Origin of the sequence: Paenisporosarcina indica (assembly GCF_001939075.1) — a bacterium.
Taxonomy (GTDB): Bacteria; Bacillota; Bacilli; order Bacillales_A; family Planococcaceae; genus Paenisporosarcina; species Paenisporosarcina indica.
Map to the genome: position 1 here is coordinate 1 of NZ_MPTA01000005.1, position 115,343 is coordinate 115,343.

118 protein-coding genes and 1 other annotated feature (1 of these 119 running past the window's edge) are annotated in these 115,343 nt (G+C 38.6%); of the genes, 36 read left to right on the plus strand and 82 right to left on the minus strand.

Annotation, left to right across the window (positions count from 1 at the left end; translation table 11 throughout):
* Nucleotides 1-430: 430 nt before the first annotated feature.
* A complete protein-coding gene (locus GY23_RS12220; RefSeq protein ID WP_075619714.1) occupies nucleotides 431-1,051 on the plus strand; it encodes a GyrI-like domain-containing protein in 621 nt (206 codons plus the stop codon).
* Between the two features lie 86 nt (nucleotides 1,052-1,137).
* On the opposite strand, the gene GY23_RS12225 is transcribed toward GY23_RS12220, so the two are convergent.
* Both GY23_RS12225 and GY23_RS12230 read right to left on the minus strand, forming a co-directional pair.
* Nucleotides 1,138-1,524, minus strand: a complete 387-nt coding sequence (locus GY23_RS12225; RefSeq protein ID WP_075619715.1) for a hypothetical protein — start codon at nucleotides 1,522-1,524, stop codon at nucleotides 1,138-1,140.
* Between the two features lie 256 nt (nucleotides 1,525-1,780).
* Nucleotides 1,781-1,966, minus strand: coding sequence for an aspartyl-phosphate phosphatase Spo0E family protein (locus GY23_RS12230; protein ID WP_075619511.1), 186 nt, complete (start codon nucleotides 1,964-1,966; stop codon nucleotides 1,781-1,783).
* 637 nt (nucleotides 1,967-2,603) lie between these two features.
* On the opposite strand from GY23_RS12230, the gene GY23_RS12235 reads away from it, so the two are divergent.
* On the plus strand, nucleotides 2,604-3,830 hold the full coding sequence (locus GY23_RS12235) for a CapA family protein (RefSeq protein ID WP_075619512.1): 1,227 nt from the start codon (nucleotides 2,604-2,606) through the stop codon (nucleotides 3,828-3,830).
* Between the two features lie 5 nt (nucleotides 3,831-3,835).
* On the opposite strand, the gene GY23_RS12240 is transcribed toward GY23_RS12235, so the two are convergent.
* The 8 genes from GY23_RS12240 to GY23_RS12275 form a co-directional block, all read right to left on the minus strand.
* Nucleotides 3,836-4,126: a hypothetical protein gene (locus GY23_RS12240; protein WP_075619513.1), complete on the minus strand. Its 291-nt coding sequence runs from the start codon at nucleotides 4,124-4,126 to the stop codon at nucleotides 3,836-3,838.
* 144 nt (nucleotides 4,127-4,270) lie between these two features.
* Nucleotides 4,271-5,023 carry a TerC family protein gene (locus GY23_RS12245; protein ID WP_075619514.1) on the minus strand — a complete coding sequence of 251 codons (753 nt, stop codon included), beginning with the start codon at nucleotides 5,021-5,023 and terminating at the stop codon, nucleotides 4,271-4,273.
* A gap of 31 nt (nucleotides 5,024-5,054) precedes the next feature.
* Nucleotides 5,055-5,633: a TerD family protein gene (locus GY23_RS12250; RefSeq protein ID WP_075619515.1), complete on the minus strand. Its 579-nt coding sequence runs from the start codon at nucleotides 5,631-5,633 to the stop codon at nucleotides 5,055-5,057.
* Between the two features lie 29 nt (nucleotides 5,634-5,662).
* Entirely contained in the window at nucleotides 5,663-6,697 is a 1,035-nt protein-coding gene (locus GY23_RS12255; protein WP_075619716.1) for a toxic anion resistance protein, read from the minus strand.
* A 60-nt stretch (nucleotides 6,698-6,757) separates the two neighbouring features.
* Complete coding sequence (locus tag GY23_RS12260) at nucleotides 6,758-8,371, minus strand: YceG family protein (protein ID WP_075619516.1); 1,614 nt, start codon at nucleotides 8,369-8,371, stop codon at nucleotides 6,758-6,760.
* A gap of 182 nt (nucleotides 8,372-8,553) precedes the next feature.
* Nucleotides 8,554-8,673 carry a phosphoribosyltransferase domain-containing protein gene (locus GY23_RS18055; protein WP_342742408.1) on the minus strand — a complete coding sequence of 40 codons (120 nt, stop codon included), beginning with the start codon at nucleotides 8,671-8,673 and terminating at the stop codon, nucleotides 8,554-8,556.
* 385 nt (nucleotides 8,674-9,058) lie between these two features.
* Nucleotides 9,059-9,631, minus strand: coding sequence for a TerD family protein (locus tag GY23_RS12270; protein WP_075619517.1), 573 nt, complete (start codon nucleotides 9,629-9,631; stop codon nucleotides 9,059-9,061).
* A gap of 15 nt (nucleotides 9,632-9,646) precedes the next feature.
* On the minus strand, nucleotides 9,647-10,255 hold the full coding sequence (locus tag GY23_RS12275; RefSeq protein WP_075619518.1) for a TerD family protein: 609 nt from the start codon (nucleotides 10,253-10,255) through the stop codon (nucleotides 9,647-9,649).
* A 404-nt stretch (nucleotides 10,256-10,659) separates the two neighbouring features.
* Between GY23_RS12275 and GY23_RS12280 the strand changes: the two genes are divergently transcribed.
* Nucleotides 10,660-11,280, plus strand: a complete 621-nt coding sequence (locus GY23_RS12280; protein ID WP_084544127.1) for a thermonuclease family protein — start codon at nucleotides 10,660-10,662, stop codon at nucleotides 11,278-11,280.
* A 247-nt stretch (nucleotides 11,281-11,527) separates the two neighbouring features.
* On the opposite strand, the gene GY23_RS12285 is transcribed toward GY23_RS12280, so the two are convergent.
* Nucleotides 11,528-12,715, minus strand: coding sequence for a hypothetical protein (locus GY23_RS12285; protein ID WP_075619519.1), 1,188 nt, complete (start codon nucleotides 12,713-12,715; stop codon nucleotides 11,528-11,530).
* Nucleotides 12,716-12,993: 278 nt separating this feature from the next.
* On the opposite strand from GY23_RS12285, the gene GY23_RS12290 reads away from it, so the two are divergent.
* Nucleotides 12,994-14,094, plus strand: coding sequence for an MBL fold metallo-hydrolase (locus tag GY23_RS12290; RefSeq protein ID WP_211270674.1), 1,101 nt, complete (start codon nucleotides 12,994-12,996; stop codon nucleotides 14,092-14,094).
* A gap of 69 nt (nucleotides 14,095-14,163) precedes the next feature.
* Here GY23_RS12290 and GY23_RS12295 read toward each other — a convergent pair whose 3' ends face one another.
* The 3 genes from GY23_RS12295 to GY23_RS12305 form a co-directional block, all read right to left on the minus strand.
* Nucleotides 14,164-14,445 (minus strand): DUF6509 family protein, encoded by a 282-nt coding sequence (locus GY23_RS12295; RefSeq protein ID WP_075619520.1) that lies wholly within the window; start codon nucleotides 14,443-14,445, stop codon nucleotides 14,164-14,166.
* Nucleotides 14,446-14,647: 202 nt separating this feature from the next.
* On the minus strand, nucleotides 14,648-15,328 hold the full coding sequence (locus GY23_RS12300; RefSeq protein ID WP_075619521.1) for a DUF421 domain-containing protein: 681 nt from the start codon (nucleotides 15,326-15,328) through the stop codon (nucleotides 14,648-14,650).
* 103 nt (nucleotides 15,329-15,431) lie between these two features.
* Nucleotides 15,432-17,084, minus strand: coding sequence for a M20/M25/M40 family metallo-hydrolase (locus GY23_RS12305; protein WP_075619522.1), 1,653 nt, complete (start codon nucleotides 17,082-17,084; stop codon nucleotides 15,432-15,434).
* A gap of 106 nt (nucleotides 17,085-17,190) precedes the next feature.
* Between GY23_RS12305 and GY23_RS12310 the strand changes: the two genes are divergently transcribed.
* The gene (locus GY23_RS12310) at nucleotides 17,191-17,487 is read left to right on the plus strand and encodes an MGMT family protein (protein WP_075619718.1); all 297 of its coding nucleotides are present in this window, start codon (nucleotides 17,191-17,193) and stop codon (nucleotides 17,485-17,487) included.
* 53 nt (nucleotides 17,488-17,540) lie between these two features.
* Here the strand turns inward: GY23_RS12310 and GY23_RS12315 are convergent, their stop codons facing one another.
* From GY23_RS12315 to GY23_RS12325, 3 genes are all read right to left on the minus strand, one after another.
* Nucleotides 17,541-18,095, minus strand: a complete 555-nt coding sequence (locus GY23_RS12315; protein ID WP_211270675.1) for a M15 family metallopeptidase — start codon at nucleotides 18,093-18,095, stop codon at nucleotides 17,541-17,543.
* Between the two features lie 117 nt (nucleotides 18,096-18,212).
* Nucleotides 18,213-19,160 carry an ABC transporter permease gene (locus GY23_RS12320; RefSeq protein ID WP_075619523.1) on the minus strand — a complete coding sequence of 316 codons (948 nt, stop codon included), beginning with the start codon at nucleotides 19,158-19,160 and terminating at the stop codon, nucleotides 18,213-18,215.
* On the minus strand, nucleotides 19,138-20,061 hold the full coding sequence (locus tag GY23_RS12325; RefSeq protein ID WP_075619524.1) for an ABC transporter ATP-binding protein: 924 nt from the start codon (nucleotides 20,059-20,061) through the stop codon (nucleotides 19,138-19,140). The genes GY23_RS12320 and GY23_RS12325 overlap by 23 nt, the downstream gene beginning before the upstream one ends.
* A 409-nt stretch (nucleotides 20,062-20,470) precedes the next feature.
* Between GY23_RS12325 and GY23_RS12330 the strand changes: the two genes are divergently transcribed.
* Complete coding sequence (locus GY23_RS12330) at nucleotides 20,471-21,187, plus strand: serine hydrolase (RefSeq protein ID WP_075619525.1); 717 nt, start codon at nucleotides 20,471-20,473, stop codon at nucleotides 21,185-21,187.
* Nucleotides 21,188-21,249: 62 nt separating this feature from the next.
* Here GY23_RS12330 and GY23_RS12335 read toward each other — a convergent pair whose 3' ends face one another.
* On the minus strand, nucleotides 21,250-21,690 hold the full coding sequence (locus GY23_RS12335) for a YkvA family protein (protein WP_084544128.1): 441 nt from the start codon (nucleotides 21,688-21,690) through the stop codon (nucleotides 21,250-21,252).
* A gap of 56 nt (nucleotides 21,691-21,746) precedes the next feature.
* The gene (locus GY23_RS12340) at nucleotides 21,747-22,481 is read right to left on the minus strand and encodes a sulfite exporter TauE/SafE family protein (protein WP_075619721.1); all 735 of its coding nucleotides are present in this window, start codon (nucleotides 22,479-22,481) and stop codon (nucleotides 21,747-21,749) included.
* A 148-nt stretch (nucleotides 22,482-22,629) separates the two neighbouring features.
* Between GY23_RS12340 and GY23_RS12345 the strand changes: the two genes are divergently transcribed.
* Nucleotides 22,630-23,154: a GNAT family N-acetyltransferase gene (locus GY23_RS12345; protein WP_075619526.1), complete on the plus strand. Its 525-nt coding sequence runs from the start codon at nucleotides 22,630-22,632 to the stop codon at nucleotides 23,152-23,154.
* A gap of 38 nt (nucleotides 23,155-23,192) precedes the next feature.
* Here GY23_RS12345 and GY23_RS12350 read toward each other — a convergent pair whose 3' ends face one another.
* Nucleotides 23,193-23,579 (minus strand): hypothetical protein, encoded by a 387-nt coding sequence (locus GY23_RS12350; protein WP_075619527.1) that lies wholly within the window; start codon nucleotides 23,577-23,579, stop codon nucleotides 23,193-23,195.
* A gap of 103 nt (nucleotides 23,580-23,682) precedes the next feature.
* Between GY23_RS12350 and GY23_RS12355 the strand changes: the two genes are divergently transcribed.
* Entirely contained in the window at nucleotides 23,683-24,318 is a 636-nt protein-coding gene (locus tag GY23_RS12355; RefSeq protein WP_075619528.1) for a histidine phosphatase family protein, read from the plus strand.
* Nucleotides 24,319-24,367: 49 nt separating this feature from the next.
* Here GY23_RS12355 and GY23_RS12360 read toward each other — a convergent pair whose 3' ends face one another.
* The 13 genes from GY23_RS12360 to GY23_RS12415 all read right to left on the minus strand — a co-directional run bounded on the left by GY23_RS12360 (nucleotide 24,368) and on the right by GY23_RS12415 (nucleotide 36,154).
* Entirely contained in the window at nucleotides 24,368-24,730 is a 363-nt protein-coding gene (locus GY23_RS12360) for a nuclear transport factor 2 family protein (protein WP_075619529.1), read from the minus strand.
* A 49-nt stretch (nucleotides 24,731-24,779) separates the two neighbouring features.
* The gene (locus GY23_RS12365) at nucleotides 24,780-25,265 is read right to left on the minus strand and encodes a peptide ABC transporter substrate-binding protein (protein ID WP_075619530.1); all 486 of its coding nucleotides are present in this window, start codon (nucleotides 25,263-25,265) and stop codon (nucleotides 24,780-24,782) included.
* 661 nt (nucleotides 25,266-25,926) lie between these two features.
* On the minus strand, nucleotides 25,927-26,403 hold the full coding sequence (locus GY23_RS12370) for an acyl-CoA thioesterase (RefSeq protein ID WP_075619531.1): 477 nt from the start codon (nucleotides 26,401-26,403) through the stop codon (nucleotides 25,927-25,929).
* 134 nt (nucleotides 26,404-26,537) lie between these two features.
* Nucleotides 26,538-27,500 carry an ABC transporter ATP-binding protein gene (locus GY23_RS12375; RefSeq protein WP_075619532.1) on the minus strand — a complete coding sequence of 321 codons (963 nt, stop codon included), beginning with the start codon at nucleotides 27,498-27,500 and terminating at the stop codon, nucleotides 26,538-26,540.
* Nucleotides 27,497-28,438: a C40 family peptidase gene (locus GY23_RS12380; protein WP_075619533.1), complete on the minus strand. Its 942-nt coding sequence runs from the start codon at nucleotides 28,436-28,438 to the stop codon at nucleotides 27,497-27,499. The genes GY23_RS12375 and GY23_RS12380 overlap by 4 nt, the downstream gene beginning before the upstream one ends.
* A 13-nt stretch (nucleotides 28,439-28,451) precedes the next feature.
* The gene (locus GY23_RS12385) at nucleotides 28,452-29,555 is read right to left on the minus strand and encodes a mandelate racemase/muconate lactonizing enzyme family protein (RefSeq protein WP_075619534.1); all 1,104 of its coding nucleotides are present in this window, start codon (nucleotides 29,553-29,555) and stop codon (nucleotides 28,452-28,454) included.
* 18 nt (nucleotides 29,556-29,573) lie between these two features.
* Nucleotides 29,574-30,497, minus strand: a complete 924-nt coding sequence (locus tag GY23_RS12390; protein ID WP_075619535.1) for a S66 peptidase family protein — start codon at nucleotides 30,495-30,497, stop codon at nucleotides 29,574-29,576.
* A gap of 105 nt (nucleotides 30,498-30,602) precedes the next feature.
* Nucleotides 30,603-32,234 carry a peptide ABC transporter substrate-binding protein gene (locus GY23_RS12395; RefSeq protein ID WP_075619536.1) on the minus strand — a complete coding sequence of 544 codons (1,632 nt, stop codon included), beginning with the start codon at nucleotides 32,232-32,234 and terminating at the stop codon, nucleotides 30,603-30,605.
* 61 nt (nucleotides 32,235-32,295) lie between these two features.
* Nucleotides 32,296-33,288 carry an ABC transporter ATP-binding protein gene (locus GY23_RS12400; protein ID WP_281251502.1) on the minus strand — a complete coding sequence of 331 codons (993 nt, stop codon included), beginning with the start codon at nucleotides 33,286-33,288 and terminating at the stop codon, nucleotides 32,296-32,298.
* The gene (locus GY23_RS18290) at nucleotides 33,276-33,422 is read right to left on the minus strand and encodes a hypothetical protein (RefSeq protein WP_161487601.1); all 147 of its coding nucleotides are present in this window, start codon (nucleotides 33,420-33,422) and stop codon (nucleotides 33,276-33,278) included. Before GY23_RS18290 ends, GY23_RS12400 begins: the two co-directional genes overlap by 13 nt.
* Before the next feature lie 5 nt (nucleotides 33,423-33,427).
* Nucleotides 33,428-34,381, minus strand: coding sequence for an ABC transporter permease (locus tag GY23_RS12405; RefSeq protein ID WP_075619538.1), 954 nt, complete (start codon nucleotides 34,379-34,381; stop codon nucleotides 33,428-33,430).
* Nucleotides 34,381-35,316: an ABC transporter permease gene (locus GY23_RS12410; protein WP_075619539.1), complete on the minus strand. Its 936-nt coding sequence runs from the start codon at nucleotides 35,314-35,316 to the stop codon at nucleotides 34,381-34,383. The genes GY23_RS12405 and GY23_RS12410 overlap by 1 nt, the downstream gene beginning before the upstream one ends.
* 13 nt (nucleotides 35,317-35,329) lie before the next feature.
* Nucleotides 35,330-36,154 (minus strand): M55 family metallopeptidase, encoded by an 825-nt coding sequence (locus GY23_RS12415; RefSeq protein ID WP_075619540.1) that lies wholly within the window; start codon nucleotides 36,152-36,154, stop codon nucleotides 35,330-35,332.
* Nucleotides 36,155-36,483: 329 nt separating this feature from the next.
* Nucleotides 36,484-36,698, plus strand: a binding site (T-box leader).
* A gap of 79 nt (nucleotides 36,699-36,777) precedes the next feature.
* On the opposite strand from GY23_RS12415, the gene trpE reads away from it, so the two are divergent.
* Genes trpE through trpA form a run of 7 tightly spaced genes read left to right on the plus strand, consistent with a single transcriptional unit; the run spans nucleotide 36,778 to nucleotide 43,174 of the window.
* A complete protein-coding gene (gene trpE / locus GY23_RS12420; protein WP_075619541.1) occupies nucleotides 36,778-38,145 on the plus strand; it encodes an anthranilate synthase component I in 1,368 nt (455 codons plus the stop codon).
* Nucleotides 38,142-38,708 carry an anthranilate synthase component II gene (locus tag GY23_RS12425; RefSeq protein ID WP_075619542.1) on the plus strand — a complete coding sequence of 189 codons (567 nt, stop codon included), beginning with the start codon at nucleotides 38,142-38,144 and terminating at the stop codon, nucleotides 38,706-38,708. Before trpE ends, GY23_RS12425 begins: the two co-directional genes overlap by 4 nt.
* A 40-nt stretch (nucleotides 38,709-38,748) precedes the next feature.
* Nucleotides 38,749-39,780 carry an anthranilate phosphoribosyltransferase gene (trpD, locus tag GY23_RS12430; RefSeq protein WP_075619543.1) on the plus strand — a complete coding sequence of 344 codons (1,032 nt, stop codon included), beginning with the start codon at nucleotides 38,749-38,751 and terminating at the stop codon, nucleotides 39,778-39,780.
* Complete coding sequence (trpC, locus tag GY23_RS12435; protein ID WP_075619544.1) at nucleotides 39,777-40,568, plus strand: indole-3-glycerol phosphate synthase TrpC; 792 nt, start codon at nucleotides 39,777-39,779, stop codon at nucleotides 40,566-40,568. The genes trpD and trpC overlap by 4 nt, the downstream gene beginning before the upstream one ends.
* Entirely contained in the window at nucleotides 40,565-41,179 is a 615-nt protein-coding gene (locus GY23_RS12440) for a phosphoribosylanthranilate isomerase (protein WP_075619545.1), read from the plus strand. Before trpC ends, GY23_RS12440 begins: the two co-directional genes overlap by 4 nt.
* A gap of 2 nt (nucleotides 41,180-41,181) precedes the next feature.
* Complete coding sequence (gene trpB, locus GY23_RS12445) at nucleotides 41,182-42,390, plus strand: tryptophan synthase subunit beta (RefSeq protein WP_075619546.1); 1,209 nt, start codon at nucleotides 41,182-41,184, stop codon at nucleotides 42,388-42,390.
* Nucleotides 42,383-43,174 carry a tryptophan synthase subunit alpha gene (trpA, locus tag GY23_RS12450; protein WP_075619547.1) on the plus strand — a complete coding sequence of 264 codons (792 nt, stop codon included), beginning with the start codon at nucleotides 42,383-42,385 and terminating at the stop codon, nucleotides 43,172-43,174. The genes trpB and trpA overlap by 8 nt, the downstream gene beginning before the upstream one ends.
* A gap of 208 nt (nucleotides 43,175-43,382) precedes the next feature.
* On the opposite strand, the gene GY23_RS12455 is transcribed toward trpA, so the two are convergent.
* Together GY23_RS12455 and GY23_RS12460 are read right to left on the minus strand one after the other, a co-directional pair.
* Nucleotides 43,383-44,369, minus strand: a complete 987-nt coding sequence (locus tag GY23_RS12455) for a DUF4003 family protein (RefSeq protein ID WP_075619548.1) — start codon at nucleotides 44,367-44,369, stop codon at nucleotides 43,383-43,385.
* A 39-nt stretch (nucleotides 44,370-44,408) separates the two neighbouring features.
* On the minus strand, nucleotides 44,409-45,407 hold the full coding sequence (locus tag GY23_RS12460; RefSeq protein WP_075619549.1) for a phosphotransferase enzyme family protein: 999 nt from the start codon (nucleotides 45,405-45,407) through the stop codon (nucleotides 44,409-44,411).
* A 155-nt stretch (nucleotides 45,408-45,562) separates the two neighbouring features.
* Between GY23_RS12460 and GY23_RS12465 the strand changes: the two genes are divergently transcribed.
* Nucleotides 45,563-46,054 carry a YusW family protein gene (locus tag GY23_RS12465; protein WP_075619550.1) on the plus strand — a complete coding sequence of 164 codons (492 nt, stop codon included), beginning with the start codon at nucleotides 45,563-45,565 and terminating at the stop codon, nucleotides 46,052-46,054.
* Between the two features lie 384 nt (nucleotides 46,055-46,438).
* A complete protein-coding gene (locus tag GY23_RS12470; RefSeq protein ID WP_075619551.1) occupies nucleotides 46,439-47,263 on the plus strand; it encodes an AAC(3) family N-acetyltransferase in 825 nt (274 codons plus the stop codon).
* 347 nt (nucleotides 47,264-47,610) lie between these two features.
* Here GY23_RS12470 and GY23_RS12475 read toward each other — a convergent pair whose 3' ends face one another.
* A complete protein-coding gene (locus tag GY23_RS12475) occupies nucleotides 47,611-48,444 on the minus strand; it encodes a TetR/AcrR family transcriptional regulator (RefSeq protein ID WP_075619552.1) in 834 nt (277 codons plus the stop codon).
* Between the two features lie 98 nt (nucleotides 48,445-48,542).
* Between GY23_RS12475 and GY23_RS12480 the strand changes: the two genes are divergently transcribed.
* Nucleotides 48,543-51,626, plus strand: a complete 3,084-nt coding sequence (locus tag GY23_RS12480; protein WP_075619553.1) for an efflux RND transporter permease subunit — start codon at nucleotides 48,543-48,545, stop codon at nucleotides 51,624-51,626.
* 311 nt (nucleotides 51,627-51,937) lie between these two features.
* On the opposite strand, the gene GY23_RS18495 is transcribed toward GY23_RS12480, so the two are convergent.
* The 3 genes from GY23_RS18495 to dacB form a co-directional block, all read right to left on the minus strand.
* Complete coding sequence (locus GY23_RS18495) at nucleotides 51,938-52,084, minus strand: hypothetical protein (protein WP_169834570.1); 147 nt, start codon at nucleotides 52,082-52,084, stop codon at nucleotides 51,938-51,940.
* Nucleotides 52,085-52,143: 59 nt separating this feature from the next.
* Nucleotides 52,144-52,527 carry a VOC family protein gene (locus GY23_RS12485; protein ID WP_075619554.1) on the minus strand — a complete coding sequence of 128 codons (384 nt, stop codon included), beginning with the start codon at nucleotides 52,525-52,527 and terminating at the stop codon, nucleotides 52,144-52,146.
* A 155-nt stretch (nucleotides 52,528-52,682) separates the two neighbouring features.
* Nucleotides 52,683-54,185 carry a D-alanyl-D-alanine carboxypeptidase/D-alanyl-D-alanine endopeptidase gene (dacB, locus tag GY23_RS12490; protein WP_075619555.1) on the minus strand — a complete coding sequence of 501 codons (1,503 nt, stop codon included), beginning with the start codon at nucleotides 54,183-54,185 and terminating at the stop codon, nucleotides 52,683-52,685.
* Nucleotides 54,186-54,797: 612 nt separating this feature from the next.
* Here dacB and GY23_RS12495 point away from each other — a divergent pair.
* From GY23_RS12495 to GY23_RS12515, 5 genes are all read left to right on the plus strand, one after another.
* Nucleotides 54,798-56,135: a DUF4910 domain-containing protein gene (locus GY23_RS12495; protein WP_075619556.1), complete on the plus strand. Its 1,338-nt coding sequence runs from the start codon at nucleotides 54,798-54,800 to the stop codon at nucleotides 56,133-56,135.
* A 243-nt stretch (nucleotides 56,136-56,378) separates the two neighbouring features.
* Complete coding sequence (locus GY23_RS12500; protein ID WP_075619557.1) at nucleotides 56,379-56,852, plus strand: NUDIX domain-containing protein; 474 nt, start codon at nucleotides 56,379-56,381, stop codon at nucleotides 56,850-56,852.
* Between the two features lie 195 nt (nucleotides 56,853-57,047).
* Complete coding sequence (locus tag GY23_RS12505) at nucleotides 57,048-57,596, plus strand: 2'-5' RNA ligase family protein (protein WP_075619558.1); 549 nt, start codon at nucleotides 57,048-57,050, stop codon at nucleotides 57,594-57,596.
* 37 nt (nucleotides 57,597-57,633) lie between these two features.
* Entirely contained in the window at nucleotides 57,634-58,101 is a 468-nt protein-coding gene (locus GY23_RS12510; RefSeq protein ID WP_075619559.1) for a GNAT family N-acetyltransferase, read from the plus strand.
* A gap of 127 nt (nucleotides 58,102-58,228) precedes the next feature.
* A complete protein-coding gene (locus GY23_RS12515) occupies nucleotides 58,229-58,606 on the plus strand; it encodes an NUDIX domain-containing protein (protein ID WP_342742409.1) in 378 nt (125 codons plus the stop codon).
* A gap of 158 nt (nucleotides 58,607-58,764) precedes the next feature.
* On the opposite strand, the gene GY23_RS12520 is transcribed toward GY23_RS12515, so the two are convergent.
* Genes GY23_RS12520 through GY23_RS12530 form a run of 3 tightly spaced genes read right to left on the minus strand, consistent with a single transcriptional unit; the run spans nucleotide 58,765 to nucleotide 61,253 of the window.
* Entirely contained in the window at nucleotides 58,765-59,886 is a 1,122-nt protein-coding gene (locus GY23_RS12520; RefSeq protein WP_075619560.1) for an NADH-dependent flavin oxidoreductase, read from the minus strand.
* Between the two features lie 52 nt (nucleotides 59,887-59,938).
* A complete protein-coding gene (locus GY23_RS12525; RefSeq protein WP_075619561.1) occupies nucleotides 59,939-60,481 on the minus strand; it encodes an NADPH-dependent FMN reductase in 543 nt (180 codons plus the stop codon).
* Nucleotides 60,482-60,503: 22 nt separating this feature from the next.
* Nucleotides 60,504-61,253, minus strand: a complete 750-nt coding sequence (locus GY23_RS12530; RefSeq protein WP_075619562.1) for an IclR family transcriptional regulator — start codon at nucleotides 61,251-61,253, stop codon at nucleotides 60,504-60,506.
* A 230-nt stretch (nucleotides 61,254-61,483) separates the two neighbouring features.
* Here GY23_RS12530 and GY23_RS12535 point away from each other — a divergent pair, with 230 nt between their 5' ends.
* From GY23_RS12535 to GY23_RS18765, 3 genes are all read left to right on the plus strand, one after another.
* A complete protein-coding gene (locus GY23_RS12535) occupies nucleotides 61,484-62,191 on the plus strand; it encodes a DNA alkylation repair protein (protein WP_075619563.1) in 708 nt (235 codons plus the stop codon).
* Between the two features lie 321 nt (nucleotides 62,192-62,512).
* Nucleotides 62,513-63,052: a sigma-70 family RNA polymerase sigma factor gene (locus GY23_RS12540; RefSeq protein ID WP_075619564.1), complete on the plus strand. Its 540-nt coding sequence runs from the start codon at nucleotides 62,513-62,515 to the stop codon at nucleotides 63,050-63,052.
* The gene (locus tag GY23_RS18765) at nucleotides 63,053-64,045 is read left to right on the plus strand and encodes a hypothetical protein (protein ID WP_075619565.1); all 993 of its coding nucleotides are present in this window, start codon (nucleotides 63,053-63,055) and stop codon (nucleotides 64,043-64,045) included.
* Nucleotides 64,046-64,110: 65 nt separating this feature from the next.
* Here the strand turns inward: GY23_RS18765 and GY23_RS12550 are convergent, their stop codons facing one another.
* Complete coding sequence (locus GY23_RS12550; protein WP_075619566.1) at nucleotides 64,111-65,529, minus strand: M20/M25/M40 family metallo-hydrolase; 1,419 nt, start codon at nucleotides 65,527-65,529, stop codon at nucleotides 64,111-64,113.
* A gap of 467 nt (nucleotides 65,530-65,996) precedes the next feature.
* On the opposite strand from GY23_RS12550, the gene GY23_RS12555 reads away from it, so the two are divergent.
* Nucleotides 65,997-66,596: a hypothetical protein gene (locus GY23_RS12555; protein ID WP_075619567.1), complete on the plus strand. Its 600-nt coding sequence runs from the start codon at nucleotides 65,997-65,999 to the stop codon at nucleotides 66,594-66,596.
* A gap of 261 nt (nucleotides 66,597-66,857) precedes the next feature.
* Nucleotides 66,858-67,628 (plus strand): alpha/beta hydrolase, encoded by a 771-nt coding sequence (locus GY23_RS12560; protein WP_075619568.1) that lies wholly within the window; start codon nucleotides 66,858-66,860, stop codon nucleotides 67,626-67,628.
* A gap of 54 nt (nucleotides 67,629-67,682) precedes the next feature.
* On the opposite strand, the gene GY23_RS12565 is transcribed toward GY23_RS12560, so the two are convergent.
* From GY23_RS12565 to GY23_RS18295, 3 genes are all read right to left on the minus strand, one after another.
* A complete protein-coding gene (locus GY23_RS12565) occupies nucleotides 67,683-68,123 on the minus strand; it encodes a GNAT family N-acetyltransferase (RefSeq protein WP_139311121.1) in 441 nt (146 codons plus the stop codon).
* 59 nt (nucleotides 68,124-68,182) lie between these two features.
* Nucleotides 68,183-68,908, minus strand: coding sequence for an SDR family NAD(P)-dependent oxidoreductase (locus GY23_RS12570; protein ID WP_075619569.1), 726 nt, complete (start codon nucleotides 68,906-68,908; stop codon nucleotides 68,183-68,185).
* 160 nt (nucleotides 68,909-69,068) lie between these two features.
* Nucleotides 69,069-69,242 carry a hypothetical protein gene (locus GY23_RS18295; protein WP_161487602.1) on the minus strand — a complete coding sequence of 58 codons (174 nt, stop codon included), beginning with the start codon at nucleotides 69,240-69,242 and terminating at the stop codon, nucleotides 69,069-69,071.
* A 238-nt stretch (nucleotides 69,243-69,480) separates the two neighbouring features.
* Here GY23_RS18295 and GY23_RS12575 point away from each other — a divergent pair, with 238 nt between their 5' ends.
* Both GY23_RS12575 and GY23_RS12580 read left to right on the plus strand, forming a co-directional pair.
* Entirely contained in the window at nucleotides 69,481-70,491 is a 1,011-nt protein-coding gene (locus tag GY23_RS12575) for a processed acidic surface protein (RefSeq protein WP_075619570.1), read from the plus strand.
* Nucleotides 70,491-71,141 carry a class D sortase gene (locus tag GY23_RS12580; protein WP_075619571.1) on the plus strand — a complete coding sequence of 217 codons (651 nt, stop codon included), beginning with the start codon at nucleotides 70,491-70,493 and terminating at the stop codon, nucleotides 71,139-71,141. Before GY23_RS12575 ends, GY23_RS12580 begins: the two co-directional genes overlap by 1 nt.
* A 119-nt stretch (nucleotides 71,142-71,260) precedes the next feature.
* On the opposite strand, the gene GY23_RS12585 is transcribed toward GY23_RS12580, so the two are convergent.
* The 6 genes from GY23_RS12585 to GY23_RS12610 all read right to left on the minus strand — a co-directional run bounded on the left by GY23_RS12585 (nucleotide 71,261) and on the right by GY23_RS12610 (nucleotide 76,888).
* The gene (locus GY23_RS12585) at nucleotides 71,261-71,626 is read right to left on the minus strand and encodes a DUF779 domain-containing protein (protein WP_075619572.1); all 366 of its coding nucleotides are present in this window, start codon (nucleotides 71,624-71,626) and stop codon (nucleotides 71,261-71,263) included.
* An 18-nt stretch (nucleotides 71,627-71,644) separates the two neighbouring features.
* Nucleotides 71,645-73,165, minus strand: a complete 1,521-nt coding sequence (gene adh, locus GY23_RS12590; RefSeq protein ID WP_075619573.1) for an aldehyde dehydrogenase — start codon at nucleotides 73,163-73,165, stop codon at nucleotides 71,645-71,647.
* Nucleotides 73,166-73,572: 407 nt separating this feature from the next.
* On the minus strand, nucleotides 73,573-75,225 hold the full coding sequence (locus tag GY23_RS12595; protein WP_075619574.1) for a b(o/a)3-type cytochrome-c oxidase subunit 1: 1,653 nt from the start codon (nucleotides 75,223-75,225) through the stop codon (nucleotides 73,573-73,575).
* 1 nt (nucleotide 75,226) lies between these two features.
* Nucleotides 75,227-75,694 carry a cytochrome c oxidase subunit II gene (locus GY23_RS12600; RefSeq protein ID WP_075619575.1) on the minus strand — a complete coding sequence of 156 codons (468 nt, stop codon included), beginning with the start codon at nucleotides 75,692-75,694 and terminating at the stop codon, nucleotides 75,227-75,229.
* A 56-nt stretch (nucleotides 75,695-75,750) separates the two neighbouring features.
* Nucleotides 75,751-75,873, minus strand: a complete 123-nt coding sequence (locus GY23_RS12605) for a cytochrome C oxidase subunit II (protein WP_075619576.1) — start codon at nucleotides 75,871-75,873, stop codon at nucleotides 75,751-75,753.
* Between the two features lie 319 nt (nucleotides 75,874-76,192).
* The gene (locus tag GY23_RS12610) at nucleotides 76,193-76,888 is read right to left on the minus strand and encodes a Crp/Fnr family transcriptional regulator (RefSeq protein ID WP_281251499.1); all 696 of its coding nucleotides are present in this window, start codon (nucleotides 76,886-76,888) and stop codon (nucleotides 76,193-76,195) included.
* A 157-nt stretch (nucleotides 76,889-77,045) separates the two neighbouring features.
* On the opposite strand from GY23_RS12610, the gene rluF reads away from it, so the two are divergent.
* The 3 genes from rluF (at nucleotide 77,046) to GY23_RS12625 (ending at nucleotide 79,244) form a co-directional block, all read left to right on the plus strand.
* Nucleotides 77,046-77,750 (plus strand): 23S rRNA pseudouridine(2604) synthase RluF, encoded by a 705-nt coding sequence (gene rluF, locus GY23_RS12615; protein WP_075619577.1) that lies wholly within the window; start codon nucleotides 77,046-77,048, stop codon nucleotides 77,748-77,750.
* Nucleotides 77,751-77,773: 23 nt separating this feature from the next.
* Nucleotides 77,774-78,493: a DUF6904 family protein gene (locus GY23_RS12620; RefSeq protein WP_075619578.1), complete on the plus strand. Its 720-nt coding sequence runs from the start codon at nucleotides 77,774-77,776 to the stop codon at nucleotides 78,491-78,493.
* Nucleotides 78,494-78,563: 70 nt separating this feature from the next.
* Nucleotides 78,564-79,244, plus strand: a complete 681-nt coding sequence (locus tag GY23_RS12625; protein WP_161487603.1) for a sensor histidine kinase — start codon at nucleotides 78,564-78,566, stop codon at nucleotides 79,242-79,244.
* A gap of 56 nt (nucleotides 79,245-79,300) precedes the next feature.
* Here the strand turns inward: GY23_RS12625 and GY23_RS12630 are convergent, their stop codons facing one another.
* The 7 genes from GY23_RS12630 to GY23_RS18305 all read right to left on the minus strand — a co-directional run bounded on the left by GY23_RS12630 (nucleotide 79,301) and on the right by GY23_RS18305 (nucleotide 84,614).
* Nucleotides 79,301-80,347 (minus strand): ABC transporter permease, encoded by a 1,047-nt coding sequence (locus GY23_RS12630; protein ID WP_075619580.1) that lies wholly within the window; start codon nucleotides 80,345-80,347, stop codon nucleotides 79,301-79,303.
* 5 nt (nucleotides 80,348-80,352) lie between these two features.
* Complete coding sequence (locus tag GY23_RS12635) at nucleotides 80,353-81,219, minus strand: ABC transporter permease subunit (RefSeq protein WP_075619581.1); 867 nt, start codon at nucleotides 81,217-81,219, stop codon at nucleotides 80,353-80,355.
* A 157-nt stretch (nucleotides 81,220-81,376) separates the two neighbouring features.
* Nucleotides 81,377-81,538, minus strand: coding sequence for a hypothetical protein (locus GY23_RS18300; RefSeq protein WP_161487604.1), 162 nt, complete (start codon nucleotides 81,536-81,538; stop codon nucleotides 81,377-81,379).
* An 18-nt stretch (nucleotides 81,539-81,556) separates the two neighbouring features.
* Entirely contained in the window at nucleotides 81,557-82,132 is a 576-nt protein-coding gene (locus GY23_RS19055; protein WP_075619582.1) for a MauE/DoxX family redox-associated membrane protein, read from the minus strand.
* A 2-nt stretch (nucleotides 82,133-82,134) separates the two neighbouring features.
* Complete coding sequence (locus tag GY23_RS12645; protein ID WP_075619583.1) at nucleotides 82,135-83,934, minus strand: ABC transporter ATP-binding protein; 1,800 nt, start codon at nucleotides 83,932-83,934, stop codon at nucleotides 82,135-82,137.
* A gap of 12 nt (nucleotides 83,935-83,946) precedes the next feature.
* Nucleotides 83,947-84,393, minus strand: a complete 447-nt coding sequence (locus tag GY23_RS12650) for a hypothetical protein (RefSeq protein WP_075619584.1) — start codon at nucleotides 84,391-84,393, stop codon at nucleotides 83,947-83,949.
* A gap of 71 nt (nucleotides 84,394-84,464) precedes the next feature.
* Nucleotides 84,465-84,614 (minus strand): hypothetical protein, encoded by a 150-nt coding sequence (locus GY23_RS18305; protein ID WP_161487605.1) that lies wholly within the window; start codon nucleotides 84,612-84,614, stop codon nucleotides 84,465-84,467.
* 320 nt (nucleotides 84,615-84,934) lie between these two features.
* Here GY23_RS18305 and GY23_RS12655 point away from each other — a divergent pair, with 320 nt between their 5' ends.
* On the plus strand, nucleotides 84,935-86,197 hold the full coding sequence (locus tag GY23_RS12655; protein ID WP_161487606.1) for a helix-turn-helix domain-containing protein: 1,263 nt from the start codon (nucleotides 84,935-84,937) through the stop codon (nucleotides 86,195-86,197).
* Nucleotides 86,197-86,319 (plus strand): hypothetical protein, encoded by a 123-nt coding sequence (locus GY23_RS18945; protein ID WP_281251500.1) that lies wholly within the window; start codon nucleotides 86,197-86,199, stop codon nucleotides 86,317-86,319. The genes GY23_RS12655 and GY23_RS18945 overlap by 1 nt, the downstream gene beginning before the upstream one ends.
* 160 nt (nucleotides 86,320-86,479) lie before the next feature.
* Here the strand turns inward: GY23_RS18945 and GY23_RS12660 are convergent, their stop codons facing one another.
* The 7 genes from GY23_RS12660 to GY23_RS12690 all read right to left on the minus strand — a co-directional run bounded on the left by GY23_RS12660 (nucleotide 86,480) and on the right by GY23_RS12690 (nucleotide 92,646).
* Nucleotides 86,480-87,664 (minus strand): MFS transporter, encoded by a 1,185-nt coding sequence (locus GY23_RS12660; protein ID WP_075619586.1) that lies wholly within the window; start codon nucleotides 87,662-87,664, stop codon nucleotides 86,480-86,482.
* Between the two features lie 192 nt (nucleotides 87,665-87,856).
* Nucleotides 87,857-88,036 carry a hypothetical protein gene (locus tag GY23_RS18310; protein ID WP_161487607.1) on the minus strand — a complete coding sequence of 60 codons (180 nt, stop codon included), beginning with the start codon at nucleotides 88,034-88,036 and terminating at the stop codon, nucleotides 87,857-87,859.
* 255 nt (nucleotides 88,037-88,291) lie between these two features.
* Nucleotides 88,292-89,014, minus strand: coding sequence for an amino acid ABC transporter ATP-binding protein (locus GY23_RS12670; protein WP_075619587.1), 723 nt, complete (start codon nucleotides 89,012-89,014; stop codon nucleotides 88,292-88,294).
* A 16-nt stretch (nucleotides 89,015-89,030) separates the two neighbouring features.
* Nucleotides 89,031-89,693 carry an amino acid ABC transporter permease gene (locus tag GY23_RS12675; protein ID WP_075619588.1) on the minus strand — a complete coding sequence of 221 codons (663 nt, stop codon included), beginning with the start codon at nucleotides 89,691-89,693 and terminating at the stop codon, nucleotides 89,031-89,033.
* 24 nt (nucleotides 89,694-89,717) lie between these two features.
* Nucleotides 89,718-90,542: a transporter substrate-binding domain-containing protein gene (locus GY23_RS12680; RefSeq protein ID WP_075619589.1), complete on the minus strand. Its 825-nt coding sequence runs from the start codon at nucleotides 90,540-90,542 to the stop codon at nucleotides 89,718-89,720.
* Between the two features lie 413 nt (nucleotides 90,543-90,955).
* Nucleotides 90,956-91,513, minus strand: coding sequence for a 3D domain-containing protein (locus GY23_RS12685; RefSeq protein WP_075619590.1), 558 nt, complete (start codon nucleotides 91,511-91,513; stop codon nucleotides 90,956-90,958).
* Nucleotides 91,514-91,740: 227 nt separating this feature from the next.
* Nucleotides 91,741-92,646, minus strand: coding sequence for an NAD(P)/FAD-dependent oxidoreductase (locus GY23_RS12690; protein ID WP_075619591.1), 906 nt, complete (start codon nucleotides 92,644-92,646; stop codon nucleotides 91,741-91,743).
* Between the two features lie 164 nt (nucleotides 92,647-92,810).
* Between GY23_RS12690 and GY23_RS12695 the strand changes: the two genes are divergently transcribed.
* Nucleotides 92,811-93,308 (plus strand): hypothetical protein, encoded by a 498-nt coding sequence (locus tag GY23_RS12695; RefSeq protein ID WP_075619592.1) that lies wholly within the window; start codon nucleotides 92,811-92,813, stop codon nucleotides 93,306-93,308.
* A 60-nt stretch (nucleotides 93,309-93,368) separates the two neighbouring features.
* Here the strand turns inward: GY23_RS12695 and GY23_RS12700 are convergent, their stop codons facing one another.
* The 16 genes from GY23_RS12700 to pelF all read right to left on the minus strand — a co-directional run.
* Nucleotides 93,369-93,998: a spore coat protein gene (locus GY23_RS12700; protein ID WP_075619593.1), complete on the minus strand. Its 630-nt coding sequence runs from the start codon at nucleotides 93,996-93,998 to the stop codon at nucleotides 93,369-93,371.
* A gap of 559 nt (nucleotides 93,999-94,557) precedes the next feature.
* Nucleotides 94,558-96,045, minus strand: a complete 1,488-nt coding sequence (locus GY23_RS12705) for a glutamate synthase subunit beta (RefSeq protein ID WP_075619594.1) — start codon at nucleotides 96,043-96,045, stop codon at nucleotides 94,558-94,560.
* A 15-nt stretch (nucleotides 96,046-96,060) separates the two neighbouring features.
* The gene (gltB, locus tag GY23_RS12710) at nucleotides 96,061-100,647 is read right to left on the minus strand and encodes a glutamate synthase large subunit (protein WP_075619595.1); all 4,587 of its coding nucleotides are present in this window, start codon (nucleotides 100,645-100,647) and stop codon (nucleotides 96,061-96,063) included.
* Between the two features lie 577 nt (nucleotides 100,648-101,224).
* Entirely contained in the window at nucleotides 101,225-102,355 is a 1,131-nt protein-coding gene (locus GY23_RS12715) for an MFS transporter (protein WP_075619725.1), read from the minus strand.
* A gap of 236 nt (nucleotides 102,356-102,591) precedes the next feature.
* The gene (locus tag GY23_RS12720; RefSeq protein ID WP_139311122.1) at nucleotides 102,592-103,851 is read right to left on the minus strand and encodes a hypothetical protein; all 1,260 of its coding nucleotides are present in this window, start codon (nucleotides 103,849-103,851) and stop codon (nucleotides 102,592-102,594) included.
* 31 nt (nucleotides 103,852-103,882) lie between these two features.
* The gene (locus tag GY23_RS12725) at nucleotides 103,883-104,236 is read right to left on the minus strand and encodes a DUF2304 domain-containing protein (RefSeq protein WP_075619597.1); all 354 of its coding nucleotides are present in this window, start codon (nucleotides 104,234-104,236) and stop codon (nucleotides 103,883-103,885) included.
* A complete protein-coding gene (locus GY23_RS12730) occupies nucleotides 104,233-104,970 on the minus strand; it encodes a glycosyltransferase (RefSeq protein ID WP_075619598.1) in 738 nt (245 codons plus the stop codon). The genes GY23_RS12725 and GY23_RS12730 overlap by 4 nt, the downstream gene beginning before the upstream one ends.
* Nucleotides 104,963-106,324, minus strand: a complete 1,362-nt coding sequence (gene murJ, locus GY23_RS12735; RefSeq protein ID WP_245827665.1) for a murein biosynthesis integral membrane protein MurJ — start codon at nucleotides 106,322-106,324, stop codon at nucleotides 104,963-104,965. The genes GY23_RS12730 and murJ overlap by 8 nt, the downstream gene beginning before the upstream one ends.
* 24 nt (nucleotides 106,325-106,348) lie before the next feature.
* Nucleotides 106,349-107,197 (minus strand): polysaccharide deacetylase family protein, encoded by an 849-nt coding sequence (locus GY23_RS12740; RefSeq protein WP_075619600.1) that lies wholly within the window; start codon nucleotides 107,195-107,197, stop codon nucleotides 106,349-106,351.
* An 11-nt stretch (nucleotides 107,198-107,208) separates the two neighbouring features.
* Nucleotides 107,209-108,375 (minus strand): carboxylate--amine ligase, encoded by a 1,167-nt coding sequence (locus tag GY23_RS12745; protein WP_075619601.1) that lies wholly within the window; start codon nucleotides 108,373-108,375, stop codon nucleotides 107,209-107,211.
* Nucleotides 108,376-108,386: 11 nt separating this feature from the next.
* The gene (locus tag GY23_RS12750; RefSeq protein ID WP_075619602.1) at nucleotides 108,387-110,396 is read right to left on the minus strand and encodes a hypothetical protein; all 2,010 of its coding nucleotides are present in this window, start codon (nucleotides 110,394-110,396) and stop codon (nucleotides 108,387-108,389) included.
* A gap of 14 nt (nucleotides 110,397-110,410) precedes the next feature.
* Entirely contained in the window at nucleotides 110,411-112,405 is a 1,995-nt protein-coding gene (locus tag GY23_RS12755) for a hypothetical protein (protein WP_075619603.1), read from the minus strand.
* A gap of 15 nt (nucleotides 112,406-112,420) precedes the next feature.
* The gene (locus GY23_RS12760) at nucleotides 112,421-114,016 is read right to left on the minus strand and encodes a hypothetical protein (RefSeq protein WP_075619604.1); all 1,596 of its coding nucleotides are present in this window, start codon (nucleotides 114,014-114,016) and stop codon (nucleotides 112,421-112,423) included.
* Between the two features lies 1 nt (nucleotide 114,017).
* Nucleotides 114,018-114,863 (minus strand): hypothetical protein, encoded by an 846-nt coding sequence (locus GY23_RS12765; protein ID WP_075619605.1) that lies wholly within the window; start codon nucleotides 114,861-114,863, stop codon nucleotides 114,018-114,020.
* Nucleotides 114,864-115,304, minus strand: a complete 441-nt coding sequence (locus GY23_RS12770; protein ID WP_075619606.1) for a hypothetical protein — start codon at nucleotides 115,302-115,304, stop codon at nucleotides 114,864-114,866.
* Nucleotides 115,305-115,309: 5 nt separating this feature from the next.
* Nucleotides 115,310-115,343 carry the 3' portion of a GT4 family glycosyltransferase PelF gene (gene pelF, locus GY23_RS12775; protein ID WP_161487608.1) on the minus strand. 1,754 nt of this gene lie beyond the right edge of the window, so 34 of the gene's 1,788 nt are visible here — the last part of the coding sequence; its start codon lies off the right edge, out of view; the stop codon is at nucleotides 115,310-115,312.

The window sequence follows — 115,343 nt, forward strand, 5'->3', positions numbered from 1 at the left end:
AAATTCTCATTGTCATGTCAACAAAATGTTTTGCAATTTTGTTTCACTATTTTGCTTCATCGTCGCGCTTGAATTGGCGACTTTCAAATGATATCAAATCCCAGCATTTGAGTCAACCTTTTTCCAAAGGAAAATTGAAACTATCTTTACCTTCATATTGTTCGAGGGGATTTATTGGACTTCCTTCTATTAGAGTATGATTCTTCAAGTCCAAGACAAACTTTCTATTCAAGCGATTCTCACATCGCTGAATTCATTCAGTTAATGGATCTGCCTATTTAATCACTTCGGTTCTATATGACAGAATATGAATTTTAACTTGTCCTTTGTAATGGGGAGCCTACCCAATTTTAAGAGTTTTATTATATTGGGTGTTAATAAACAAATGGAGTATGATAGTAAAATCAACAATAAGGGAGGTGACTATCCAATGAAGCATGAATGGCGAAAAAAAGAGAAAGACATCTACTTACCCAAGAACACTCCAACTTTATACAATGATTCTGAAAAAATGTATATCACAGTTCTAGGAAAGGGTCATCCCGATAGTGAGGCATTCAGTTTGAATATAGAACTGTTATTTGCATTGTCTTATAGTATTCGGATGATGCAAAAAAACGGAGTTACGCCCGAAGGTTATTATGAATATACTGTATACCCTCTTGAAGGTATTTGGGATTTGAGCGAAGAAGGAAGAAAGTTAGACTATCTCGATAAAAATCATTTTGTCTATCAATTAATGATTCGACAACCTGATTTTATGACGAAAGAACTTTTTGATGCAGCAGTTGAACATGTACGCGATAAAAAGAAACATCTAACTGTTGAGATGGCAAAGTTTGAACTGTTAGACGATGGGTTTTGCGCTCAAATGATGCATCATGGTAGTTACGACGATGAACCAGCAACCTTCAGAATGATGGACACGTATTGTGAGGAGCACGGGTTAACCAGAATCGATAAAAGGCACAAAGAAATCTACATTACTGATGCCAGAAAAACAGCACCCGAGAAATTGAAGACGGTCATACGGTATAAAGTATCCAAGTAAATATAGATTCAGTGGTTCTTAATGAAAAGCTTGAGGTCCCCTCCTCATGTTTTTATAGATCCTCTCACACTCATACAACCATTGGTTCAAAGTGCAGTCATTTTTTTAAGAGCAGTAGGGTATTCTGAATTCTTTATTTCGTTGGTCGCTTGTTCAATTAAAAAATCCAGAAAATCTTCATCTTGGAATCCATCTTCATCTAAATCATCATCATCAATCTCGTATCCTCCTAAATCAATGTTCACCTGAGCATCAATATTAGAATTGATTTCGATTAGCTCCGAGAAGATAAAACCCCATCTTCTTTCTTCATATAAAGTTCCAGCTATTTTGGTGATCTTTGAACTAATTGTTGATGATGGACAAGAATATTTGTTATTAATCCATATTGTTGTTTCATCATTATTTGCGGTAAATACAATTTCTTCATATCCACCAAGATCAAAGCTTTTTTTAAACTCTACTTTATTCAAAAGTATCCCCCCACCAGCAACTTTATCAGTATATACAGTATATAAATAGAATCTAATTTTTATACCTATCACTTTCAAAGTCAGATGCATCAGCAATGTAACAGTTCCCCATTTGATTCGAAGTTTAGAAAGGACCATATAAAATTAATATCCATTAAAAAAGACGAACATAGGCATTTGGCCTATTGTTCGTCTCTATAACATTTATCGAGCATCTTACTTTATTTATCAATTTTGTCTATCCATACATAATGAGTTAACCAACATGATTGTATTGTCGAATTCCTTGGTATTGATTAAGAAGTGCATCTAACTCTTGACTACACGCCACAACAGAGGGATGAGTCATACCAAAATGTTTTGCTTTTATATACATTTCATGTTTTTTAAGATTAATTTGTTTCAATGTAAGATTTTTCTTACCAATTGTTTTCATCTTCATATTTTTCATCTCCTATAACCTATATGTTGTTTTGTAGCACATAGTTCCAGTTAAATTCGAATAAATGTGTTAAACACAGTGTTCAAGCCTATTAAAACTTGAATATAAATGAAGCGCCTTAATTTATATTTCCATATGCTTTTACTTATTTATCCAAGATTTGAGATGTTTAAACATTAAACAAAAAATTTATTAATATTTGTATTCATCGTGATCAAGGTGTTTCTAGTTTTCATTTACCATATATTTCTTAATTATATATCACAATATTCTGCAAATCAATATATGGTATTTGATATTTTTTTCAACACTATATGTTGTTAACATCCACAACTTATAGTATTTTACTTCTTAATCCGTTTCATCTGTACATTTTCTTTATTTATAAATATAATTAGCTTAGATATTCCATAATGTGTATATTTTTTAATCAGAAAGACTTATAAATTTCGAACATTGAAACTTTCCATTTGTGGTTGTAATCCACTATGCACTAGCTTTCCTTATATCTATCAATTTTTCTGTGTATCCTATGTTTCAGAGACAAATATTTTGTTAAGGCTATACTCGTATTTGCTAAAGAATCTTGTCTTTATCGTAATAAATAGTAGCTAAAGTATAATTTGGAGGCACTCTATTGAAAAAGTTATTTGTTTTAATTGCTATATATTTAACGCTTGCTGGTTGTTCTAAGTTCCAATCACCCAATTTATCAACCGAACCCATTTCCGTAGCAGCAATTCAGCTAAAACCAGACATCGAATCAGATCATGGAACCAAAATACCTTCTGATATGCAACTCGAAACGGAAAAGATACAGACAGGTAAAATAGAAAAACCGCTTGTTACGAGTGCAAAGCTTGTAGCGATCGGAGATATTCTTCTTCATCAATCCGTTTACAAAGATGCTGCAACTGATCAAGGCACTTACAATTTTTTCCCTATGTTTGAGCAAGTTAAGCCGTTTATTGAAAGTGCTGATATCGCTATTGCCAATCAAGAAACCATGATTGGTGGAAAAGAGTTAGGTCTATCGAGTTACCCAATCTTTAATAGTCCCTATGAAATAGGCGATGCTTTGAAAGATACTGGGATTGATATTGTGACCCTTGCAAATAACCACACGATGGATAAAGGAGAAAAGGGCATACTTAACGCTGTTTCTCATTGGAACCAAATTGGCATGCTTTATACCGGTGCATTCAAATCGCAAGAAGATCGTGAGACAATCCGCACCATAACGAAAAATGGAATTACCTTTTCATTCTTGTCTTATACGTATGGCACCAATGGGTTATCTGTGCCTCAAGATAAGCCGTATTTAGTAAATTTGATTGACTTAACTCTTATTAAAAAAGATGTGGAAAGAGCAAAACAACTTTCGGATGTTGTGGTTGTTTCTATGCACTGGGGAAATGAGTATGAAGAAACACCTAACCAAACCCAAATTGACTTAGCCCATTCACTTTCAGAAATGGGGACCGATATCATCATTGGACATCATCCACATGTTTTACAGCCAATTGATTTGATTGAACGTTCGGATGGTTCACGTACATTTGTACTGTATAGTTTAGGTAACTTTTTATCTGCACAAGAGGGAGTTGAGCGATTGACGGGTGGCATCGGAGGGATTGAGGTTACAAAGGTCACTTACCAAGGGAAGACGACAATAAAATTATCGGATCCTAGTTTCGTCCCTACTTACGGATATTACGAAAATTGGCGTAATTTCGAGGTCATCCCAATGCATCAGCTAAATGATACCTACTTGCCGAATTACCAGGTCCATTACGTAGAAACTCAAAATCACATGAAGCAATTCATAAAAGAGCTTACATTTACTGACCGTTTGAATAATTAGATAATCTATTTGAATGACCGAAATGCATTGATAAAGGATTGCGGATTGCTGTGTATGTTGAAAGGGAAGACCCCTTGATTGGTGTGGAGATATAAGATTCCCGCTTCAGAGGAAAAGGGTTTATAAGAAATATCTAATACTTGATTAAGGGTAAACTCAGCTTTAGCCGATGTTACTACATGAGGCGAAACCATCAGTTCGTGATACGTTGTTATTTTTTGCATTTGATAATAGTAATCGATTTTCCGTTCGACTTCCGTGTAAATAATGATGACTGGTAGCATTTCTTTCGACATAACACCATCTCCCTCAGCTTAAATGTTACAGCATTGATACTAAGGAATGCAAAAAACTGCCACCCCGGATTCTTAATCGGGTGATGGCAGTTTGTTTTTTGTCTTTAATTACTGTCAACCTATTTACATAGACTGCTTTGTTACTCAGCCATTCGCATTTTTACGCGTATAGTGAATAACGAAAGTTGCTGCAAATGTGATGACCAAAATTGTGAAAAAGACATAGTGGCTAATGTGAACGCCAGCAACACCTAGTAACATTTTAACCGCAATAATAGCAATTAACACGTAGGCAGATGTTTCTAATTCAGGTATTTTGTCAATCAGTTTGATGAAGATCCCTGCAATCCCTCGCATCATAAGAACTCCAAGCATTCCTCCTAGTAATAGCACCCACACTAGCTCACTAATACCAAAAGCCGCTAAAACACTGTCTACCGAGAAAGCAATGTCCATCATTTCTACAGCTATAACAGTACCCCAGAAAGTACCGAACATACGAATAAGAAGTCCATTTTTGTTTAGGCCTTCAACTTCACCTTCTTCATTGCCAGCACGTTTATCCATAAAGTATTTAACTGATAACCAGCCAAGATAAAGGGCTCCAATAACTTTAACCCACCAAAGTTTGATGAGGAACACACCGATACCGATTGCAATAAATCTAAAGATGTACGCACCTAGTAATCCGTAAAATAATGCTTTTCTGCGTTGTTTTTCAGGTAAATGTTTAACCATTACAGCCAATACTAATGCGTTATCTGCAGATAACAGACCTTCTAGAATAACAAGTGTACCGATCAAGCCCCAGTTAACTGGATCCGATAAAACTTCAACCCACATACCCCAGTCAAAAAACAAGGCATATGTATCAATAAATCCATTGATGATTTCCATAGTAGATAATTCCCCTTAAGTTAAGATAATTCTAGTTTAACCCAAAATCGTTAATAAGTGCGGCTAAGCCTCCTTGGAAACCACTTCCAATAGCATTGAACTTCCATTCATTATTATGTCTGTAAATTTCCCCTACCACAAGCGCTGTTTCAATCGAGAAGTCTTCACCTAAATCGTATCGAACAATTTCTTCGTTTGTGTCCTCGTTTACAATACGAATAAACGCATTTGACACTTGCCCAAAGTTTTGGCTGCGATTGTCCGCATCATGGATCGTAACCGTAAAGGCCACTTTTTGAACATTGCTAGGTACAAGCGGCAATTTAATGAGCATTTGCTCGTCGTCACCGTCTCCCTCTCCGGTTCGGTTATCCCCAGTGTGGACAACAGATCCCTCTTCACTTGAAAGATTGTTATAGAAGATGAAGCTTTTCTCATCAAAAGCTTTGCCATTCGAATCTAACAGAAACGCGGATGCATCCAAGTCGAAATCCTCCCCGCCACTATAGCGATTCGTATCCCACCCTAATCCTACTAATACGTTTGTTAACCCCGGATTTGTTTTCGTTAAGTCAATTTTTTGTCCTTTTGAAAGATTAATTACAGCCATTTTAGCTCCTCCTCATACAATGTAATAGATTATTTTCTTTGGCCATCTTCGTATTTCTTCTGTAGTGCTTCCAATCGCAAACGACCTTCTTCTCTCATTTTGCGATTTTCTTCTTCAATAGCCTTGGTTTCGTTCATCCCATTCATAATAATATCCCATGTTTGTTCCATTGTTTCAATCTTGATACTCGGTTGGCCAGACATTCTCGCGATATCTATGCTTTGTTTAGAGATATCATTGGCATTTCGCAGGAGCATCTCATTCGTTCTGCGATCTAGTTCGCTCATTGATTGGGCGACAAGGTTTTGTCGTTTTGCCGCGATTGCGTTGATTAGACCCGTTTTAAAAATAGGGATAGTCGTTACAAAAGCAGAATTGATTTTCCCGATGAGTTTCGTATTACCACGCTGCAACATGCGAATTTGAGGAGCAGATTGGTACGAAACTTGTTTCGCCATTTCAAGGTCGTAAATACGTTGATCGAGAAGTTCAATGGCATTTTGTAAAGTGTTCAATTCCATTAGCGCCACTTGATCGCCAGTTTCTGCATTTTGCTGTACACGCGGCAAGTTTTGTCGTAGCTGATTCACCTTTAATTCGCCCGCTACAATATACTTTTCTAATTCCATAAAGTAGTTAAAGTTTTTATCATATAACTCTTCTAATGTAGTCGTTGATTTTTTCATTTCATTTTCGTATTTTGTTATTTCCACAAATACCTTATCTATTTCGCCACCCATGGTTTGGTATTTGTTGAATAGTTTTTCAATGATTTTTTCGCCTTTTTTGAACATCTTCCCAAAAAGAGATTTCTTTTCTACGAAATCCTTCTTGTCGAATTTATCCATAATCTTGCCTAGCTGTTTTAACAGCTCGCTTGATTCTTCCATGCTACTTGACTTGATGGTGCTTAAAATTTTCCCTGTAAACGCAGAAATTTCATTGGCTGGCTCACGGCCGAACTCCAAAAGCTCAACTTGATTTTTATGATCAATTTTTGCAACAAGCTGTAATACCTGCGGATTTCGTTTTAATTTTGCTTTTTGATCACTTGGGTCTTCCATTAGTTTCTCTTGTTGATCTATTTCCAATTTTTCAAGTTGCACTCTAATATCCTCCTTTTGCTATCGAAATCTTTTAAAGATTTTTTGCACGACACTTTGTTCTTTGAATGGTTCTTCGAAGCTACGTTCATCCATCCAATGCAAATCAAATGTACCTTCCTGTATCCATCTTTCCATATCCTGATGCCCCATTGGATTGACCAAAATGATATCCAAGCCCAAATGATGAATCATGCACAATGCATTTGCATCTGATCGACTCAACTCTGGACCTTTCTCCTCATTATAAATAAATACAGTCGGCACAAACTGTGGATAATCGAATACTTGCAAAAGGCGGATTGCAAATTCAGGCAATACCATAGATTGAGAAAATGCGTACAGTTGAAGTTCTTCTTTCGTTTCACCTTGATGTGGGATCAATAATGGATTTTCCACATGTTTAGCAATGGTTTCTCCAATCACCGTTTGTGTTCCGTTTGGCAACTTGCCGTATGTCCACCAGTTGGCGGATTTCATTTTTTCAGGATCAAGCCGTCCGTCCGCCCCTAAAGCTGCACGATAATGAAACATTTGATTTGCTTTTTGAACGGTCGTGAATGGAAACTGGCGAATCACATGCGTGTCATCTCGTTCGGTCAAGGAATGAACGTGATTCCAGAAATGCTTTCGATTGCGGTCAATCCCCATCATTTTTGCGAATACCACAGGAATCGTCACTTGTTTATTGCTGACCTCAAAATGCGGACGAATCATCGCTCTTTCTTTTGAGATTAAGAACGCTTCATCAACTGTTGTTTTCAATCGAATCGAGTTTGTAGAAAATGATTTGAATTGAAACGGCTTGTAAAGACCTGAGTTGTCGTGATGCATAATTTCATCAATTTCCTGAGTTGCTTTGAATGCAACAGTACCTGCAATTTTCGGCATTTCATCTGGCAATGGTTTCAGAACACTCGCTACCTTTGGAAAGCGATAAATAAGCTGATCGTCTATCGCTAGCATTTGCTTCGGCCACGATTCATCACACGGATTGAAAATGACAACATGAAAGCCAAATCGAGTAAGATATTTTAAAAACCATTTTTCACTTGGCGTAGCTGAACCATACCAGAGATAGCCTTGAAGTCCGTTTTTAAAATCCACTTTTTCCAGTGCTGGCTCAACGTGATTGAAAAGCCACTTCACAAGATCGATGGTAATCCGTCGATACTCGTGATGGAGGGTTCCTTCTTTGTAGGTGGCTTGAAGTTCCTTCAATAAATCAATCATGACCGTTCTTATACGACGATTTAACTTTGGATCCTTCAACTTGGGCAATAATAAATGCCCATCGAGAAAAGCTACCATCCGATTAGGAGATAAACCCTTTTCTTTTCGATGCATATCAAAGAGCTGATTGATGGCGCGTAGTTTCTCTGCTTTGATTTCTTTGTTAAGTGCACCAGATAGGATGATAAGTTTCCCTAAAGAATCATTTACATGAGTATGTAGGAATGCGAAGTATTCATCGTCATCTAAGGAATTCCCAACGTACTGACAAACTAATTGAGGATACGTTAAGTTCTCCCCTTCTATTTTGACCTGAGTGTGGTCTTCTAAAGAATTTTTCAACCAACTTCCAACAGTTGCTGAATCCCACGACTTCATCCGTATTGGATTTAAACTGACCATGGGCTTCCCCCCTATTCCTACCTATTATAACAATAAATTTCTGATTCTTTTAAGTATTTCTTCACCAGTTAGTACTCCTGAACACTGTGTAATCTCAACGCGAGGAGGAAACGATTCTTTAAACTTAGCAACTTCCCCATAAAACGGGAAGAAACCTCGGTAGAAAGACGGTGATATGTATGTCATTCTTCTCTAGTTGTATGTAAATATTTAGCTTCTTGGAAGTGGTTAAATACTGAATGTCCTAGACCAGCCGCTGTTTCTACTGCATTGGAGGAAGTCGAGTGTTGTACCATTATCATCCCATATATGTTTTTCTTGACCTTGTTTTTAAGCCCAGTTGTTAAATCTTAACTGGACTTTACAGAACTCCATTACCTTACAGCAAGGTTTCTCGTTTTTTCTTGAAATCCCCAGTGGTCTCAATTAAACTATCCATCTAGTAAAGGTGAATACAAGTTTCCCATACAATTCTCATGGCACTCTCCCCCAAAAAGGTGTTGTTAGGTCAAACTTCCCCATCTAAATCATCTAATTGCATTAGAAAAACATAGCTTGCAACCACAGTGGCGCAAGCGATGTTTTGTTTATACTAATATCCGACTAACTTCGACATTCTTTTTAGGTGCAACAAAAGCAAGGAAACATGAGCGTCCTTGCTTTTGTTTAAGCACCTTTTACTTTTTATTAAAGGCCAAAATCGGAAACTAATGATGCAAGTCCACCTTGGTAGCCGCTTCCGATTGCATTGAATTTCCATTCCCCGCCGTGACGATACAATTCACCTACAACTACAGCTGTTTCAATAGAGAAATCTTCTCCCAGGTCATAGCGAATCAATTCTTCCTGTGTATCGGCATTTAAAATGCGTACATACGAATTACTTACTTGGCCAAAGTTTTGAACTCTAGCTTCTGCATCATGAATTGTAATACAGAAAGACATTTTTTCAACTGAGCTTGGTACTGTAGACAAGTTAACGTTCACTTGCTCATCGTCCCCATCACCTTCACCTGTCAAGTTATCGCCGGTATGCACAACAGAGCCATTGCCACCCGTTGCATTATTGTAGAATACAAAGTCTTTCTCAGAAACACATTTACCACTACCGTCTAAAAGGAATACGGACGAATCTAGATCGAAATCTTTACCGCCATCATATTTGTTTGTATCCCAGCCTAAACCAACTGTTACATTCACCAAGCCTGGATTCGATTTTGTTAAATCTACCTTTTGTCCTTTTGATAAGTTAATTCCCATTTTTAATACAACCCCTTATAAGTATTTGTTTGCAATTGAACTAATATCAGCATCCAGTGTTCCTTCACCGATAGCTGAGAACTTCCACTCAGAGCCATGACGATATAATTCGCCCGGAATAAGAGAGGTTTTACCAGCATAATTATCAGTTAAGTTATAATGGATCAACTCTTCTTTGCTGTTATTGTCCACAAGACGAATAAAAGCATTTTCAATGAGTCCAAAATCTTGTTTTCTTTGTTTTGCTTGATAGATATTTACAACGAACACCAATTTATGTACGGATGGTGAAATATTTTTTAGGCTCACGTTAATTGTTTCGTCGTCTCCATCGCCATCACCAGTTAAATTATCACCTGAATGAACGACACTTTTATCTTGACTCGTTTTGTTCCCAAAATACACGAGGTTTTGTTTAGATTGCAACTTTCCGTTCTCATCTAATAGGAGAACAGATGCGTCACAATCCACTTCGGCTGCTTTACCACCTAAAAGTCCCCCGAATAATCCTTTACCACCGCTTTTTTTCACAGGATCCCAGCCTAGTCCTACCATAACACTTGATAATGAAGATCTGCCTTTTGTTAAATCTATCTTTTGGCCCTTCACAAGGTTAATTCCCAATCTTTATCACTCCATTTCTATAGCATTACTATATGATACGTATTAATATGCAATAAGTTTCAAAAAATGAACTTGTCACATCTTCTTTATTCTCCTCAAAAATTATTCAAAACATACTTATCAGAATATTTTCTCTCATTGCTATATATTAACATAAATAGGTTGTGATATCACTTGATAGACCTTTGATTGCCGAAATCTTTTGCTATTTCTACTACTTTATGGAACGGAGGAAAACCGTCTTTTCATCTTTTTTATAGGTTCTGTTTAACGATACCGTTGATTTCCATTCCCAGTCTTTTAATCAGTAGGAACATGACTACACCCATTAGGCTAATTCCTCATATTAATTACTTGGTGTTCTCGTTATACTCAGACATATACCATTAAGGAGAATTTCTAAAATGAAGATTAATTTTTTAAAAAAATTCATATTATTATTAATTGCGTGCACGTTTATTTTTTCAGGATGCAGCATGTCAGAGACCAATAGCGATCTTAATCCAGATGAAAAAGATCCAACTTTACAAGATATTGTGGAACAACCAAAGTTAGAAGTCAAACCAAAAGAAGGAACCACAGAGCAAATACCTGTGACTCTTGTTTCAACTACTGACGGGGATACAATTCGAATCATGCACAACGGGGTAAATGAACCCGTGCGATATTTATTAATTGATACGCCTGAAACGAATCACCCTCGATTAGGAAAGCAACCATTTGGAGAAGAGGCGAAAGAACGGAATCGAGAACTTGTCAATAGTGGTGACTTGACGATTGAGTTTGATGTTGGTGAAAAACGTGATAAGTACGGACGGCTGTTAGCATATGTGTATGTTGATGGGAAAAGTGTGCAAGAAACGCTCATTCGAGAAGGTTTGGCTCGAGTAGCGTATGTCTTTCCACCAAACACACGACATTTAACTCCATATGAAGAAGCTCAACAACAAGCGAAGTCGAAGAAATTAGGATTTTGGATACTAGAAAACTATGCTACAGATTCAGGGTTTGTCAGTACTCCCTAAATTTGAACGGTAACGATAAAAAAACCTCATCGAAATGAATTCGGAGAGATTTTTGAAATTCTAATATCGATTTCACCAGGCGCCCGAAACTTTTGGCTTAATCAAACAAAAGCCATTGTGCGTTTTTAATGGTTTCATTAAAAAAATAAAATGGCATTTCCACGTATTTTTAAAACGAGGAGATGCCATTTATTGTTTAAGATATGTAAACGACTATTTTCTATTGTAAATTTGCGCTCTTTTGTATTTACAAGAAACCTACGAAAATTCCTGCAAGGATTACCGAAACAATCGTAACTGTAATAAACCCAGCCACTAGCATTGGTGGCAACATGTGACTTGTTAATACTTCACGCTCTTTCTCATCCTGCGTCAAGGAGTTTATGACTTCGTTTGTAATGATGTAATCTGCCGGAAATCCATAAAGTGCTGTTAATGAAACAGCAAATGCCATTTCTTTGCTGACCTTCAGTACTTTCCCCATAATCAATGAGAACACGTACATACCCGCTACCCCAATGACAATACAACCAATCAACGGATAGATCAACTCGACCATCATGTCTGGTGTTGCCTTTTTCAATCCGTCTAAAATGTATAGCATAAGTCCCATTATCGCGAAGCCAAAACCATTTGCTTTTTTTAATGGATGTTTTTCCAAGAATCCCACGCTTGTCGCGATTACTCCAAATAATAAACATAGTACAAATGCATGGATAGCTATATATGGAGCGAGCCAAACCGATACTTGATAAGCTAGGTAACCTACAAATGCCAAGCGGAAAAACTTAAAGAATTCCGTATTGTATTTTTCGGGCATCCAATTGAATAATGTCAATTCCTTCACAGGCGAACTTTCATCACGATTTCCTACTTGTTTCTCATTAATTTCTCCATTGCGAAATTGTTGAAGTAACCGTTTCCCTTCTTTTTTCAACATAACTGCTGTTAACGGATACCCTGCAAACCCTTGCATTACGTAAATCACGATTGCAAATACGGCTAAGCTTGGCAGTCCAGCGTCCGCTGCACCTTCTGACATTATTAACGCAGAAACAAGTCCCCCTACTAACGGTGGAATGGCAACAATGATTGTTTCACTGCCAAATAAAAATGTGCCGATTGCAAACAATGCGGCAATAATCCCTAGAATGCCTGCTAAAGCAATCAATATCGTTTTCCATTGATTGATCAGTTCTTGAAGAGACAGTAATGTTCCCATGTTCGTAATTAACAAATAGATTAGCATAACAGCCACGGTGGAGTGAATTCCAGACAGTTCGACTATATTTGCCGGGAAGAATGTCCAGTAACCAACCAAGAATAGCGTGGCGCTTATAAAAATGGAAGGTATCCAAGCCTTTGTACGAATTGCTATAACATCCCCAATAAAAAGGATAAAAACTAACATACTTAACGCGAGCATCTGTGACATATCATCTTCCCACTTTCCATTATTCTTTTCTCTTGCTGTCTATTTAATGTTTATTACAATAACATGATTCGACAAAATAAATATATAGAATAAATAGAATTGAAAGAATATTATGTACAGAAGAGGGAAAAATCTCTATGTAAGCGGTTAAAATATGTATGAACGATTTATTGGTGAGTTTCGTAGAGTGTTCGATAAATTAATTGTGATAAACATCCACCAATAGATAAAAATAGCGTGACAAATTTACTAATTAAATTACAAACTAGGAGTCCTTTATGATAAAAAAATTATTATTAGGAGTCGCTGCTATCGGAATTGCATCTACCCTGTTTTTACAAAAATACCCGAAGTTCGGAAAAGCACCCAACTCCCAAAAAAAGAGTACTTTTGCAGCCTCTCCTAATTTCGAGAAAAACAAGTTTAAAAATCTATCTCCCACTACTGTTGATAGTGGCATTCGGTTTATAGTTTCAGTTCTGAAAGATTTTGTACTACAAAAGCCTGACTTGGCACCCACAAATCCACTTCCGACGCATGATTTCAAGTTTCGCAAGCCTTCAACTACCGAAACAAGAGTGACATGGTTTGGTCATTCAGCTGTTTTAATAGAACTTAATGGAAAAACTATCTTCATCGACCCAATGCTTGGCCGTTCGCCATCCCCTTTTCCACCAATCGGCGCAAAACGCTATAACCCTGGGCTGCCATTTGAAATGGACAATGTACCTGCGATTGATATAATCGTGTATTCTCATGACCATTACGATCATTTAGATTATAATTCCGTAAAACGGTTGAAAGATAAAGTCGGCTTATTCATCGTTCCCTTGGGTGTTGGGAGCCGCCTTGAAGGTTGGGGTGTTCCATCTAGTATAATTAAAGAATTGGATTGGTGGGACACTTTAGTGGTTTCAGGGATTAAGTTTGTCAGCACCCCGGCCCGTCACTTTTCGGGTCGTAGTCTTTTCGATCACGACTCAACACTTTGGTCGTCTTGGGTTATTCAAAATGGAGAGTCAAATATCTTCTTCAGTGGTGATAGTGGATATGGTCCTCATTTTAAGGACATTGGGGATAAATATGGACCTTTTGATTTTACAATGATGGAATGTGGACAATACGATAAGCGGTGGGTTGCTATTCATATGATGCCAGAGCAAACAGTACAGGCTCATCTTGATTTAAAAGGCCAATTGATGATGCCGATTCACTGGGCCGCATTTACTCTCGCCTTCAATGCATGGACAGATTCAATCGAGCGTGTGACAAAAGCTGCCTATGTACAAGCCATCAAAATGACGACTCCAAAAATCGGGCAATCCTTCCGACTAAACTCGGAGGACTATCCGACCGATCAATGGTGGAAACAAGCATAAACAAAGAAAACCCTTTTTCCAGACGCCATCCTCTTAAAAGGGGATGGTTGCTAGAAAAAGGGGTGGAAATTAAACTAACTTATTTTTACAATACGCTATAATTTCTGTTTCTTCATCATCTTCTAGAGCAAAATCAAGTGCTTTTCTAGATGCTTTATCCATAAAGTGATACTGTACTATGCGCTCGTTCTTTTCATCAAAAGCTAGGATTAAGCGAAGTTCTAAACCGCCTTCAGTGAATAGTTCATCGTCTTCTTCTACTTCAACGTCCAGTAGGAATTCATAACGATCCCCTTCAATGATGCCAGTTGGATCATTCATTTTTTCAACCACATGATTGGTAATTTCCATGATTCATTCTCCTTTTGTTCATGTAATTGTTCATGACAAGTGTTCCGATGTTCTAATTGTATCGGTTGTTAGGGCAATAAGACAACCTGTACCCCTATTATTTCTTCTCTTCCCATACATTAAACTCGGACTTCGTACAAAAAATCCTTCCCATGCACAATTTTGCAAGTCATTTTCAACTAGTTGCAGAATCTAGTATTCTTCATTTTTTATGCGTTTTAATGAAAAACCCACGAATTCCGGACCACTCTGCGTAAACGATATCATGCAGTTGTGGATATCCTTCCTCTCTCAATGATTCTGTTAACCAATCTTCAGTCTTGTCGATGTTTTTCAATACATGTTTGTTTATTTTTCCGTTATCCACTAACAGAAAAGTTAAGGGCTCGTCTTCCTTCTCGACAGGAACATCTTCCCGTGTAACCGCTTCGTACTGGCTATAAGCCAATACGCTGATTTGACCCCCTGGCTCCAAATACACGTCCTTCACTTCACGCAACGTAAAAAACCCCCGTTGTCTCAACATCGTCCGGAATTGCTCCATTTCCAGCTTATTTCTCTTCATTTCCTTCATGTTAAATTGACCATCCCTTACTAATAGGGCTGGTTCACCCTTCAAAAGAATCCGTACCACATCAAATTTCAAGGTAAACAATTCGATTAGGTAAATGAGTATGCCCCAGACAACTACACCGAACAGTATTTGCCAAATGGTGATTTTAGGATCGTATATCCCTTCTTCCAAGATTCCACCCAACACTAGTGCATAAATAAAATCAAACGGTGTCAGTTGAGACATTTCTTTTTTACCTAATAATCGGGTCACCGCCAGTAATGCTGCCAAACCCACTATTATTTTCAATCCAATTTCAACGAAGACCATACTCTCCCGCCTTTCCAAGGATTTATTAATACACTTCCCCTGGAAAACAAGGAGTAGTCTTAAATGAGAGAGAGTATGTATCTGAGATGTTTTCAGAACTTGATTATTTGTTACTAATCAGATGTCGAATCACTTGATTGGTTAAGTTTGGCACCACATCGAGGGAGAAGCTACGTTCCATGCGTTCATATTGTTTGTGCGCATCAAAACCATATGGACCAATGTTTATCACTGGTACATTAATATTACGTATTGATTCGTAGTCGACATAATGTTTTGTTCCCCATCCAGGATTATTCGAAGAGACCGCAGAAATACCCTCTTCATCATCACTTAATGCCACGAAACTCATATCCGATATATACGGGAAGAAGTTTTTGGTGATAATAGGGTGCGGGTAAGTCGGTTGTACCGCTTCAACCGCTGATTCAAGTGCGTTCAGTAATTTTTGTTCCATGTCATTCTTCCCTGTCACTTCTACTCGAGGGGAGTAAAGGGACGAATAAAACACGATGATGGCAGGATTCTTGTCCGGCATCCATTTCCATGCTTCTTCCACAACACGTGCTGCAAACATGCGGGTGTCGAGGTCGGTTTGCTGCATTAATTGCTCTTTAAATGAATCCATGTGCAATGTGTATGCTTGTCCATGTGAATCGGTTAATGTTGTATTCATTTCATCGTATGTCAGGACACGAGGTTCCCAAATGACTGTGTTCATTGGCTCCCCGCTTGCTCTGCTGAACGTTGCATAGTTTAACTTGAATTCCTCGAGTGCGGTGGTAAATGCTGTCGTTGCCTCCACTTTAAGAAGGTCCAACACTTCTTTTGGCGACCAAGAATGGATAAAGAAATTGAAGTACACATATGCCGAAAGAGCTGTTTGAACGGTGTATGTCGGCTTAAGATCCGTCTGTTTCAGTGAAACCGGAGGCACTGTCGTTTCACCGAATGCTTCATTGCAAAGGGATGGGTTGTAACTGATTTGACGAGTCAAATGGGCAGCGATAAAGTTGGGATCTATTCCCTCGAAGCATGATCCAACATGTGTTTCCGAGCCAGTAATGAAGAAGGAAGGCAATAATTTGCCGACCGTCCCTTTGTAAATATAACGATTGGGATCGCCGTCATAACGGGGAGATACAAAATCCGCATTGATCGCTGCCACATATTCGAATCCATGGTCGTCGCGAAGTCGTTTCAATTCTGTTAAAGCCGATAGTATCCCATGCGAACTATCTTCCTCATCACATTCAAAGACGACCATCAAGTTCCCTTCCAGTTCTTCGGGATGCTCGGAATAATATTTCAAGAGATAGAGGTGGCTCGCTACACCAGACTTCATATCCAGCACTCCACGACCGAACTCAAATTCTCCTGACTCCAGGTGTGTTTTCACAGATTCAGGCAAGTCTTCCTGTTTGAGTGCTTCTGCCAAAGCATCCGGGTCCAGTGCATGGTCTCTCAAATTGAAATCATCAATTCCCACTGTATCCATATGCCCCATCAAGATGACCGTTTTAGGAGAAGTTTTTTTGGATCCTTTTACAAAAGCCAACACATTATAACGCTCTTGCTCATCATTCTCTGTTTGCTGATGGATGATGTAATCTACATTTTCCTGAAAATACGGATACGACGATATTAATGTATGTATGGCCTGGGAAATGACCTTCTCCCCGCCTTCATTTACAATACTTTCAATGCGTACTAACTGTTTCGTCAGCGCTAACACTTCTTCTCTGCAATCGAACATATCGACACTCCCCAACCATTAATTAGTAGATAATTTTAATATATCATAGGAAGTCGACAGGTAGAATGAGGATTGATTACAATGGAGTGAGTCGGGAGTGATCAAATTGCAACCATTTACAGCAGAAGTCGTTCGCATATTAAAAGAGATTCCTGAGGGATTCGTTGTTACATATGGGCAAGTGGCACGTATGGCGGGCAGTCCACGTGCAGCAAGACAGGTTGTGAGGATCTTACATACGTTGAGTGAAAAACATGACTTACCCTGGCATCGCGTCGTCAACATTCGTGGTGAGATTGCTGTGCCCAGTGAAGATTCGAAGGAAATACAGCGCATGTTACTGCAGGGTGAGGGCGTTGTATTTTTAGCAGATGGGCGTGTTGATTTAGAGCAGTTCAAGTAAGTAGAGTCTCAAAAGCATGTTTAGCGCTGACATCCGAATACAAAATAGATCCCTCACTCCATTTTGTCTTCAGGGCGCCATCCTTCTTTCAAATCTCGTATAGATAAGTCAAAAGTGTATTCCAAGTGTGGGTAGTCCTTGAATCCCGACCAGTCAGCTCCTGATGAAAACCCAAGTTCTTTGCCGATTCGTATGACTTCAAACCAGTCCGCCTCCCCATTTTCATTTAGATCCCGATATATATCATAACTAATGGAGCCATCGCTATTGAGCAGAACAAAATCTATTGCCAATCCATAGTTATGGTAGCTTTCTCCACCCCTTGCATGGGTGACAATATTCCCTTCAATGGTACGGCCCTTTTCATACAGGACGTCTTGAGATTCCCCGGACCTAAATCCCTCGCTAATTAATATCGGAATCCCTATTTCTTCAGCTTTCCGGATGAGTTCATTGCTTTTTTCCTCCACAATGGGATGCAATCCTTGTGGAAGAGATCGTGATAAGCGTTGTTCTTTTACTTCAACTTCATTTTGAATCCATATAAAAAAGAGCCCGCCGATGACGAGCCAGAACGTAATATGTAAACCCATCCACACTCGCTTCAAACGAACGCCTCCTTTTCGTCTCACTGTTTTACATCTTACGAAAATCTCAATCCATTATCAAATATTGTTGCCAGAAAAATAGTCGCTCCCCAAAAAGGAACGACTTTTGGATCGTGATTATGCAGTTACGTCTCTTCTAATGAATGACCAATAGCTGATAACCAAGAAAATCAGCACATATACAGCCAATACTGCGATTGAGAATGGCATGGAGATGCCTTGTATAAACATATTACCCGTGATATATCCTGTTAAATCTGTGTGTGTAAACAAAATATATTTAGTGAATTCAAATCGACTTAAAAAGAAAACGACATTTGGTCCCATAAACAATAGGAAGATCGATAACCCGATTGCCAGTGAACTTGAACGGAAGACACTGCCCATCATGAAAGCGAAAGTAGTGTAGATAAGAACCCCAACAAATTGCAGTCCGTAAAGTGTCAGCACACGACCCCAATAGGAGATTTCAACAACCGAGCCAGCTTTATACTCCAGTAGGCTGCCGCCACTTGAATCGTAGAATAAATACCCAGCAATAATGGTCGAAACAATTGCAACGACTATCAGGAATAACGCGAATAGGATCGACGTTAGATATTTAGACGTTAGAATTTTCCATCGCTTCACTGGTCTACTCAACAACATTTTGATGGTACCTTGAGAAAATTCCGTAGCTACTATGCTTGCTGCTGCAATGACCACGAACAATGTGACCATCGACAACATGCTATGTGAATTTACTACATAGGATTCCCTGCTGTTTGGATCTAACGGTGCACGATTGTTGTCTAAACGATATTCCGTGAGAGCAAGCTCTTCTTCTAAACTTTCTTTCTCTGCTTTTCCTATATTCGGATTAGATAGTTCAGCCTTTAACATCGCTTGATTTTCAGCCAGATTTTCTTCCCATGAATGAGTTTCTTCAGCCTGTTGCATGTTTGAAGTAGCCCATTTCATAATGCCGGCAATACCAATCAGCATGATGACTAAAATGATGGTCATAATCCAGGTAGCTTTTTTATGCCATAACTTCATCCATTCATTTCGTATGAGATTCAGCAATTTGGCCACCTCCGGTCATTTCTAAGAATTGGTCTTCCAGCGTTTTGCGATATGGTTGCACAGCAAATACTTGTATGTTTGCTTCTACCATTAAATGAATTAGTTCTGGAATTTTTTCTTGCTCTACTTTTGTAATAAAGCCTGCTCCACTAACTTCTAAAGACAATCCGCGGGCAGTAAGAAGTTCACGTGCTTGTTCGGCTGGTTGTGCTTCAATATAGTAATGAGCTTCTTCTACTTGATTCATTTCACGAATATCGATTAATTGACCATTTTGAATGACTGCAATCCGGTCACACATTAATTCAATTTCAGAAAGCAAATGACTGGAAACGAAGACCGATACGCCATCCTCAATTGCAATTTTACGTAAGTGCGCACGAAATTCACGGATGCCCGCAGGATCTAATCCATTGGTCGGTTCATCCAAAATCAAGAATTTCGGACGGTGTAATAGTGCTTGTGCTAACCCTAATCTTTGACGCATCCCAAGAGAATATTTCGATACTTTTTCATGAATACGGTTTTGCATGCCTACTTGTTCCACTACTTCTGTAATTCGTTCTTTTGTAACTGATTTGTTCATTCGTGCAAAGTGCAACAAGTTTTTCCAGCCTGACATATACTTGTACATTTCCGGATTTTCAACGATGACTCCGACTTTGCTCATCGTTTCTTCAAAGTGCTCTGTTACGGATTGGCCCTCCACAAAAACTTCCCCACTTGTCGGTCTCATTAATCCGGCCATCATGCGAATGGTTGTGGTTTTCCCCGCTCCATTTGGTCCCAAAAAGCCCGTAATTTGACCAGGGTATAATTGCAAATTCAAGTTATCGATAATTTTCTTTTTGCCAATGGTTTTAGACAATTGTCTAAGTTCAACGATTGGTTGTTTTTCCATATGTATCACCTTCCTTTTTCAGATTGACTATTTCCACATGGGAAACCTTCTATAATGATATTACGTTTATAATCTTAATTGGTTTCATTTTCCATTAAGATTTTCATGTTAATTTGTGTACTAGTTTAATAGACTACTCTTGAGTATTTACATCAATTCTTCTTATTAAACTTTAACTTGTAAACTAATCCATTGTTATCGTACATTTGCACCTTCATTTCATTCAAGATTTTCAGCTAATTTAACATATTTTATAATTTGGCTATGTTAAACCCTCCCGCAAAACAGCTCCGCAGTCTTGCTCAATATTAATAAATCAAAATCAACAATGAAATATAACATCGCTTAAATTTAATAGTATTTAATTGTCACAGTTTTTAGATTAAACTAATAAAAAGGATGTGTGATGATGATGATATCTGAATTTCCCGGGAAATACGGTTTGCATATGGAGTACCCTATCGGGGTGGTGCAGATTTCCAGAGGTATTGACGAAGTTGTCAGAGCGGCTAGCGTAATAAAGCTACCCATTTTTTTGTACGGCTATCAACAAGCAAAAGACTTACATGAACAAGTTAAAGTCACACCAGCTGATCTCGTTGATGGCGCTGGAGTTTTACAAGCTCTTGTTACTAAATCTCGATCTTTCACAGTACGAGATTTACATGCTTTAATGATTGTCGTGTCTGATAATACGGCAACCAATTTATTAATCAAGCACTATGGATTCCATCGTTTAAACAAATATTTACAACATATTGGCATGACGAAATCAGTATTGGGCCGGAAAATGAGAGATCAAATTGCTATTGATGAGGGACGTGACAATTTCATTTGTACACGCGACGTGGTGGCGTGTTTACGATCCATGGCAAGCTCGCCTTCATTTCACGACATGCTTCGCATTTTGGAAAAACAGCAATTTCAAGATAAAGTTCCTGCTGGTGTGAAAAATGAACAAGTGGTCTTCTTCAATAAAACAGGGGAACTAGATGATGTTGAACATGATGTTGGTTTTTTTGTTCATAAAGGACAAGTCGGGTTATTTGTTGGTTTAACTGAAGGTCCAAATGAACGAGGACGAGTTCTTCTACATGAATTCGGAAAAATGATTGGGAATTTATAAGTCATTTTGGAGATTTCGAAATGAACCACAAAAAAAGAACGAGACCAGGAAGGTTCGCTCTTTTAGGATTTAGGCAAGAATTGTTGATCCATGTTTCCGTCATTATAGTTATCACCAAACCAGGATTTCATTTTCTCATGAGCACGTTGTTTCGTTGGTTCATCAACATGAGACATCACTTGATAAAGGGCATACACGATTAAACTTGCATCGTCAGCTAGTCCGATCACTGGAATGAAATCAGGAATTAAATCAATTGGGAAGATTAAATAACCCAATGCACCAATGATCGTTAGTTTTGCTGATTTTGGGACTGCAGGATTTTGAGCTGTGTAATAGAGCAATAAACTGTAATACACACTCTTCTCGCCTGCTTTTTTACCGTATTTCAACAATTTATCCCAAAACTTATCATCCGAATAATGCATTTCAGAGCTTTCAATATTTTTCTGAGCATCTATCTCATTTAGTATATGTTTATATTTTTCTTCTTGTTTCGTCATGTGGATTCCTCCTTTTTCAACATTATGTCCTGTTAGGTAGAAGTTTGCAAACAATACTATCGAATATTGTCAATGAGTAATTGAACAATTAATAGTGCCGTGATTACTCGAAGAATAGGTTTGACGTACTGTGGTTTAATTTTTTCAGCAATGCGGACACCTAGTTGAGCACCTGTTATGGACCCAGCCATTAATGCGAGCGTTAGCGGCCAAATCACCACTCCTGAAGCGATATAGCTGATGGCTGCACCGAAACAACTTGAAAAAGTGGCAAGTCTCACTAATCCTACTGATTTTACGTAGGCAATATTCAGGAAACTGAACAAATAGAGCATAAGTGTACCTTGACCTGGACCAAATAAACCATCATAGATTCCGATTCCAAATAAACCACTTCCACTTAGAGGGGAAAGTTTTAGCGGCTCACTCCCAGAGAAATTACCTTTACCAATAAATGAGGTCAAGAAAGCAAAGGTTAGTAAGCATACGGCAATTATATATAAGTTTTCTGATGATAATTGCGAAGCGATAAACCCTCCGGTGACTCCTCCCCCTAAACTGATTGGGATGAGCCAAAACGATTCCTTGAGTGAGATTTGTTTCCGTTTATATAAGGTAAAGAAACTTGAGAATGAACTAATCGTGTTGGACACTTTATTTGCACCGATCGCTGAATGAATGGGCATGCCAAGTAATAACATCGTTGGTAAACTAATTAATCCGCCACCCCCTGCAAGTGTGCCTATGGTAGTAGCTGTTATGCCGATCAAAAACAACAGAAAATAATCCATTTTTCCACCCGTCTTTCTTGATTTCACGATGTCTAACAACAAGCATATACTTCTATTCTTGTTTATTGTACTTCGTGTCTCGAAATAAGAAAATGACGATGATATAATGATGTTCTATAAGAAAAACTTATGACAAGGAGACTCGCTCATGTTCAGTGGTTCAAAAATCCGCCTTACTGCAATGAGAAAAGAAGACTTACCAACTTATCGCTTATGGAATAGTATCGAATCATTTGGTCGTTACTATAATTCTTCGCCTATTCGCGAAGAATCCGAGAAAAATGCCAATGAATTAGTCGATTCTCATTCCGATCGCCATTTTCGATTTGCTATTCGCCCGCTTGACTCAGAGGAATTTTTAGGGATTTGTGCCATTGAGGATATCGTTTGGTCGCATCGAGTTGCTTGGGTTTCGATTGCTCTCGGACCACACTATCAAGGGAAGGGGTTTGGGAAAGAAACGATGCAACTGCTGGTAAATTATGCGTTCAACGAACTGAACCTACATCGGTTGCAGCTTACTGTCTTCAGCTATAACACAGGAGCCATTAAACTCTATGAATCCATTGGTTTCAAACACGAAGGTACGTATCGGGAGTTTTTACAACGCGATGGCAAGCGACATGACATGCACTTATATGGATTGCTAACTTCAGAAGTTGTTTTAATTTGAATTAAAAAAGGATGCCAACATAGCCGGCATCCTCCTTGTTATGTTTTGGAACAGGTAAAACGTAGAAATTGCTTTTGAACAATGGCTGTTACGGTTATTAAAAATACAAGAATCAATGTAATATGGATGACGCTAATCAGCCAATCCGGGAACGACAGCATCCCTATGTTGATTACATGGTTCAGCCATGTTATTACCAGAACGAGTCCTGTCAGACCCCCTAGTAAGATTCCAACGATTGCAGCTAACTGAATGAACGATAATTGCTTTATGTGTTTTCGTAGACGAATGATTTGAATGATGACAACAAAGAAGAAAAGAACGAGCGAAAGATTGCCAGAACCTATGTAAATTGAGTTCAAGATATATGCAATTAGAAAAACACTTAACAATACGTTTTGATACTTATCGATGTATGATAGCAAGATAATTCCTCTCCTTTGTAAGTATTACGTAAAACCTTCCGAAAAGTTTCATCTTTGGGAAAATTAGAGAAAATATTCCATTATTTTAGAAATGAGGATACACATGCTGACATTATATATAACGCGACATGGCCAAACACAATGGAATGTAGAATCACGCATGCAAGGCTGGGCAGATTCCCCCTTGACTGATATCGGAATGGCGGCTGCATCTCAATTGGGCAAACGTCTCCAAAGTGTGCCACTTGATGCTGTCTATAGCAGCACAAGCGGTCGCACGATCCATACAGCACAACTCATTATCGGCGAACGTGATCTTCCACTCATTCAAAAAGAGGATTTACGAGAAATACATGTAGGGGAATGGCAAGGAAAACTCACTGCAGATATCGAACAAGATTACGCGGAACAGCTAAAAATATATTATGAACGACCAAGTCAGTATAAATCAACCACAGGTGAAAATTTTCACACTCTGAAAGAACGCGTGTTGCGAGCAATTGACGAGATTGCCGCAGCTCATCCTAATGGCAACGTGCTGATTGTCACACATGGCGTCGTTAAAAAGTGTTTAATCAACCACTTTAGTGGTGCCGATCTGGAATTGTTGTGGGATCCCCCCTTCATTCATGGAACCAGTCTTACAGTGTTGGAAATCGACACCAATCGTCGGGAACTGACGATGGTTGGGGATATGTCTCATGCGGAAGAAGCGAAGGGGTCTGCTAACGTTCAGTGAAATAATTAAACCACCTTCCGTTATTGGATGGTGGTTTCTATTTTTCAGTCTATTCAAGACTCGAGATGGTCCCTTGATGAAACATCATTTGCCATCTTCCATTTATTAATTTCCATATTGAACTACGCAAAGTATGTTGGTTTTTGTTTTCATTAAAAATTCGGTATGTAGCTAACACGATCCCTTCAGACAATGGATGTATGTCAAAATCACTTAAAGTCATCTTGACCACACCTATTCCCTCTTCACCAATCATCACGTCTTTGTACAAGACCCTGCCTGAACTTCCAAACTCAAAGAAATCATCGGCAAGTAGTTGATTAAGCTCATTTTGAGAGGTGCGAATTTTGGGTGTTAACAATTTTTCTTCTAGTTGATATAACTGTTCTTTTAACGAATATCCACTTTCCATATTCATTCCCCTTTTTATGAATTCATTAGATATTTGGAATTTCTTTTAATCAACTCATCCATATGTGAGTCAATTCTTTGATTTCCCATTCTCCATCGATGAAATGAATGGTGCCTTCCACACCAATTGCCCCAAGTCCTGATCGATATTTTGACGCTTCAAAAAAGATTTCGTTATTTAATTTGAAATCAACTTTATCCAGTTTTAGAAGCACTCCATACAATTCTCCAGTATCGAGATCGGATAGCCCCTTTTCCTTTAGTTCTTCAAATGTAGCAATCATGACATCCACTCCATATTCTTTCTGAATGGTACTTACAATCTCCTCTTTTTCTTTTTCAGCCAAATCATTTATGTTGGTGAAATCTACCGCTATATAATCCATGTCATCATTTAGACCCGGATCTTCTTTCATGATTGAATTCAATGCAACGCTATAAATTTCCGTTACATGCTCTTGTGGATTTTCCCCATTGGTGCACGCGGAAAGCAGTAGAGCTAAAATGATAACAAAAGTAAAATTGATTATTCTCAATTGAATTCCCCCTTTTACTTTTAGACGAACTGAGCGATTAAATCGTTACTATTTTTATATCAATTTTAGTTGAATGCGTTTTTTTGACACAGATAATCCAGTTATAGTAATTTATTCGGCATCATCCCTATTATATTCGGCATAAACTGCTTATTAATCGGCATAATATTGAGTTTATTCGGCATAATGGCACTTTTAATCGGATTCATCCAATATTTACCACATTTAAAAAGGCGATGGCAGTTACGCCAACGCTTCGATTCTCAGAAATCAACTTTTGAATACAGATTGCATACCGGTTTGAGCATCAACCCGTGATATTTCTATTCAAAAGCCGCATACTCTGTGTCTTTTCCTGCTTTCTCCATTAATTCATCTAATTCACTCAATGTTTCAAAATGAGTTAACTCATCACTTTATGTATATTACCATTGTGTGGTTGTATCAGATCAAGCTTTGCGCCATGCTTTTTATAAAGTTTTACTACCTCACTAATCAGTTCATCTGACTCTTGAAGTGTATCAGGCATTAATTCAATATCTGGAATTCAGCGATAAGCCATGTACGCCTCTTTTATTCTTAACACTTTATTATATGAGTTTACGCTCTATGATTGATTGTACATAAAAAGAAGCGGCAGCCAATTGCTACCGCTCCTTGATTATTTTAGTTTCATTTGAATGCGTTGTTTCCGATGTTCTCGTCGTGCGGGACCCGTTTCAAACAGAAGCTTTTCGTTTTCTGTTTCGGGAATAATACCGGGAACAGGCATTGGTTTACCATCTTCAACGGCCACAAACGTTAGAAAGGATTCGGTTGTCAGCTTCGTTTCCCCTGTCAATAAGTTCATCGATTGCACACGTACATAGACTTCCATAGACGTACGTCCTGTAGAGCTTACGATTGCTTCCATTTCCAATACATCGCCTACGCGTGCAGATGATAAAAAGTCTACGGAATCGATTGAGGCTGTGACGGTGGGCATTTTGCAATGTTTCATTGCTGTAATAGCTCCAATTTCATCTATATACGATAATACCCGTCCCCCGAAAATAGTTCCGTGGTGGTTCGTATCTGGTGGTAATACTAAATGTGTTTGAATCGTTCGTGACTGACTCATAGGTACTTTGTTTGTCATGATTTTCTCTCCCTCATTCACGGTCATTCTAGAAGTGTATCATTGATTGAGTATAACCGCGCGTGCGGAAAGCATGCTCAAATCCGAAATGATTATTCCCCGTGCGGAATGAGAAGGAAAATTTAATTCAAAGTTCACTGGTACAAATGACAAGCAACAAAGTGACCAGGTTCTTGCTCTTTCCAAGCTGGTTTTCTTTGTGCGCATACATCCATAGCATGTGCACAACGTGTTCTAAACACACAGCCTGAAGGCGGATTGATCGGACTTGGCAATTCACCTTGTAATAAAATTCGTTCCCGTGATTCTTCAATATCCGGATCTGGAATCGGGATGGCAGATAATAGTGCCTGTGTGTAGGGATGTAGCGGATTTGCATATAACTCATCACTTGTCGTCAACTCAACCATATGCCCTAAATACATCACGCCGATTCGATCTGAAATGTATTTGACCATCGATAAATCATGTGCGATAAACAAGTAAGTTAATCCTTTTTCTTTCTGCAACTTTTGTAGAAGTTTTACCACTTGGGCTTGGACCGATACATCAAGCGCTGAGATCGGTTCATCGGCAATGATGAAATCTGGATCGAGTGCTAATGCACGGGCAATCCCAATCCGTTGGCGTTGCCCCCCTGAAAATTCATGAGGATAACGGTTTGCGTGATCGCGATTTAATCCAACATCTTCAAGTAGCTGATAAACACGACGTTGCATCGATTCTTTTTTCTTATGTAAGCCGTGCACTTCCATCGGTTCCGCAATGATTTCAAAAACTGTGGATCGTGGATTAAGTGATGCATACGGGTCTTGGAAAATCATTTGCATATTTCGTAAAAAGTTATACCGTTCTTTTTCACCCATTGCATGAACATTACTGCCATTGTACTTCACTTCACCATCCGTACTCGTGTACAAGCCCATTATTGTGCGACCAGCTGTTGATTTCCCACAGCCTGATTCCCCAACTAGACCGAATGTTTCTCCCTGATAAATATCAAAACTAATGCCATCTACTGCTTTTAATGTTTGATTTTTCCCTAAATCAAAATGACGTTTTAAGTCTTTTACTTCGAGTAATACTTGAGTGGTCATGACGCTTCCTCCTCTGTCCTTGCGTAGCGTCTTACCGCGCACAATTCGTCTACAAATTTTGTTCCCTCAAGGACGATAATTTCTACTGCTTGCCCTGTTGACGGCGAATGAATCATTTGCCCATTGCCTATATAAATACCAACGTGACGTACATTAGCAGAACCGATATTTGCAAAGAACAGTAAATCTCCAACTTGCCACTTACTTTGGTCAGCCTGATTTACTTCTCTTCCCTTTTCTGCTTGATCGCCAGCATCTCTAGGAATCAAATAGCCATGTGCTCTCAACATGTGATAACTAAAACCAGAACAGTCGTAGCCATAAGACGACATTCCTCCCCAGAAATAAGGAAGATCTAAAAATGTTGATGCACTTGCTACAACTTCTTTTCCAGTACGCTTGTCAAAAGCATTCACACCTGGTGCAAGTTCGAGATCTTCACTCTTGATTAGCACTTCTCCATGTGGTGTATATAAGGTTGTAAACTGAGCGTTATGATTGATGACCGGTAAAATGGTGTTGAATGGAACAACCAGCAGAGGTTTTTGGTCCGTCGTCCAAACTTGTACTTTATTTTGGAGAACTTTGGCATATCCGAGACCTGAAATCCGTTCGATTTCTTTTAATTGTGCAACCGGTACCCAACCAGGATAGCCACGCTCATCTTTTTTGGATGATTGCCATGTACAAATGACTTTGGCCCAATCACCCTTGATTTCGTCGATTAATACAGGCTCCCCATAAATCAATTGTGTTTGGACCCGGTTCCCATCACATAGATCGAGCAAGTCCTCAAACTTCGACGTTTCTAACCATTTTGTTACTCGAACTGGATTTTCTAATCCTGGTGTATCTAGTTCACGTGCTGACTCTGGTGACGTCCAAACCGTCGCGACCGCCACGGAGCAAACCCAAGTTGTGGATGACTGAACTGACATGTGATAATCCCCCTTACTCTTTGCCTTGTAATCGTTGATTCATTAAAGCTGTATGTATTCCCAGTCCAGGCTTAGTAGAAAATCGAATGTGTCTGCCATCATAGATCACTCCGCCTTCTACGATATCTTCTGCAAGAAGTAACGGTGCATCGAAATCAAAACGTGTCACGTTTGGTTGGCTCGCTGCAAAGTGTGCAGCAGCAGAGATCCCAAGTTTCGTTTCAATCATACTTCCCGTCATACATTCGACCCCATAGCTTTCTGCTAGCGCATTAATTTTCAAGGCCTTATAGATCCCGCCCGCCTTCATTAACTTGATGTTGATTAAATCAGCTGCACGGATTTGCAATACACGAAGGGCATCTTTAGGTGAAAATATACTTTCATCCGCCATGATTGGTGTGTGCGTATGAAGCGTAACATGTTGTAATCCTTCGATGTCCTGTGCTTTTACTGGTTGTTCAATTAGTTCAATATCAAGTCCTGCGTCTTCCATTTGCCCGATGGCACGAACTGCTTCTTTCGCTTCCCATCCTTGGTTGGCATCCAGTCGAAGTTTCGTGTCATATCCGATTTTTTCGCGAATGGCACGAATGCGTTCTACGTCCTTCGCGATATCATCGATGCCGACTTTGATTTTCAATACGTTAAATCCATTCGCTACATAGCCTGCCGCATCGTCAGCCATTTCAATGGCGTCGTTGACACTGACCGTGAAATCGGTCTCTATGGTATCTCGATAACCCCCAAGTAACGTGACTAGTGGTAACCCGGCAAGTTGACCTAGCAAATCATGCAGTGCCATATCAATCGCCGCTTTTGCACTTGTATTTCCGACCATGGAGCGATGCAGTTTTTGGAACACTCGCTCCGGATGTCGTAAATCCAACCCTAGAAGTTGAGGTCCAATAACTTGATCGACGGCAAATTCAATACTCCCTAGTGAATCACCTGTAATGACGTGCGTCGGTGGCGCTTCTCCCCAGCCTACATAGCCATCTTCAGTGATCACTTTCACGAATATAGATTCTGCAAGCGTCACGGTGCGAAGTGCTGTTTTAAAAGGTTTCGTTAGTGGAACCGCAACCGAAAAGGTTTCAATTGAGTGTAGAATCATGGTCGTTTCCCCCTCCGTTTAGTTAACGCCTGGTAAAATTGTGAGCGACTTCGAATCGCCGTCTAGTCGGGCTTCCGTACCTAGTGGAACCGCGAAGTGTGGTTCACAATGTCCAATTTTAAATCCTGCAACTACTGGCTTTCCTAAGTCCCCTAAGTAATGCTGCAATACTTCATCGAGCGTTAACGTGGTTTTTCGTTTTTTCGGTTCAGCTCGTGCGAAATCACCGACAACGATTCCTGTTGCTTCTTGTAATTTCCCAGCCAATCGCAATTGATTCAACATACTATCCACTTTGTAAGGCTCTTCATCCACATCCTCAATTAATAACAGCTTACCTCGTGTATCAATTTCATATTTCGAGCCAAGTGCACTAACGAGAAGCGATAAATTTCCACCTACTAATTCACCTTGGGCTACCCCACCGGTAATTGTCGTCAAAGTGGATATGTCTTCTGTATAGTGAAGTTCAATCGGTTCAAACAATTGTCCAAACATACGAGCCGATAATTCATGGAACGTTTCTTTTCCGACATCGGACGCTAACATTGGTCCATGGAAAGTGACGACATTTGCAAATTGACCAATCGTCGTGTGTAAAAACGTAATATCGCTGTAGCCCCACAAGATCTTCGGTTGTTCCGCCATTAATTGAAAATCGATGCGGTCAGAATAACGTCCTGCTCCGTACCCACCTCCAGCACAGATGATGCCTTTGACATCCGGATCTGCCAGCATATCGTGCAAATCCTCTAATCTTTCATCATCAGTTCCCGCTAAATAGCCATGAACTTTTTCTACATGTTTGCCCATTTTGACCTTCAGTCCTAATTGTTCAATAAATGCCAGCGATCGTTGTAGATTTTCTAAGTTTGGTGGACTCGATGGGGCGATAATTCCAATGGTGTCCCCTTTTTGTAATCTTTGTGGTCTAATTCGCATATGTGATAGTCCTCTCTTCTACTGTTTTTAAAACAAGTTACAGAGATAAGTATAACTTCTTTTAAAAACAGAAGGGTGCGGCGTCCAATTAGACGCCGCAACTTCTTATTTTTTATCTGCCCATTTCAAGTCCAAGTAACCAACAGGATGATGTACGATTCCTGATACATTTGGTTTTTGTAATGATACTTGGTTATAGAAGTGGATTGGGAAAATCGGCATTTCTTCAAACAGTACTTTCTCAGCATCCATTAGGTACTGCCAACGTGCAGCAGCATCAGTTTCTGCTTTTGCGTCAGTAATTAACTTGTCAAATTCAGCATTTGACCACCCTGTACGGTTCATCGAAGAACCAGTAATAAAGCTTTCAATTGCGTTCACTGGATCTGCATAGTCATGCAAGAATGAAGAACGTGATAATTGATATTTCAATGCTTTTTGTTCTGAACTGAATACACTTGCTTCCACGTTTTGAAGTTTCACTTCCACTCCAAGTGCAGCTTTATATCCAGCTTGTAGAGCCACTGCAATATTTTGGTGTGTATCTGAAGTCGAGTAAGTCAATGTTACTTCAGGAAGTTTATCCCAGCCTTCTTCAGCCATTCCTTCTTCTAACAATTTCTTCGCTTCTGCAGCGTTAAATTCAACTAGGTCACCGACTGCGTCACGGAAATCTTTACCGTCTGGACCCGTGAAACCGTATGCTACGAAACCTTTTGCTGGTTTTTCGCCGTTTTTCGTTACGAATTCAACGATTTCTTCTTGGTTTACAGCCATAGCGAATGCTTTACGAACTTTAGCATTTGTAAAAGGTTCCATCGTTGTGTTGAAACGGTAGAAGTAAGTTCCTGCTTGGTCTTCAACTTGTACTTCATCACTATCCATTAATGTTTCAGAAAGCTCAGCAGGTACATCAGATACATCCAAGTCATTTGATTGATACATTTGGTACTCTGTATTCGAATCGTTTACCATTGCCCATTCCACTTTGTCGAGTTTTACAGTGTCTGCATCCCAGTACTCAGGGTTTTTTTCGAATACCATTTTCACATCATGTTCCCATGAAGTTAATTTGAACGGTCCGTTCCCTACGAATGAATCTGCTTCAGTGAACCATTCTGCATTTGCAGTTGCCACTTTTTCATTAACCGGGAAGAAACTTGGATTCGTAATAATATTTAAGAATGCATCATTTGGTGCTGTAAGTTTTACTTCAAATGTTTTTTCGTCTACTGCTTTCATCGCTACATCTTCTATTGCACCTTCACCCGTGTTGAATGCTTCTGCACCTTCAATAAAGTAACCTAGGAATGCAGCTGGTGAAGCAGTGTTTGGATCTAACATACGTGTCCAGCCATATACGAAGTCACCTGCAGTAACAGGTTCCCCATTTGACCAATTTGCATCTTCACGGATGTTGAATGTATACGTTAAACCATCTTCAGAAACGTCGATTGATTCAGCTGTTGCTTCTTGTGGTAGGTGGTCCTCACCTAAACGAGTTAACCCTTCCATCAAGTTGTTTAATGAGTTCCATGAAACTGCATCAAAACCGATTGATGGATCAAAAGATGTTGGTTCTTCGCCGTTATTTAAATGCAATACTTTCTCTTCTGCCACTACTTCTTTGTCATCGCCTTTGTCAGCTGGCTTTTCTCCCGCGTCTTCTTTAGCCGTACATGCTGTCAGTACGAGAACGAATAATGCTGCTAGTAAAAACAAGTACCACTTCTTCATACGTTTTCCCCCTAGGTTTGTTGTTAATACTGTATGATAATGCGCATTTTGCGCGGCTATCCTATTTCTGTGTAGTCGTTAACATTGCTTGTGCACGTTCATCTTGCAACCAACAATCTACGCGATGCGTAAAAGATTTATTCGTCGTTTCTGGATGTACATGATCACATACTTCCATCGCAAACGGACAGCGAGCTGTGAATGGACACCCTTTTGGTGGCGCAAATAAATCAGGTGGTGTCCCTTCAATTGGTTGAAGTTCTTCTCCGACCAAATCAAGTCGTGGCACCGAATTCAACAATCCTTGTGTGTAAGGGTGTTGAGGTGTGTAGAAAATCTCCCGTTTGGTGCCGATCTCAATAATTTTCCCTGCATACATAACGGCAATGCGGTCTGCTATTTTCGCAACTACCCCTAAATCATGGGTAATCAGTACAATTGAGACGCCCGTCTTTATTTGTATTTCTTCAAATAGCTCCAGAATTTGTGCTTGAATGGTTACGTCGAGTGCCGTTGTAGGCTCATCTGCAATCAGCAATTCCGGTTCACATATAAGTGCGATGGCAATCACAATTCGTTGACGCATCCCACCGGAAAATTGATGAGGGAATTGCTTTAAACGTTCTTGTGGATTCGGAATTCCTACTAATCTCAGCATCGCAATGGCTTTTTCTTTTGCCTCCGCTTTGCTGGAATTTGTATGCGTTCGAACTCCTTCCATCAACTGTTCCCCAATGGTTAACGTTGGATTAAGCGCTGTCATTGGATCTTGGAAAATCATCGAAATGTCAACACCTTGAACTTTGCGAAGTTGCTTTTTATTCATCTTTGTCAGTTCTAAATCTTTGAACATGACTTTGCCGTCTGAAATATTCCCTGGCGGCTGTGGGATCAGCCCCATAATGGCATTTGATGTCACGGATTTCCCGCAACCCGATTCACCCACGATTGCGAGAGTTTCTCCTTTACGAAGGTCAAAGGACACGCCACGAACGGCTTGTACACTTCCTCCATACGTTTTAAATGACACATGCAGATTATCTACAGACAAAATGATTTCATCGGAAACGACTTTCTTTTTTTCATTTTCGTTGTATCAATAGTTGCTGCCGCTTGTTGATTGCGACCAACTTCTTGTCGTTTTTCTTTCGCCAATTCATGGGCATGATCTAGTTGATGTTCATTCAAAAGTGTCACCCCCTTAACTTCGGATCGAGCGCATCTTGTAGTCCGTCACCAAGGACGTTAAATGCGAACATGGTAAATGAAATAAAGAACGCCGGGAAGAATAGTCGCCACCAATGTCCTGATAAAATAACCGGTAAAGCATCACTAGCCATTACACCCCAACTTGCAAATGGTGCTTGAATTCCGAGTCCAAGGAAACTTAAGAAAGCTTCGGCGAAAATGGCACTTGGCACGGTTAATGTCATTTGAACAATGATTGGTCCCATTGTATTTGGCAATAAATTTCGTCGTATAATTCTTGGCGTTTTTGCACCGAATGACTTCGACGCGGTCACAAACTCATAGTTCTTAATTTGCAGTACTTGTCCGCGTACAATTCGCGCCATCCCAACCCATCCCGTTACGGTCAAGGCCACGATGATCGTTGTTAAACTTGGTCCCATTACTACCATCAGTAAAATAACCACTAATAAATGTGGCAAGCCATAAAGTACTTCAATGATCCGCATCATTACTGTGTCCGTGCGTCCACCTTTATACCCGCTAAATCCACCGTAAATGATACCAATAAAGAAATCGATAAGAGCTGCTGCCAGAGCGACGAATAAAGAAATACGTGCTCCGTACCAGGTACGTGTAAAGACGTCTCGTCCCATTTCATCCGTTCCAAACCAATGCTCCGATGAAGGACTTTGATTTTGATTCGGCAAGTTCATATCGTCCACTGCGTGAGGCGAGAAAATCGGACCAAATATCGCCATAATGGCAAGTAGTCCCAAGAAGACAAGACCAGTCATAGCTAATTTGTTTTTGCGTAAGCGGCGCCATGCATCTTTCCAGTAGGAAAGTGATGGACGGACAACTGCTTCCGCTTCAACTAAATCTTTCTCTTTTTTGCGAAACCATTCGTCTGGAACCGTTTTGGGTGACACGTTGGTTTGTTCGTGGTGAATTGTCATCACGCATCCCCCGCTTTCTTATGCAATTTAATACGAGGATCCAAGAATCCATAAACAATATCTACAAGGAATAACATGAATACTAGGAATGAACTATAAAACACGGTTGTTCCCATAATGACTGGGTAATCTCGGTTATTTATTCCTTCCACGAAGTATTTCCCCATCCCTGGAATCGCGAAAATCTTCTCGATGACGAAAGTTCCCGTCAGGATTCCGGCTAACATCGTGCCCATAATTGTCACGACAGGCATTAACGCATTTCGCAGAGCATGTCTTACGACGATACGGAATGGGGATAAACCTTTCGCTCTCGCCATTTTTATGTAATCTTGCGTCAATACTTCCAGCATCGATGATCGTGTCAAACGTGCGATGATTGCCATCGGGCCAGTCGCGAGGGCGAGCACAGGTAATACCATGTGCATCGGGCTTGACCAAGTTGCAGGCGGGAAAATATTATAATCTACCGCTAGTTTTTGAATGAGTAGTGTCGCAAGGACAAAGTTCGGTACCGAAATCCCGACGACCGCAAATGTCATGGCAAAATAGTCAATAAAGCCATTATGTTTAAGGGCTGCAAACGTCCCAAGTATAATCCCGGACAAAACTGCTACCAAAATCGTCGTCAACCCTAGTTCGAGAGAGATTGGGAATCCACGTGCCAGTAACTCATTAACCGTTTCATTCGGTTTTTTTATCGATGGACCAAAATCAAAGGTCACAATTGATTTTAAGTAATTCACGTATTGAACCGGTAATGGCTCATCCAATTTATAGAATTTCTCAAGATTGGCTTGAATGGCCTCATTCGTTGTACGTTCTTCGTTGAATGGTGAGCCAGGAATTGAGTGCATTAAAATAAACGTTAATGTCGCGATAATCAAGATGGTTACAAGCATCATCAAGAAACGCTTGATGGTATAAGAGAACATTTTGTGTTGCCCCCTAACAGAACGTCGTTTGCATCGCTAGTTCTATTTCAACCAGCATCGCTCGGTACGCTTCCAAAATATCTTTTGCTTCAAATTTCACAATCGTTGTCCCTGGTTCAATTTCACAACCAGGCATAAGCGCTGCCCATTCGGCTTGGCCATAGTTCGTAAACTCAATACGTAACGTCGGGTTTTCTGGGGGAACCAGTGGTTTTACTAAATGACGATTATCGACCGCTTTTTGAACTTGTTCAGTTAATAAGGCGCGCGATTTTGTTGGATGCATGGTCTTTACGGCTTGTCGCGTAATTGATTCCTTCACTGCCACTGTCGTTACGTTTGGAATCAGTGCTTCTGCTTCACGGCACGCACCATCGTCACCGGCAACCATAATGACCGGCACGCCGAAATGACCTGCTACATAAGCATTCAGGCCTAATTCTCCTACTTCCACGTCGTTTATGTACATATTACGCACTCCAAAAATCATCGAATGACTCATAACTCCTGGCTGACCTGCACGTGAATGATACCCTGCAAAAATCGCTCCATCAAAACTTTCATCGAGCGACTGCACCATGGAATAAGGTTTTACCCCTCCCGTTATGAGCATCGCTTCGGGATTTAGTTCTTCCACAAGTAAGTTATTCATTTTCGAATGACTATCATTTACAAGAATATCTTTTGCCCCTTTTTTAAGAAGTCCTTCAATAATGGCATTTGCTTCATTCGTCATGATACGACGGGCACGTTCATAGTTGTGTTGGTTCGAATCTACGAAAGTGTGATCCGGTAAACCCGTAATCCCTTCCATATCGACCGAGATAAAAAATTTCATATTCGTGATGTCCCCCTCATATCTTGGTTCATGCATCTATCTAGGCTATGAATTACAACCTATAATTATTAAACACTATCAAATTATTTGCAATATTTCAATATCATAATATTAGTCCTTTTCTTTTTTCGAGAGAGTGTAGGAGTTGTTTGTAGTGCATTGGGGGAAATTTATGCTCGTCATCATTAAAAAAGAGGATTCATAATAGGTTGACTTTTTAATATCTGTGTAATACGATGGGAACAACTTTTTTGTTCGGGATACAGGCAGAAGGTGTCGGGAGCGACATCGCCGGTGAGAACACCAAGAGTTGAGTTGAGCATAGTTGAGAAAAATCTATGACAAAGATTAGTAGCACAAGCTTCGTCTTTCTAGAGAGTCAGCGGGTGGTGGAAGCTGATAGACAACTTGTTGTGAATGGCCTTTGGAGAGTTTCCCAGAATGTAAGTAAGGGAAAACGTGTGATCTACGTTACAGGTCCTAAAGTGAGAGCGAGCAATTGGCTTTTAATTTGAGGTGGCACCACGGTCATTCCGTCCTCTGTACATGAACTTTTTCTGTTCATGTACAGGGGACTTTTTTGTTTTCCGGAGACGATTGAGCAGAGCAGAGGAGAGATTAAGATGGTACACACCAAACCATTTAAAACCGCAAGAATCACATTGAATGGTGACACCTTGTCACCCGTAGCCATTTTTAAACGCTTGCAAGGAAATCGTAAGTTTCTACTTGAAAGTTCCTTAAAACATGAGGCATCCGGTCGCTATTCTTTTATCGGTGCAAATCCCGTAAAGGAATTTCGCGGTTTAGCGACTGAACTAGTTGAAACCTCTTTCTTAACTGGTGAAACAACTAAGTACAGTGGCAAACCCATTGAACTGTTAAAAAAGTTACTCCCCTCTGTAGTAGACATGGACGATTTTCCATTCATGGGCGGTGCGGTCGGCTATATCGGCTACGACACAATCGCACTGTACGAAAACATTGGTCTTGCTTTACCAGATGACCGAGTTATGCCTGATCTTCATTTGCTTGTTTACGAAACCATCGTCATTTATGACCATCTAAAACAAGATGTCACGATCCTGCATACGGGAAATACCCCGAACAACATGGTAGAAATCGAGCTGCAATTAGCTATAAAGGAATGTGAAGACGTGTCTATTCAAGCATCACATCCCTTTATTTCCAATATGACGAAACAAACGTTTATCGAAAACGTAAAGCGTGCAAAAGAACAGATTGTGAATGGTGAGATTTTTCAAGTGGTTTTATCCCAACGCTTACAAACGCCCTATGAAGGAAGTCCCTTTGCTTTGTATCGCAAACTAAGAAAGGAAAATCCATCCCCATATATGTTCTATGTTGATTTCGATGAACACGTAGTACTCGGAGCTTCTCCTGAAAGTCTGCTAAGCATTCAAGGAAATCAAGTCACCACAAATCCGATTGCTGGAACGAGAAGACGGGGCAAATCACCAGCGGAAGATGCGATGCTTGAAAAAGAATTACTTTCTGATCCAAAAGAAATTGCCGAACATCGGATGTTAGTGGATTTAGGCAGAAATGACTTAGGTCACATTTGTGAAATTGGCAGCATTCATTTAACAAAATACATGGAGGTTGAAAAGTATCAACATGTGATGCATATCGTTTCGGAAGTGGCTGGTACGTTAAAGGCCGACCACCACCCCCTCGATGCATTAGTTGCTTGTTTACCAGCCGGCACGGTTTCTGGCGCTCCCAAAATTCGAGCGATGCAAATCATCCAGGAGCTGGAAAATGTGAAACGTGGTGTTTATGCAGGGGCGGTCGGCTATATCGGGTTTAACGGAAACATCGATACTGCTTTAGCCATTCGAACAATCGTCGTCAAAGACCGTATGGCATATGTTCAAGCCGGGGCTGGAATTGTGTATGATTCCGTTCCGGAAGCTGAATACGAAGAAATTCTGCACAAAACGCAGTCATTGCTCGAGGTGTTGTCATGATCTTACTACTGGATCACTACGATTCTTTTACCTATAACTTGTATCAAAGTCTTTCCATCCTTGGACAAGACGTTGAAGTTGTTCGTTACGATAAAATATCGATTGAAGAAATTTGCCAGATGAATCCAACAGCCATTGTATTATCACCCGGACCTGGCTCACCTCATGATAAAGAAAATTCTTTATCTATCATTCAAGAGTTTCATCAAACAGTTCCGATGTTGGGTGTTTGTTTGGGACATCAGCTTCTGGGTGTGGCGTTTGGTGGAAAGATGGAACGAGCGTCACTTGTGATGCATGGGAAGGTTTCTGCTGTTCGTCATACACATGCAGGGATGTTTGCTTACTTGCCACAACCTATAGCGGTTATGCGCTATCACTCGCTCGTGCTAGCGGAACTGCCATTATGTTTCGAACCTACTGCCATCTCAATGGACGATCAAAGCATTATGGCAATGCAACATATCGAATACCCGCTTTATGGCGTGCAATTTCATCCGGAATCCATAGGGACGCCGAATGGAGACAAAATTTTGCAAGCATTTTTGACAGATATAGCTTAGCCAGAGGAATTTCAGACAGACTTAGTTGAGGAGAGATGAGATGAGAAAATTTACAGAGAGTGTTCGTGCAGGAATTTCATTGACGTACCAAGAGATGAGAGAAGCAACGAACATGATGTTTTCAGATGAGATTACAGAAGTAGACATTGCCTACTTCTTAACTGCCCTATCGATGAAAGGCGAAACAACAGAAGAAATTACCGCTTTAGTAGAAGTTCTTAGGGAACATGCAATTAAAATTCCATTGTCCACCCCCGTCGTCTTTGATAATTGCGGGACCGGTGGAGATGGTTCACACAGTTTTAACATCAGTACCACTGCTTCTTTTGTATTGGCAGGTGCTGGATTGAAGATAGTTAAAAACGGGAACCGAGGGATCTCCAGTCGAACAGGAAGTTCTGATGTTCTGGAAGAGCTCGGAATCGCATTAGATTTTCAACCTGACGAAGTAGACGAAATGCTCGGGCAAACAAATATCGCCTTTTTATTTGCACCACATGTCCATCCCAAAATGAAACGAATTCAAGGCGTTCGAAAATCGTTAGGAACACCAACCATTTTCAATATGATCGGTCCTTTAACAAACCCTGCACCCTTAACCACGCAATTGATTGGGGTATATCGACAAGACAAACTCATGAACTTAGCAGCGGTCTTACACCGCTTAGGTCGAAAACGGGCAGTCGTTTTAACTGGAGCTGGCGGGATGGATGAAGCATCTCTGGCAGGAGAAAACCACCTCGTGCTTATGAATCGGGGTGAATGTATTCCATTTACATTAGATGCTCAAGACGTGGGTTTATCTTCCGCCCCCTTAGACGCTATTCGTGGAGGGGATGCCAAAGTAAATGCCGACATACTAAAAAGCGTTTTACGAGGAGAAGCTTCTCCTTACTTAGATACAGTCTTATTAAATGCAGGCATCGGATTATTTACCGCAGGCATGACATCCACCATTCAGCAAGGTGTACATTTATCTCGAAAAAGTATTGAGAGCGGTCAAGCTCTGCATGTTTTGGAATCGGTTGTTACCTATAGTCAAAACCGAAAACAACTGGAGGGCACGCTATGACAATTTTATCGGAAATTTTACAGGTGAAAAAACGGGAAGTTGCCGATTTACTAAGTCAGCCAACTCCCTATACATCAACATTAACAGCCATTGATAAACCTTCCTTATTTGAGCGCTTGACTAACGCGAAGCATTTACATGTCATTGCTGAAATCAAGCGGGCTTCCCCTTCGAAAGGGGTAATTGAAGGAAATATCAACCCAATCCATCAAGCATTGGCTTATGAACAGGCTGGGGCTGCTGCCATATCCGTTTTAACCGATCAACAATTTTTCAATGGAACCATGCAAGATTTACAGGCTGTATCAGCCATAGTCAATCTTCCCGTTCTATGTAAGGATTTTATGATTCATCAAGCACAAATTGATCGTGCCAAGGAATATGGTGCATCCATTATTTTATTGATTGTCGCTGCAATGGATCAAGAAACCTTACAACAATTATTTGACTATGCCACCTGTCTAGATTTGGAGGTCTTGGTTGAAGTCCATGACGTGGATGAATTGCAACGTGCCTTATCAATCGGTGCCCAACTCATTGGGGTCAATAACCGGAACTTAAAAACCTTTACCGTTGATTTAACCAAAACCGAAGAAATTGCCGCACACTTCCCTTTTCATGAAAAACGAGTATTAATCAGTGAAAGTGGAATTGTTAGCACGTCAGATGCTTCATTTGTCGCACAGTTTGGCGCAAGTGCCATTCTTGTTGGAGAAACATTGATGCGAAGTGAACATGTGGAGGAAACATTGAGTTCATTACATGTGAAACGCGGTGAAATGCGATGACCAAAGTTAAAATTTGTGGGTTGATGGAACGTGAACACGTACTGAATGCCATCGAATCAGGTGCTGATGCGATCGGTTTTGTCTTTGCGAATAGCAGACGTCAAGTAACTGTTGAACAAGCAAAGGCACTAGCCACAGCCGTTCCAAATGGAATTTTGAAAATTGGTGTCTTTGTTAACGAAACCCGTGAAGAAGTCGAACGCATTGCAAGAGAAGTTCCTCTTGATATGGTTCAGCTCCATGGTGATGAGAATCAGGATTATGTGCGTGGTATTTCCCTTCCCACAATCAAAGCCCTGTCGATTACGAATGAAGAAGATGTGCAAAAGGCATCAACATATGAAGTCGATTACTATTTATTCGATGCACCCGGTGATGAGTTTCGTGGTGGTTCTGGAAACTCTTTTGACTGGAGCTTGCTACAAAAGGTAAATATCCCTATTAACAAAGTGATTCTTGCGGGTGGACTGAATGTGAACAATATAAGTGAAGCAATTCATATCGTAAAGCCCTATATGGTTGATGTATCAAGCGGAGTTGAGACAGAGAATAGAAAAGATGCAGGTAAAATTCGGGCATTTATAAATACAGTTCGAGAAGAGGAGAGATAAGCATGGTCACAACCTACAACCAACCAAACCTAACAGGTCATTACGGTCGATTTGGTGGACGCTTTGTTCCTGAGACTTTGATGCAGGCTGTTATTGAATTAGAAGAAGCATATGAATTAGCGATTAAGGACCAAGAGTTCCAACAAGAATTTCGTTATTACTTGAAAGATTATGTCGGACGTGAAAACCCCCTTTACTTTGCGGAACGCCTAACGAAAAAAATGGGTGGTGCAAAAATCTATTTAAAGCGTGAAGATCTCAATCACACTGGTGCACACAAAATTAACAATACAATCGGGCAAGCGTTACTGGCAGTTCGTATGGGCAAAAGAAAAATCGTTGCCGAAACAGGTGCAGGTCAACATGGAGTTGCAACCGCAACCGTTTGTGCATTATTTGACTTAGAATGCGTGGTCTTCATGGGCGAAGAAGATGTTCGCCGTCAGCAGCTAAATGTGTTCAGAATGGAATTACTAGGTGCTAAAGTCGTCAGCGTGAAGCAAGGCAGCGGAACGTTGAAAGATGCGGTCAATGAAGCACTGCGATACTGGGTGACGCATGTGGAAGATACCCACTATATTATGGGATCCGTTTTGGGACCTCATCCATTCCCGAAGATTGTCCGAGATTTCCAACGTGTCATTGGAGATGAAACCCGTAAGCAAATCGTTGAAAAAGAAGGTCGCCTGCCTGATGCCATTGTTGCCTGTATTGGTGGTGGTAGTAATGCGATGGGCATGTTCTATCCATTTATTGAAGACACAGGTGTAAAACTATACGGAGTTGAAGCAGCCGGTGCTGGCCTGGAAACAGACAAACATGCCGCTACTTTGACGAAAGGTTCTGTTGGTGTGTTGCATGGTGCCATGATGTATTTATTACAGGACGAAGCGGGACAAATTCAAGAAGCTCATTCCATCTCGGCAGGACTCGATTATCCCGGGATTGGACCAGAGCATAGTTATTTACACGAAAACGGCCGTGTGACCTATACATCTGTTACGGATGACCAAGCGTTGGCGGGTGTTCAATTACTCGCTCGTACCGAAGGAATTCTTCCTGCACTTGAATCCGCACATGCAATTTATTACGCAAGCGAACTTGCAGCAAGTATGAATGAAGAAGAAATCGTCGTCATTTGTTTATCAGGTCGCGGCGATAAAGATGTGGTCACTGTGCGAGATGCTCTTGGAGGTGTGGCAAATGACTAAAGGCAAATTACAAACGGCCATTGAATTGCAAGTGGCATCAGGAGGAAGAGCTTTTATTCCGTATATTATGGCAGGCGACGGCGGGTTGGCAAAACTACGACAACAACTCTTTTTTCTTCAGGAATCTGGTGCCACTGCGGTTGAGCTCGGTATTCCTTTCTCAGATCCAGTTGCAGATGGACCGACCATTCAAGAAGCCGGCAAACGTGCCTTGGCAGCAGGTGTGACATTGCAAGGAGTGATAGAAGAAATTGGTCGCTTGCGTGAAGAAGTGATGATTCCAATTGTTTTAATGACGTATTTGAACCCTGTGTTTCGATATGGAATTGAACAGTTTGCCAAGGATTGTGCAGACGTGGGTGTAAGTGGCGTCATTATCCCTGACTTGTCGCTTGAAGAAAGTGCTATCTTGCACAGCGATTTGCGGAAAAATGATGTCCCATTAATCCAACTAGTCAGTTTGACGAGCCCGCAAGAACGCATAGAACGGATTGCGAAAGCGTCGGAAGGTTTCTTATATGCGGTAACTGTGACCGGTATAACAGGTGCGCGCAAGGAATTCGCAACCAATGTCGGAACGCACTTAGCGAAATTAAAAGAAGTGAGTTCCGTTCCGGTAATGGCTGGATTCGGCATCTCTACTCCTGAGCAAGTCCGTGAAATGATCAATTTGGCAGATGGAGTAATTGTAGGAAGTCGAATTGTTGATGCCTTGCATGCGGGGGATTTTGAAATGATTAAAAATTTAATCGGGGCTTCGAAAACAGTTGATACTGTGAAGTAAGTTTGGGATAACTTGTGTGTATGCACAAGTTATTTTTTGAGTTAGTGGAGCGTCTCAATAACTAGTAGATTTGGTTAATGAGACGCTTTTTGAGTGCTAAGTTGGCTTGTGAAAAATTTATCAATCAGATTGGAAGATTGATGAATCGACTGGGAATTTATCAATCAAACTAAACGTTTTATCAATCAAAACCATCTCACTCAAAATCTCATGAAGAACCGTCACTACCACTACTAGCGGCAATGGCTGCATTGGTTGCAACCATTGTAGAAATCATGGCGGCTTGTTGAGCTTGCATAAGCATTTCGATTGTGGTGGCTAAACTCACTGCACTTGTTTCGTTTTGTTCAATTAAATGTTTCGTTTCCAGCTGCACAGCCAGAGGTAATATCATATCTTTATACCAACCGAAGAGTTTCATTCCTTGCAACTCTCGATACGTATCAATGACGTGCTGAATGTCACTGTCTTTATTACTTAACACCGCTAAAAACCCGATCATTACATAGTGAGTCATTTTTACTTTTACGCCTGAGTTTTTAAGTTGATCACGTATATGAACTGCTTTGGAAACCATTGACGCATCATATTTTGGGCTAGTGTACGTCAATATTTGAGACATCCATTGTAATTCATTCCCCATATAAAACCCTTGCGGACGCAATTCCGCGTAATAGCGGTTCATTGTAGTTGCTCGCTCTTGTGGGTCCCCTTCTAATTTCCCCAACATCACCGCGTATGGATAATCATCCGCTTGTGTCAAAAAGGGGTGATGCGATTTCATTGCGTCGTATAAACTTTTTGCTCGCTTCGCTTCTTCAACTTGTTGATTAGGATGTGATGACAAAAGAATTGCTGATAGATAGGAATAGGAATTCGATTTAAATCCAACCGACTTTAAGGATTCTTGTTTACTTAATAGTTCTTCGACCGCCACTGATGCATCTTTGTGATTACTTTGTAAAAAAGCGGCCATCATATAGTGAATATGTGATCGAAGTGGTGAAAACCATCCAGCTTTTTTCTTAATGGCATCTGAAGTTTCCAATAGAAGTTTTCCGTTAACCGATTTACCTGTTGTCACATAGTAACTTGCAATTGATAATGAAATTTTTTTATCCACCGACCAACCAACTGCTGATTTTACTTGTTCAAAAGTTGTTTGTAAATCATGTTTGATCTGTTCCATCGTCATATCATCCACTCTCCTTCCCTTCTTTACGATGGAAACTCATTAAAGGTTTCGTTCTGCAAAATCTCTTAATTCCTGTTCATATGGAATTTTATTGGCACGTAAGCTGTTCTCCAACTCCACTATTTTCTCTGTCTGCCATTCTGCTAAGTCGGCTGTAACCCATGATTTATTGAACAACACATACAAAAACAATTCTCTCAATTGGAGAAATAACCCGATTTGGATCAAGTCATCTTTAGTAAGTGGTTTTACACTTCTGTAGCCGCTAAAGAAATGTTTTAGAAATTCTTGCTTGAAATCGGACCACTGTGGATGGAAGGAGCAACCAGTCCATAGTGCATGGTAGATGGAAGTTGCAAGATCTTGAACATAATAATTGTAGGCACAATCATCAAAATCAAAAAGAATCAATTGATTGGATGATGTCACGAAAAAATTCCCTTGATGTAAATCATGATGAATCAGACCGAAATTATGTTTGGTTCTCGGATATGAAGTCAATTTAACAAGTAAGTTTTCATAGATATCTTTTACCCATTTTTCACTTTCAGTTAACAGTGAAGGAATGGGATTAACTTCTCCTACTCTATCTTCCAACCAATTAGGCCGCTGTATCATTATCTTCGAATCTTCGTTTATTTGATGAATTTGAGCGATGGTCTTTCCCCATTCGTAAAAAAACGGAGCATTCCATTGAGTTAAATTAGCCACATTGATTTGCTTGTCATCAATGAATTGAAAAACCGTTAGCCAGAACCTTTCATTGTCTATCTTGAGCGTGGATATTCTTTCTTCTTTAATGGTTATGATTTCTGGTGTTTTGATTTGGTTTAATTTCACACTATTAATAAACGCAAGTTCGGCCTCAATATGTGCTATCGATCTTTTTTGAATGGGCGTTAAGCGTGCAATGTATCGACGATTCTCCATTTGAAAGCTAAACACATGATTTTGAAAACCACCTTCTAGTTTAACGACTTCCGAAATTTCAGATTCGCTTAGAATACTTAATTTGGTTGTGAGTTCTAGAATATTCATTTTAGTCCCTTTCTGTTGCCTTTATGTATATCTACATCGTAAATCGAATGCGGAATGTTTTCAAAGACTTACAACTTCAATCAAAACATATTCCCGATTAATTTGACCGTTTTAGGGTAAACCAATACTAATACATTTACGAAAGGATGTTACACATGACACTGAATAAAACCTCAATAATCTCAAGTTTAATGCTTTCCTCAGTATTGTTACTAGGTGCTTGTCAAAGCGATAGTGAGTCCACTGTGGATACGACAAACAATGATACAAGTAACGATATCAAAGATAATAAAACTGGTGAAAACCCCGCTAAATTGCCTGGAGGAGAGTATGAATTCACGAAATTTGAATTAGAAGTCGATTATCCCGATCAAGCAGAAGCACTTGATGTGAACTATGAAGAAGAAAAAGACTCAACCGATGCGGAATATAAAAGCGTGGCAGAAAAAATTGATGTGAAAAGTGATGATGCAATGGACCAATTGAGACCACTATTGCAAAAACTTAAGCTGAAAGAAGACATGACAGATGAAGAAATCATTACCCGTGTCACTGAAACGTTTAATATCGAAGACAATTACACATCCATTGAAGTAGATGTTACCTTCACAAATAAGGACGCAAGAGAAATAAATGTGAAACAATAATAGGTTGTAAAACTAAAGTGAACACTGAAAAGACCGTCATTATATAGATCCTTATAATACACGCTTCGGCTCTTTGTGGATGCCTCTAAAAAGGCGCCTACGCTGAAAAATGCTGTTCCTAATAATAAGGGACAGCATTTTTTGTTGTCTATGTTAAAGAAGACTAATGAGATTGACTAAAATTGAAAGAGTGTATTTGCGCCTAGCAAGCTTCACCAGAAAGTATCAAATTTCCCATTGGTCGTTCTGCGTTCTCGAATTGCTTTATCTAGCGAAAAGCGCCAGCTCGCACCTAAGCTTCAGACCTTTCGTACGAAACAAAGATTCTCAAGACCCCTCATCTCTTATACAATTAAGCTATTAAGAATTTGGAGGGCATACAACATGAGTGAGTTTGACCGCGTACAAGAAACAACCTCTTTTCAATCAGTGGAAACGCTGAAACAACAATTACATACACTTGGAATCACGGCTGGTGACTCCATCATGATTCATTCATCCATCAAATCGATGGGCTGGATTGCCGGAGGTGCTAAAGCCGTGGTGGATGCATTACTAGAAACCATTACACCAGAAGGCACAATTGTCATGGCTGCACAATCAGCGGAGAACTCTGAGCCTTCTTACTGGATGATGCCACCTGTACCTGGTGACTGGCATGAACCTATTCGTCAACATATGCCGGCCTATGACCCACACTTAACTCCACTACGTGGAATGGGAAAAATTGCGGAATGTTTTCATCGCCATCCGAAAACCATTCGCAGCTATCATCCTGTCCATAGTTTCATGGCATGGGGGAAAAATGCAGAAGAATGGATGAGAGAACATCCGTTGGAAGATTCTTTCGGAATGGGATCCCCGCTTGGGTCATTTTTTAATGAAAACGTCAAAATTGTATTGATTGGTGTGGGCTATGATTCTTGTACCGCACTGCATTTATCTGAGAACTTGCTGGAGACAAAAACCTTTATGAATCAGGGTGCAGCGATGTTGGTGGATGGCAAACGTCAATGGATTGAATACCAAACGGTTGATGTGGATTCCGATCGCTTCCCGGCACTTGGGGAAGCTTTTGAGAAAGCATATCCTGAAAACTCTTATGTTGGAAAATTAGGGCTAGCCGACTGCCGAATCATTCAAATGAAGCCGCTTATTGAGTTTGGAACAAATTGGCTTAAAGAAAATCTGATTGATGACGAAGAGTAGAAGTTTTATTTTCTGCTATTGATTATTGAACCTGCTTGTAGCACAAGGAATCTTTAATAATCATCTCGGTGATGTAGTCTCGATGCTAGATAAGTTAAATGTCGCTGATTACGCATTAATAGCTGGGGATAAAGAGTGAATATAAAAATCCTGGTTACAAGAGAAACATGCTTCTTTTACCAGGATTTATTATTATGGCTATGTTATAGAGAGCTGGGGATATTGAATAACAAACGAAAGAGTGCATTTTCACAGGAGCGAGAAGCGTGAAATCCACAAGTATATGGTTTTCATAACTGATGTCACATACGAAACGTGTGGCTAGCGTAGCTTAATAAAGCATATTTCTAAAACCCAAAATAATTGCGAAGCAAATAAGAAATCCACTTACAATGAGGGTGATTTCGAATGTTTTTCAGTAACCCTTTCACGATTGCTGTACTTAAAGTAGGTTCCTGCAACTGTTGTTTTAAGAGTATTACCGATTCTTTTTCAATCGACTCTTCCATTTCTTCGATACTTTGTTCCATCAATTCAAGGATTTTCTCCTTCGTGACTTCTTCATTTGACGGATGCTCAACCATTTGGATCAATTCTTGAGAAATGAATGGGATGGTCGTATGTTTCGCAAGTACATTTGTTTTTTCCACGAGCGATTTGGACAGTAAATCCAAATCCATCGGTATCTGTTGGAATAGGAACAACTGTGAATAAATACTGATAAAGCCTTTAATGCAATAAACTAAATCATATTTTATCTGTTCGATCTCTTCCCCATATAAACGTTCGACCATTGACAAAATCGTTTTCTCGAACAATCTATCATAGGATTGCATTTTAACGATAAATTCCTTATTGAATGATTGCGATTGCTCTTTCATTAGAACTTTCGCGAAATCAGAGTGTTTACGGAACGAATTAAAGGTTGAATAGTAAAATTCATAAAATAGCTTTTCATCATCTTCCACGTGTGTGACCACATAGTCAACGTCTGCGGTGAATTGCATCATGAAATGGTCGATCAATGCTAAAATCAATTCATCCTTTGACTTGAAGGATAAGTAAAAAGCCCCTTTTGAAATACCGCAGTAATCTGTTATTTGTTGAACGGAAGTCGCTTCAAACCCTTTGTTCGCAAAGAGTTCCAACGATTTCTCCATAATTAGTTGTTTTTTCGCCATACTTTTTATCGCTCCTAGTTCATATCATTGACAATTGACTCGTTGGTCATTATTATAAGTAAATGAGATAAATAAGTCAATTAGGGGTAGGTGTAATAGTGAAGGGTTTAGTAAATTTTGTCCTGCATAATAAATTAGCAGTTTGGTTACTTACAATTATCATTACTGTTTCAGGTATTTATTCAGGTACACGTATGAACATGGAAACAATTCCAGATATTTCGATCCCATACTTAATGGTAATGGATGTATATCCAGGAGCAACACCTGAAAAAGTAATGGAAGAGGTATCCATGCCTTTAGAGAAAGCAGCAGAAAATCTTGAAGGTGTGAAATCCGTATTTTCAAATTCATATTCAAACATGGCAAATCTTCAAATTGAATACGATTACGGTGTAGATATGGCCGAGGCAAAACGCGCATTGGATTCCGCATTGGAAGCAGTGACTTTGCCAGAGGGCGCACAAGCACCGACAGTAACGGCAATTAGCATGAACATGATGCCAGTTGTTGCACTAAGTGTAAGTAGTTCAACAGAAGAGATTGTTGACTTAACGTCAACGGTATCGGACATTCTACTTCCAAAAATCGAAAAAATCGACGGGGTTGCTTCTGCAACGATTGCAGGTCAACATATCGAAGAAGTGCTGCTTACTTATAATGAAGCAAAAATGGTTGAACTTGGTTTAACAGAAGATACAGTCAAACAAATGATCCAAGCAAGTGACCTAGCGGTTTCATTAGGTCTTTACGAATTCGAAGAAGGTGAACAAGCTGTTGCAGTAGACGGCAAGTTCATGACAGCGGATGAATTAAAGGAAATGCTTATTCCTGTAACTCCATCAGCAACACAAACATCACCTTTTGTGAAACTTAGCGAGATTGCTACCATCGAAGAAGTTGGTAAAGTACAATCGGTTTCCCGTACAAATGGTAAAGATGCCATTTCAATTCAAATTGTTAAAGGACAGCAAGCCAACACGGTTGATGTTGTAAATAGTGTGAAAGAATTAATTGAAGAAGAACAGGCAAATATCGATGGTCTTATAATTGATGTATCACTTGACCAGGGTGCTCCAATTGAAAAATCGGTAACAACGATGATTGAAAAAGCCTTATTTGGTGGTCTGATTGCCGTGTTGATTATTCTGCTCTTCCTACGTAGTTTTAAATCAACTATTATTTCAATCGTCTCTATTCCAGTATCGATTTTCATGGCATTGCTGCTATTGAACTGGATGGATATTACGCTCAATATTATGACTCTCGGTGCGATTACAGTTGCCATTGGTCGTGTTATCGATGACTCGATTGTCGTAGTAGAGAATATTTATCGACGCATGCATTTAAAAGATGAGAAGTTAACAGGTCGTGCACTTGTACGTGAAGCGACAATTGAAATGTTCAAACCTATTCTGTCATCAACATTAGTAACGGTTGCGGTATTCGCACCACTTATCTTCGTTGGTGGGATGGTCGGCGAGCTATTCATGCCGTTTGCATTGACTATGACCTTTGCACTTGTGGCATCATTGATTGTTGCCATTACAATCGTTCCTGCATTATCTCACTTCTTATTCAAGAAGAAGTTATACAGTGAAAAAACTGCAAGCAGTCACAAAGAGACTGGTAAATTATCCAATTGGTATAAACGGATCCTTGAATGGACACTTAACCATAAAGTCATTACTTCTATCATCTCTATTGCTTTATTAGTTGGTAGTTTAGCGTTAACACCTTTAATCGGATTCAGCTTCATGGGTAGTGAAGAAGAGAAAGTGATGTACTTGACTTATACACCTGAAGCCGGCGAGCTAATGGAAGATACATTAGCAAACATTGAAGTCGTGGAAGAAGAAATGCTGAAACGTGATGATATTGACATTGTACAATTATCTGTCACTGAAAGTGGCGATCAAATGACAGCGATGATGGGCGGCGGAGGCGGCGGTGCATTAATGTACCTCATCTTCGATCCAGAAATGGATGACTTCCCTGCAGCTCGTACGGAAATTGAAGAATATGCGTTCAACCTTGGTCAAACAGGCGAGTGGAAGAGCCAGAACTTTGCTCCTACGTCGATGTCTACAAATGAAGTCAGCTACACATTCTACAGTGAAGATTTAGATAAACTAGGTGAAGCTGTAACAATGGTCGAAGACGTTATGAGTAAAAATGACGGCTTGGAAAAAGTTTCTTCAAGTACAGAGGATGCATACGTTGAGTATACTTTCAACGTAGAACAAGATGAATTATTGCAGTATGGTTTAACAACAGGTCAAATCGTTATGATGTTAAACCCAACAGCAACACAAGACGTATTGACGACGGTTGAAAAAGACGGAGACACATTAGATGTCATCGTTCAGCAAGAAAAAGCTGCACAACCAAAATCAATCGATGATATCCTGGCAACAGAAGTACCGACAGCACTTGGTACGACAATGCCACTTTCTGAACTGGTTACAGTTAAAGAAGGTACTACATTAAATACACTTGCACGTAGTAAAGGCGAATACTATGCAAGCGTTTCAGGAACAATACTTGGTGATGACATTTCAAAAGCAACTTCTGAAGTAGATGAAGCAATTGATAAACTAGATTTACCTAAAGGGGTTACAGTCGACACAGCCGGTGTAGCTGCAGATATGACGGAAACATTTACACAACTTGGTTTGGCTATGCTTGCAGCAATCGCAATCGTGTACTTCATCCTCGTTGTCACATTCCGTGAAGGTGTCGCACCATTTGCGATCCTGTTCTCGTTACCATTCGCGGTAATTGGTTCGTTTGTTGGTTTGTTAATCGCTGGTGAAACCATTTCTGTATCTGTCATGATGGGTCTATTGATGTTGATTGGTATCGTTGTAACGAATGCCATTGTACTGGTAGATCGCATTATCCATATGGAACGTGATGGAATGACGATGCGTGAAGCTATTCTGGAAGCCGGTGCAACTCGTCTTCGTCCCATCCTAATGACGGCAATCGCAACGATCGGTGCGTTAATCCCATTAGCAATTGGCTCAGGCGGTGGCGGTTTAATCTCGAAAGGTTTAGGTATTACAGTAATCGGTGGTTTAACAAGTTCAACATTATTAACGTTAATTGTTGTACCAATCGTATATGAGATCTTATCTAAGATTTTCAAGAAAAATCGTAAAGAAGTAGAAGAAAACTAATTGATTGGTCCATAGATGGGACGCCATCTTGTAGGGCTAATGAAAAAATGCACCATTATCGACTGGAATAAGTATTCACTATCATACACGCTTCGGCGCTTTGTGGATGCTACCTAGGAATATTGATTACCTCAAATATCTGTACAGTGTATACAAATAACAAGCGAGCCTTTCCTCGGTTTTATCGAGGAAAGGCTCGCTTGTTTAAAATGAAAGGGCTTCTTCAGTTGCCTCCCTCTTGTAGGGTTTATTATAGCAACCTAGGTGATGAGTGTTCGCACTTAATAATTTAAAGTTAAAATAAGTACCCGTTAATTAAACATTTTAAATGCTATAGTAATTAGATAAAAAGGAACCCCAACGATTAACATCCCTGCAAAAAGATAACATACACTTTTTGTAATAAACTTAATGAAATCATAGATTGCCCCAGTTAAATCGTCAATAAACCTTGCCAATACTAATCACTCCATTACTATCCGTTACTTAATGGAACGGAGTTTTACCTACTTTATTATTACTTCCCTTTTTCCATGACTGCAAAGTAATTGTCTTCACTATCAGCAAAGTTAAATACTCGACCAGAAGGAATATCTACAATATCTCCGACTGTGATTTTTTTATTTAATAAGTCACCATGTAATTGATCGAGATTTTCTGTAAAAAACATCAAAGAAGGAGTTCCAAGATTTAGTTTTGGCTCCATTTTAGCAATTAGTTCCTTATCATGGAGTATAAAACTTGTTTCAGCATCCTTGGTTGGAGCAATTTCAAACCATTTCATTCCTTGACCATTATCTTCTTTGGAAATTACACTAAACCCCATTATTTCTGTCCAAAAATTAACTGCTTCTGCTTGGTTTTGTACATACAACATAATTTGTCCGATTTTACTAATCATCAATTCCACTCCTTCTTCTAGTGATATTAATTTCCACTTCAATAAGATGATACCATTTGATTGGTACGATACCTAAGTTAGTATCGGATATCCCCTTATTTTTTCATGAAGGAATTCTGCAGTCCGGCGCTTTTCACTCCCCCGCCAGTTTTTTATCAAGGTGTTTTCTTTGAATTTGTAATCGCTGTTGCCATTCGATCTAAAACTGGAACGGTACTCGATTTCGTATTTTGAGTGAGTATCGTGAAAATAAGCAGTTCCCCGTCTTTCGTTGTGGCGTAGCCTGCTAAAGCACTGACATGGTCCAGGCCACCAGTTTTGGCAATGACATTTCCTTTCGCCGGAGCTGTTTTCATTCTTGTTCTTAACGTCCCCCCTACAAATCTGTCAGCTCCACCGGCGATTGGAAGTCCTTTTAGGAATGAACCATACCAAGGTTCTGATCGTACATGTTGGAGCAACTTAGATATTTGGCTGGATGATATTTTATTGTCATGAGACATTCCTGAGGCATCTTCAAAAGTCCATTGGTTCAAATCCAACCCAACAGATTCAGCGTATTCTCTCATCACCATTAATCCAGCATCCCAACTACCTTCACCGTATTTCACTTTCCCCATTTCTTTCGCCAAAACTTCAGCATGTGTATTGTTGCTTAACTTTAAAAATGGAACCATTAACTGTCTCAATGTCATGGATTCCTTAGAAGCCAAAACGCGAGCGTCAGTTGGTGTTTTACCACGCACTACTTTAGAAGAGGACGACAAACTGATCCCTTTAGACGCCAGTGATTTTTTGAAAACGTCCAACGCATACGCGGTTGGATTCGATACTGAGATCCATTCTTTCTTTCCTGCTGATCCTAGCGGTGAATTGCCAGTAATCACAATGTTATTTGTGCCAACTTGTCTTGTGATTTTTAACGTATTTGCATATCCTTTTGGAACGGTTTTCGAGCGATTGATCACTCTCACCACACTGGTAGCAGGAGTAAGCGTTATCTTTGAAGTTTGTCCATTTACTGTCGGTTTCGCTTCGACGATTACAGATCCAGCATCATAATCGGTATTTGGTGAAATCGTCAACGCCGAAATTTGAGCTGCATAATAGTAGGGTTCGTCCTCTTTTGAGATATCCGGGGACAATCGATCTGCGTCAAACCACGTGTCATCTCCCACCAGGTTACCTGATAGTTTTTTGATTCCTTTTTTGGCCAATGTCGAGGCAAAGTTATCAAAATCCTTTTTTAACAAGGTCGGATCACCTTGTCCACGTAAATACAGGTTGCCATTTAGTGTGCCATTGGCCATTACCCCGTTCGCTAAAACATCTGTTGAAAAACGATAATTTTCTCCCAGGATTTCCAATGCTGCAGAGGCAGTAAGGATTTTTAATGTTGAGGCAGGAGTAATGACTTTATCCGCATTATATTGATAGACAATTTCTCCGGAAGTTGCTTTTCTGATGGTCACACTACTAGAGGCAGCTTTCATTCTACTATCACTCATTATGCTATTTATCGAATTTTGTAAGTTCGTGTATGATGATAGTGACGATGCTGCATGAGTGGTTGAAGCTTCTGTAATAGGGGTACTAACTGCTCCACTAAACAGGAAAATGGTTGCTAGACTGATGAATAATCTTTCTTTAATTCTCACTTTCTACCTCCCAAGGTAAATAATATATTAGTAGTTTAGCATGCCGTTTTCTGATAATACCGTCTATTTAGGACTATAAATAAAAACCGTTCAAATTGCCTACCGATTTCCTCTTATATTTCGCTATGATCCGAGAAAAAATAGACAAAAAAAACAGAAGCACTAAGATGCTTCTGCATAATGTTGGTCAAGCCATTTGGCAGTAGGTAGGATGCTTTTTGAAATAAAATACGTCAGCAAGTTATTTGTAATAACTAAGATGCATCCTGAACTGACATTTCTCAAAATCAAAAATGTTTTTTAAAACTGTTCATTAATATCCATTTTAAAAACGTATATAAGTCCGATTCTCAGGAGCATCTCAACAAGAAAAAGTGCTGAACAGGTATAAGGATCATAGCAATATTGGATACGAGTAGCGTTTTCAAATCGCCATTGGCTCCAGCACCACTCCTAATGACTTGTAGCGTAATCCATTCTTCTTAACAATCCCTAAATTAATAATTAAATTTTTCTTGAATCACTAGTACTGCTAAATAAATTTCATCTATAACTAGTAAATTTCTCATTTTCGTTCATCCTAATACAATCACTATTCTGGAGGAATGAAAAATGAGCCATCCTTTACATAAAATTGCGCTTGCAGCTATTCTCGGATTTTGTACAGCTGTTCCAATCGGCATATTTGCCACTCACTATACAGCAGCCCAGGATAATTTAACTAATTCGGAATCCGCAATTCTTCAAACGCTTGATGGCGACCAGATATATAACCACATTAATACTTTATCCAAAACTCCCCGAGTTGCCGGAACAAAGCAGGAGGATGCCGCAGCTACGTATATCAAAAAACAATTTGAATCCTATGGGTATAAAACCGAACTTCAATCGTTCACTTTCACCGATTACACAAAACCACATACAGTTGAATTAACTTTAAATCATGTTACCAAAAGCGTAAAACCACTGGCTTTTGAATTCTCGGTGAATGGATATGCAACTGGTGAAGTGATTTCGGCTGGACTTGGAACAGTAGACGAATTACAGAATCTCGATGTAGTTGGGAAGATTGTCCTTCTGAAACGCGGAGGAATTAGCTTTGTGGAAAAAGCACGAAATGCATCCTCCAAAGGAGCTGTAGGTGTCATCATTTATAATAATGATGACAAAAAAATATTTGGCAGTCTTGGCGCAGAAAACAAGATCCATGTTCCCGCTGTTTTACTGACAAAAGCAGAAGGTGTTGTGTTGGAGAACCTGATCATCAACAAGCCAGGAACAAAAGCGACAATTAAAATTGTCGGGGCACAATCCAAAAGTAACATTTCTCAAAATGTAATAGCTACTAAGAAACCCTCTTCTCTTAACAAAACAGCAAAGAATGACGTCGTTGTCATTAGTTCACATTATGATTCGGTCGAAGGCGCACCTGGTGCAAATGACAATGCCTCGGGAACTGCCATGACGATTGAACTTGCTCGTGTCTTGAAAACTATTCCGACCGATACAGAAATTCGTTTTATTTCGTTTGGTGCAGAAGAAGCCGGATTAGTTGGTTCTACTCACTACGTCGAGAGTCTATCCAAAAACGAAATCAGTCGGATTGTTGCTAATTTTAATTTAGACATGGTAGGAAGTAAGGACTCCGGTGAATTAGTCTTGCAAACCGTTGATGATAAGCCAAATCTGGTTACCGAACTCGCACAAGAAGCTAGTAAAAAACTGAACGGCCAAGCAACACCTTTTACGCAAGGCGATAGTAGTGACCATGTACCATTTGCAAATGCCGGTATTCCAGCAGCGCTCTTTATTCATAGTCCCCCAGAACCATGGTATCACCAGCCACAGGACACCATTGATAAAATCAGTAAAACGAAACTCCAAGATGTAGCGGAAATTGTGAGTGTAGCGGTATGGAATCTAGTACGTATTGATTCGCAGGTTAAATAACATCTAAATATGACCGTTGTTAAAATGACGGTCACTCTTTTATTTTTTGTGTGATTCCTACGTGAATGGTGATTTTTACTACGTCACCTTCGTTTTTTCCTACGTGGACCCTGATTATTACAACTGAGCCATCGCTCACCTATGGAGTAGTTGTAATGATTTCAGTAAAAAGAAGGAATCCCACTTTTTGTTAACGAATACAATACTATGAAAACTATTTGTAGTGTAAAGGGAGTTTGAGAAATGAATGTTGTTGACCCCTCTCTAGAATTTATCGAATTCATACATATACAAGAAGATGAATTACCTGCATATGAAACTTTGGCAGGTTCCTATGCCATCATTCAAGTTGAACATAACACTCTTTTTGCATTTAATCGCTTTCGAAAACGTTGGGAGTTACCTGCTGGCAAAAGAGAACTGAATGAATCTCCTAAAGAATGTGCCAGTCGTGAATTGTTTGAAGAAACGGGTCAAAGAGTTGATCATTTAGCATTTCAAGGATTGGCCAAAATCCGAAATCTAGAAACTCAATTTGTAAAATACAATCCAATTTACTTATGTAACGTCGATCAGTTAACTGCATTTATTCCGAATGATGAAATCGAGCAAATCACATTGTGGGATCTTTCTGAAGATATTGGAACGGTGGATCAAGTAGATTTGCAAATATTGATGGCAACATTAAGAGAAAGCCATTTAGTTCTAGATACCTAACTGCGTTTCAATGTAAAGGGGCAATGGGCTTGGGCAATCTTGAAAAAGAATATCCAGTGTTGAGAGAAGACCGTAGACATAGAGAGAGTAAAAACAATAATACCAAATCACTAATTATTTTAGGTGTGGTAGTGATAGGTATAATAATTAGGATATTTATGAATTAATACTATTCAATGATATGGAAGTGAAATTATGTATGCCATTGTAGCTCATTTTGACCGTGAGACTGAATTAATTATCAAGAAAGTTTGGTCTGATTTAAGTACTCATTCCATATCCAAGTACGCTGAAGAAATTCCGGATAGACGCCCACATATAACGTTAGCCAGTTACAAAAATTTGAGTTTGGAGCAATTTATTCCTGTATTTGACGACTTTTATCAATCACAATCAAAACTTCCTCTTACATTAAATGTTTTAGGTACTTTTTTCAATTCAAGTGCTTTATTTCTAACGCCAACACCTTCCTTACAGCTAGTGAACTTTCATACACAACATCATAAGCATTTTAATCAGTATAATGATAATCCAAACTCTCTCTACCTCCCAGATCGCTGGATTCCTCATTGTACGATTGCCAATAGATTAAGCACTGATAAGTTAGAAGAAGCGTATACCTTTTGTTCGAAAAACTTACCAATCATTCATGCTCATATTGAAGAGGTAACAATCATTACCACGATTATGGAAAATAACCATTGTGTTAGTGCACCGACCGTTCACTCAGTTTCATTAAATTGAGTAAATCATTTAGACATCCGATAGGTGGCGTTACATTTTGTCTCAGCAAAATTTCAGGTTTCTTCCTTTTGATACTATTAGAGGTGAAGAAATAGATTTAATCATCGAACGAAAATTCCCCGAATGTAAAGCAAAGGGCTATGTCCCTGCTTATTGGTATGCAATTAATCTTTCTGGGAGTGAACAAACCATTGGCACGATTGATCTCCGAATAGGAAGTACTGAACACACTTACTATGATGGAAACATTGGGTATGCCGTTGATTCAAAGTATCGAGGAAATCATTATGCTGCCAAAGCGTGTAATTTGATCAAACAAGTAGCACTTGCCCATGGCATTCATGAGTTGCTTATTACGTGTAACCCAGAAAATACGGCATCACATAAAACATGCACTAGAATTGGAGCAGAATACATAGAAACAGTCGATTTACCTGCAGAAAACGATATGTACCTGGAAGGTGAACGGCGAAAGTGCATTTACAAATGGAGGATTCCAGTATGACGACAGTGTACGCAAACTGGGGACAATCCCGGGTAAAATTAACTTGGAATCCCCTTCTCCAGCCACCTCGATCCGAATTCATAACAAGTGCTCATGGATTTTGTTTTCATGAAAAAAATTGCTGTTAGTGGATATAAATAGCCGAGGGTGGGGTTTTCCTGGTGGGCATGTTGAGACCAATGAGTCACCTTTGGAGTGTGTGAAGCGTGAAGTACTGGAGGAAGCATGTGTTGAAGGGGATTGTCATTACCTTGGATATGTCGAGGTAAACCATAGTGAAAATCCAGCTTGGAATAGTGACAGTCCCTACCCTTTAATCGGTTACCAGGTCCTCTATCGTATGGACATTACACGCATACTTCCCTTCCATGCAATTTTCGAATCGGCTCAAAGAACGTTCATTGATCCGAGAGAAGTAAACCTACTAACTAGAGACTGGCATGAGGTGTATGAAGCAATTTTGCAGAGTGCGTTGTTGCAAGTGAATACTAACGGGAAAACTTAACGAAGTAAAAAATGTATTATGAGTAAAGGCAGGTTAGTTGAACAAGAAATTAAGCAGGGTGGGATTAATTTAAATCGATGACGATTAAGAAGTGATTGTGTGATAATAATGCTTCACACAACCCTCCTATTTAGTTTCTGTATTTATTGTTTCCGATATTAGCGCGCTACATTAAACCAACCATCTATTTCTAAAATTAGTTTCCATAAAGGTGTTGGAATAACCGCTTGTTGCTGATGTTCTACTTGTAATTTCTGCACAATTTGTTCAGCTTGTCCACTTTGCACTTTTTCTACCCAGTGCGGATCAACGACTAATGCGCGCCCAATTGCGACGAAATCCGTTTGTCCTTTTTCTAGTACAAGTGCGGCATCATTTGCTGTGTGAACACTTCCCACACCGATTAGTGGTACACGACCATCAATAAAGGCAGCGATTTCTTCAGTACGTGATTTATCACTAACCATTCCGCGACGTGGTTTTGCCCAAGCATCTGTAGTGGCGATGTGTACATAATCTATGTCCGCTTTAATTAATGCTTCAAGTAAATCAAATGTTTCAACCATTGTAATACCTGGAGTTTCTGGTTCTTCTGGTGAGAAGCGGTATCCGACTAAAAATGGCTTTGTCGCATGTTCAGCGATTACTTTTTTCACTTCTGCAATTAGCGCTAACGGGAAGGCTAATGCAGCTCCCCATTCATCTAAACGACGATTGGAGTGAGGAGATACAAATTGTTGAATTAAATAGCCGCTTGCTCCGTGTAATTCAATACCGTCAAAACCAGCTTCGATTGAACGTCGTGTTGCTTCACCAAAGTCACGAACAATTGCCTCTACTTCTTCTGATGTTAATTCGCGAGGTGATTGATGAATCTTATAAAATCCTCTATCCTCTAACGGCGAAATAGAACCTGCGCTTACTGTTTCCCCGTTTGGTACTAAATGAGGTACAGCTAAACGTCCGCCATGATACAGTTGTACGATACATCTTGCTCCACCTGCATGAATTGTATCTGCTAGTTTTGTTAGTCCTGGAATCGCCCCGTCATGGTCGATTGCCATTTGACCTTCAAAGCCTTTACCGTTTTTCGTTACGTAAGCGCACGCCGTAATAATCGCGCCGACTCCGTTAGAACGTTCTTTATAATATGCGTATTCTTCATCCGAAACATAATCTTGTACATCGGCTGAAAATGTTGTCATGGGTGCCATCATGATACGGTTTCGTACAGTCACACCGCTTTTAAATGTAAAATCATTAAACAAAGTATTTTTCATTGTCTTCTCCTTTTAAAAAACACCTCTTCAACAGAAAAGAGGTTTCCACATATTATACGAATTGTTTCATCCAAGCTTGGAAGTTCGTTATTACTGAGTCTAAAAATTCGATTGTTGCTTGGTCTGTTAATTGACCATTTTCATCGAATTTCGTGTGTGCTGCACCAACATATACTTCATTCATTGGTAATAAAGGTGAGTTTAAGCCACTTGCGAATAAAATATCACGTAAGTGCATTTGTGCTTTTACAGAACCTAAAATGTCCATTGAAGCACCCATAATCATTGATGGCTTGCCGTTCATTACTTTGTCCACACGGCTCATCCAGTCGATTGCGTTACCCAGTACTCCGGGAATTGTTGAGTTGTACTCTGGCGTTACCCAAAGAACTGCGTCAGCTGCTTTTACTTTTGCTTTGAAGTCTAAAACTTCATGAGGTGTATCTAACTCGATGTCTTGGTTGTACATCGGAATTGGTGCTAAGTCTAAAATTTCTAATTCAAACTGGTCAGCATAACGCGCTTGTATGTGTTTTGCTAATTGTAAATTAAATGAATTTTTACGGATACTTCCTACGATTGCTACTACCTTCATGATGTTACCTCCAAAATTTTACTTAATCGAAGAATTTCTCGATTTCTTGTGTAAGTGTTTGACTGCCGGTTTTCAACATCGACACGATGCGTTTCATGTTACTACGAGTAATTTGATCAGTAGGCGCTGCGACTGCTAAAGCCGCAATGACTTCTCTGTTACGAAAAACAGGTAGGGCAATGCAACGAATGCCAACAATTCGCTCCTCATCATCAAACGCAAAACCATCTTCACGAACCACATTTAAATGGTAACGAAAGAGCTGTGAATCTTGAAACGTGTTTTTTGTTGCTCGTTCAAGCGACATTTCTTCTAGTAACGGCTCTAATTGTTCTACTTGTAAATTTGCTAAAATGACTTTTCCTAAGGCAGATTGATGTAATTTTGAGCGGTTGCCAATCTCTTCATCTGCAGACTTTAAAAATGGTTCATGCAGCACTTGGGTCATTACAAGATCTGTTCCGTCTCTTTTGCCAACATATGTACTCATTTTCAGTTGTTTTGTTGCCTGATGAATAGATTGAAGTGAAGTCCAATCCATTGTCGAACGGCGCTCAAAACTTTCACAAAACATTTTATGATTAATATAAAATTGATTTTGTAATTTATAAACGTAGCCCATTTCCTCGAGTGTTGCGAGTAAACGAAAAGCTGTTGATTTATTTAAATCCAGTTCATCCGTAATTTCTTTCAATGTAATACCTTGGCTTTTTTTTACAAGTTCTAAAATGAGAAGCCCTTTTTTCAATGTCGAAACTTCATATCGTGTCATGTCCTCACCTCAGTCTTTTGTAAGTATAAAATTAAATTATTTGTTATTCAAAATAATGCACTCGAGTTTCACTATTTGAAACTCGTGTGTATTAACCGTTTTTTATTGTTTTGCACTTACAGATAAAGGTAAGCAATCCGCAAACAGAGATGGTTTAAAGTACTGCTAAATACAGAATAAAAAATAGTTGGTTATAATGAAATTATTATTAAGGAAGGAAGTGCAAAACTATGGATTTCGAAACAGTTATGCAGGAGCTTGAAGCACTTAGCAAGGAACGAACTAAAAAAATATACATATCTAATGGTGCGCATGAACCCCTTTTTGGCGTAGCTACAGGCGCTATGAAACCAATCGCAAAGAAGATAAAAATAAATCAACGTTTAGCTGAAGAACTTTATTTCACAGGTAACTACGATGCAATGTACTTTGCAGGCATTATTGCAGACCCAAAAGCCATGACTGAGTCGGATTTTGATCGTTGGATTGATGAAGCTTATTTTTATATGCTGTCCGATTATGTGGTGGCAGTAACTTTATCAGAGTCAGATATTGCACAAGAGGTTGCTGATAAATGGATTGCAAGCGGGCAAGAACTGAGAATGTCAGCAGGCTGGAGTTGCTACTGCTGGCTTTTAGGTAATCGCAAAGATAATGAATTTGCCGAAAGCAAGATTTCCAATATGCTTGATATTGTGAAAAATACGATTCACGATTCGCCAGAACGAACGAAATCCGCTATGAATAATTTTCTATACACCGTGGGGATTTCATATTTGCCTCACCATGAAAAGGCAGTCGAGACCGCAAAGGCAGTAGGTATAGTAGAACTTAAACGGGACAAGAAAAAAAGCAGTTTCCTAAACGCTTACGAAAGTATTCAAAAAGAAAGTGATAAAGGGAGGCTAGGTTTTAAACGCAAATATGTAAGATGTTAAAAATTTGCTTCACAACGGTGCATTAATCCAAGTAGGATTTTTAAAGAAGCGTAGTAGCAGGATCTCATTTTATGAATTACTATTTCTTTAGGTCTTTTTATCGCAATATTCGCCGCTACTAGCAAAAGCAAGAAGAAAAAATGAACTACTTCACGGTGCTTTAGTTTAACAAGCAATTGAAAAAACATAAGCAAAGGGTCAGTTCAGTGAACTGACCCTTTTTTATATGTGTCTCATTACCTGCACTGTGTAAATTTTGAAACCTGAATCTTACCCGCTCCGTCTAATGTTTACAGCTTTTCAAGGGAGGTACCGAAATGCATGATGTCAAATAGAGAGAGTTCTTCTTATCACGATCAACATCATTTGTTTAATGAGTTAATTGATCAGTACGGGGAGGGCCTCATGCGGTTAGCGTATACGTATGTAAAAAACAAACAAGCAGCAGAGGATGTTGTGCAGGATGTCTTTATGCGTGCTTATGAAAAAAGGGATGATTTCAAAGGAGAATCATCTTATAAAACTTATTTATATCGCATGACCATCAACCGTTGCTATGACCACTTAAGAAGCTGGTCATTCAAGAATGTACAAATCTCGAATAAACTCACCTTGATTTTCCAAGGTGAGAACAACACTGAACATACCGCCATCATGAAAGATGAAAAGTTCATGCTCGGAAAAGAAATTCTGTCTTTACCTCTTAAATATCGCGAAGTGCTCGTTCTTTACTATTACAAGGATCTCAGCGTTGAAGAAACTGCCACTATCCTAAAATGTTCGCCCAATACAATTAAAACAAGATTAAAAAGAGCTCGTGAGAAATTGAAACTCCAACTTGAAAAGAATGGAGGATTGTAAATGGAAGACAAAGATATCAAAGATGGCATTGAACGGTATATCGGCAAGGAAAAGCTTTTTGATCACCAATTTCGAAACCAGCTATTATCAAATGTTGGAAAAACAAAGAAGAGACATAGAGGAATAACCCTTATCAATAAATTCATGCCTGCAGTCGTGTTGCTTCTACTCGTATTGGGTGGCATAACCTACTTTTTCCTTGCAAATGAATCCGTGGATAACCTAACTACTGCAAATAAAGGAAAGAATGAAACATCGGAAATCACCTTTGACGTGGAGAGTCACGGAGAAGCTTTTCCAGAACTTCAAAGTGATATAAATGCAGTACTGAAATCACTTTCTGCAACCCTCACTGACTCGGTGAAGGCTGTATCCATCAATGGAGAAGGAACGGTTGTGGTGGATCTGAAAGATTTTCGTCAAGATCTTGGAAGCCTGACCACGAATGAAAAAGGCGAATTCCTTTGGCCGCTCTATGACACCGTATTTAAATATCCGCAAGTCAAAGAAGTTTACTTTACCTTCGAGAGCAGTTTTACCGAGTGGTATACTTGGCTCGAATCTACGCCCGATCCAATGGTTAGACAAACAGAACAAGTTCCAGATAATACATCCAGACTTGTAGACGCTTTAATAACAAATCATACTTATTACAACGATATGTATCAATTCATCCAAGAATCGAATCTGCCAGGCGAAGGGGCAGGAAATGTATTGGTCTTATATTTAGAAGCACTTAAAAATGGGGATGTTGAGAAGGTCAGCGAGTACTCCATCAATAATGACATGAACCAAATTGAAACCTTGGTGAGTATTTACGAACAGATCGACTATGACTCGCTTTACATCGATACAATCATCCCAAGTCAAGGAGAGCCTATCTATGATGTCCACCTGAAATTCAACCATAAGGATGGGCAATCAGGAACACGAGTCCTTTTTATGCAGTTTTATGATAACAAGATCAGCATTTACGATGCACCTGAAAACTAACTCTTAAATGAAATAGGGAACACCTCCTTGAAGATTGGAGGTGTTCCCTATTTACGTTGGCACGTCTATTTTGTATTCTCAAACTGTCGCTCATTATTTGCAGTAACCGCTGCTGAAAAACCGGCTAACATGTAAGCCATATAAACAACACCTTCTTCGAAATCAGTAAGTCGGATCGATTCATTAGGTGCATGTGCTTTTGATTGAACCCAACCAATTCCAGTACTGACAATTGGAAGATGAAGCTGATGACCAAACTCGTACATCGGCCCAGTACCTGCTGAATTCGGCGCCAGGACAGGGCTCTTTTCATAGACAGCACTTGCTGTATCAAGTACATGTGTCACAAATGGATGGTTGTAATTTGAACGATAAGCCTTTTGTCCATTAATCATAACTACCTCTACATCATCGAAGCTGTGTAATTTTAAGTGATTTTGTATGCAACTTAAAATATGCTCAGGATCCTGACCCGGTACTAACCGGCAATCAAGCTTAACCTTGGCACTCTTAGGGAGAACCGTCTTTGCTCCTTCCCCTGTATAGCCACTTTCCAACCCACAAATTGTCATGGTTGGGTTGAAAACCATCGCTTCTCTTGGATCAATCCCTTGTGCAACCGTTATGAGAGGACGCTTTAATCCATACAACTCCCCAACTTTTTCTTCATTAAATGGTAAATTCTTGACCGCTTCTTTTTCATTGTCAGTTGGCTCTTCAATCCCATCATAGAATCCATTCACTAAAATCTCATTCTTTTCGTTTTTCATGCTAGCTAAAGCCTGGACCAATCTCCAAGCAGCATTGTCCACGTATGCCCCAACAGAAGAATGCATGTCAATATCTGCTCCCGTACATGTCAGCTCTAAATACGCCATTCCTTTAATGCCTGCTACCATGCTCACTCGATCTTCTTGATCCTTTCCTCCAAACTCCCATATACAAGCATCCGCTTTGAATAAATCCTTATATTTTTTTAAGTAAGGAGCTAAGTTCGGACTACCAATCTCTTCTTCACCTTCAACCATAAACTTAATATTACAAGGTAATCCTCCCTCAAGCTGTTGCAGTACTTTTATAGCTGTCAATCGTGCAATGAAGTCACCTTTATTATCCGCTACACCTCTAGCAAATAGTTTTCCATCTATAATAGTCGGTTCAAAAGGTTCACTATTCCATTCATTCAATGGTTCTGGTGGTTGCACATCGTAATGATTATAGAAAAGGAGTGTTTTGGTCGAATCTCCGTTACTTCCAGCTGCAAAATAACCGTAAACCACCGGATTTCCACCCAAATCATCCAATACCTGTGCTTCCCCACCAGTTTCCTGAATTTGTTGAACCACAAACAAAACCGTTTCAGGTATTGCCTTATTTTGTGCAGATATAGTCGGGTACCTTAAATAATTTTTTAATAATTCAATTGCACCTGGAACTGCTTCTTTTGTGTTACTTCTTAGAGTTTGTATCAGTTGTTCACTCATAACATCTCTCCTTACAATAGTTGATACTTATTAATTCGATATACGAAGTATTTACACCTTTTAAATAATAAGATTTATTTATTAATTCGGCGATGTTGAAGAAGTTACATTTGATTATCGTACATTGTGCGAGATAGGATAATATTTAAATAATAGTAAGAATGTTCTTGTTTTCATTCCAAGTGTTAAGATAGTGAAATTATTAGTATTATCACTAATTTTGCTTGTAGCAATTACTTCTACGAAAACTTTTGTTGAAGCAAAGACTTTCCCTCGGAAATAATCGACTACAAACGAAAAAATTGAATTTCCACAATGTTACATGTGACTCGAGTTTGGAAAACAACAGCCTATGCTACATCTTCTAAATGAGATATTTATGGTTCCAATTTAGATTTAATTGTTACCCAGGACCAACGGCATATGATATTAATGATGTGGCAAATAAATATTAAAAGGAGCTTTGTATGAAGACAAAACAATTAATCATAAAAGGTTGTATAGTGTTTGCAATCGGAGTAATAGGAGTTCTTGGTTTTTCAAAATTAACAGAAATGGAAGTCGCAGGAGATAACGACACCAAAGAAGGTCATGGAATTGCGTTAAGTGTACCAGGTCACCAAGACTTAAAATCTCTTGCTGTAAAAACAGGTTTTATCTTGTCCACAAATGTAGATGGTGAATACAATGTCGTTGAAAACAAAATTGAAGGTGAAAACGAAGTATACTCTATTGATCATCATTACAAATTAATTGTGGAGAAAACCGCAAAAGATAAAAGTGGAAATAAATTGGAAAAGGGAGATGTAGTGGATTTAATTATTCCTACTGGAGTTCAGCAAAAATTAAACGGTAAAATTGGTGGACTTATTCCTCTTTCAGACAATACAATTGCATTAGATAATGGTAAGTATTTATTATTCCTCGAAACTACTTATTATAAACCATTTGATAAAAATGTGATGATGATTAGTAACTTAAATCATGTTTATAAAAAAGTTGGAAAGAATTATAAAAATATAGGTTCAGACCTAATTCCAGAAATAAAAGAGGATTATGAATTTTGATGAATCTAAACAGAAAATGCTGATATCACTACAAACAAATGACCATCAATTCAACAGTGAATTGATAGTCATTTTGTGTTGTGTTTTATGTTTTTGTACCCCAGAAGAAGAACCGTTACTAAAAGGCCCCGCCTAGTAGGACTCTTGTCTGCAAAGGAAATAGTTTAAACATTAATTAAATCAACATTTGTGAATACGAACTAGATTGGTGCTACAATCTTAAAAACTAGGAACTAAGAATCCAAGAAATGGAGAGTCATCATGCTAGAAAAATTCATGATTACCATGTCGGCATTTAACGTTGAAAGAACAATTCGAGTTTATCTCCCTACGGATTATGCAGAAACAAACAAACGGTACCCCGTGCTTTATATGCAAGACGGACAAAACGTTTTTGAAGACGAAGATGCGATTCAAGGTGTTTCATTAGGCTTGAGAGACTACTTGGATGAACATAAATTAGACATTATAGTTGTGGGAATTGATACAAATACTGAAGGGGAAGAACGTAAAAACGAGTTTTGTCCTTGGATAGATGGTGAGTATAGCAAGAATTTAATTGGAAAACCAAGTTCTACAGGAGGAAAAGGAACAGCGTATGTTGATTTTATCGTCCATGAACTGAAACCTTTTATTGATCGAAAATATCGTACGCTAGAAAACTCGTCTAGTATTGCGGGTATTTCACTTGGTGGGTTAATCTCTACATATGCAGCATGTCGGTATCCTCTTGTGTTTAAGAAAGTTGCAGTTATCTCCTCTGCCTTTTGGCGGAATCAAGAAGAAATGGAACAACTCCTGCAACATACAGATTTAACGACTATCGAGAAATTTTACATGGACTGTGGAACGGCTGAAATGAAGGAAGATGAGCGAATCAGTAAAGGTTTTCTGGCATCCAATCAACGTATTTTTGATATCCTGAAAGACAAGATTGTTGATTCCAAATTTGTAATTATTGAAGATGCAGAACATAACTATACTGAGTTCAGAAAAAGAGTGCCTGACATGATCAGCTTCTTATTTAACTGAATTATTTTTCCTGGAGAGCAAGGGTAATTATAAACTCTTGCTCTACTTTCAATATTACTTACTTTTGTATACGCATAGGAATCTTTCCACACCTGGATATCTTTCACCTAGACTACTAATCTCAAATCCAAAGTTTCTATAAAAATTCACTGCATCACTATCTGTTTCTGCATAGATGGAACTCATCTTATGCTTGTCGATAATAGAGTTTATCATTTTGCTTCCTATTCCTTTTCCTCTATGGTTCTGACAAACTGCAATATGTTTTATTTCACATTCAATTGAGTTAGTACTTAATTCAATTCCTATGCAACCAACTACTTGTCCGGAGAATTCAAATTCATACAATTTTCGATTTAATAATTGAATGTATTTCTCATATTCTTGGTCAACTTTATCTTCTGAAGTGGCGTGGGATAAAAGTTTCCTTATAGAAAGATTACTATTTTTCGCTGTAATTTCATTCACAACAGCACCATCTTTTCTAACAGTCATTTTAATGCACTCTCGTTTTTTATTCAACATCAACGGCATTCTTTAACATGGTCTACTAGTTAAAAGTTCCGTATATCAACAATTGGACCCACTTCTTTAAAGTCTTGGTTGTCTATGAATGAAATCAGTTTTTGTGCCGTTTGTTCTGCAGTGCTTAGTAATCCCTGCTCCTTGTAATCAACGAATTTTTCAAGAAGTGGAAATGCATTTTCGTTGCTCCCTCGAATTGTTTCTTGCATGCCGGTGTCAATAATACCCGGGGCAATCGAGACGATTTCTACTGGATGCTCTGCGTTTAATTGCTCCATTGCAACAACCCGTGAAAAATGATCGAGTCCCGCTTTTGTTGAACAGTAAGTTCCCCAACCTTCATATGCATTTCGACCAGCTCCGGAAGAAATATTGACGATACGTTTTGATCCATCAAAATTCTTTAAATTAGAGATAAATGCATTCGAAATAATCATAGGTGCAGTTAAATTAACGGCAATGGCATTCGCTATTTCGTCCGCATTTACTGATCCGATTAACCCGATTGGATTTACCATTCCAGCATTGTTAATAAGCGTGAATGAACTCGCGTCATGTGGTGCCGAATCGATTGCCTCAGACATAAGAGATACCAGTTTCCCTGTTTCGGACAAGTCTGCCTGAATGAATTTCACCCCATCGATTTCACTCTCTGTTCGAGCAATTCCCACAACAAAATGCCCCGCTTCACTCAACTGTTTTGCAAGTTCGAAGCCAATTCCTTTTGATGCTCCTGTAATCAAATAAATGTTCATTTATTTCATCCCTTCTTAGTAAAATCCATTAATTTGAAATATTTAACGCTCAAAATGAATGTTTTATCGCTCAGATTAAGGATTTATCGCTCAAAACTGTCTCATGTCACAGTTGTTCCTGACCAACCCAGTTTTACCCACTACTTTCCAGACGGATTATCTATTTTTTGTGCGTGATTTCTTCCTTTTTCATGTCATCTTGTGATTCGGATTGACTCTCCTCTTCGTTGGCACGAGCTGTGAAATAGTCGAGGGGGAGCCGTTTACGAGTAAATGTACGCCATAACGTCCAAATGATAACGCCAATCAGAATTGCAAACGCTAAATAACCCATTTCGTTTCACTCCTTTTTTACATATTGTACATGACTTACTATTATTCGTTAAGACAATCCATCTGTAGGTATGGAACTTCTGACGACTGCTATTACACAACCATCCTCCTAGGACCTCAAAGATTCCCTTTAGTTAATCCCACAATATACCAATTATTAATAGGATAAAAGTAACATGTAATTATCCTGCCATAACTTATACTTATAAAGGCAAATTTATTAACATCAGGAGGAAACAATGAAAAAGATTTCACTCAGCTTGATAGCTATTTTAATAGCTTTCTACTTATTACCAGCTAACGCATTTGCTCAAATAAACGACAATGATCTTACAGTCTATTTGACCAAAATCAGTGAGGAAAGAGGGCATTCCATAACAAAGGATGAATATGAAATTTATCTTGCAGAATACCCTCAATTTGTCTTATCTGATTTTGAAAATATTCAGGAACTGGAAGAATATATGGGTCCTGTCATTAAATCGGACCACAGTAACTTGAACATCATTTATGAGGACTTGGAACTAAACGAACAACAACTAATCGATATTTTACTAGAAAATGGGAAAATAATCGAGGACTACATTTATGTGGATGACTTATACTTCACCGTGCTTGATTCACAGATGGAATATGAGCTACCGGACCCTGAAGATATTGTGGGAGACATGGACGATGTGATGAAAGAAATCGATTTAACTGATGAAGAAATCGAGAATCTGATGAACCACCTCCTATCGATTGAATCTGAATTAAACTCTCCTGAAGTCGGTGATAGATTGATGTCTATCGCTGAACGAATGATGGGCATCGATCCGGAAAATCCGACGGAAGAACAAATCAGTGATGTAGGAAATGCATTCGAGGAGCTATTGTCGATTTTCAAAATGAAGGCTGAATTCTATATTGTTTACGGCGACACAACCACTCCGGTTTCCATGGGCGAATTGATGCAAATGGAAGTTTTGGATGGGGATTATCTATTAATCAAACTTTTTGACTTAAACGGAATTCTACTGGCTGATTTGAAATTCACATCTGATGATATCAAGGAAGTACCTGAGAATATTGCGGAAATTACCGACATAGCCAAGGAAGAAGTTAATGCAGAAAAGACACCTGTAAGACCTCAAACGATAAAAGGTGGAAAGTTGCCGGCTACTGATTCAAATAACCTCGATGGTGCTTTGGCAGGAGCTGTATTGTTCGGATTTGGACTATTCCTCTATAGAAGAGTTAGGACTTCATAATGCCACGATCACATGACAAAGAAAGAAGAGGGCTTGAAAAGCCGGTTCTTCTTTCTTTATCAGTTCTGATTTTGCTGACGGGTTTTTGGTTGTTTTCAAAAAACATCAGTAGTTTTGCTCAAGGATTTTTTGCTGGTGAAACAGTAGAGCCCGTAGCTATGTTTGAAGCACAAAATAGCCCTTCAGATCATGTGGAAAAACTTGAAGATGAAACACCTCTTTATGCGGAAATACCCAAAATGGGCGAGACAATGGGCTCACTTTATATTCCAAAGCTTGAAGCTCAACTTCCCATTTATCATGGTACCGATGAAGATGAGTTGGAAAAGGGTGTTGGGCATTTCAAGGAAAGTGTACTGCCCGGGGAAAAAGATAACTCTGTTCTTTCCGGTCATCGGGATACTGTGTTCCGTAATCTTGGAAAAGTAGGAGAGGGCGATGAACTGCAAGTTACCACTTCAGCTGGAACTTTTATATATAAAGTGAATAATGTGCGTATTGTTGATAAAGATGACTTGACTGTGATTGTGCCAAAACCACGTGCTGTTTTGACGGTCAGCACGTGTTATCCTTTTAACTTTATCGGAGCCGCTCCAAAGCGATATATATTGGAAGCCTTTCTCGTTTCTTCTTATCTAGCTGAGAAATGATTTTTCATACTGTTCTTCATGTAGCCATCTATTTTGTAAGATGGCTATTTTCTATGTTCCACAAAAAAGTCGTCACTTCACAAGTTTTCACTCGCAAAGTAACGACTTTTCACACTCAATTAATTTGGACTTGCTTGTATTTCTTTAAACTCTTCATCTGTAAAAGCACGCGATCTGGTTAAAAAGCGCTTGCCTTCTACACCTTCTAACGAAAACATCCCGCCACGACCATCGATGACGTCAATAATTAATTGTGTGTGTTTCCAATAATCGTATTGGCTTTTGTGCATATAGAAAGGGCTGTCGCCGATTGAACCGAGCAGCACATCTTGGTCACCTACAATCAAATCACCGTCTGGATAGCACATAGGTGCAGACCCATCACAGCAACCTCCTGATTGGTGGAACATGACTGGACCATGCTTGCTTTTCAACAACTCGATCAGTTCCAGCGTTGCGTCCGTTGCGATGACACGCTCAATCATTGGTCATTCCCCTTTCGATCAAAAGAATCCTAATTTATCTTCACTGTAGCTGACAAGCAGGTTTTTCGTTTGTTGGTAGTGATTTAACATCATTAAGTGGTTTTCGCGTCCGATACCCGACATTTTGTATCCACCAAACGCAGCGTGTGCTGGGTAAGCATGGTAACAGTTTGTCCAAACACGTCCTGCTTGAATCGCACGGCCGAAACGGTATGCCGTGTTCATGTTACGAGACCAAACACCGGCTCCAAGTCCGTATAATGTATCGTTGGCAATTTCAAGTGCTTCTTCTTGCGTTTTAAACGTTGTAACCGAGACAACTGGACCAAAAATCTCTTCTTGGAAAATACGCATTTTGTTATTTCCTTTGAAGACAGTTGGTTTAACGTAGTAGCCACCAGCGAATTCGTCACCTAAGTTATTGCGCTCTCCGCCTGTTAAACATTCTGCCCCTTCTTGTTTCCCGATATCCAGGTAAGACAAGATTTTTTCCAATTGCTCATTCGAAGCTTGTGCACCCATCATGGTGTTTGGATCAAGTGGGTTGCCCGTTTTAATTGCTTCTACGCGAGCGATTACTTTTTCCATGAACTTGTCGTAAATAGATTCTTGAACTAGCGCACGAGAAGGACATGTACAAACTTCCCCTTGGTTCAATGCGAATAGTACAAATCCTTCTACTGCTTTATCTAAGAATGCGTCGTCCTTATCCATCACATCTTCAAAGAAAATGTTAGGTGACTTGCCTCCTAATTCTAATGTAACTGGAATCAAGTTTTGAGAAGCATATTGCATAATCATTCGACCAGTAGTCGTTTCACCCGTAAAGGCAATTTTACCAATGCGTGGGTTCGATGCAAGTGGTTTTCCTGCTTCCAATCCAAAACCATTGACGATATTTAGTACGCCTGCAGGTAATAAATCGCCCACAAGTTCAGCAAATACTAGAATACTTGCTGGTGTTTGCTCAGCAGGTTTCAATACGACACAGTTACCCGCTGCAAGTGCTGGAGCAAGTTTCCACACTGCCATTAACAATGGGAAGTTCCAAGGAATGATTTGTCCTACAACCCCGATTGGCTCATGGAAATGATACGCTACTGTATCGTTATCAATTTGGCTTAAAGAACCTTCTTGAGCGCGAATAGCCCCTGCAAAATAACGGAAGTGGTCGATTGCTAATGGTAAGTCAGCATTTAATGTTTCACGAACAGCTTTTCCGTTATCCCATGTTTCCGCAACTGCTAACATTTCTAAATTTTCTTCCATGCGATCTGCGATCTTATTTAAAATGATTGCACGCTCTGCTACTGACGTTTTACCCCATGCATCTTTAGCAGCATGTGCAGCATCAAGTGCCAGTTCGATATCCTCTGAAGTTGAACGAGCAATTTGCGTGAAGCTTTTACCCGTTACTGGTGTTACATTATCAAAATATTCCCCTTTAACTGGAGCAGTCCATTGACCGTTAATATAGTTATCATACTTCTCTTTAAAAGTTACTAGTGAACCTTCTGTGTTTGGAAATGCATATACCATTTTAATATTCCTCCCTTTCGTTCTCAAATCTCTTATGTATACGCTTTCAATCTATTGAATAGAAGTAGGTTAGACAAACAAATATCCTACTCTCTTATACTGTCAGATAACATTGAATTTTTCAACTTATATGTTTACTAATATTTTAGTAGTTTCCAAAAAAGGATTGTAGCGAAACTTCTCGCCACAATCCTAATATGTTTTCAGACGTACTACTCGATTTTTCCACCGTCCGGTCTATTTTTTCAGACGTGACTACGCTTTTTTCAGACGTCAACTCCAATAAGTACGACTGAGCGTACGCTCACCTACTCATCTTCAACTGTATTAATTTCAACTAGCATCCCAGTTACCAATGTGATGACGACGATGAATGATAACAACATTAATACCATTTTCCTCAACTCCTACCAAGTTCTAAATCCTTCTGATCCAGGAGGTGCGTGGTGAATCATTCCACTCAATGGAATCGCATAGGCAATGATGATGAGTACGAATGCAATACCAATCCAAATCCACCAGTTTTCAAGCCATTTCGGTGTGTTTTCCTTGTCGCTTTCAGCCATTGGAAACTCTACAAAATCTTCTTCACGTACTGCTTTTGGTGAAATAAACATCGACATAACGACAATATAAATTAAAATCATCGCAGATAAGAAAAGAATACTTCCACCGATTGCCATCGTTACATGATTTGTTAAGATGCCGTCAAACCATTCCAGTGCAGACGGATGATTATTATATCCTGAATATGCTGTACGTCTTGGTGCACCGAGAAGACCTAAAATATGCTGAGATGTCGACATTAATAACATCCCGATTGCCCATGTAATAACTTGAATGAACCCAAGTTTTTGCATGGATTTTGTGAATTTACGACCAGTCAGATACGGGATCATCCAGAAGGTTAAACCCATAAATGTCATCGCTACAGGTGTTCCTACTGTGATGTGGAAATGTCCGACAATCCATAATGTATTGTGAACAACTTCATTCAGTTGGAAACTTGCATTGATGATTCCACCAGCCCCACCAGGAATGAAGAACGCCATCGCGATAAAAATCGAAGTAAAACGAACGTCTTTCCACGGAAGTTTTGTGAACCAACCAAATAGCCCTTTGCCACCTTTTTTACGTCCCGCAATTTCAAAAGTAGCAAACATAGAGAACGCGGTCATTAACGATGGGATTATGACCATAAATGTTAAACAGACTTGCAAGAATTTCCAGAAGTTCGAGATTCCTGGCTCTGTCAATTGGTGATGGAAGCCAACCGGAATCGAAAAGAGAATAAATAAGACAAACGATAAACGTGCTAACGAATCACTAAATACTTTTGCACCAAGCAATTTCGGAACTACTACATACCATGCCATGTATGCCGGCAATAACCAGAAATACACAAGGGGATGACCAAAATACCAGAACAATGAGCGACTTAACTCAACATTGATGGTATCGACCATTCCAAATGCCCATGGGATGTACTGGAATAAAACGGTCGCCACTACCCCTAGACCTGCTATGATCCATAATGCAATCGTAGTGATTGTCATAAAAGCAAATAATGGACTTAATTGACCTTTGTTTTTCTTTTTCCAAACAATATAATGACCGACTAATGCAAAACTGGTAATCCAAGTTCCCACTACATATAGTGCCAATGCTACGTAATACCAACCACTAGCTTTTAACGGTGCATAGAACGTATAAAGAACTGAAGCTTCACCAGACACAATCATGATTGTGGCCAAAACAGTTCCTGCGGTTGTAACAGCAAAACCGATCCATGAAAAGAGACGAACTTTCGGACCAAAACTACCTATACTTTTACTCATACCCGTAATAAAAAATGCGAAAATGAAAAATGCTGTATAAATAAGGGCTAATAAAACTCCATGTGCCGTTAATATTTGATAATAATCCAACCAACTCGGTAATTGGAGTGCATCGTTTCGGATGAATACTTGCAGTAATCCACATAATGTCCCAATTAAAAATGCAATATAGGCTACCCCAATATTCCATAAAGCTAACTTACGATCTTGTGCTGCAATCATGTTAATACACCTCAATTTCTGTAAACATCATGTGATGGCCAGCTCCGCAGTATTCATTACAAAGAATTAAATACTTGCCAGGCTTATCGAACGTATATGACTTTGTGGTAATTCGGCCAGGAACGACCATCATATTGACTTTTGTGTTATCAATCGTAAAACTATGAACAACATCTGTACTTGTTAGTTTAAAAATGATTTCTTTTCCAGCCGGAACTTTAAGTTCTGGCGCTGTGTATCCAAAAGCCAAAGCTACTATAGCGACTTGGTACGTGTCATCATCAAGCTGTGTCACACCTGGTTTATCAAATGGTGCGGTTTCATTCACTTTTTTCGGATCAATCGTCGTCATACCGCCCGCAGGTGTATGGTCTTGAGAAAATGCGCTGACTCCGACAATACTTAAAAATAAGACGAGGGAGGCCATACCAAATGTTAGCCAAATCTTTTCGTATTTATGAAAATGCATTCTAATCTACTCCTTTTTTGTCCTGCTCCGAAGAGTGTGTTTCTTCGCTTATCTATTTATCTAGCTACGTACATGCCATAAACGGCAAACCACATGGCAATAATAATGATTCCAATTATAAAAACACTGACTAATGTTCCTTTTAAATTCACTTCTGTCGATTGTTTTTTTTGACTCAATTTCTCTCACCTCTTATGTTCTTAATACTATGTACAGCATAATCCTTTAGTAATTCATCCACTGTGATATAAGTCACAAATGAGTTGTTATTTACTATGAATGTCGTTAGTTTGTCATAATTGAAGGTGTTTAGAGAGTGTGGGATATATACCAGCTGAGCAGAAGACGTTTAATCGGCACGTTATGCGTTATAATCGGCATCGACGGGACTTTATTCGGCATCAAATGAATTTTAATCGGCATAAACAGAGATTTAATCGGTTTCACCCATTTTTCCCCAACAAAAAAAGCGATCTACCAGTTAGGCAAATCACTTCGTTAATCTATTCTACAAAAAGCTATTGGGCAGTTCTCACAATTGATTTCGTCTTTCATATATTGGAGGTCTTGAATGAGGATCTTTCCATTCACCATCGTTATTTTGTTTTGTTTTTTCAAGTCGCTTAACAATCTATTCACTACTTCACGAGTCATGCCACAAAAATTTGCGAGGTCTTGATTGGTGAGTGTCAAATCAATAAGAACTCCATGTTCTTCTCGTTTCCCATAGCTATTTGTCATGCGTATCAAAGTCGAATAAAGAGCCCCTTTTTTCCCATGGAGCATGAGATCACGGAATTTCGTCTGCGTTTTTTGATGGTTGATTCCCATCCACTTCATGAATGCCATGGCAAGATTAGCATCGTTACTGAGAGCTTCTTCAAGATCATCAATTTTGATTTTCATGCAGATTGTGTCTTCAATGACTTTGGCATCCAACATATATTTTGCAGCTTCGGAAAAGAGGGTGAATTCACCCACAAACTGATTTGGACCACATAATCTTAATGTTAATTCACGACCATTAGGTGTTACTTTCCCAATTTGAACCTTGCCAGAACGAATTAAGTAAATGCCTTTGATGGAATCGCCTTCTCTAAACAAGTAGGTGCCTTTGTTAAATTCTTTGATGGTGTGCGGAATGGAGAGTAATTCTTTCAATTCAGTAGATGAATCGACCATCTCTTCATTCAAATTAAGCCCACCTTTCCTTAATTTCTCATTGTCTAAAGGGTACCATAGTCCTTTTATAATGAATAGCGGAAACCACAAAACATTCAGTCTTCCTTCTATTAATAGGATGCCTTTGAAATGCGTTATAATAAAAGTATTAAATAAAGTAGGTGATCTTATGCGTATAAATAAATTTCTAAGTGAAGCTGGTATCGTCTCAAGACGCGGTGCTGATAAATGGATAGAAGATGGACGAATTACGATTAACGGCGTGAAAGCGGAACTTGGCAGTAAAGTGGAGCCTGGGGATGATGTTCAAGCAGATGGAAAACCGGTTAAACACGAGGATCCTTATGTGTACATTGCACTGAATAAACCCATAGGCATTACAAGTACGACGGAACGTCATATTAAAGGCAATATCGTGGATTTCGTCAATCATCCTCTCCGTATTTTCCATATCGGACGACTGGATAAAGATTCACACGGATTAATATTATTAACAAACGACGGGGATATCGTAAATGAGATTCTGCGTGCAGAAAATGAGCATGAAAAGGATTATATCGTTAAAGTAGATCAACCGATTACACAAGAGTTTGTTAAACAAATGGCTTCAGGTGTGGAAATTTTAAATACGAAGACTTTGCCATGTAAAGTGGAGAAACTTTCGTCTAATACCTTTAAGATCACTTTAACTCAAGGTTTAAACCGTCAAATTCGACGGATGTGCTCCGCACTCGATTATGAAGTAAAAGCTTTGCAACGTATTCGGATTATGAATATTCGCGTCGATGGGTTACCTGTCGGGCAGTGGCGTGATTTAACATCAGATGAGTTAGAAGAACTTTTTAAGACGCTTAACTATACGCCAAAAAGGTAATAGAGTATTAGGAGGCGATATTTATGCTGTCTATAACTCAGACCGAGAATTTAACAGGTGCAAAAATAAGTGGTGACTATTGGGATTTAGATGAAATTAATCAATCATTTTATGCTGTCGTTGGTGATGAAAACAAGTATTATGACTGGGAAGGTTCCAGGCAACGTGTCTTAGGTATTTCTAATGAGATTCGTCAGGCAATACAAGGTGAACGAGGTGTTAATTTTGTGAGCAATGGCTTGACGAAAGAATCGATGAAGCATAACGATATCGTTACCTCCGGGAAAAATATTTATTACTCGGTCGAGGTGTTATGGCCGGAACTCATTTTCACATCAATTGCATTGAACGACTTCGCGAGATTGTATGCGAAGGAACACACCCACCCATTATTAGATGTCCATATTGCAACGGTTCGTAAGTTTCAATCTGCTGTAGGTGAAGCTTTGCAAACGATTTTAACGAAGAGTGAGCATACACAATTCATGATACTACTTAGCCGAAGTGAAACGAACGTACAGGAATATGCAATCCAATTTGTCGATATGCTCAACTTGCATTATATCAACTCAACAAAAGAACAACGGCAAAAAAACTTGGGGTCAATTGCGTTGAAGTTGGCTGTTCAAGACAAGGAATATGAAGCTTTTCGAAACCAGGTAATCCTTTCCGCCAACAAAACAAAAAGTGATATTCATGATATGTCAATCACCCAAAAATATCCTGTAGAAATTGAATGGTAAGCGACATATGTTCAGTCTTATAAAATGATACATTGAAGCTTTCAAAACCATGTCATCCCGACTTTCCCATTTGGAAGAATTACGTTCCGAACTTCTTGCAGGCGTTACGCATGATCTCAAAACGCCCGTTGCATCCATCAGTGGATTGTTACAGGCGGTCAATGAAGACGTCGTCACAGAAGATGAAGCGAAAGAATTCATTGAAATTTCCTTGAAAGAAACGGATCGACTTCAACAAATGATTGCATCCCTTCTTGATTTCAATGCGTTCGCAGCTGGTGGAATTCCTATTTATCCAGCAAAGACGCTCATTTCTCCATTTGTTTCACGCACTTTCATGCAATGGCAAGCAACTTTGACAGACATAAATTTGACCATCCATGTGATGAAACCCACGAGTGAATTAGAAGTATCCATTGATCCAGTGAAAGTCGAACAAATTCTCATCAACTTAGCACAAAATGCTCGCCAGGCTTCCGTATCCAATAGTGGTCAGATCAATGTGACCTTTATCGAAAAAAGACACCATATCGAGATTCGTATACAGGATAATGGATCGGGCATCTCTCAAGAAGAACAGCCATTTATTTTCGAGCGTTTCTATCGAGGATCGGACAAGAAATTACGCGTGCGTGGATTGGGACTCGGTCTCTCCTACTCCCGCATGATCGCCCGAGCACATGGCGGTGATCTACAGCTAGTGGAAAGCTCGAATGAAGGTTCCACTTTTTGTTTGGTCTTACCTAAATGAATGAAAAAAGAAGAACTCAATGTATTGGCAGAGTTCTTCTTTTCCTTGTATAATCACTACGTAATCTGTTTGACTCTCTGAAATGGGTTATTACTCTTAATAACCTCATTAACTTTACGTTTCTCAGCAGGTTCTCTCATATTATCCGCTGCCATTAACACACTGTTTAGCCCTTCCATCATTCCTTTAGCAGAAAGTATTAATATCGATAAGAAAATGATTGGGATAAAGGATATCCAAGGATAGGATGTCCATAGAAATTTCCACCACATTCCTAGTAACCCTGCCCATTCATTTGAATTAGAGAGCATGTTAGTTTGCCCAAATAAATCATCTCTCCTTGTATATCCACCTAAGAATAATCCTAAAACGGCTAAGTGGGACATAAGAAGCAACGTTTGGATAAAGTCTCTTAAGAAAATTATCGCTAATTGTGGGACTAAAAAAGGTTTTATATGTTTAGTGACAATCCGCCAATTACTTGCACCAAGTGTCCTCGAAATTTCGATAAACTCCTTTTTATAAATGGCTTTTACTTCATTCCCTATTAATATCGAATTGGTAGGAATGAAAAGGGATGCTAATAACATCAAATAAATGAGAATTCGATTCCAATAAGACAAAGGTTCAGGACCTTTCACTTGTACTCCATCAACAACAAACGAAGTCACCTCTTGAACAAGAACCACATTCAGAAGAAGAAATGCAAACAACGTCATAGGGAAATAATTTAATGCATCTGCAATTGATTTAATAGGTCTTTCGAACTTCTGTAGAAAAAAATGAATAAATAACCCAATCCAAATAGAAGGAAAAACGCGTAGAAAAGTGACAATCAATGCCGCTGCAATTGTATATTTTGTACCCACCAACATGACAATAGACAAATCTCTTCCAAAGTTGTCTGTCCCAAAAGGAGGAACTGTCTCGAAACTATAAGGGGCAGGTAACGGCTTCCCACCGCTATCATACAGTAGAGGGCTCGTAGGAATTCGATCATTAAAGAGTAAAAAGTAAAGAATACTGCTTAAAAACAGGCCGCTAATGATGATAAAACCAGTTAAAAACAATTTATTTAAAAACAGTTGTTTTAAAATATACACTCACATCACCATTCCAATCTTTGGCCAGTATTTTTTTCAATTAATGTGGTAATAAGGGCATATAAGACGAAGATCGGTATAAAGAACATGATTAGCGTGAATGCAATGATGTTCGGAATTGGGTAACTAGTCATATAGGTCATGATGCCATGAATGTTAAAAAGTCGTTCGAAAATTACCATGGATGACAATAGATACAGAACAATCGTTTTACTATGACTAAAAATACTAGGTGCCATATTCCTTAATACATGGGAGAAAAAAATATCAGTTTTATTAAAGCCTTTGCTTCTAGCTAACTCAACGTATGACTTTTTCCATTCTTCATTGAATAAATGGAGGTTGATTCTAAAAATCATAAAGGACGGGATTAATGCCAAAGTGATGATGGGTAAAATATAGGTATTGTCTTGTGAGGAACCTGCTACAGGAAACAATAAGGTTCCTGTTTGCTTATAATAATAGATGACAGAAAATTGTATAACCATAATAATGAATAAGTCAGGTAATGATTCTGAAAAGGAGACACATTTGGAGACAAAGTTATTTAATTTTTGTGGAAGTAGTATCATTATGTATGTAATCAATACACCAGTGATAATAGAAATGATTAATGCTGAAAGGAAAATAATTAAAGAGTAATAGTAGTAGTCCCAAAAATTTATGAAAATAGAGAACTCGTGCTTGGTGGGTCCTAAAACAATCAAATTTTCAGGAAAGATTAAAGATTTAACAATTTCAATTACATTGTTCACAAATAAAGTGAATTCAATTTGAATTCCGTTCGTAAACAGTCCAACAAAAGCACTTAGCAGAATAATACCGATTACTACATAAACAAAACGCGTCATTACTCCAAAAATCGAAGACACAGCAATCCTCCTTTAAACACTAATTGCAAAACCCAATTCATTGATCTTGTTGGTATGTTCTTTTACACTTTTAGATTTAATTTTCACTTTTAAATTTGAAATACTATAACTCTTTTGTTTTTAGTACGTATTATGAGAGAAATTTATCGTATTCAAATTATGATATTGGCAAATCATCATTTTTTCTAAAGTTTGCTTCATTCTGAGATTCATTCAGTCTAAATCGATTTAAAAAATCGGTCACTAGTTTAATTAAGAAAAACATCGTTATCATTTGTAGAGTCATAAATACCCATAACAAGATATTCGAGATACCCATTTATATTCCCCCCTCAATTTAGATACTATTTTTTAATAAATCATTGAAAGATTTTTTTATGTGGATTAAGGATGTGATATTTGAATATATCATCATGAATAACATACTTGATATCACAGTATAAAATATGTGGACAGACTTTATTGATGATTGATAATTCGTTGTTAGTATAGACTCAACAGAGAATATATAATTTTCATGGATAATTAAAAATACAACTCCTATACTGAAAAACAAATTTCTTAGCGGTAAGACCCAACTTAATATATGATTACCAACTACACCACCACATCCGCATGAGATGTTAGTGTTGCCTCTAAGTAAGTTAATTACGATAGCAAATGTATATGTAGATAACAAAGCTAATAGTATTAAACCGGCCAATTCTACTTTGTATCCAATAATAATTAATAGAGAAGCTATTAATTCAACAAATGTTTCAAAATACGAAAAAGATCTTACCATTCGAGAAGGAAGTATTTTATACTTTCTAACTGTTACTATATGTTCCGTCATATTGTTAAGTTTCGAGATGGCAGAACTTAAAAATATAAAGCCAATAATTATCCTCATTGCTAATAAAAAAAGATCCATTATTACACTCCTATTTCCTCCTGATTATTTATCATTTGTGCTTGAATATTATACAACTTAGCATATTCTCCATTTTTTCTTATTAGATCTTTATGAGTACCCATTTCAACTAATTCCCCGTTTTTCATAACCATTATGCGGTCTACCATTTTTCCCACAGCCATTCTGTGAGAGATGAAAAAAGAAGTCTTCCCTTCACTTAGTGTTTTAAAATGATTGAGAAGCTCAATTTCAGCTAAGGGATCCAGCGCAGCTGTTGGTTCATCTAAAATAATTATTTTGCTATCTTTAAACAAAGCTCGTGCAAGAGCCATTCTTTGCCATTGCCCCCCTGATAAATCAACTCCATCTTTTAAAAACTTCCCTAAGTTTGTTTCGTATTGATTGGAAAGCTTTAATATATCGTCATGTATGCTCCCTCTTTTGGCAGCCTCTATTATTTTTATGCTATTTTCTAATTCCTTTACATCCGAAAATCCTATGTTTTCTTTAACCGTAAAAGAGTATTTAATAAAATCTTGAAAAATAGTGGTGATGTTTTGATTTAATGATTCAGGATTAATTAACTGACTATTAATATTGTCGAAATGGATCGACCCTTCGGTAACAGGATATAAGCCTAATAAACATTTCACTAAGGTTGTTTTACCCGACCCATTATGGCCAACTATTGCAATTTTTTCGTTTGGCTGCACACTTAATGAAATATTACTGAGAGCATTTACCTCTGAGCCAGGATATTTAAAGGATACGTTGTTAAATTTAATACCGTCAGTTAACTTTTCGGGAAACATAAGATGACCATCATTATTTTTCATTTCACTTATCTCAAAATCCATAAAACTGTAATAATCCTTAATATAAAGACTATCTTCGTAAATCCCTGCAAGACTCATAGAGATTTGTGAAATTGCTGACTGGGTACTTTGAACTGCCTGTCCAATTGCAACAAATTCTCCTATTTTTACTGCTGACTTTTGGGTTAACCATATTAATATCCCTGCAGATACAGCGTAGAAAAATGCAGATAATCCATCTAAACCAATTTCCGCTTTTTTACTTTTTTTCAGCAAGAGTAATGACTTGTTTGCATTAATTAGAAATTTATCTGACCACCTAGATATTAAGTGAGGTGATAAATTAAAGACTTTGATTTCTTTTGCATACTGCCTCTCTGTCAATAGACGTCTAATATAACCCGCTTCTCTTGCAACTGGTGCCATATAATAGTTTAGCCAAAATTGCTTATTTCCATAGTAAGACTTAATTAACAGTACTGGAATTAGAGCTAGAATGCTTACTAAACCTAAACCCCAGTGAATGGAAAATAGAAAGGTCAGTAGGCTAAAAATACTAACAAGTGCTTCAAGTAATCCAAAAATGTTGTTAATTGGTGATAAAAACTTGTTTCCCGCACTACTCTGAATTCTTTCGATGTGATCATAAAATTCTGGAATATCAAAAAGAGAATAAGGCACATTATTTAATTTTGTAATGATATTTAGTCCCAAGTCGTGATCTAACTTAATCGACATTTTTTGGTCCATATAGACCTGTAAATGCCTTAATACTGAATCTAATACCATAACTCCAAATTGCATCAACAATATTATTAGAGCTATTTTATAATGACCTGATGAGGTAATTAGGGCTGCTATATTGTTTACTAACTCTTTTGTCAGCCAAATTAGAATGACGGGTAAAGATCCAAGAATTAAACTTAGAGCAACAGAAGCAATTACCCACATTTTCCCTATTTCCCATATATATATAAATGCTCTTTTTAATATAATGACATTCATACTTAATGACCCCTATTTCAAATAAACCTTTATTATTGTTCCTTGAGGAGTTACATCTATAAATAATGGGAACATCCCTTTATTCAAGTTCTGTATTTGCTCTAAACTTAATGGGTGTATACGGACTTCAATAAATTTCGCAACCATTTCAACATACTTTTTTTCATTTACAGCGTCAGCGTAAAATAATATGTTTCCTTTTTTATGTTTTTTGCTTTTTATAATCGTTTCAAGTTTTTCATGACATACTTCACATGATGGAGACATTATTAGGAAAGTGCTGTTCTTTTCAAAACAATGATTGGTTTCAATAATTTCTGAAATATTTCGGTTCAGAAGATGATGTTTTGGAAAAGGAATTGCATTCACTGCAGGTAAATAACGTAATTCATTTCTTAAACGACTCATTTTGAAGATAGTAATTACTAATATAACTAGTAATAGAAAAGGAAAAATCAATGACTTATCACCTACTCCAATGAAAATAAAAGAAGCTAAGGAGGAAATACTTCCTTAGCTCTTTATGTGTGTTAGCAGCAACCTCTTTTATATAGCTTTCCATTTATATACTCATACATAGTGCCTCCGTATAATGTCCCACAGTATTCTGCTTCACAAGTCATTAAACCAAGTGGTCGAACAGTTTTTACACCAAATACTTTATTTAATAATGATTTCATTTTATATCCCCCCTTTTCTAATAAACTTAATGTTCTGAAAACGTTACAGAAAAAGAACTAATGGTTTACTATCTTTTTCCATAATTTTATTTTAAACTAGTCTTTAGATGAATAATACTTAATAATGTTGGGACATTTTCCTCTTACTATCCTATTTTTTGGTGCTTTTTTAAAAAAATGTCCTAGTAATTAATAATGGGATTTACCAAGGAATTACAATAAACAAAATAGGGATCTGTTTTGGTGAAGACCCAGTTTTTATTTTACTTATTTATTATGCAAAAGGAGACTTCATGGAAAACCTCGGCTTGTTAATTCGAATGGAAAGAATTCAACAAAAAATGAAGCAGGTTACATTAGCAAAAGGGATCTGTACAGCTTCTTATTTGAGTAAGATTGAAAAAAACCAAACACTCCCAAGTGATGAGATGGTAAGTCTACTGTTAAAGCGGTTGAATGTTCAATATAAAAGTTTATCTTTAACAGAAGAAGAACGCTTACTTTCTGTCTTGTCTGAGTTATATAAGGAAGCTATTCAGAAAAGGGAGAAAGACAGTATTTATCAACAAATTCCGAATTTCACCAAAAAAAGTTATAGTTTTCAAGAGGAAAGTAATTTTTATACGTTCAAACTTCTATTACTAAGGATTCTAATGATATCTGAAGAAGCTAACTCAAGTCTTGAGCCAACGTTAAAATCATTAGAAGAAATGAAAGATAACTTTAACATTCACCAAACATTTATCTTCAATATAAATATGGGCCTTTACTATTATTATGAACGTAAATATGAGAAGTCATTAGTATACTTAGAATCCGCGTTGATGTTAATTGATAGGTTCCCTCTAGAAGATTGGGAAAAAGCCGACTTTTATAACGCATTGAGTCTCTCCTATCTTATGAATGGTCATATTTTGAATACAATTGAATATTCATCAAAGTCGTTAAAGATTTTCAACGGATCACTTGAATTCGCTAGAGCTATTGATTGTTATATCGTCATCTCTATAGCTCAAAAACGTAACTTTCAACTTAAAAAAGCCGAAGAAAATCTTATACTAGCAAAGAAATTGGCTGAAAAATTTAATATTAATGAAAAATTAGGAAGGATTCATCAAAATTTAGGTGCATTATATTCGCTTCAAAAGGATTCCGATAAAGCCTTCATTCATTATGAACTGAACATAATGAATTCAAGTGATATTGAAAGCTATTTAATATCTATTTTCTCTATCATTCAGGAATACTCAAAACTAAATAAAGTAGATAGAAAAGCCCAGTGGTGTAAAGTAGGAATAGAGAAAATAAAAACTTCAATTTCTATAAATAATTTGCCTTATTTACATCACTTTGAAATATATTCAATGTTACACATTAAAGGAAAAGAAACGTTTGCGACGATTAAAAATGGGATAATATACTTTGAAAAAATAAAAGACTATCGTCATGTACACAAGTATTCGTTAGTTTTAGCAAATTTATTGTTTGAGACTGGACAATATAAAGCTGCTGGAATATATTATCAAAAGTCTAACAAGTTTTTATTTAAAATTAAATCACTAGAATTTTGGGAGGAATTATAATGAAGAAATTAGTCTTAACTTTACTAGCCGTAATGCTATTGTTGGTCATACCTCAACAAGTCAATAAAGCAAGTGAAGAGGATCCACCTCGTCCAATCGTTGGGGAGAATACTACCATATAACTATTTCACATTTCCAAAAGCATCTACAACCGCATTTCAAAGTTAATAACCATTTGAAATCATCTTACATACGTTTCGACAAAATGTTTCACGTGGCACAATTTTTCGACATTATTACGAAAAAAAGCACTTGGAATTCAACGATTCCAAGTGCTCTTTTTTATTCATTAAGTTGATAATATAACGTTTTCCTCTGAACGAAAGCAAATATACCCGCTCCAACTGAAAGAAATGCTGAGACATAAAAAGCCAGATCAATACCGAAAGATTCAGCTAACCAACCAAACATGAGCGTTGAGATCCCGAACGCTGCAGTAACTAATACCTCTTGTGCAGAAAATACAGCACCGAGTTGTTCTGACTCCGTTTGTGTTTGCAGAATCGTTAAATGTGCAATTCCTTGTAATTGACCAACTACTCCGAGTAAGAATGACAATACCAAGGCCATTACAGCAAAAACTGGATGGATAAACCAAACTGTTACTATCCCAGTGAGAATACTCCCCCCGATAATCAACTTGATTGCTGGTAATTTTGCAAGCTTATAAAATATAACACCGCCAATTAAACATCCACCTGAGAAAAAAGCATTAATATACCCCCACCACGCTGCACTCTTGTCTAGCACATCTTCGACATACACATATAAAATTGCCGATATCCAAACCGCACCAGTAAAAGCCAGGAGCGAATCCAAAATCAAGATATTACGGATTGATGGATGGGAGAAACTATAAGCCCACCCACTGGATAATTGTTCTTTTAGCAATGGAACTTCTTTTTTGAGCAAAGGAATATGTTTTATGCCGAATGTCAATAACCAGCCAACTAGATAGAGACTAATGGTTATAAGCAATAAGGGTCCTCCACCAACTAGTGCGACAAAAAACGCTCCTATCGGCCAACTTGCTAAGTTTACTGTGTTATCGGATGTAGCAACTAAACTGTTTGCTTTCGGCAAAGATTCTTTTCCAGCGAATTCCGGCAGCATCGCTTGTCGGACTGGCGAAGCCCAACCATCCAAAAAGGCATTCATACTAACTAACAAAAGAATCCACACAATCGCTTCTTCTTTCATAAAAAAAACCGCACTTAATACAACCACTTTCCCAAACATCGAAGATAGCAAAATTCGACGCAATGGAAAACGATGCAAAAGGAGCGGTGTTAAGAAACTTCCAATCAGTCGTGAAAACGTAATCGTAAGTGGAATAAGCGTCAATGTCAGAACAGAGCCACTCGATAAATAGACTAGCTGAATAAGCCCAACAATGTACAGGACATCACCTGCATTGGCAATCATTTGGCTCACCCACAAAAAATAAAAAGAACGTCCATCGTTCATGAGAAACCACTCCTTCATTCTATTCAGTTCATATAGAAAGAGGTGGTATCACACTCGTATCATCCTTTATTCGTTCATGATTTGTTTGAATTAATTTTAATCTGAATTGTTAGACTTTGCAACAAATGATTCGAACGCCGTTTCCAAATCATTTAAAATTGCATTTATTAAGAGATATAGAATGGAGGTGAATTATTTTGAATCGTCATATGCATCAACCAAATTGTGGATGTGGCTGTGGTGGACAAAAACATCATGTTCAACCGATGGCTCAAAGACCGCAATATGCTCAACCAAATGCTCATCTACCGCAATATGCGCAACCAAATGCTCATCTACCGCAACAGGTGTCGCCGGCTGCTCATCAGCCATTCCGTATGCAACCTATTGTAGCACCACCTTTATGCCGCTATACAGACTCTTTTACTGAACGCGAAATCCCTGTTATTCAACCTTTGATTAACATTAACAGACAACACATTGTAGACGTGCCTAAAACTTATTATGAACAAATAAATCAAAACGTTGTTGTTTCTCCGTCTCAAAATCAAAATCCCTACGGTGGTCGTAACAGATACCCTCGCTGTTAAGCGAAAAAAACGCGTAGACTTTGAGTCTACGCGTTTTTTAATCTACCAGTTGAATGAACTGTTTTGTTCGTTCATGACTAGGGTTTTCAAAGAATGTCACCGGATCCGCTGATTCAATGATCCGCCCTTCATCCAGCATAATGACCCGATCCGCTACCTCACGTGCGAACTTCATTTCATGTGTCACCACAACCATGGTCATGCCTTCTTGAGCAAGTTGTTGCATAACACCGAGAACTTCTCCAACTAGTTCTGGATCAAGTGCAGATGTTGGTTCATCAAACAATAGCACTTTCGGTTCCATTGCAAGAGACCGCGCAATAGCTACACGTTGTTTTTGCCCACCAGATAATTTGCTCGGATAGACATCGGCTTTGTCAGCCAGCCCTACTTTATCGAGTAAACCCTTTGCTAAAACAATTGCATCCGCTTTTTTCATCTTTTTAACAATCATCGGCGCCTCTATCACATTTTCTAATACGGTCATATGAGGGAAAAGATTGAAGTGTTGGAACACCATTCCTACTTCTGCTCGGATGTTCGATAATTTATGTTTCTTGGGATCCACTACTTGTCCATCCACTTCAATAGAACCTTCGTTAATACGTTCCAAAAAGTTAAAGCAGCGCAATAATGTACTCTTCCCCGAACCACTGACACCAACTAGAACAACAACTTCAGAAGGAGCTACTTCTAGATCAATTCCTTTTAACACTTCTAAATCGCCAAACGATTTATGAATATTTGATCCTTTTAACATGCGAGTCCCTCCCCTCCTATTTGTCGACATTCAATTTATTTTCATAAAGTTTTAATAAGTAAGTGAAAATCATGACAAGTACTAAATAGTATACCCCAACCACTAAATATGTTTCCAACGATTGGAATGACTGAGCTGCTTCAATATTAGCCATCGAAAACAACTCAGGCACACTAATTATGTATACGAGAGATGAATCTTTTAATGTAATGATAAACTGATTGCCTAGTGGAGGGATTGATCTTTTTAATGCTTGCGGAAAAACAATTCTACGCATGCTTTGAGAACGTGTCATACCAAGTGAACTACTCGCTTCACGTTGCCCTTTATCAATCCCTTGAATCGCACCACGAAATATTTCTGCAATGTATGCACCATTATGAATTCCTAGAGCAATTGCACCTGCCCAGAATCCTGATAAGACAATTAAAGAAGTGATCCCAAAATATAAGAACATAATCTGTACGATTAACGGTGTACCCCGAATGACTGTAATGTAAAGGTTAGCAATGGTTTGCAATAGTTTTGAGCGAGATATTTTCATCAGTGCAAAGAGCAACCCTAGAATGGTTCCTAACACTAGTGCCACAGCTGTAATTTTCAAAGTGATAAGTGTTGCTTCTAAAAATCCTGGATACGTTCGTAAAAATACATCCCATACAGTTTCTAATAGTTCCATAACGTTCCCCTCCCTCAAATGAGATTAATTTAGAATTTCAATTCCTTCTAAATCAACTTCGAGAAGATTGCGCTCGAACCATTTGTTTGAAATTTCCTCGTACGTACCGTCTTCTACCATTTCTTGAATGGCTTCGTTAATACCTTCAAGTAACTTTTTGTCGTCTTTACGAACAGCTACTGCTGGTTGTTCAATCCATAAAGGCTTGCCTACTTCTTTTATTTCCAAGCCGGAAGAAATAGCTTCAAATCCAACTACGTCCGCTGTAATAACCGCATCTAAGCGACCTTTAACGGTCAAATCGTTCAATGCAACAACATCACTATTATAGTATTTAATATCGTCTGTATATTTTTGTGCAGCTGTATCATATGTACTTTGTGCAACGACACCGATTCGTTTGCCTTCCAAGTCTTCAACAGACGTTATGTCATCATTACCTGCTGGTACGAAAATCATTCCACCCGAGTAATAGTAAGGATCAGAGAAATTCACTCGTTCAGCACGCTCTGCGGTAATCGCCATTGACCCGATGATGGCATCAAATTTATTCCCAAGGAGAGATTGTGTGATGGTTTCCCATGGCGATGTTACTGGATTTGGCTCTAGCCCCATGTTTTCTGCAATAGCCGTTCCTATTTCCACATCAAAACCAGTAAGCTTTCCGCCTTCTTGAAAGCTAAATGGTTTGTATAATCCACTTGAAGCAAAAGTTAACTGACCGTCTTTCAACAAGTTGTAATCGGATCCTGCCCCTGTATTTCTTGCATCTTTTTCTTCACTTCCACAACCCGTGATCAACATAGCTGTTGCAGCAATTGCTGTAATAAATGCATTTCTCTTTTTCAAAATAAATTTCCCCTTTATACGTTTTAGTCGCCTTGCAGTTCAGGTGTTTCTTCTCTACATACTGTAAATACACTTTATACTCGGATTTACTATCATGTGTCTTTCACATAATTGAAAAAACAGGATTGAGGTAAGTTACACAGAAACAGCGGTGTAGGAGTTAATGTTCAAATATGTAGAAGTGGTACGTGTAACAGTTCTTTCGCGAAATGTGCAGTCAAATGTAATGAATACAACATTCGTGTTCATATAGCATATTGTCGAACTAAGTATTTGGAATCAACAGTTCTTCTTTGTTTAATACCCTATTTTTTCATTTGTTAAACGAGCAAATGTAGTCCAATTAAATATTATAGTTTTCTTCATCAAAAAAGCTCACTGGCCACAAATGGCAAGTGAGCTTTCGGTATATGTTAATTTAGTATTTTTATTTTCACTGTTTTACGTCCCCATTTTAATGCACTCGAATGGTTAGGCATAAACACGTCGATTTTATTTCCTTTAATGCCACCACCTGTGTCACCTGCTATGGCATATCCGTAACCTTCTACATAAACTTTCGTGCCCAGTTTAATCACGCGTGGATCAACGGCGATTATTTTTAAGTTCGGGTTCTTTTTCAAGTTAATACCTGTTGTTGTTATTCCAGAACATCCACGGCAATTTGCTGTGAAAGCTGAAGCCGACACCATGAATTCTTTTACCACATCATCATTCGAGCGAGAGGTAGTCGTCTTTTTTGCAACGGCTTTAACGCCCGTTAATTTTAGTTTTTGGTTTGGTTTTATCACATCTGATTTTAATCCATTAAGGGATTTGATTGTTGAAACCGTAATATTGTATTGTCTTGAAATTTTATAAAGCGTGTCACCTTTTTTAACTGTGTGTACAGAAGTTGCTGCTTCTGAATCATTGGCAAATGCGACGAGGAACATTAGTACAAAACTTAAAACGAAACTGAATTTTTTCAAGTTATTTCTCCTTTATTTCTCGTGTCTAGAAATAAAATAACACTTAAACATTACAGTTTCGTTACAAAACATAAGACGTTTCGTTACAATTTGAGGGTGATTATATTACTAACATCATCCGACAATTTTTTTATTTGGTGTTTCAAGTGGGTATATACACCTAATTTACCCATTATATTTTCTGTTTTTATGACTCATTTCAACTTTTGAACAAAACCAAATGACAATTAATTACTTCCCAATATCCCCTCATGCGTGAGTTCTACATTCACTGCCATGGCAGTTTCAGCACCGCTTCCAGCTGCAATGATTAATTGAGAAGGATAAATGGTTGACGCTTCTCCTGCTACAAATAATCCATGAATTTCTGTTTTGCCCGCATGATCACATTGGTGTCCGCCTTGATCGGTTAATTTTACACCAAGTGCCATTCCGAGTTCTGTTGATTGCACTAATTCAGGCGTGACAAAACCACCTGAACGCTCTACGATCTGACCATTTTCAAGTTCAATGCTATGTAGCATGCCATCTGAGCCTTTTAGTAGACGAACTGGATTGGTTTCTACTTGTACTTGTAATTTCTTGAATTTTTCGGCTTGGATCTTCGAAAGTTCTTCTCCATTTGTAAAAACGACTAAGTCTTGTGACCAATTGCGGAGCACTTCTGTCATATGAAGGGTATAGTCGACAATACCAAAAACCGCTAAAGGTTGATCGCGTAGTTCCCACCCATCACAATAAGGGCAGTTAAAAATGCTTTTGCCATAGTAATCACGTAAGTTTGGGATATTGGGAAACTCTTCTTTTACACCTGTTGCTAATATGACTTTTCTAGTCAGCCACTCTTGACCCTTTTCCGTCTTGATTGTAAAACTTTCATTCCCTTTCATTATCTCAACAACTTTATCTTCCATCGACTCAATCGTCTTGTATTTACGAAATTCTTGATGAGCCAACTCTCGTAGTTCGCTTGGTTTCACTCCATCACGGGTAATAAATCCATGTGCCTCTTGCGTTACTTTATTTCGTGCTTCATTACTGTCTACTAAAACAACATTTCTCCTCGCTCTTCCTAATACGAGGGTGGCATTTAATCCCGCTGGTCCTCCTCCAATAACGGTACAATCCTTCATGTGCAGACCTCCAAGTCACCTGATTTCGCCAAATCCATTATTCGTTTTTTATATAAAGATATTGATACTCTTTCCTTCTTTTGTCGCATTCAAACGAAATGATTACTTTTAGGCTGTACGGGTATTTTAAAATAATAACGAGACCAGAGGGAGGAAAGAATGTTATGAGTATTGCTTACAAACTATTCAAGTTTGATGACGATGGTATCATTCCAAACAATCCTAAATTACCGATTATACTTTACTATGGTGCTTTTAAAAATCATCCACAAGAAATTGAGCCGACATTTAATTTGAATAATTGGCAAAATAGTTGGGTGAATGGTGTATACGATTATCATCATTACCATAGCAATGCCCATGAGGTTTTAGGGGTCCGTGCTGGTACAGCAAAATTATTAATTGGTGGCATGCTAGGGGCACTCATCGAAGTGAAAACGGGTGATGTACTCATTTTACCTGCAGGAACGGGGCATAAAAAAGAAAGTAGTAGTCCAGATTTTGAAATTGTCGGTGCGTACCCTGAAGGAATGGATTATAACGTCAGAACTGGTGAACCTGGAGAAAGACCTAAAGTATTACAAGAGATTCAAAGCGTTAAAAAACCATCTACAGATCCTGTCTACGGAGATCTAGGACAAGTCCTCCAACAATGGGTGTAACCAGACTCATTGTATAGGAAAAAACCAGGCACTAGACCTGGTTTTTCTTTAAGCTCTTATTTAGTTTGCCATGCCACCTGGTTGTACTGATGAAGGGGCGAATGAATTGACGATTGCCATTGTATCTTGCTCTGCAAGCTGTGGTACTTGATAGTAATGATGTTTATTTTGATAAATAGAAACTTCATACGCCATCTCAATACAGTTCGGTACTGAATCTGCTATGACACGACGTACAACAGGATTTGTCGTTTCGAGTGCAGACATCGCTTTAAGAGATGCACCACCTTTGTGTACACCAAGCATAAAGCCAGCAATAATTTCATCTGAAATTTCTGATGCCGTATTGATTGGCTTTTTAGGTTGAGATTGTTTTAACCCAAACACAAAATCATTGTCTTGTTTCATCATATATTTTTGTGTCGGTTTCATTGGATCTTGACCTGATTTGAAACAATCTAATGTAATGTTGTACTCCTCTTGCATGAAATGGAATTGGCGGTCCATCATAGTTAATAATTCTTGATCTTGTACATGTGGGCGCAACAAAGTGAATTGATTTAATCCAGCCACTGCACATGATAGCACTTCATGAACATCAAATATCTCATGACCCCCGTGGTTCATCTGTGGCGGTACTGGTCCTGTGTGCATATTTTCGTGCATTTGACCTTGTGGGTTTTGAGTCATATAAAGTTTCCCTCCTTATAATTTGAACATCTGCATTAGTGTGCATCGAAAAGGAAATGCTATTCAAAAAAATTTTTTGCATAATTGGCCATTCTTTTTAAAATATGATGATTCAAAAATGCAATTTTTTTGCATTCACTGCATGATTTTCAAGAACTATTAAATGGCTGTCATTCTTAATCGTGCCCACCTTCACCCATAAGCTTTAACGGTAGAAAAAGGAAAGAGAATAGCATCGTTCGTTATTGCGACGATGAAAACAACATACGAAAAGTAACTCGAAATAATCCCTGCCCATCTAATCATATTTGGAAAGAAACACTTACCTGCCTCTCAACAAACAAAGGCACAATCATTCAAACCGACAATAACTTGGGTTTTTTTTCAATTTCCCAGGGAATAATTTAAAGTTAATTCCTTCATAAAAAAAATTTTGAACAAAAGGTTGTCCCTTTTATGCCTATTGAAAATTGCAAAGAAGAGACTAACCCATAAGTTGGTTAATCTCTTCTTAAGCGTTTTATTTGTGATTTATTTTTTAATGATTGAATGCCTGGCATTACGGCAGAACTGAAGAGCCTATGAGATAGCGGTCACATTCCCTAGCTACTTCGCGTCCTTCATTGATCGCCCACACAATCAGGCTTTGTCCTCGACGCATATCTCCCGCTGAAAATACCCCGTCAACATTCGTTTGGTAGTTTCCGTATGCTGCTTTAACCGTTGAATTCGAATTTGTTTCAACCTCAAGTTGCTGTAGAAGCCCTTGCTCAGGTCCACTGAATCCAATGGCAAGTAAAACTAGGTCAGCTGGCCATACTTTTTCGGTATTCGGAATCTCTTTACGTATACGGTTACCATTCTCATCGATGATCACTTTTACTTGAATCGTATGAACTTCCTTGATATGTCCATTTTTGTCTCCAACGAATTTCTTGGTCATCACGGCATAAGCTCGAGGATCCTTACCAAAAACAGCCGCTGATTCTTTTTGACCATACTCTGTTCGGTGGATAATTGGGAATTGCGGCCAAGGATTATTTAAAACGTCTCGTTCATCCGCTTTTTTATCGTAAATATCAAACTGCGTCAAGCTCTTACAATTATGTCGGAGGGACGTTGCGATACAATCTGTCCCAGTGTCTCCTCCACCAATAACAATCACGTTTTTCCCTTCAGCAGATATGAAGTTTCCATCTTGATGATTGGAGTCTAATAAACTTTTCGTGTTTGGATGTAGGAAGTCCATTGCGTAGTGAACACCTTTTAATTCACGACCCGGAATTTCTACTTTACGAGGGACAGTTGCCCCTCCACAAAGAATTACGGAATCAAACTCCGATTTTAACGATGCGACTGGATAATCTTTGCCCACTTCGGTATTCGTGATAAACGTGATGCCTTCTTCTATCAAGAGGTCGACACGTCTTTTCACGACCGAGTAAGGTAGTTTCATCTCGGGAATTCCGTAGGTCAACAACCCACCCACTCGATCGCTCCGTTCGAATACCGTTACATAATGACCAGCTTTATTCAACTGTGCAGCTGCGGCTAATCCGGCAGGACCTGACCCAATAACAGCCACTTTTTTACCTGTTCTAAAGAGCGGCGGCTCTGGGATTACCCATCCCTCATCGAAGCCTTTTTCAATTATCGCTCGTTCCACAGTTCTGATCGCAACTGGTGGTTCGTTAATCCCGAGAACACAAGCCCCCTCACAAGGAGCAGGGCAAGCCATCCCTGTGAATTCAGGAAAGTTATTCATTAAGTGTTCTCTTTTTAATGCTTCCTTCCAATTTCCTTGGTAGACGAGATCATTCCATTCTGGAATTAAGTGATAAACAGGACATCCTGATGTACTTCCATTGATATCTGTGCCAGTATGACATGTTGGAACGCCACAATCCATACATCGTGCACCTTGCTTTTGGACCTCTGCATCCGACATCGGCAGTGTATAATCTGTCCAATCATTTGTGCGTTCTTTTGGATTTCTTTCGGTTTGCGTTTGTCGACTATATTCCATAAATCCAGTCGGTTTCCCCATGATTTCCCTCCTTGTTTAGGATTTTAAGGCTTGCAGCTCCTTATTGCTTTCTTCAAAAGCCATCATTTCTGCATCAAATTGACTAAGTCCACCAAAGGTCAATTCTCTAATTCGATCTTGAATCTTCAAGTAAGACTTTGGAATAACGCGCACGAAGCTAGTGATATACGTATCAAAATAGGTTGCGATTCTCTTGCCATTGGCACTTCCTGTGTAGTCCACATGCTTTTTAAGCATTTCATATACTTCACGGATCTCTTGTTGGTTAGATAATGGTTGAACATGAACAAGTTCGTGATTGCAGTTTTCGGCAAAGGTGCCCGCTTCATCAAAGACATAAGCAACTCCACCAGACATTCCCGCTGCAAAGTTTCGTCCTGTATTGCCTAATACTAGTACTCTTCCACCTGTCATATATTCGCAGCCGTGATCGCCAACTCCTTCGACCACTACATCTGCTCCACTATTTCGTACACAAAAACGTTCCCCTGCAATCCCTTGGATATAGGCTTCACCAGCAGTGGCTCCGTAAAAAGCAACATTTCCGATGATGATGTTTTTTTCAGGTGTAAACGTAATATCGCTTGCAGGATGCACGATGATTTTACCTCCCGATAACCCTTTGCCTACAAAGTCATTTGAATCTCCTACAAGTCTAAGTGTCATCCCTCTTGGAATAAACGCCCCAAAACTTTGTCCGGCAGAACCTTTCAATGTTAGACGAATGGTATCCTCTGGCAAGCCTTTTTCACCATATCGTCTCGAAATTTCACTACCTAACATAGTTCCAGTCACACGATTAATATTGCGAATCGCTGTTGTAAATTCAACTGGCTCTTGATTTTCTATGGCATTTTTACACGCAGGTATCAGCTCTTGATAATCCAATGTTTTTTCAAGTTCATGATCTTGTTTTACAGTGGCATAACGGCCAACCTTAGCAGGTAAATCAGGTTGATAAAGTAGAGCCGACAAATCAAGCCCTTTTGCTTTCCAATGATCGATTGCCTCATTTACTTCTAATATATCCGTTTTGCCAATCATTTCATTGATGGTTCTAAAGCCTAACTCTGCCATCAGTTCTCTTGTTTCTGCTGCAATAAAACGCATGAAGTTGGCCACATGCTCTGCGTCACCTGTGAAATTCTTTCTTAATTCAGGATTTTGCGTAGCAATTCCAACCGGACACGTATCGAGATGACATACACGCATCAGGACACAACCTAGGACAACGAGTGGAGCAGTTGAAAAACCATATTCTTCAGCCCCAAGGAGTGTAGCCATGACTACATCTCTACCTGTCATTAGTTTTCCATCCGTCTCAAGCACAATGCGGTCACGTAGTCCGTTGAGTAAAAGAGTCTGATGTGTTTCAGCCAAACCAATTTCCCAAGGAAGACCGGTATGTTTCAAACTTGTTCTAGGAGCAGCCCCGGTACCTCCGTCGTATCCACTAATTAACACCACATCGGCTCTTCCTTTGGCAACTCCCGCTGCAATGGTTCCAACACCAACGGCCGAAACAAGCTTGACGCTAATGCGTGCTTGGGGATTGGCATTTTTTAAGTTGTAAATGAGCTCAGCCAAGTCCTCAATGGAATAAATATCATGATGAGGCGGAGGTGAAATCAATTCAACTCCCGGCGTTGAACCTCGCACTTCAGCAATCCAAGGGTATACCTTCTTGCCTGGCAAATGACCCCCTTCTCCCGGTTTAGCACCTTGTGCGACCTTAATTTGAATTTCATCGGCATTGACTAGATAGTGACTGGTTACGCCAAATCTTCCTGATGCTACTTGTTTAATTGAACTTCTTCTTGAATCTCCATTGGCATCAGGAATAAAACGTTCAATTTGTTCCCCGCCTTCTCCAGAATTACTTCTTCCACCAATACGGTTCATGGCAACTGCTAATGCTTCATGGGCTTCTTTACTAATGGAACCATAAGACATCGCTCCTGTTTTGAATCGCTTGCAAATGTCTTCAACTGTTTCTACCTCGTCAAGAGGGACAGGATTTCTTTTCTTAAAGGATAAAAGACCACGAAGTGATTGAAGATTATTGGTTTCATCTGTTAGCATTTTGGTGTATTTCTTGAACACTTCATAGTTATTTGTTCGGCATGCATGCTGAAGGGTATGGATAGTAGCTGGATTATATTGGTGATCTTCTCCATTTTGTCGATATTGGAAATCGTCGCCCGAATCTAATGCGAGGAAGTCCCCACGCTCATGTTGATAGGCATTTTTATGTCTCATTTTCGTTTCTTTTTCAATCATCGGTAGTTCAATTCCACCTAGACGTGAAGAAGTCCGAGTGAAATATTTCTCGATAACATTCAAATGAATCCCGACTGCCTCAAAAATTTGAGCACCACGATAACTTTGAATCGTTGAAATCCCCATTTTAGACAATACTTTCACTACGCCATCTGTTACCGATTTGATATACTTCTCAACCGCAGCCTGTAAGGAATTCGATATGATTTCGCCTTTATCCATTAAGTCCTGGATGGTATCAAAAACAAGGTAAGGATTGATTCCCTCTGCACCATAACCAATAAGTGTAGAAAAATGATGTACTTCTCTTGGTTCACCAGATTCTAGTAAAATACTTACAGATGTACGTGTTCCTTTTTTAATTAAATTATGATGCAAGCCCGAAACAGCAAGTAAAGCAGGAATCGCTACATGATTCTGATCTACACCACGATCCGATAAAATCAGTAGTGTTGCCCCTTCCAAAATCGCTTGGTCCGCTTGTTCAAATACCCGTTCTAATGCCTGCTCCATTTTATCTTGACCTTCTTCAAACTCAAATAAAGTAGAAATCGTCGCTGGACGTAATCCATCCAAACGTTGTTGACGTAACATTTCTAATTGATTGTTTGTTAATACCGGTGTTTTCAATCGAATATGTCTAGCGTTTTCCGGTCCTGGGCGAACAAGACTGCCTTCCGCTCCAATCGTCGTAACCACATCTGTAATAATTTGTTCTCGAATCGCATCAATTGGCGGATTCGTCACTTGGGCAAAAAGTTGCTTGAAGTAGTTGTATAGAAGCTGAGGCTTCTTAGAAAGAACAGCGAGGGGAGAATCATAACCCATAGACCCAACAGGATCTTTTCCATCGAGTACTAAAGGCTTTATGATTTTGTTTAATTCTTCTCGTGTATATCCAAAAGCAACTTGTTGCTCTACTAACTGATGGTTACGATAAGCCGGTGTTTCCTGCTGCACAGCAGGAAGATCTTCCAAATCCAGCATGTTTTTCAGCCATTTTTTATATGGTTGTTCTGCTGCGATTTGAAGCTTGATCTCATCATCAGGAATGATAATCCCTTTATCTAGATCAACAAGAAGCATCTGTCCTGGATGAAGTCTCTCTTTGTACTCGATATCGTCAGAGAAAATATCCAAAGCACCGACTTCAGATCCAAGTACAATCATGCCGCTTTTTGTTACGTAATAACGGGCTGGTCTTAAACCATTTCGGTCTAAACATGCCGCAATCTGAGAACCGTCCGTGAAGACTAATGCTGCCGGACCATCCCATGGTTCCATTAGCAAACTATGATATTCGTAAAAGTCTTTCTTCTCTTGTTTGATTGAAACATCATTTGCCCATGGTTCTGGTACCATCATCATGGCTGTATGGGCCAGTGATCGACCAGAAAGATGAAGGAATTCAAAAGCATTATCAAACATGGAGGAATCACTTCCGTCAGCATCGATGATTGGCAACACTTTTTGCAAATCTTCCTGGGAGAAATAGTCGGAATTGCAAAGTTGCTCACGAGCGGTCATCCAATTGACATTTCCGCGTATGGTATTAAATTCTCCATTGTGAATGGCATATCGATTTGGATGTGATCTTTTCCAGCTAGGAAAAGTATTGGTGCTAAAGCGTGAGTGTACTAAAGCCAGCGCAGACTTGAACTCAGGATGGTTTAAGTCGATATAGAAGGAATCTAATTGTTCGGGGATCAACATGCCTTTATAAACGATTGTGCGGGTGGACAAACTGCATATATATACATCTTTGAAGGTTTCATCTTTAGATATTACTTGTTCGATTCTTCTTCGAATCACATACAACTTACGTTCAAAATCTAGTCGTTCACTAATAGTTGATGAGACTTGGATAAACATCTGTTTAATATAGGGCTTTGACTTAGTCGCCACTTTTCCTACGAAACTCTCATTTATGGGAACTGAACGCCAGCCGAGGAATTGCTGTCCCTCTTCTTTGATGATTTGCTCAAATATCTCTGTACTCTTCCTGCGGGTTTCATGGTCCTTCGGAAGAAATACCATTCCTACTCCATATTCCCCTTCAGCAGGTAGAATAATATTTTCTTTTTCACACTGTTTTTCAAAGAAACGATGGGGAATTTGTGTGAGAATCCCTGCACCATCACCAGTGCTTGTATCAGATGATTGGCCCCCACGATGCTCTAAATTACACAACATATTAATTGCATTTTGGACAATGGCATGAGACTTTTTCCCATTAATATTTGCAATCATTCCAATTCCGCACGCCTCGTGCTCTTGACTCGGATCGTATAAACCCTGCGCTTTCGGATACCCACTCTTCATCTGTCAAAGTCCCCCTTTTCATCTCCTCGATAGGTACCCATTTATTACGGAGGGATACACCTTCCAGTAAAAGGTACCTTCATTTTATATTTGAAAAGTATATCACAGATTACTAAAAAAATTCAAAATATTCTTTAAGCCCTATAATTATTCACTACTTTATTTATTTTCCCGAAAAGAAAGGCTTGTCTATGGTTAAGTATCAAAACACCAATGCATAGTGCATGCATTTTCCAAACAACTCAAATCGGTGTGATTGTTTTGTGTACTTAACCTAGTGGAAAACCTTGCTTTTATTAGAGACCAAAAAGAGACAGCCTTAGTTAATGGACTTCGGTCTGTCTCTTTTTATTATATTTAATACCTCTTGTTTATCGTACATTTGTACAAGCCTACTGAAAAAGCCCTTTCTAAACAAGCTAGCCTTTCAAGTGGCAGCCGGAGCGAGAAGACGGGCAGCGAATTTCTGTCTGACTTCTCAAGGGGGGCATCCACAAAGCGCCTAAGCAGTATCATAGGGAATACTTAGTCCAGTCTATAATGGTGAACTTTTTCAGTGCCCTCTAATAAATGGTGGTTAAGTTTTATATGATTTACGACGTTGATTGATCACCATTAACACGGTACTGGTAAGCACAAGTGCTGCTCCGACTGTGAAAATTAAAGTTGCCGATGTCCCAAGGAGTCCCGCTAAAAACGAACCTGAAATGACACCTAATGAAAAACAGGCATAATACATGCCGAAAGCTTTCCCTCGGTTTTGTAAACTCGTTTGTTCCACAATGGTTTTGCTGGTAGAAGGAAACAGGAATGCAAAACCAACCCCATAGATAATCATAGAAAGAAAAACAGCGTTTGAAGAAGTTGAAAGCCCAAGACCTAAAACAGATAGGGCAATAATAAACAACCCAAAAAACATTAACTTTCGACTGTTAAACCGATCAAATATTCGGTTAGACGGTAGTAGGAAAAACAGAATGGCCACCACACCAAACACACTTAAATAAATGCCCGTCATTTCTTGCGTTAAGTGTAACTCTTGAACTTTCAACGGCAAGGTGTACGTTAGTAAACCTTGCATGAGGAGTAATAGAAAAATTGATAGATAGGCAAATTGGATATCACGGATTTTCATAAACGCGAAACCAGTCTCATCTTGTTTAATTGATTTCTTCCTCATAACCAGTTGAGGTTTAATTAACACAAAGGAAAGAAAACCAACCAAAATCATGGCGATTGAAACACTGTAAAATAACCAATCAATCCCTAATCTATTGCTTAAAATAGCTCCCATTGCTGGACCAATAATTGCTGCAATTCCAATGGTAGCCCCCGAATGAGACATCTTTTTTCCACTCGATTCCAAGTCATCATTTCGCCCAATTGCAGCAAATGCAGCCGGCACGATAAAGCCAGCAGCAAATCCATGGAAAAATCGTAGGGCAAGAAGTTGCGTCGGATTTGTAACATATGTATACATGAAGACGAGAACACCAGCCAAGATCATGCTACAGGTTAAAATACGTTTTGAGCCAAACTTATCCACCCAAATTCCCGATAACACATTTCCTAACATATTTGAAAATGAATAAATGCCGATTACCGAGCCAACTACAATCGGAGTTGCCCCTAAACTATCAGCAAAAGGAGCAATGATCGGTAGTTGCGAAAACATATCGATGAAAGCCACAATCAATAATAGGTACATAAAAACCAAAGTGATACCTTCTTTCTAGACAAGCAATTTCTTTTACTATATCAACATGTTCTAGTCTACCCATCTTTCAACTATTCTACTAGACCCAGCAAAAAGAGACATGCCTGCAGACATGTCTCTTCCAGTGTTAATCTATTCGTTTTGAATGGACAATTATACGAAATTTATTGGAGCGTCCAGGATAACAGATGACAAGCGAGGGAATTGCTATTCAAACTCATTTCGCCTTAAACATCATTCACAGTCCCCACGTAGTTTCCCAGTGCATGATATAAAAGAAAGTCTCTTTCCGTAGCAACCGTTTTCGCTAAAGAATAAGACTTTCTTTCTTTTTCTGTCGTTTCTTCTAACAACAAAAAGACTTTCAATTGAAATTCATTTTTCAGTAACGTTAATCTTTGAATCATTAGGTCTGTCCACTCCTTGCTTTCAGGTAAGGACAATGGCGGATTTTCCCAACAGATTCCATCTATATAAGGAGCAGTTTCCAAACAAACGCTTTCTAATCCATTGTTTTGAATAATCAAATGTGTTGGATAAAGCATTTTTAGTACATGTAAAAAATTTAGGATGGCATGCAATTGCATTCTTTTAATTTGAATAGGGATGGAGGGACATTCAATGTCACCAATCGTATCTAGAAATAAACCATCGGCTCCCAATGTCTCAAATTGGTGTCGTACGTTCTCTAATAAGTGTTCCATCCATTTTTTTGATTGGAAATTGACCAAATACGTTCCAAAATCTTTATTCATCAAAGGCTTTCCGCCCACGCATAATAAATCCTCTTCGTTTAATTTTGAGAATATAGGATCAGTTGGGTGAACTTCAAATAAACTCAAATACGTGAAAATTACTTTCTTCGGTTTTTTAAGTTGCTGAAACTGAGGCAATGTAAACCCCTTGGGGTCAACGATGATTAAATCAAAACGAGACAATTTTTCAACTTGTCCATATCCATAGTACAAACCAAAGTTATTGGTAAAAAGCATGCGTTCTTTGCGATCGTTTGTCTGTAAATCAGTGTATGTTTCCCTGCTTTTTTCGGCATTTTTCACTACCTCTTTAAGAGGGAGTTGGAGAAGGATGCCCACTTCATTCAATTTCTTAATTTCTTTTTTGGTGATTTTTTTTATTGGTCCTATTACAACGAATCCTCCCTTATCGTAAATTGGCACCAATACTTTCTTAACTCCCCCTTCTTTAACTACTAACGTTTCAGAAGGGAAACTTTCCGCAGGATATTTTAGGGGGAAACTCATGGCTTGTTTGTCATAGGGTAAAAGGCCACTATAAGATGGGGCGATGTGTGTATCATTTGTTAATTGCCTAACAGCCTTAAGAACATATTGTTTTTGAGAGGAATCATAAAGATAAAACCTGAAGTTTGGAGCCTTTACATACTCATGTGTTTTTACTAATATGATATCCAAATTTCTTTCTAGCTCTAGTGTAGGGTTTAATAAATCTATGAATTCTTTTTGCATTTTGGCCATCCGATTTAAAAATATTCGACTGTTAGTCATCATTACTGTCATGCCGTTCTTCGTTTTGACTAAGCGCTATATATTGCGAAATATCCTTTATTTTGATTGTTAGTTTTGTAATTTGGACCGTTTGGTAAAGGTTAAAAGTTAATAATACTAAGCATGAAATAAAAAATAGTAATGAAGGTGGATAATCTATCCCAAGAATCCTAGCCGCCTCATCAAATAAACTAGGGTTGCTCGAAAGAAGAATGATTATCAGTAATCCACCAAGCCAGATCACCGAGTTTCTTTCCCCGATCTTGTTCTTTACTAATAATCTAATGACGAAGGTGGAGAATAAAAGAGCACATCCTATTAAAAAGAGTTGAAGTACACTATTCATTCTAATTTCCCACCTATCTTAAGGATTCTTTTCTTCTTGATTATGACAATAAGAATACTTAGCAACGTTTGAGCCATATAAATGAACGGTTTTATTCCTGTGTTATGGATTTTACTTTTACCGTTTTGCCGATCAAACATATTAACGGGTATTTCTAGAATGGTATGTTTTCGAAGTAAAATATCGATGATAAAGTTACTATCTGGCAAATCGTAAAAGAATTCATTGGGTTTTGTAAACAGTTTATACACGTTTGCTTTATAGGCTTTAAAACCCGATGTAGGGTCAGTTATTCGTTTCTTTGTCGTTAGATAAATGATGTGTTGAAAAAAGATGATGGCCATCCTTTTGCTAACCCCAATTTTCATGTCCCCATCTTGTAGAAATCTTGAGCCAATCACTACATCTACATGCTCCAACGTGATGGCTTCCATCATATCAATTATACTATTCGGGTCATGTTGACCATCCCCATCGAAAAAAATAACATACGGATAGTTTTTCTTTTCAGCGTATTTAAAACCAGTTTGGATAGCTGCTGAATAGCCGAGATTGGTAGGATGGCTGACGACACTTGAGCCGCTATCTATCGCTTTTTTGGCAGTTCCATCAGTAGAACCATCATCCACAATAACAATATCGAATGGATAATTTAATTTCTTTAATGTAAGTACGACGCTCTCCATATTGTCCACTTCATTGAATGCTGGAATAATGATTAAAAAATCATTCAGCTGATGTACCTCCCTTCCTAACTATTTGAACTAAGTCTCTTATGAAGTGACTTAGTAATAATCCACCGCTTATGGTTGAAGAAATTGCTACTGCATATCCAATCCCTCCAGCGCCTAGCCATGGAACAAAAATAAATAATAAACCGATATTTACACTACATCCGATCAATCCAATACATAACGGAACCTTCATTTTACTTTGAGCCACATAAAATCGAGTACAAAATACATACAGACTTTGACCAAGGATGGATAACCCATAGCCTTTCAAGATATCACTTGTCAGCTGCACTGAATCTGCAGTGAACGATCCTCTCAAAAAGAGGAGGCTAACGATTGGTTCCGAGAAAAGAACGAAAATAAGAGATATAAAACCCGAACTCCCTATCACTAATAGAAGGGATTTCACTAAATCACGTTTCAATGAGGCTAAATCATTTTTTTCTAAATGAAGGCTAATCGTCGGTAAAATAAAGGTATTGATTGCAGCAATAAACACCCATAGAGGAAACTGAGATAATCGATAGGCATAGGTTAAAGCGGCAATTGTTCCCGTCTGGAGAGAGCTTGCAAAAAGTCTCTCAGCAAGTAGCCCCAATTGGCTAAAGAACAGAATGAGTGCGTACGCAAAAAATGTGTAGAGCACCTTTTGGACTTCAGTAAAATCACTCTTCAAGCTTAAAGACTGTAAGGACCAACGCCATTTTTGCTGCCTCAAAACAAAAGCCCAGGTCACAATGACACACAGCATAGTTCCAAAAGTGCTTGCAAAAGAGAATGCTCTCCCCCCATAAGTTTGAGGAATCCCTTTCCACAAACACCACAGTAAAGCGATGAGGAGAACCAGATTAAATACGATAGGGGTAATCGCCGGGATAATAAATTTCCGGGATGCTTGCAATACAGAAGACCCCAATAACCATAGTGGAGCACAGCAAATGATAGGTGTCATAATAAGAAAGTAAGTGAAAACAGTAGTAGAACTCTCGTGGGTGTCTAAAGGGAAAAGATGCATGAGTGATTGAAAGAAAAGAGAACATATAACTAATAGGAGGAGCGTACCTGTAATGACAATGGCACCCAACTTTTGTATGGTATCCTGGTACAAAGATTGATTTTCGTTTAATGAAAGTTTTGTCAATACCGGGATACTCGATACTGCTATGGCAGCACCTATGAGATTATTCCCCAATGTATCTGGCAAAAAAAAAGCTAGATTAATGGCATCCGCAATCCCACTTGTTCCAAAGTAGGAAGCTACCACAATATCTTTTATAAAAGCAACAAGGGCCAGTAGCAAGTTGAAAAATATCAGTAAATGAACCAACCAAAAACTTTGTTCTTTTCGTTTCATAACTCCCAACCAGCTTCCTCCAGTCTAAATTGCTTCATGCAGGTTTTGCTGATTTTTTATTACTTGTCCGAGTGGGGCAAATTCAAACTCATGTATAAGATTTCGTAAAGTACGTTCAGTTGAATGTAATCGATGATATTGGATGATTTGTATAAGCCAGCTTGTTTTAAACCGTGGAATCGATGAATCTAATTCCCACGGATGTATGTATACCATTCCAGGCCTTGTTTTATTAATGATACGGAGTAACTTGGAAATTACTTTCCAAGGAAAAAGCCTTAAATAGAACCCACCTGCGAAAGGGACTGAGAAGTGTTTATGCAGTCTCATAATAGTAGGTGGAAATTCGACTAGATCCAGTTTCTGCCCCGTAATAATCGGTTTAAATGGGCGTGTCGGAATTCCATTTATACCAGACAGAGGCGTTTTAAATGGTTGTAAGCTAGAATCACAAATAATCCCATTTTTCTCTAGGTAGGATAGTATTTCTAACCGATCCTCAGAGATTGACCAAGAAGGGGCACGATAAAATTTTATTTTTTGTTTGGCGATTTTCTCAAGTATGGCAATAGATTGCTTAAAGTCTTTTTTAAATTCTTCAATCGATTGCCCTGAAACCAGCTGATGATTCATCCCGTGTGATCCAATCTCATGGCCCCGAGTGACAATTTCTCTTACCAGGCGAGGGAACCTCTTGGCCACATCTCCAAGTATAAAAAATGTAGCTTTTACTCCAAGCTCATCGAATAAGTCTAGTATTTTCATCGTATTTGGATATACGGTCGACTGAAGATCACGCCAATCCTTTTTCGCTATATTCAATCCATTGGTATGGTACCAATCTTCTACATCTACTGTTAATGCATTGATCAATTAATTATCCCCTATCGTTTAATGAAATTCTTTAGTACATGAAAATTTAATAAGAATCTGAAACAAGTCAAAATCCAAATCACTCCTGGAACTGGATCATGAAGGGTGAATGTATCGTCATAAACACGCTGTCTTTTCCCTGATACAAGTGGTGGATCCATAAATCGTCGGTTTGGATTCCATAAAAAATGGAGAAGATCTCCAGGAAAAAGCCATCTGCTCCTTTTCCCGATTTCATACTGATTTTGAGATGCAATCTCTTTATCTAGACATAATTGAACCAGTAAATAAGGAAAATCCACCCCACTTTGAACTGCTAAATCCAATGAATTCCAAAAGCGAGGATTGATTTCTAAAACCTTCGGCTGGTTTGTTCGTGAATCCATCATAAACTCTACTTCAACAATCCCACTCCACCCGAGAGGTTTTAGTAAGTGTTTGCTCCGTTCAATCAAATCATCAAAAATTACGCTCTCTTGAACTGTACTTGGTCCCATCGCTACTGGAAAATGGCGGATCTCTTTTTGAACAAAGGATGCCCTTATTTCAGACTGTTGGTCGAATAGTAAACACACATCATAGCGATCACCAAGTGGAATGAATTCTTGCACCAATATTTCAGGGTAATCCTGCTGAATCTCTAAAAATAGTGGGGTCAAATCTTCTTTTTTTTGCACTTTGCGAATCCCTCTTGAGCCGCTACTTTTTCGCGGTTTAATAATCAAAGGAAAAGTAGCCGTATCCCTTATATGGTCTAAATCCTCAACACGTCTCACTAAATACGTAATCGGACAATCAATCTTTTGTTGCCTTGCTAATTGCATGGTTTCATATTTGTCCGCCGCTACTTCGTATGACGACTTCCTCGGCAACAGACATTTGCTTGCTTTTACAATTTCATCACGATGTTTCATCACAATGTCCATAATGATGTCATCCATCGGCAGGAAAACTGGCTGGTTTTCTTGTTGGAGAAATTTAAATAACCATTCCTTGAAGAGATGAGGTTTTGTCTGTGGGTTCGGATATGTGACACGTTTTCGGCAATATCTTGAAAAGCCACTTGGTGAAAAGCCACTTTTTTCTCCAACCACGGTTTGTATCCCTTGTTTTCCAAGAGACCGTGTGGTTGACAATGATTTTCTTAGCAATCCATCTGTAATAAAAACTGTATTCATCTCTTCACCACCTATCGCCATAACGTTGAAATGTCATATGGATTTAAAGGATCTTGCTGCAGGTGATACACCGTAAATCGAGGCGTATCAAGATAGATTTTTAAGAGTTTAGGATGTTTTTCTTGAACTTCTTCTATCCAGTACCAGGTTTTTTCATGTAGCATTTTTCGGTATTCTGGCAAACGGTAGAAATCTAACATTTCTCCACGAGCTGGTAGAGAAAAATCGGTGACATTTTTTGTAGTGATCTTTTCGGTTGTTCCTACGGGTATTTTCTCAACAAATATGAAAACGTCTTTTGTAGGAAACTTCAATTCTTCCTCGTTTGAAATATTGACGATAAAGTCAGTCAAATTATAATGCCATCCATAGTCAATCGCTAATGGATATTCCTCAATTGAAGAAACAATCGTCCATTCCTGCAAAGTAAATTCATCTTTGATTTTTAGATAAGCTTCGATCGATTCATCGTATTGAAGTTGATTTCCAACGGGTAAGGTATAGGATGGAATGGTTTTGTAGGATAGAAAAAGATACCCCATAATGACCACTGCACCAATAATCTTTGTTAATTTCATTTTCGGAATACACGCTAGAAGCGATGAAATGGATATACTTGTAAGTAACACCAATGTCACTTCTATACGGTATGGCAACATCACTGACGGTAGACCAACCCATTCGGCTTTATATAGTAGAAACAAAGCACATGTAATGGCGATATACATTGGAAACGGATAGAGGGTACGCCAAGCTTTTTTTCTAAAGAGTAGAAGGATACATAACACAAAAAGACTAATACATATGAAAGACAATATATGTGCGTATTCCGTTCTTCCTAAAAAATTCGCTATCGAAAATTGACTAGCTGATGCTGAGTTTACATTCAAACTTGATTGAACAAAGTCAATTGACTCCCCGTGGAACTCTTTCCCACTTAGTAGACCCGCTGCCAACGGGAAAACCCCTATGACCCCGACGATCGCAAAGCCGCCCACCATTTTCAATAGGTGGAGAAACGGAAAAATTTTTAATGAGAAAACAAAGAGGACGATGTAGCTAACAAATAAACAGATGGCGGCATACGGATGAATGAATATCGTCAATAAAAAGCATTCCATACTGATCAGTAAGGACTGTATTCGTTTTTCTTTCATATATTCCAGAAAAAAGTAAATCGCTGGAAGAACAAAGATAATGCCATATTCCATTGAAAGCGATGAGTACTGACGCCAAATAAAGCCGAATTGAAACGTACTGATAAAGTAGATTAGTAAGGCAAAGATGGCAATCGAATAATCTTTTGGACGGTGTTTTCGGATTACATAATAAATAGTAAACACAAGGAACACACACGAAATTGGGCCCAAAAATCGGAGAATAAAATAAGGATCAATATTAAAAATGGTGTGTACAGCTGAAATAATCGCCTCAAATCCAAATGGATACACACCATCAATATAGATTTGATTTGATCCTAGCAACTTGACCCATTTTAAATGAACATATGGATCGGAAGATGGATAGTAGTAATGGGTGACTGAATGATTAAACCTTATGGCAGCCGACAGGAAAAATAATACGAGGATGATTAAGATTGAATAAGGATTGCGAAAGAACTTTCTCCATATTTTTTTCAACCAAGTCTTCATTCGATCAGACACTGCTAAAAGGGTTTCAGTGCCCCATCTTTTCAAGTATCTTTTTTGATCAGTTGCATGCATAAAGTTTAATATGAATCGCTTACTTGGAGAAACTGTCCCTTTCGTGTGTCTTCTACGAAGAATCAATACATAAGCCATAGCTGAAACAATAATTAACGACAGCGTTTCATACAAATGCACCGCAACCAACATATGTACCATTAGAATGAAAAACAAATGGGTGTGAATGATCGAAATGACCAAACGATCCTTCCACCCTTGGTTATCTCGCCATACTTGAACGGTTAATGGAATGGCGCAAAGGAGTAGAAATAAAAGGAATACTATTTTCAAAAGCATAATCCAACTCGTTATCAATTAAGTCCTCCTCCTTAACGGTCCCACATATTTTTAATCGATAATGGATCATCGATCATCGTTTGAAGGTAATACACCCGAATGTTTTCGTTTTCGTAATAGGTTGTCACTTCGTTTCCAAACGCTTGATGAGCTTTTATCCACTCATTTAGCTGTTCGTATTCCCCTATTCTCCTTTTGTACTCGGGTTCTAATAGTTCATATACACTATTAGTCTCTGACAATTGAAACACATTTTTTTCCATGAAGACAAATACATGTTGCGTCAAGTTCCTATCGACTTTCCCATCATCTCTTCTGGTCAACGTATCTCCATCAGATTGATACGTTTGAAGAAAATCGCCAAGATGCATATGAAAACCGGTGCCAAGCGAAACAGAATAACCTTCTGATTGAGAAACAATCATCCACGTTTTTGGCAAGTATTCTTGGCGTATCTTTAAATATTGCTCAATGTTTTCATGATGCTCTAGTTTATAAGGTATGATTGGTGCCAACTTATATAGTACTGCTGTTGAAATAAACAAAACGACAAGGGGGATATAAACAATGACCAGCCATTTCTCTTTCACACTTTTAAACAAGTATGAAACTGAGATTCCCACACAAAACGGCATGACCAAGCCCCATAATTCACGGGAGCGGCTTGCGATTAAGGTGCTTTGTGACCAAGCTCCTCCAGCATAATAAAGAGTAAACACACTGAATCCTACTAGTAGAGTAAACACACCAATAAATCGTTCTTTGCTCGTATTCTTACTGATAATTAAACATAATAAAAGGAATATGCAGAATCCCAGCGCTGAATAATCGACAATTGTCAGATCTCGATAGGTGTATTCGGATATTTTCCGATCAACCAAATACTCTGCGGAGGAAGAATGAAAACCTTTGCCTAGCAAATATCCTGCCCCCAGCGGAACTAAGGATATGATTACCGACAGAAGTGCTCCCTTACATACATGAAGTACCGACTTATAGCTGTGTTTCATCGTAAGTAAAGCACTAAAAAGGAGGATTCCGATGAACATTCCGACAAGTGCAAAGGCTAGTGAATGTACTAACCCAATGATGGTCGTACAAATTATTGCTACTAGCAAGTCTTCTTTGTGCTTATTTAAAAAGTATTTTATATAAAAATAAATGGCCGGAAAAATAAACACGAAAGCAAATTCCTGTGAGTTGGTTGCAGCTTGTCGATCGACTTCAATTGCATGGACTGGCGCTACCACCCAGTAGATGCCAAAAATAAATGCGGACAATAGTGCTCCTACGCCATTTTTCGTTAACTTTCGTATTACGATATATAGACCTAATGTAAACAGAACTGAATTCAATGGGCCAGTATAACGAAGAATATATAAGGCATCCACTGCGGCAAATTTAAATATCGTTGCTAAATAAATATGAAATCCTTGCGGGTAAATCCCGTCATGAAATAAATCTCTAGCATCAATGTATTTCATCCACGCGAGTGTTACGTAGCTATCTGCCATTGGGGGAGCAGCATTGACAAATGCATCATAAAATCGAACAAAGACTGCCCCTCCAATCACGAGGAACAATGCTAGTCCTTCTAATACCAAACTCCAACTATAGGTTTGATGTACAGTTGACCGCCACTTTTTCAAAATCTGTAGCGCTTTTGTTTTTATATCAATTAACTTGTATGTAACTATTCCTTCTAACAAATTAAACAATTTTTCTAATAGATGACCCTTAAGAGTACCTGTTTTTTTACCTTGTTCACGTTTGATAAACCGATAGCCGATTATGACAATAAATAATGCCGATAATGACAGGACTTCAAATAGTTTAGTGATCACCATGAGGTAACCACTAAGGATTAGAAGAATAACCATTTTCACATATGCAGCAAACAATTTGTCAGTCCAATCCGCATATCCGGTATGGAATAGCCACTTCGGCAACAGGATGAACAAAAATATAAAGGAGATACAATAATGCATGAAAGGATAAGCATGTGTTGCAATCGTTGCATATGTCATTGGGGCGTTCATCCTTTACGAAGCGGCATATAAGTAATAATCCAGATTTTTCAATACTTCGACCACTGCTTTTGTCGTTAAATAGAACAGTAAAATTGATCCCACAAATAATCCAAACACAGCAAAATGATAGTCAAACCATCTACTTAGCAAGAAACCAACAATCATATTCGTTAACAGGGCGGGAATGATTGCCTTCAATACTCGACTAGGTTGGGAAAGAGCAAATAATATAACGATATTCATTAAACTGAACGCCAATATCCCGTACGAAACGATTCCCCAAAACAACACAAATACGGTTACCTCATTTTCCAAGATGTTTTCATTATTCATTCTGATTGACACATCGTTGTACCACACAATGAGTCGGTAAATGATAAAACTACTAATCACGGAACTGATCAAAATAAAGAATGTCATTCTTTTATATACCTTTAAAAATTTGTCGTGCAATTTATGGCTTTCGCTGGCCAAATAACTTTTCTGACTTGATTCCAGATCAAACATGAGTCTATTGACAACAACTTCACTAACTCCCATCGGAATGATAATCGTGAGGAGTGCAAAATCCAACCCAAGTTCATATTGCCCTCTAAACCAGATAACATATGGCATGAATTCTTCATTCTTAGACCAGGCATTTACACGGTCAATAAATAAGAAACTAAAGTACAAAAACCCATAAAAGAAGTAAGGCCAAACGGTATACAACGTAATTGAAAATCTCGGTAGTTTAGAAACTTCCTTCTCATTTTGCTTTGCTGCCTTTTTAAAAAAGAATAAAACTAACAATAAACTACAAATTGAAACAATCGTTAAGGAAATTAATTGGGATATGATAATGTTTATTTCTAACAGGACAAACAAAACATACACCAGAAAGATCCCAAAAATAATGAGACCCGTGAAGATGATTTCTTTTTTCAATACATACATCACGGTAACAGATAGCCAGATTGAAGTAAGAAAAAAGAAAAACACGACAATCAGGAATAGCATTTCATAAGAGAACAAATTAAAAATAACATTCAATAAAATGATTAAAAGAGAAAATAAAAAGCACATGACAAATCCAATTCCAATAAATATGAAGGTGTTTTTACGTGCTAAATTGTAATAGCCTTGAATGATATAAAAGTAACCACGTCTTGCAATGGCTTGTGTAAAGCCACCAACGAGTACAAAGCTCAAAATAGTACCAATAGCAATACTGGTTGCCTGCTCCAATGACAAGTATTGGTACGACCATAATGAGAATTTTAAATTCAACATGGCAGCAATTGAAATGGCCATCGGAAAGGCAAATATCAGCCCTCTTAAAAAACTTCGAATCATGGAAATCAATAAAAATGATGTGCTTTGTTTTTCCACATCTGAAAATGCTTGAAAACCAATTTTCGATTGAAGTTCATCCCACATTTGATTGGCTAAATCAAAAATATCCTTTACTCCAAACTCCCTGGCAGCTCGATCATCATTCCACCCCATTGATTCAAGCAGTGCGGCAATTTCATATGAATCTTGTGGATGTAGGTGTGCTTTCAACACTTCATCAAGCAGCTGAACAAATTTTTCCGATTTCCGTATCTCTTGGCCGTTTATCTCCACGTTAATCCTCTCCAAGTCCCGGGATCTTCATGTTTACAATGAGTTCAGCTAATTTACCTTCCGAATGAGCTGTATTCACCACTTGTCGATTAATGACTTTGGATTTAGCAATAATGAGATGCCCTTCTTGGTCAAATAAATCCTCACCCGCCACTTTGCCAACAATATACTGGGATTTAATCGCGTTAATCTGTACCATGAGGCTGTCTTCAGATTCATTGAAGGTTTCATTATTTTCTGAGACAACCGAATTCTGCTCATACTCATTATTTGTACTAAGATCTGTAGGATCTAGTTGTTTATCGATACTTGCAGTAAGATTGTTTTTTTTGAAGATATTCATTTCTTGGTTTTTGTAACTTGATGGCTCATAGTTCTTATTTGAAAACTGTGTAGGTACTTGTTCGATTACTTCTTTTGATTTTTCATTCGTATCCATTTTCTCGGATTGCTCTACCAAACTTGTAATCTGTTGAAACATTTTCGAAAACATCTGCTCGGTCAATTTTATTTCTGACTCGATTTCTGTTATCTGAAGTTGGATTACCTTTATTCTCTCAGAAGAATCTTTTCTCAAGTCTGCCATCTCGCACTCTTTTTGTTGCTGCAAGTAATCGGTCATTTTATGGATGCGTTCTTTCCCAAATTGCCATAAAGATTCATCTTCAAAAGCAATAGAACTCCTTTTAGGAATTGCTTTTAATTGAGTCCTAAGTTTATTGTTTTCTTCAATTAAGCTTTTTAGTTGTATTTCAATCGCGATTTTTTCATATAGAAAATCACTTTCCATTTTGTGCAGCATTTGATTAATCGGCTCTTTTTTCAACCCAAACATTTGCTCTTTCATCTAGTTACTCTGCTCTTTCCCAAGATTTCCTTGATTTGTAGGAGGTGTTTTAAAATATTGAAGAGCACCTTGCAGTCGCTTTTTGTCCCTGTCTATTTGTTGTTTCTTTAATTCAAGTTCATTTAAATAGTTCATTTCTTGTACCTTAAGGTCGTTTTGTAGATTCAAAAGTTCATTAGTATTGACCATATGTTGTTCGAACAGATTGTCAATCATTGAGGTTATTTCTTCCTCAATTGGATTGGTTTGAGGAGTTGATTGTTGTAGTTCAACTTCTACTTTTAACTTTTGGTTCATTTCTATTTCAATCATCAATGTTTCATTTAAGCTAGTTATTTCCCTTTGATACTTTTCTTGTAACGTTTGAATATGTTCCACAACGCTTAATGAAGAATAACCAGTGAGTGCTCTTTTATTTGATAGTGGTTTTTCTACATTCATCTGCCTCACCCCCAATCAGTCTTTGTATCTGACAGTGAA

Excerpts from the sequence above, each read along its gene's own strand:
- GY23_RS12220 (WP_075619714.1), top strand. The coding sequence starts at position 431 with ATGAAGCATGAATGGCGAAAAAAAGAGAAAGACATCTACTTACCCAAG.
- GY23_RS12230 (WP_075619511.1), bottom strand. The coding sequence starts at position 1,966 with ATGAAGATGAAAACAATTGGTAAGAAAAATCTTACATTGAAACAAATT.
- GY23_RS12240 (WP_075619513.1), bottom strand. The coding sequence starts at position 4,126 with ATGTCGAAAGAAATGCTACCAGTCATCATTATTTACACGGAAGTCGAA.
- GY23_RS12245 (WP_075619514.1), bottom strand. The coding sequence starts at position 5,023 with ATGGAAATCATCAATGGATTTATTGATACATATGCCTTGTTTTTTGAC.
- GY23_RS12250 (WP_075619515.1), bottom strand. The coding sequence starts at position 5,633 with ATGGCTGTAATTAATCTTTCAAAAGGACAAAAAATTGACTTAACGAAA.
- GY23_RS12255 (WP_075619716.1), bottom strand. The coding sequence starts at position 6,697 with ATGGAAGACCCAAGTGATCAAAAAGCAAAATTAAAACGAAATCCGCAG.
- GY23_RS12260 (WP_075619516.1), bottom strand. The coding sequence starts at position 8,371 with ATGGTCAGTTTAAATCCAATACGGATGAAGTCGTGGGATTCAGCAACT.
- GY23_RS18055 (WP_342742408.1), bottom strand. The coding sequence starts at position 8,673 with ATGATAATGGTACAACACTCGACTTCCTCCAATGCAGTAGAAACAGCG.
- GY23_RS12270 (WP_075619517.1), bottom strand. The coding sequence starts at position 9,631 with ATGGGAATTAACTTATCAAAAGGACAAAAGGTAGATTTAACAAAATCG.
- GY23_RS12280 (WP_084544127.1), top strand. The coding sequence starts at position 10,660 with ATGAAGATTAATTTTTTAAAAAAATTCATATTATTATTAATTGCGTGC.
- GY23_RS12285 (WP_075619519.1), bottom strand. The coding sequence starts at position 12,715 with ATGTCACAGATGCTCGCGTTAAGTATGTTAGTTTTTATCCTTTTTATT.
- GY23_RS12290 (WP_211270674.1), top strand. The coding sequence starts at position 12,994 with ATGATAAAAAAATTATTATTAGGAGTCGCTGCTATCGGAATTGCATCT.
- GY23_RS12295 (WP_075619520.1), bottom strand. The coding sequence starts at position 14,445 with ATGGAAATTACCAATCATGTGGTTGAAAAAATGAATGATCCAACTGGC.
- GY23_RS12300 (WP_075619521.1), bottom strand. The coding sequence starts at position 15,328 with ATGGTCTTCGTTGAAATTGGATTGAAAATAATAGTGGGTTTGGCAGCA.
- GY23_RS12305 (WP_075619522.1), bottom strand. The coding sequence starts at position 17,084 with ATGTTCGATTGCAGAGAAGAAGTGTTAGCGCTGACGAAACAGTTAGTA.
- GY23_RS12325 (WP_075619524.1), bottom strand. The coding sequence starts at position 20,061 with ATGGAAAAACAACCAATCGTTGAACTTAGACAATTGTCTAAAACCATT.
- GY23_RS12330 (WP_075619525.1), top strand. The coding sequence starts at position 20,471 with ATGATGATATCTGAATTTCCCGGGAAATACGGTTTGCATATGGAGTAC.
- GY23_RS12335 (WP_084544128.1), bottom strand. The coding sequence starts at position 21,690 with ATGACGAAACAAGAAGAAAAATATAAACATATACTAAATGAGATAGAT.
- GY23_RS12340 (WP_075619721.1), bottom strand. The coding sequence starts at position 22,481 with ATGGATTATTTTCTGTTGTTTTTGATCGGCATAACAGCTACTACCATA.
- GY23_RS12345 (WP_075619526.1), top strand. The coding sequence starts at position 22,630 with ATGTTCAGTGGTTCAAAAATCCGCCTTACTGCAATGAGAAAAGAAGAC.
- GY23_RS12355 (WP_075619528.1), top strand. The coding sequence starts at position 23,683 with ATGCTGACATTATATATAACGCGACATGGCCAAACACAATGGAATGTA.
- GY23_RS12360 (WP_075619529.1), bottom strand. The coding sequence starts at position 24,730 with ATGGAAAGTGGATATTCGTTAAAAGAACAGTTATATCAACTAGAAGAA.
- GY23_RS12370 (WP_075619531.1), bottom strand. The coding sequence starts at position 26,403 with ATGACAAACAAAGTACCTATGAGTCAGTCACGAACGATTCAAACACAT.
- GY23_RS12375 (WP_075619532.1), bottom strand. The coding sequence starts at position 27,500 with ATGACCACTCAAGTATTACTCGAAGTAAAAGACTTAAAACGTCATTTT.
- GY23_RS12380 (WP_075619533.1), bottom strand. The coding sequence starts at position 28,438 with ATGTCAGTTCAGTCATCCACAACTTGGGTTTGCTCCGTGGCGGTCGCG.
- GY23_RS12385 (WP_075619534.1), bottom strand. The coding sequence starts at position 29,555 with ATGATTCTACACTCAATTGAAACCTTTTCGGTTGCGGTTCCACTAACG.
- GY23_RS12390 (WP_075619535.1), bottom strand. The coding sequence starts at position 30,497 with ATGCGAATTAGACCACAAAGATTACAAAAAGGGGACACCATTGGAATT.
- GY23_RS12395 (WP_075619536.1), bottom strand. The coding sequence starts at position 32,234 with ATGAAGAAGTGGTACTTGTTTTTACTAGCAGCATTATTCGTTCTCGTA.
- GY23_RS12405 (WP_075619538.1), bottom strand. The coding sequence starts at position 34,381 with ATGACAATTCACCACGAACAAACCAACGTGTCACCCAAAACGGTTCCA.
- GY23_RS12410 (WP_075619539.1), bottom strand. The coding sequence starts at position 35,316 with ATGTTCTCTTATACCATCAAGCGTTTCTTGATGATGCTTGTAACCATC.
- GY23_RS12415 (WP_075619540.1), bottom strand. The coding sequence starts at position 36,154 with ATGAAATTTTTTATCTCGGTCGATATGGAAGGGATTACGGGTTTACCG.
- trpE (WP_075619541.1), top strand. The coding sequence starts at position 36,778 with ATGGTACACACCAAACCATTTAAAACCGCAAGAATCACATTGAATGGT.
- GY23_RS12425 (WP_075619542.1), top strand. The coding sequence starts at position 38,142 with ATGATCTTACTACTGGATCACTACGATTCTTTTACCTATAACTTGTAT.
- trpD (WP_075619543.1), top strand. The coding sequence starts at position 38,749 with ATGAGAAAATTTACAGAGAGTGTTCGTGCAGGAATTTCATTGACGTAC.
- trpC (WP_075619544.1), top strand. The coding sequence starts at position 39,777 with ATGACAATTTTATCGGAAATTTTACAGGTGAAAAAACGGGAAGTTGCC.
- GY23_RS12440 (WP_075619545.1), top strand. The coding sequence starts at position 40,565 with ATGACCAAAGTTAAAATTTGTGGGTTGATGGAACGTGAACACGTACTG.
- trpB (WP_075619546.1), top strand. The coding sequence starts at position 41,182 with ATGGTCACAACCTACAACCAACCAAACCTAACAGGTCATTACGGTCGA.
- trpA (WP_075619547.1), top strand. The coding sequence starts at position 42,383 with ATGACTAAAGGCAAATTACAAACGGCCATTGAATTGCAAGTGGCATCA.
- GY23_RS12455 (WP_075619548.1), bottom strand. The coding sequence starts at position 44,369 with ATGACGATGGAACAGATCAAACATGATTTACAAACAACTTTTGAACAA.
- GY23_RS12460 (WP_075619549.1), bottom strand. The coding sequence starts at position 45,407 with ATGAATATTCTAGAACTCACAACCAAATTAAGTATTCTAAGCGAATCT.
- GY23_RS12465 (WP_075619550.1), top strand. The coding sequence starts at position 45,563 with ATGACACTGAATAAAACCTCAATAATCTCAAGTTTAATGCTTTCCTCA.
- GY23_RS12470 (WP_075619551.1), top strand. The coding sequence starts at position 46,439 with ATGAGTGAGTTTGACCGCGTACAAGAAACAACCTCTTTTCAATCAGTG.
- GY23_RS12475 (WP_075619552.1), bottom strand. The coding sequence starts at position 48,444 with ATGGCGAAAAAACAACTAATTATGGAGAAATCGTTGGAACTCTTTGCG.
- GY23_RS12485 (WP_075619554.1), bottom strand. The coding sequence starts at position 52,527 with ATGATTAGTAAAATCGGACAAATTATGTTGTATGTACAAAACCAAGCA.
- GY23_RS12495 (WP_075619556.1), top strand. The coding sequence starts at position 54,798 with ATGAGCCATCCTTTACATAAAATTGCGCTTGCAGCTATTCTCGGATTT.
- GY23_RS12500 (WP_075619557.1), top strand. The coding sequence starts at position 56,379 with ATGAATGTTGTTGACCCCTCTCTAGAATTTATCGAATTCATACATATA.
- GY23_RS12505 (WP_075619558.1), top strand. The coding sequence starts at position 57,048 with ATGTATGCCATTGTAGCTCATTTTGACCGTGAGACTGAATTAATTATC.
- GY23_RS12520 (WP_075619560.1), bottom strand. The coding sequence starts at position 59,886 with ATGAAAAATACTTTGTTTAATGATTTTACATTTAAAAGCGGTGTGACT.
- GY23_RS12525 (WP_075619561.1), bottom strand. The coding sequence starts at position 60,481 with ATGAAGGTAGTAGCAATCGTAGGAAGTATCCGTAAAAATTCATTTAAT.
- GY23_RS12530 (WP_075619562.1), bottom strand. The coding sequence starts at position 61,253 with ATGACACGATATGAAGTTTCGACATTGAAAAAAGGGCTTCTCATTTTA.
- GY23_RS12535 (WP_075619563.1), top strand. The coding sequence starts at position 61,484 with ATGGATTTCGAAACAGTTATGCAGGAGCTTGAAGCACTTAGCAAGGAA.
- GY23_RS12540 (WP_075619564.1), top strand. The coding sequence starts at position 62,513 with ATGATGTCAAATAGAGAGAGTTCTTCTTATCACGATCAACATCATTTG.
- GY23_RS18765 (WP_075619565.1), top strand. The coding sequence starts at position 63,053 with ATGGAAGACAAAGATATCAAAGATGGCATTGAACGGTATATCGGCAAG.
- GY23_RS12550 (WP_075619566.1), bottom strand. The coding sequence starts at position 65,529 with ATGAGTGAACAACTGATACAAACTCTAAGAAGTAACACAAAAGAAGCA.
- GY23_RS12555 (WP_075619567.1), top strand. The coding sequence starts at position 65,997 with ATGAAGACAAAACAATTAATCATAAAAGGTTGTATAGTGTTTGCAATC.
- GY23_RS12560 (WP_075619568.1), top strand. The coding sequence starts at position 66,858 with ATGCTAGAAAAATTCATGATTACCATGTCGGCATTTAACGTTGAAAGA.
- GY23_RS12565 (WP_139311121.1), bottom strand. The coding sequence starts at position 68,123 with ATGACTGTTAGAAAAGATGGTGCTGTTGTGAATGAAATTACAGCGAAA.
- GY23_RS12570 (WP_075619569.1), bottom strand. The coding sequence starts at position 68,908 with ATGAACATTTATTTGATTACAGGAGCATCAAAAGGAATTGGCTTCGAA.
- GY23_RS18295 (WP_161487602.1), bottom strand. The coding sequence starts at position 69,242 with ATGGGTTATTTAGCGTTTGCAATTCTGATTGGCGTTATCATTTGGACG.
- GY23_RS12575 (WP_075619570.1), top strand. The coding sequence starts at position 69,481 with ATGAAAAAGATTTCACTCAGCTTGATAGCTATTTTAATAGCTTTCTAC.
- GY23_RS12580 (WP_075619571.1), top strand. The coding sequence starts at position 70,491 with ATGCCACGATCACATGACAAAGAAAGAAGAGGGCTTGAAAAGCCGGTT.
- GY23_RS12585 (WP_075619572.1), bottom strand. The coding sequence starts at position 71,626 with ATGATTGAGCGTGTCATCGCAACGGACGCAACGCTGGAACTGATCGAG.
- adh (WP_075619573.1), bottom strand. The coding sequence starts at position 73,165 with ATGGTATATGCATTTCCAAACACAGAAGGTTCACTAGTAACTTTTAAA.
- GY23_RS12595 (WP_075619574.1), bottom strand. The coding sequence starts at position 75,225 with ATGATTGCAGCACAAGATCGTAAGTTAGCTTTATGGAATATTGGGGTA.
- GY23_RS12600 (WP_075619575.1), bottom strand. The coding sequence starts at position 75,694 with ATGCATTTTCATAAATACGAAAAGATTTGGCTAACATTTGGTATGGCC.
- rluF (WP_075619577.1), top strand. The coding sequence starts at position 77,046 with ATGCGTATAAATAAATTTCTAAGTGAAGCTGGTATCGTCTCAAGACGC.
- GY23_RS12620 (WP_075619578.1), top strand. The coding sequence starts at position 77,774 with ATGCTGTCTATAACTCAGACCGAGAATTTAACAGGTGCAAAAATAAGT.
- GY23_RS18300 (WP_161487604.1), bottom strand. The coding sequence starts at position 81,538 with ATGGGTATCTCGAATATCTTGTTATGGGTATTTATGACTCTACAAATG.
- GY23_RS19055 (WP_075619582.1), bottom strand. The coding sequence starts at position 82,132 with ATGGATCTTTTTTTATTAGCAATGAGGATAATTATTGGCTTTATATTT.
- GY23_RS12645 (WP_075619583.1), bottom strand. The coding sequence starts at position 83,934 with ATGAATGTCATTATATTAAAAAGAGCATTTATATATATATGGGAAATA.
- GY23_RS18305 (WP_161487605.1), bottom strand. The coding sequence starts at position 84,614 with ATGAAATCATTATTAAATAAAGTATTTGGTGTAAAAACTGTTCGACCA.
- GY23_RS12655 (WP_161487606.1), top strand. The coding sequence starts at position 84,935 with ATGGAAAGAATTCAACAAAAAATGAAGCAGGTTACATTAGCAAAAGGG.
- GY23_RS18945 (WP_281251500.1), top strand. The coding sequence starts at position 86,197 with ATGAAGAAATTAGTCTTAACTTTACTAGCCGTAATGCTATTGTTGGTC.
- GY23_RS12660 (WP_075619586.1), bottom strand. The coding sequence starts at position 87,664 with ATGAACGATGGACGTTCTTTTTATTTTTTGTGGGTGAGCCAAATGATT.
- GY23_RS18310 (WP_161487607.1), bottom strand. The coding sequence starts at position 88,036 with ATGGCTGATGAGCAGCCGGCGACACCTGTTGCGGTAGATGAGCATTTG.
- GY23_RS12670 (WP_075619587.1), bottom strand. The coding sequence starts at position 89,014 with ATGTTAAAAGGATCAAATATTCATAAATCGTTTGGCGATTTAGAAGTG.
- GY23_RS12675 (WP_075619588.1), bottom strand. The coding sequence starts at position 89,693 with ATGGAACTATTAGAAACTGTATGGGATGTATTTTTACGAACGTATCCA.
- GY23_RS12690 (WP_075619591.1), bottom strand. The coding sequence starts at position 92,646 with ATGAAGGATTGTACCGTTATTGGAGGAGGACCAGCGGGATTAAATGCC.
- GY23_RS12695 (WP_075619592.1), top strand. The coding sequence starts at position 92,811 with ATGAGTATTGCTTACAAACTATTCAAGTTTGATGACGATGGTATCATT.
- GY23_RS12700 (WP_075619593.1), bottom strand. The coding sequence starts at position 93,998 with ATGACTCAAAACCCACAAGGTCAAATGCACGAAAATATGCACACAGGA.
- GY23_RS12705 (WP_075619594.1), bottom strand. The coding sequence starts at position 96,045 with ATGGGGAAACCGACTGGATTTATGGAATATAGTCGACAAACGCAAACC.
- gltB (WP_075619595.1), bottom strand. The coding sequence starts at position 100,647 with ATGAAGAGTGGGTATCCGAAAGCGCAGGGTTTATACGATCCGAGTCAA.
- GY23_RS12715 (WP_075619725.1), bottom strand. The coding sequence starts at position 102,355 with ATGTACCTATTATTGATTGTGGCTTTCATCGATATGTTTTCGCAACTA.
- GY23_RS12720 (WP_139311122.1), bottom strand. The coding sequence starts at position 103,851 with ATGCAAAAAGAATTCATAGATTTATTAAACCCTACACTAGAGCTAGAA.
- GY23_RS12725 (WP_075619597.1), bottom strand. The coding sequence starts at position 104,236 with ATGAATAGTGTACTTCAACTCTTTTTAATAGGATGTGCTCTTTTATTC.
- murJ (WP_245827665.1), bottom strand. The coding sequence starts at position 106,324 with ATGAAACGAAAAGAACAAAGTTTTTGGTTGGTTCATTTACTGATATTT.
- GY23_RS12745 (WP_075619601.1), bottom strand. The coding sequence starts at position 108,375 with ATGAATACAGTTTTTATTACAGATGGATTGCTAAGAAAATCATTGTCA.
- GY23_RS12755 (WP_075619603.1), bottom strand. The coding sequence starts at position 112,405 with ATGACATATGCAACGATTGCAACACATGCTTATCCTTTCATGCATTAT.
- GY23_RS12765 (WP_075619605.1), bottom strand. The coding sequence starts at position 114,863 with ATGAAAGAGCAAATGTTTGGGTTGAAAAAAGAGCCGATTAATCAAATG.
- GY23_RS12770 (WP_075619606.1), bottom strand. The coding sequence starts at position 115,304 with ATGAATGTAGAAAAACCACTATCAAATAAAAGAGCACTCACTGGTTAT.